The organism is Tsuneonella litorea, assembly GCF_025154015.1.
GTDB lineage: Bacteria > Pseudomonadota > Alphaproteobacteria > Sphingomonadales > Sphingomonadaceae > Tsuneonella > Tsuneonella litorea.
The window spans coordinates 55,562-167,183 of the sequence record NZ_JAOAMV010000004.1 but is presented as its reverse complement, the minus strand read 5'-3'; the positions used below and the strand labels follow the sequence as shown (position 1 = coordinate 167,183).

Below are 111,622 nucleotides of genomic sequence, written 5' to 3'. Positions count from 1 at the left end.
GGCGGCGAGGGGGACGCGATGACCAACGCGCTTTATTTCGGCGACAACCTGCACGTGTTGAGGGAGCACAGGGAATGTGGGGCAGCGCATATCGCCAGCTAGGCGGATTGAGGGCGCGTAGGACAGAGAAAGTTTTGAAGGGGGTTTTCATCGCCCCAAGATGCCTATAAATAGTCGCCCAAATCTAAAGGTTGGGCCATGGGCGATCTTACTACTCCGCTAGAATCCGCAACCCGCTAGCGCCTAGACGCGCTGCTGGAGAACCTCGGTTGGGACTTCGATGAGCAGTCGGCCGAATGCAACGTTTTCACGGAGCGGCCCAAAACCAAGGCGCAGAAAGCCGGTCTGAAGGGCGCACATCCCGACTACGTTCTTTATCAGAGCGGAACCGATGACCCCATTGCGATCATCGAAGCCAAGCGGCCCGGTCAAAGCCTCGTAGATGCTCTGAAGCAAGCGATTGATCTGTACGCCACGCCGCTCGGCGTGGACCTCGTGTTCGTCGCAGACGGGTCCTTCGTTGAGGCCCACGATTTGCGCGACGGGCGTAGACTCCAGATTGACGGCGAAGATATTACGACGCTGCTGTCTGAGCGCGACGTTCTACGCTTTTTAGACCAAGGCTCGACCATCAGAACACCTGAGGTCGTTCGCCACACGAAGCAGGAACTGATCAACGCCTTTGGCGCTGCGAATGATCTTCTGCGCAAAGAGGGCCTGCGAGAGGGGTTGGAGCGGTTCACTGAATTTTCCAACTTGCTCTTCCTCAAGCTAATCAGTGAAATTGAGGAAGACCGAGAAGCCAACGGTGAGGAGCGCATCCTCGAGAAGCGCTATTGCTGGGATGCGTTCAAGGACAAACCCGCTCAGGAGATGCTCGACTACATCAACGACACAGTACTTCCGCGCCTGGTCCGCAACTATAATCATACCAGCGACGTGTTCCAGACCAAGCTGGCCATCACAACGCCGAAGACGCTTAAGCAGATCGTTGATCGCCTATCGAAGCTTCACCTGCTGAACACCGAATCCGACATCAAGGGCGATGCCTTCGAGTATTTTCTGAAAAACTCCATTTCAGTCGGCAACGATCTTGGAGAGTATTTTACTCCGCGGCATATCGTAAAGCTAGCGGTGGATCTGGTGGACCCGCTCTTCGAGGAAACCATTTACGACCCGACCTGCGGGACGGGCGGCTTCCTTATTCAGGCTTTTCGGCATGTTAAGGGCAAGGTGAAGAACACGCCTGAAAACCTGCGCTTCCTCAAGGAAGACACGATCTTCGGGCGGGAGATCACAGCGACGGCCAAGGTAGCAAAGATGAATATGATCATCATCGGTGATGGTCATAACAACATCGTTCAGATGGACAGCCTGTCGAAGCCTCTGAAGGAGGAATACGACGTTGTCTTGGCTAACTTTCCATTCTCACAGAAAACTGATTACGCTGGTCTGTACGGGTACGAGACGGACAACGCCAACCCAGTCTTCCTGCAACTTATCATCGATGCGCTGAAGCCCGGCGGTCGCGCTGGTGTTGTTGTCCCGGAGGGCGTCCTTTTCGACGAGGCCGCGCCGAATGTGCGCGTGCGGAAGCGGCTGCTGGAAAGCTGCGAACTTGAGGCGGTGGTGAGCCTCCATGAGTATGTCTTCCGCCCGTACACCGGACAACCGACCAGCCTCCTGATCTTCAAAAAGGGCAAGCCCACTAAGTCGGTTTGGTTTTTCGATGTCATCAACGACGGTTTCGAGAAGAGTACGAGAAAGACTGGGCGCCGCGCCGCTAAGGAAAACGATCTCCCTCTGCTGAGGCAGCTTTGGTCCGAACGTGGCAACTCCGACCGCTCATTTTCGGTCGGGATCGACACGATCCGGGAGCATGGCTTCAAGCTGACGATCGACGAGTTTCGAGATCAGTTTAGCAACCCCGAATGGGTGCAACTCGGTGGCCAAGAGGGAGTGTGCGACATTGTTATCGGGGGAACGCCCGATACCTCGAGGCGGGACTATTACGGTGGTGAGCACCTCTTCGCGAAGATTGGGGACATGACGGCATGTGAAGGCGCCGTCCTTCATGAGACAGAAGAGCGCCTCACTAACGCCGGCGTCGAAAACTCAAGCGTGAAGTTGATTGGGGCCGGGACCGTCCTGCTCAGTTTCAAGCTTTCGCTTGGCAAGGTCGCGATCACCGGAGCGCCTATGTATACCAATGAAGCAATCGCGGCGATCATCCCTAAAGACGGACGGATATTGCCGAAATTCCTCTATTACGTCCTTCCTCGCATTCCGATGCCTGGGGCACGGAAGGCCGCTAAGGGGCAAACCTCAAGCAAGGGACGACTGGAAAAAGCGCGCATTCCCTTGCCGACGATAGCAGAGCAGGAAGCCTTCATCGCCAAGATGGAAGAGTACGACGAAACAGTGGATCGGCTTCGGCGCGAAATTGCTGAAACCAATCTCGAGGCCGACGAATGGTTCAGGGCCGAGGCGATGTCTTAGGAGGCTTTACCAGCCTCTGTTGCCGCTGGCATGGAAGGAGCCGGTCATCCAGCGACGCAAAAAGGCGCCTCCCAAAGGCACCTCGCGTAGGGACGGGCGAGGGCGATATTGACCGGGGAAGCGAATCCGCGTAGGGGCGCGCCCATCCAGGGACGGTTCCGACCATCCTCGGGCAGATAGAGCTGAACATTGCCGGTCATGTCCCGGGGGCCTGTCGCTGTTGCGATAAGGCTCTTTTCTATTGAGGCGATCCTTCGGGGATGCGCTTCGGGGCAGCCGTCAAAGTAACCCGGTGTCCTTGGGCATGGGTGGAGTGTTTCAGGCTCGTGCTGTGGTTGCGGCAACTCGCTTGCGAGTGGGCCCATCCTGCGCACGACCCCTTTTTCTCTCCCCTCGTGGCCGTGTGTCGCCAGCCCTCGCTGGGTAGAGCCGCGCCCCTTCAGGAAAAGTGGGCACCGGTTTTCCGCCCGGAAGGGGCGCCCCGGGCGCGCACCGCGCGCGCACGGTCAAACAGGTGAAGAGAGAAAGTCTTAATGCCGACGATCAACCAGCTGGTCCGCAAGGGCCGCGTTCCGCAGAAGGCCAAGTCCAAGGTCCCTGCGATGGAGCAGAACCCGCAGAAGCGCGGCGTCTGCACCCGCGTCTACACGACGACCCCGAAGAAGCCGAACTCGGCGCTGCGCAAGGTGGCCAAGGTCCGCCTGACCAACAGCCGCGAGGTCATCTCGTACATCCCGGGCGAAGGGCACAACCTGCAGGAGCACTCCGTGGTCCTCATCCGCGGCGGGCGCGTGCGCGACCTTCCCGGCGTGCGCTACCACGTGCTGCGCGGCGTGCTCGACACCCAGGGCGTCAAGGACCGCAAGCAGAGCCGCTCGAAGTACGGCGCCAAGCGCCCGAAGTAAGAAGCTTTTGTGGGGTGCGGTCAGGCCGTCCGGCCTGACCTCGGTACCAGCCCGTCTCCCCCGCCCAACCACCCGATACCGTATCGGGTGATCATCGGGTGGTTGGGCGGGGGAGATGGGCCGGAGCCGCCACAACTCCGAAGGAGTTCAAGAAAATGTCACGTCGTCGTCGTCCCGAGAAGCGGGAAATTCTGCCTGATCCGAAGTTCGGAGATCAGGTGCTGTCCAAGTTCATGAACAACCTGATGCTCGACGGTAAGAAGTCCGTCGCCGAGAGCATCGTCTACGGCGCGCTCGACACGGTCGAGAGCCGTGCGAAGGCCAACCCGATCGAGGTGTTCCACACCGCGCTCGAGAACATCAAGCCGCAGATCGAGGTGCGTTCGCGCCGCGTCGGCGGTGCGACCTACCAGGTCCCGGTCGAGGTCCGCCCCGAGCGCGCCCAGGCGCTCGCCATCCGCTGGCTCATCACCGCCGCCCGCGGCCGTGCGGAGACCACCATGGCCGCCCGCCTCTCCGGCGAGCTGATGGACGCCGCCAACAACCGCGGCAACGCGGTCAAGAAGCGCGAGGACACGCACCGCATGGCGGACGCGAACCGCGCCTTCTCGCACTACCGCTGGTAAGTACCTACATGGGGGGCGCGCTCCTTGGCGGAGCGGCCCCCTGACTACCCGAGGAATTTCAAATGGCCCGCGAATATCCGCTGGAGCGCTATCGCAACATCGGCATCATGGCGCACATCGATGCCGGCAAGACCACCACCACCGAACGCATCCTCTACTACACCGGCAAGTCCTACAAGATCGGCGAAGTCCATGACGGCGCCGCCACCATGGACTGGATGGAGCAGGAGCAGGAACGCGGCATCACCATCACCTCGGCGGCGACCACGACCTTCTGGTCGGCCGACGACGGCAAGGGTGAAAAGCACCGCATCAACATCATCGACACCCCCGGGCACGTCGACTTCACCATCGAGGTGGAACGCTCGCTGCGCGTCCTCGACGGCGCGGTCGCGGTGTTCGACGGCGTCGCGGGCGTGGAACCGCAGTCCGAAACCGTCTGGCGTCAGGCCGACAAGTACGGCGTCCCGCGGATGTGCTTCATCAACAAGCTCGATCGCACCGGCGCCGACTTCTACTACTGCGTCCAGTCGATCATCGACCGCCTCGGCGCGGTGCCGCTGGTGCTGTACCTGCCGATCGGCATGGAAAGCAGCCTCAAGGGCGTCGTCGACCTCGTCAACAACCGCGGCATCGTCTGGAAGGACGAGAGCCTCGGCGCCGAGTTCGAATACGTCGACATCCCCGAGGACATGGCCGACAAGGCCGCCGAGTACCGCGAGAAGCTGATCGAGACCGTCGTCGAGCAGGACGACGATGTCATGGAAGCCTATCTCGAAGGCGAAATGCCCGACGTGGCGACGATCAAGCGGCTCATCCGCAAGGGCACCATGGCGCGCGACTTCGTGCCGGTCACCTGCGGTTCGGCGTTCAAGAACAAGGGCGTCCAGCCCCTGCTCGACGCGGTCGTCGACTACATGCCGAGCCCGCTCGACGTGCCGGCGATCAAGGGCGTGCTGCCTGACACCGACACCGAGGAAACGCGCCCGTCGTCGGACGACGCGCCGTTCTCGGCGCTGGCGTTCAAGATCATGAACGACCCGTTCGTCGGCAGCCTCACCTTCACCCGCATCTATTCGGGCAAGCTCTCGAAGGGCCAGGTCCTGAACTCGGTGAAGGACAAGAAGGAAAAGATCGGCCGCATGCTGCTGATGCATTCGAATAACCGCGAGGACATCGAAGAGGCATTCGCCGGCGACATCGTTGCGCTGGCAGGCATGAAGGACACCACCACCGGTGATACCCTCTGCGATCCGGCCAAGCCGATCATCCTCGAGCGCATGGAATTCCCCGAGCCGGTCATCGAGCTGTCGGTGGAACCCAAGACCAAGGCCGACCAGGAAAAGATGGGCATCGCGCTCAATCGCCTTGCGCAGGAGGACCCGTCCTTCCGCGTGTCGACCGATCACGAGAGCGGCCAGACGATTATCAAGGGTATGGGCGAGCTTCACCTCGACATTCTCGTCGATCGCATGAAGCGCGAGTTCAAGGTCGAGGCCAACGTCGGCGCGCCGCAGGTGGCGTACCGCGAGTATCTCGCGAAGCCGGTGGACGTGGATTACACTCACAAGAAGCAGTCGGGTGGTTCGGGCCAGTTTGGCCGCGTGAAGATCAAGGTCACGCCGGGCGAGCGCGGCCAGGGCTTCGTCTTCGAGGACAACATCAAGGGCGGCAACATCCCGAAGGAGTACATCCCGGCGATCGAGAAGGGTCTGCGCGAGCAGGCCGAGAGCGGCTACCTGGTGGGCTTCCCGATCATCGACTTCACCGTCGAGCTCTATGACGGTGCGTATCACGACGTCGACTCGAGCGCGATCGCGTTCGAGATCGCCGGTCGCGGCGCGATGCGCGAAGTCGCGCAGAAGGCGGGGATCAAGCTGCTCGAGCCGATCATGAAGGTCGAGGTCGTGACCCCCGAGGATTACCTCGGCGACGTCATCGGCGACCTCAACAGCCGCCGCGGCCAGATCCAGGGCACCGACACCCGCGGCAACGCGCAGGCGGTCGAGGCTTTCGTGCCGCTCGCGAACATGTTCGGGTACGTCAACGAACTGCGCTCGTTCACCCAGGGCCGTGCCCAGTACACGATGCAGTTCAGCCACTACGACGAGGTCCCGGCGAACGTCGCGGCCGAGGTCAAGGAGAAGCTTGCCTAAGAAAGGGCGAGCGTCTAGGGGCGGCGCCTGATTCACCGGGTGCCGCCCGCAGGCTTGGTGAAATTCAATTTCAGACAGAGGTTAGAGAGTCACAATGGCTAAGGAAAAATTCCAGCGGAACAAGCCGCACTGCAACATCGGCACCATCGGTCACGTCGACCACGGCAAGACCACGCTGACGGCGGCAATCACCAAGGTGCTCGGCGCGCCGGTCGATTTCGCAAACATCGACAAGGCGCCCGAAGAGCGTGAGCGCGGCATCACCATCTCGACCGCACACGTCGAGTACGAGACCGACGCGCGTCACTACGCCCACGTCGACTGCCCGGGCCACGCCGACTACGTGAAGAACATGATCACCGGTGCCGCCCAGATGGACGGCGCGATCCTGGTCGTGAACGCCGCCGACGGCCCGATGCCCCAGACCCGCGAGCACATCCTGCTTGCCCGTCAGGTCGGCGTGCCGGCGCTGGTCGTGTACATGAACAAGGTCGACCAGGTCGACGACGAGGAAATCCTCGAGCTCGTCGAGCTGGAAGTGCGCGAGCTGCTCAGCTCGTACGACTTCGACGGCGACAACATTCCGATCGTCAAGGGTTCGGCGCTGGCCGCCCTCGAGGGCCGCGACGACGAGATCGGCGCCAACTCGATCATGGAACTCATGAAGGCGGTCGACGAGTACATTCCGCAGCCGGAGCGTCCGGTCGACAAGCCGTTCCTGATGCCGATCGAAGACGTGTTCTCGATCTCGGGCCGCGGCACCGTCGTGACCGGCCGTGTCGAATCGGGCGTCGTCAATGTCGGTGACGAAGTCGAGATCGTCGGCATCCGCGACACGCAGAAGACCACGGTTACCGGCGTCGAGATGTTCCGCAAGCTGCTCGATCGCGGCGAAGCGGGCGACAACATCGGCGCGCTGATCCGCGGCATCGGCCGTGAAGACGTCGAGCGCGGCCAGGTTCTGGCCAAGCCGGGTTCGGTTACGCCGCACACCGACTTCGAAGCCGAGGTCTACGTGCTGTCGAAGGACGAAGGCGGCCGTCACACGCCGTTCTTCGCCAACTACCGCCCGCAGTTCTACTTCCGCACCACCGACGTGACCGGCGAAGTCGTCCTCCCCGAGGGCACCGAGATGGTCATGCCGGGCGACAACGTGACGATCGGCGTGAAGCTGATCGCCCCGATTGCCATGGACGAAGGCCTGCGCTTCGCGATCCGCGAAGGTGGCCGCACCGTCGGCTCGGGCGTCGTCTCGAAGATCACCAAGTAAGCTTGGCGATCTGAGCAGGTTCGGGCCCGGTCCTCCCCGTGAGGGCCGGGCCCTTTCCTTGGGGGGAGGGCGAGCTGTCGCCCAGCCTCGACGGATTGTTGCTCGCCAGCGCTATTACCTCGATTCTGGGGGTTGCATGGACCCGGCGTCATCCGTATAGGCCCGCCCACAGACGGAGATTCGTCTCCGGACTTACGAATTCAGGGAAGGTCGCCCGTTCCGGGGAACCGGACTCAAGCGGGTCGGGCCTTTCTTTTTTTGCGGGTCGAAACCGGAAACGGCGACGGCTCGCTTGGCTCTTTCGCATCGGTAGTAGGACATGGAAGCCCAGAACATCCGCATTCGCCTCAAGGCGTTTGATCACCGCGTACTCGACCAGGCAACCGGCGAGATCGCGGACACCGCCCGCCGTACCGGCGCGCTGATCCGGGGCCCCATTCCTCTTCCGACGCGCATCGAGAAGTTCACCGTGAACCGCGGCCCGCACATCGACAAGAAGTCGCGCGAGCAGTTCGAGGTGCGCACCTACAAGCGGCTGCTCGATATCGTGCAGCCCAACGCCCAGACCGTGGACGCGCTGATGAAGCTCGACCTCGCCGCGGGCGTGAACGTCGAGATCAAGCTGGCTTGATCTCGATGCGGGGCCGCAAGGCCTCGCGGACAAGGGATACCTCCGGCACGTCGTCGGGCAGCGTCCCCCGTCTCGCTTCCTCCATCGCGGAGGGGGCACTTTGGCCCGGACGGGGCGATGCATGACAATCTGGGCCGAGCACGCACCGGGGATGGTCTCCGGTGCCTCTGTAAGGAGAACGGATCATGCGCTCCGGCGTGATCGCAAAGAAAGTCGGGATGACCCGCCTGTTCCAGGAGGACGGGCGTCACGTTCCCGTGACCGTCCTGTCGCTGGAAGATTGCCAGGTCGTTTCGCACCGCACTTCCGACCGTGACGGCTATTTTGCCGTCCAGCTCGGCGCGGGCGAGGCCAAGCACAAGAACGTCAACAAGCCGCAGCGCGAAGCTTTCGCCAAGGCCGACGTCGGTCTGAAGATGCGCGTCGCGGAATTCCGCGTCGATGGCGAGGACGGGCTGATCCCCGTCGGCTCGACCATCTCTGCCGAACATTTCGTCGCCGGGCAGAAGGTCGACATCACCGGCCACACGCAGGGCAAGGGCTTTGCGGGCGCGATGAAGCGCTGGGGCTTCGGCGGCCTTCGCGCGACGCACGGTGTTTCGCTCTCGCACCGTTCGCACGGTTCGACCGGCAACCGCCAGGATCCGGGCCGCGTGTTCAAGAACAAGAAGATGGCCGGCCACATGGGCGACCGTCAGCGCACCCAGCAGAACCTCGAGATCGTGCGCACCGACGCGACCCGCGGCCTGCTCTTCGTGAAGGGCTCGGTCCCGGGCTCGAAGAACGGCTGGTTGCTCGTTCGCGATGCCGTCAAGCTCGCCGCTCCCGAGGGGCTGCCGTTTCCCGGCGCGATCCTCGAGAAGAAGAGCACGGCTCCCGAGCACGAGGAAGCGACCGCGGGCATGGTCGAAAGCGCGGCCGAGCACGAAGTGAACCCGCAGGTCGATGCCGAGCACCAGGCGCAGCTTCTCAAGGAGCAGCAGGCCGGTGCCGGTGACGAGACGACCCCGGCCGTCGGCGAAACCCCCGAGAACGGCGACGCCGCCGGCTCGGACGAAAACAAGGAGGGCTGAGCCGTGAAGGTGAAGGTCCAGAAACTCGACGGCAAGGCCTCGGGCGACATCGAGCTGAACGATGCCGTGTTCGGTGTCGAGCCGCGGCAGGACATCCTGCACCGCGTCGTTACGTGGCAGCTGTGGAATCGCCGTGCGACCGCCCGTCCGACCCGCGAGCGCAGCGACGTTGCGCGTACTGGCAAGAAGTTCGGCCGCCAGAAGGGTGGCGGCACGGCTCGTCACGGCGATCGCGCTGCCCCGATCTTCATCGGCGGCGGCAAGGCGCACGGTGCCAAGAAGCGCGATTTCAACATCTCGCTGAACAAGAAGATCCGCGCGCTCGGCATGAAGATGGCGCTTTCGAGCAAGGCGAAGGATGGTCTGGTGATCGTCGACAGCCTCGAGCTCAAGGATGCCAAGACCAAGGCGCTCGCCAGCCAGTTCGGCAAGAACGGCTGGAACGGCAAGGTCCTCGTGATCGACGGCGACGCGGTCGAGGGTTCGTTCGCGAAGGCCGCGGGCAACCTGCCGGGCGTGAACGTCCTGCCGGCGGTGGGCGCGAACGTCTACGACATCCTGAAGCACGACACGCTGGTCCTGACCAAGGCCGCTGTCGAGAAGCTGGAGGCCCGTTTCAATGGCTAAGGCAGCGAAGCAGGTCGATGCGCGTCACTACGACGTGATCGTCGCACCGCACATCACCGAGAAGTCGACCCTGGCGAGCGAGCACAACGCGGTTGTGTTCAAGGTCGCCGGCGATGCGACCAAGAGCCAGATCAAGGAGGCCGTCGAGGCCATCTACGATCGCAAGGTGGCGAAGGTGAACACCATCGTCGTCAAGGGCAAGACGAAGCGCTGGAAGGGCAAGCCCTACACGCGCACCGACATGAAGAAGGCGATCGTGACGCTGGCCGAGGGCCAGGACTCGATCGACGTCACGAGCGGGATCTGAGGTCATGGCACTCAAGAACTACAAGCCGACCAGCCCGGCCCGTCGCGGCCTGATCCTGGTCGACAAGTCCGCCCTTCACAAGGGCAAGCCGGTCAAGGCGCTGACCGAAGGCAAGCGCAAGACCGGCGGACGCAACAACAAGGGCCACGTGACGTCGCGCGGGATCGCCGGCGGCCACAAGCAGAAGTACCGCTACATCGACTTCAAGCGTCGCAAGTGGGACATGCCGGCCACCGTCGAGCGGATGGAGTACGATCCCAACCGCACCGCGTTCATCGCGCTGGTGAAGTACGAGGACGGCGAACTCGCCTACATCCTCGCGCCGCAGCGCCTCGCGGTCGGTGACCAGGTCGTCGCGGGCGAAAAGGTGGACACCAAGCCGGGCAACGCGATGCTGCTCGGCCAGATGCCGGTCGGCACGATCTGCCACAACGTCGAGATGAAGCCGGGCAAGGGCGGCCAGATCGCCCGTTCGGCGGGTACCTACGTGCAGATCGTCGGTCGCGACCGCGGCATGGTGATCGTGCGCCTCAACAGCGGCGAGCAGCGTTACCTGCGGGCTGACTGCATGGGCACGGTGGGCGCGGTGTCGAACCCCGACAACCAGAACCAGAACTTCGCCAAGGCCGGCCGCACCCGCTGGAAGGGCAAGCGTCCGCTGACCCGCGGCGTTGCGAAGAACCCGGTCGATCACCCGCACGGCGGCGGCGAAGGCCGTACCTCGGGCGGCCGCCACCCGGTCACTCCGTGGGGCAAGCCGACCAAGGGCGCCCGCACGCGTCACAACAAGGCGACGGACAAGATGATTATCCGTTCGCGTCACGCCAAGAAGAAGAGGTAATCGAGATGGCTCGTTCCGTCTGGAAAGGTCCGTTCGTCGACCTCCACCTGCTGAAGAAGGCCGAGGACGCGCAGGAGAAGAGCGCGCGCGGTGCGATCAAGACCTGGTCGCGTCGTTCGACGATCCTGCCGCAGTTCGTCGGTCTCACGTTCAGCGTCTACAATGGCCAGAAGTTCATTCCGGTCTCCGTCAATGAAGACATGGTCGGTCACAAGCTCGGCGAGTTCGCGCCCACGCGCAGCTTCCCCGGACACGCCGCCGACAAGAAGGGCAAGCGCTGATGGGCAAGGCAAAAGCTCCCCGCCGCGTGGGCGACAACGAGGCGCTGGCCGTCGGCACCACGATCCGTGGTTCGGCGCAGAAGCTCAACCTCGTTGCCGGCCTGATCCGCGGCAAGAAGGCCGAAGAGGCGATGAACATCCTCGCCTTCTCGAAGAAGGCGATGGCGCGCGATGCATCGAAGGTGCTCGCGAGCGCGATCGCCAATGCCGAGAACAACCACAACCTCGACGTCGACGCGCTCGTCGTCGCCGAGGCGTCGGTCGGCAAGTCGGTCACCATGAAGCGCTTCCACACGCGTGGACGCGGCAAATCGACCCGCATCCTCAAGCCGTTCAGCCGGCTGCGGATCGTGGTTCGCGAAAGCGAGGAGGCCTAACTCATGGGTCACAAGAGCAACCCGATCGGCCTGCGCCTGCAGATCAACCGGACCTGGGACAGCCGCTGGTACGCCGAAGGGCGCGACTATGCCAAGCTGCTCAGCGAGGACATCGAGATCCGCAAGTACATCGTCGACAACCTGCCGCAGGCGGCGATCTCCAAGGTCGTCATCGAGCGTCCGGCAAAGCTTTGCCGCGTGTCGATCTATGCCGCTCGTCCGGGCGTCATCATCGGCAAGAAGGGCGCCGACATCGAGAAGCTTCGCGCCAAGCTCGCGACGATGACCGAAAGCGAAGTGAAGCTGAACATCGTCGAGATCCGCAAGCCGGAGATCGACGCCAAGCTCGTCGCCCAGGGCATCGCTGACCAGCTGGTCCGCCGCGTGGCGTTCCGCCGGGCGATGAAGCGCGCGATGCAGTCCGCGATGCGGCTGGGTGCCGAAGGCATCAAGGTGATGTGCGGCGGCCGCCTCGGCGGTGCCGAGATCGCCCGCGTCGAACAGTACCGCGAAGGCCGCGTGCCGCTGCACACGCTGCGCGCCAACGTCGACTACGCCGAGGCCGAGGCGCTGACCGCCTATGGCGTGATCGGCATCAAGGTGTGGATCTTCAAGGGCGAGATCCTTGGCCACGATCCGACCGCGCAGGACCGGCTGATGATGGAGGCCCAGACTTCGGGCGTCCGCCCCGCCGGCGACCGGCGCTAAGGTAGAGCAAGAGCAATGCTGCAACCGAAAAAGACCAAGTTCCGCAAGGCCTTCAAGGGCCGGATCAAGGGCGACGCCAAGGGCGGGACCGACTTGAACTTCGGCTCGTACGGCCTCAAGGCGCTCGAACCCGAGCGGGTCACTGCCCGTCAGATCGAGGCCGCGCGCCGTGCGATCACGCGCCACATCAAGCGTCAGGGACGCCTGTGGATCCGCGTGTTTCCCGACGTGCCGGTGTCGAAGAAGCCTGCCGAGGTCCGTCAGGGCAAGGGCAAGGGTTCGGTCGAATACTGGGCCGCTCGCGTGAAGCCGGGCCGGATCCTGTTCGAGCTCGACGGCGTTCCCGGCCCGCTCGCGGCCGAGGCGTTCAGCCGCGCGGCGATGAAGCTGCCGATCAAGACCAAGGTCGTCGCCCGCCTGGGTGACACCAGCCACCTGGGAGCCGAATGATGGCAAAGGCTGCAACCAAGAAGCCCGCCAAGGCCGACGTCGGCAATGCGAAGGCCGCCGACATGCGCACGAAGACCGACGACCAACTCTCCGAGCAGCTCGTCGACCTCAAGCGCGAGGCGTTCAACCTGCGGTTCCAGGCCGCGACCAACCAGCTGGAGCGCCCTGCGCGCATCCGCGAGGTGCGTCGTGACATCGCCCGCATCAAGACGCTGCAGAACGAGCGCACCCGCTCGGCCGAAGCGAAGTAAGGACAAGCGATATGCCCAAGCGTATCCTCACCGGGACCGTCGTTTCCGACAAGACCGACAAGACCGTGACCGTGCTGGTCGAGCGCAAGGTTAAGCACCCGCTCTACGGCAAGATCATCCGTCGTTCGAAAAAGTACCACGCCCATGACGAGGGCAACGAGTACCACCCGGGTGACGTCGTGCGGATCGAGGAGACCCGCCCGATTTCGAAGACCAAGACCTGGACCGTGAAGGACCGGGTCGTGGCGGGCGGCGTGCAGGCGGTGGAAGCCGACCTCGACGTCGAAGCCGTCAGCAACTGATTAGTTTGAGGAACTGCCGGACTGGTTCCGGCAAGCCGAACGAGAAGGAAACGGATCGATGATCCAGATGCAATCCAATCTCGACGTCGCGGACAACAGCGGCGCCAAGCGCGTCCAGTGCATCAAGGTACTGGGCGGCTCGAAGCGCCGGACTGCCGGCGTCGGCGACGTCATCGTCGTGTCCGTCAAGGAGGCGCAGCCGCGCACCCGCGTCAAGAAGGGCGACGTCCACCGCGCAGTAATCGTGCGCACCAAGAAGGACGTTCGCCGTCCCGACGGCAGCGTGATTCGCTTCGACAGCAACGCCGCGGTGCTCGTGAACAAGAACGAGGAGCCGATCGGCACCCGTATCTTCGGCCCCGTCGTGCGCGAACTGCGTGGGCGCGGCTTCATGAAGATCATCTCGCTCGCACCGGAGGTGCTGTGATGGCTGGCGCGAAGATCAAGAAGGGCGACAGCGTTGTCGTGCTCTCGGGCAAGGACAAGGGTCGCACCGGCACCGTCCAGGCCGTGATGCCGAAGGACGCCAAGGTCCTGGTCGACGGGATCAACGTGATCGTCCGTCACCGCAAGCCCACGCAGACGAACCCGCAAGGCGGCATCGACCGCACGCCGGCTCCGCTGCACATTTCGAAGGTGGCGCTCGCCGATCCCAAGGACGGCAAGCCGACCCGCGTCCGGTTCGAGACGAACAAGGACGGCCGCAAGGTCCGCGTCGCCGTCAAGTCCGGGGAGACGATCGATGGCTGACAAGAGCTACACGCCGCGTCTGAAGGCCAAGTACGAAGCCGAAATCGTGAAGGCGATGACGGAGAAGTTCGGCTACAAGAATCCGCTCGAAGTGCCCCGGATCGAGAAGATCACACTCAACATGGGCGTGGGCGAGGCGAGCCAGGACAAGAAGAAGGTCCAGACCGCTGCCGAGGAAATGGCCCTCATCGCCGGCCAGAAGCCGGTCATTACCAAGGCCAAGAAGTCGATCGCACAGTTCAAGCTGCGCGAAGGCATGCCGATCGGTGCGAAGGTTACCCTGCGCCGCGAGCGGATGTACGAATTCCTCGACCGCCTGGTGACCATCGCCATGCCGCGCATCCGCGACTTCCGCGGATTGAACCCGAAGAGCTTCGACGGGCGCGGCAACTACGCGATGGGCCTGAAGGAGCAGATCATCTTCCCGGAAATCTCGTACGACAAGATCGAGAAGGTCCGGGGTATGGACATCATCGTCACCACCACTGCGAAGACCGACGACGAGGCGCGCGAGCTGCTGCGCCTGTTCGGTTTCCCGTTCCCGCGCGAAGAAGCTGCTGAAGAGCAGCAGGCCGCGGCGTGACCCAGAATTGAGGAAGAGAGCTTAAGTCCATGGCGAAACTGAGTTCCATCAACAAGAACGAGCGGCGCAAGAAGCTCGTGAAGAAGTACGCCGGCAAGTACGCCCGGCTGAAGGCCATTGCCGACGACGAGTCGAAGGATGACGGCGAGCGCCTGATTGCCCGGCTCAAGATGGCCGAGATCCCGCGCAATGCGAATCCGACCCGGATCCGCAACCGCTGCTCCACGACCGGCCGCCCGCGCGGCTACTACCGCAAGTTCGGCCTCTGCCGCGTCGAGCTCCGGGACCTTGGCAACAAGGGCATGATCCCCGGTCTCACGAAGTCGAGCTGGTGAGGAACTGACCGATGGCTATGACCGATCCCCTGGGTGACATGCTCACCCGCATCCGCAACGGCCAGCAGGCGAAGAAGGACTCCGTCCTGACGCCGGCGAGCAAGCTGCGTGCGAACGTCCTCGAAGTGCTCCAGCGCGAAGGCTACATCCGTGGCTACAGCGACGACGCTTCGGGCAAGCACCCGCAGCTGCGGATCGAACTGAAGTATTTCGAAGGCGAGCCCGCGATCAAGCACGTGGCCCGCGTCTCCAAGCCTGGCCGCCGCGTCTACTCGGGTTCGAAGGAACTCCCGGTGGTTCGCAACGGCCTTGGCATCACCATCGTCTCGACGCCCAAGGGCGTGCTTTCCGACGCGGAAGCCCGCTCGCAGAACGTCGGCGGCGAAGTGCTGGCGGAGGTGTTCTGATGAGCCGCATCGGCAAGAAGCCGGTCGTGATCCCAAGCGGGGTTACCGCCGACATCAACGACGGCACGCTCACCGTGAAGGGGCCCAAGGGCACCCTGTCGATGGGCCTGTCGGACAACGTCACCTACACGCTCGAAGACGGCGCGATCTCGATCAAGCCGGCCAACGACACGCGCACTGCCCGTAACTTCTGGGGAATGCAGCGGACGCTGGTCTCGAACCTGGTTGAAGGCGTGACTGAAGGTTTCACCAAGACGCTTCTCATCAAGGGCGTCGGCTACCGCGCGCAGGCGCAGGGCAAGAAGCTCAAGCTTCAGCTCGGCTACAGTCACGACGTCGACCTCGACGTGCCGGAGGGCCTCGAGGTGAAGACCCCTGACCAGACCACGGTCGAAGTGTCGGGGATCGACAAGCAGGCCGTTGGCCAGTTCGCCGCCGAAATCCGCCGCTGGCGCAAGCCCGAGCCGTACAAGGGCAAGGGCATCGCCTATCGCGGCGAGTACATCTTCCGTAAGGAAGGGAAGAAGAAGTAAGATGGCCAAGCTTTCTCTTTTCGAGCGCCGCCGCCGCCGCGTGCGCACCGCGATCAAGAGCCGTGCAGGCGACCGTCCGCGCCTGTCGGTGCACCGCACCGGCAAGCACATCTATGCGCAGATCATCGATGATGCGCAGGGCAAGACCGTTGCCGCTGCCAGCACGCTGGGCGGCAAGTCCAGCGGTGCCAATGTCGATGCCGCTGCGCAGGTCGGCAAGGACATCGCCGCCGCCGCCAAGAAGGCGGGTGTATCGACCGTCGTGTTCGACCGCGGCGGGTTCCTGTTCCATGGTCGCGTGAAAGCGCTGGCCGACGCCGCCCGCGAAGGCGGGCTGGAGTTCTGATGATGGCTGACGAAAACAACACCAACGAAGCGACGGCCGAGACCGAAAACTCGGTCAAGCTCGAGCAGCCGGCGATCGCCGACACCCCGTCGGAAGCGGCCGAGACTCAGAGCCAGGAAAGCGGCGACCCGGTTCAGCCGCGTGGCCGCGGGGCCCGTGGAGGCGACCGTGGTGGCCGCGGTGGGCGCGATGGTGGTGGCCGTGGCCGTGGCCGTGGCGACCGTCGCGACAACCGCCGCGAGGAAGAAGACGACGGCATCATCGAGAAGCTGGTTCACATCAACCGCGTCTCGAAGACGGTGAAGGGCGGCAAGCGGTTCGGCTTCGCGGCGCTGGTCGTCGTGGGCGACGGTTCGGGCCGGGTCGGATTCGGTCATGGCAAGGCGCGCGAAGTGCCCGAGGCCATCACCAAGGCGACCGCTGCCGCCAAGAAGAAGATGATCCGCGTTCCGCTCAAGGAAGGCCGCACCCTGCACCACGACGGCAAGGGCCGCTTCGGTGCCGGCAAGGTCGCCGTGCGCAGCGCGCCTGCGGGTACCGGCATCATCGCCGGCGGTCCGATGCGCGCCGTGTTCGAGAGCCTGGGCGTGGCCGACGTGGTGACCAAGTCGGTTGGCACCAGCAACCCCTACAACATGATCCGCGCGACCTTTGCTGCGCTGCAGGACCAGACTTCGCCGAAGTCGGTCGCCCAGCGCCGCGGCAAGAAGGTTGCCGACCTCCTCGGTCGGGGCGGCGCGAGCGAGGCGGAGGCGGAAGCCGACGCCGCCGCGATCACGGAGTAAGCGAAATGGCGAAGATCAAGCTCAAGCAGATCGGCAGCCCGATCCGCCGTCCGGAAAGCCAGAAGAAGATCCTGGTCGGTCTCGGACTCGGCAAGATGCATCGCGAAGTCGAACTGGAGGACACTCCCGAAGTTCGCGGCGCGATCGCCAAGCTGCCGCACATGGTCGAGATCGTCGACTGACTTCCCGCCGCGTCCGTCCTTTCCGGGCGGGTATAACTAGCGCGACAAAAGCGAAAGCGAGTGCACTGACATGAAACTGAACGACATCCGCGACAACGAAGGCGCCCGCCACCGCAAGATGCGGGTCGGCCGGGGCATCGGTTCGGGCAAGGGCAAGACTGCGGGCCGCGGCCAGAAGGGCCAGAAGGCGCGTTCCGGCGTTGCCGTCAAGGGCTTCGAGGGCGGCCAGATGCCGCTTCACATGCGCCTGCCGAAGCGCGGCTTCAACAACCCCAACGGCAAGGATTTCGCCGAAGTGAACCTGGGCATGGTCCAGAAGTTCATCGACGCCAAGAAGCTCGACACCAAGGGCACGATCGATCACGACGCGCTGAAGGCTGCCGGGCTCGCTCGCGGCGCCAAGGACGGCGTGCGTCTGCTGGGCAAGGGTGAGCTGACCTCCAAGGTCACCTTCAAGGTCGCCGGCGCGTCGAAGGGCGCCATCGAGGCGGTCGAGAAGGCCGGTGGCAAGGTCGAGGTCATCGAGGCTGCGCGTCCCGAAGCCGAGAAGAAGGCCGAGCGCGCCGCGGCGAACAAGGCCAAGAAGGCTTCCTAAACCGAAAAATGGTGGCGCGGGGTTCGACATCGCACCCCGCGCTCCCTATCTAGCCTCCCATCGCCGGGAGGGACCGGTGCGACAGACAGGACCTTTCGAGTAATCCCATGGCATCACGCGCCGACAACATCGCGAGCAGCCTCAGCCTCGCGAACTTCTCCAAGGCCACCGAGCTCAAGAACCGAATTTGGTTCACGATCGCGGCGCTGGTCGTGTTCCGTTTCCTAAGCTTTGTGCCGCTTCCGGGCGTCAACCCGCTTATCCTCGAATCGCTCTACGAGCAGACGCGCGGCGGGATTCTCGACCTGTTCAACACTTTCTCGGGCGGAAGCCTCGAGCGCATGAGCCTCATCGCTCTGGGCGTGATGCCCTACATCACCGCCTCGATCGTCATCCAGCTCGCCGCGTCGCTCCACCCAGCGCTGGCCGCGCTGAAAAAGGAAGGCGCGACGGGCCGGCAGAAGCTCAACCAGTACACCCGCTACGGCACCGTGTTCCTCTGCGCGATTCAGGGCTGGTTCCTTGCCTCCGGGCTCGAGGCGTACGGTGCCTCGAGCGGTCTGCAGGCGGTCGTCATCCCGGGGCTTACCTTCCGAATCACCGCGGTCATCAGCCTTGTCGGCGGCACGATGTTCCTCCTCTGGCTGGGCGAACAGATCACCAGCCGCGGGATCGGCAACGGCGTGTCGCTGATCATCATGGCGGGGATCGTCGCGCAGTTCCCCAGCTTTGGCGCCAATCTATTCGAAGGGGCCCGGTCGGGTTCGATCAGCGGGTTCCTGATCGTCGGCCTCATCTTGATCCTCGTCGGCCTGGTGCTGTTCATCTGCTTCATGGAGCGCGCCCAGCGCCGGCTGCTGATCCAGTATCCCAAGCGGGCGAGTGCCAAGGGCATGATGCAGGCGGATCGCAGCCACCTGCCGCTGAAGCTCAACACCGCGGGCGTGATTCCGCCGATCTTTGCCAGCTCGCTCCTGTTGCTGCCGCTGACGATCAGCCAGTTCGCCGGCCAGTCGATCGATCCCGAGAGCGGGGCGGGCGGCATCATCAACACGATGAACTTCTACCTGCAGCACGGACAGCCGCTCTACCTCGCGCTCTACGCTGCAGGCATCATCTTTTTCTCGTTCTTCTACACCGCCGTGGTCTTTAACCCGGAGGAAACGGCCGAGAACCTCAAGAAGAACGGCGGGTTCATTCCCGGCATCCGACCGGGCAAGCGCACGCAGGACTATCTCGACTACGTGCTGACCCGCATCACGGTGATCGGTGCCATCTACCTGACGCTGGTCTGCGTGATTCCCGAATACATGTTCAGCCGCACTGGCATCCAGATGGTCATGGGCGGCACCAGCCTGCTCATCGTCGTCAACGTGACGGTCGATACGATCAGCCAGATCCAGTCGCACCTGCTCGCGCACCAGTACGGCGACCTCATCAAGAAGGCGAAGCTGAAGGGCCGCCTGCGCTAAACGACCAGATCTCGGGGGATTGAGCCGTGAACATCATCCTGTTGGGACCGCCGGGGGCGGGCAAGGGCACGCAGGCCCAGCGGCTCGTCGAACATCACGGCATGCGCCAGCTTTCGACCGGTGACATGCTGCGGGCGGCGGTCAAGGCGGGCACGCCCGTCGGGCTCGAGGCGAAGGCGGTGATGGAGCGCGGCGAACTCGTGTCGGACGAGATCGTCAGCAAGCTCATCGACGCCGAATTGACCGCGATGGGCGACAGCGTCGGTGCGATCTTCGACGGTTATCCACGGACGGAAGCGCAGGCGCACTCGCTCGACGAGATCCTTGCGGGCCACGGCCGTAGTCTCGACTACGTGATCGAGCTCGAGGTTGACGAGGACGCGCTGGTCGAGCGCATCACCGGTCGCTTCACCTGTGCCGCCTGCGGCGAAGGCTACCACGACGTATTCAAGCAGCCCCGGGTCCCCGGCGTCTGCGACAAGTGCGGGTCCACCGAATTCAAGCGTCGTCCCGACGACAACGAGGACACCGTGCGCACCCGCATGGCAGAATATCGCGCCAAAACCGCGCCGATACTGCCGGTCTACGAGGCGCGGGGCATCGTCCGCCGGGTCGACGGGATGGCCGACATTGCAGAGGTGACCGGCGCGATCGAGGCGATCCTCGCGGGGTAGCCTCTTTTCCCCGGCACCCCGGCGTGGAATAGAGGCTGGCGAGGGGAATCGCCGATGCATTACCTGTCCGTTCTGGCACTCGCCTGTGCTTGCCTGGCTTCGCCCGCCGCCGCCGAGGTCGTCGAGACGTCCGGCGATCATTTTGTCACCCGCGACGAGGCGATCGTGAAGGCCGCGCCCAGGGCGACCTGGCTCGCACTCATTTCGCCGGGCAACTGGTGGGACGATGATCACACGTGGTCGGGCGAGGCGGCGAATATGTCGATCACCCCCCAGGGAGGGGGTTGCTTTTGCGAGCGCATACCCGAGGTGGAAACGCCGACAAGCGTGGGGCTTGCCGGAAGCGCTCAACACATGACCGTCGTTCTCGCCCGGCCCGAAACGGTTCTCCGGATGCGTGGTGGGCTCGGACCGCTGCAAAGCGAACCGGTCGATGGCGTGCTCACGATCACTTTGCAGCCAGACAAGGCAAGCGGCGGGACGAAGATCGTGTGGGAGTACGTCGTGGGCGGGACCATGCGTTTCCCGGTCGAGAGGATATCGAAGGCGGTCGACGGAGTAATGAGCCAGCAGCTGGCGCACCTTGCCGACAAGCTCGGCCGCGCCGAAATCTCCGCGGCGAGTTCGCCATCCGCCACCTCAGACGATGCGACGCCCGCCCTTGCGCCGACCGAGGTGAAAGATGCCGACGAAGTCGCGGCCGAGCTCGACAAGATGGGCAGGAAGGACGACTGATTGCCTTGCCGCGCCGGCTTTGACGCGCCAATCGTTACGGTGTATTGCAGTTGGCGATGAACGCGATGCGGGGCCGTCCTGGCTCCCGTTTCTGCTTTTGCGCGCTCGGGCATTGACGCCGTGGGCGAATCGCCTTAAGCGCGCGCATATTCGACACAGCGGGACGAGTCCGGCAGGCGGCAGCCTCAGCGCGCGCCAACCGGGCTTTTTGCCGTAAGGGTGTTCTGCCCGTGCCGAAAACTAGCGATGAGATAGGGGCTGGCAATCGCCTTCGTCCCTGTGGAGCATGGAGAATTAAGTGGCTCGTATTGCCGGGGTAAACCTCCCCACCAACAAGCGCGTTATCATTGCGCTCACCTACATCCACGGTATCGGCCGCACCACGGCCGTCAAGATCGCCGACAAGCTGGGCATCGATCACACCCGCCGCGTGCAGGACCTGACCGATGCCGAGGTGCTGCAGATCCGCGAGACCATCGACGCCGAGCACCAGGTCGAAGGCGACCTGCGCCGCGAGACGGCGATGAACATCAAGCGTCTGATGGACCTCGCCAGCTACCGCGGTCTGCGCCACCGCAAGGGCCTGCCGGTCCGCGGCCAGCGCACCCACACCAACGCCCGCACCCGCAAGGGCAAGGCCAAGCCGATCGCCGGCAAGAAGAAGTAAGCCGCGCCTGCACAGGCAGCAGCTGCTCTCTTGGATCTAGGACAGGAATTCCCACATGGCACGTGAACCCCAGCGCATTCGCCGGCGTGAACGCAAGAACATCTCCAGCGGCGTGGCGCACGTCAACGCAAGCTTCAACAACACCATGATCACCATCACCGACGCACAGGGCAACGCGATCAGCTGGTCCTCGGCGGGCATGATGGGCTTCAAGGGCAGCCGCAAGTCGACTCCCTATGCCGCCCAGGTCGCCGCCGACGACGCAGGCAAGAAGGCCGCCGAACACGGTGTCCGAACGCTCGAAGTCGAGGTCAAGGGTCCCGGCTCGGGCCGCGAGAGCGCGCTGCGCGCCCTCCAGGCGGTCGGCTTCACGATCACCTCGATCCGCGACGTAACCCCGATCCCGCACAACGGGGTCCGGCCGTCGAAGCGCCGCCGCGTCTGATTACCTGCCCGGCGGCAGGGTCGCTCCCCGCCGCCGACCTTTCGGGGATCGGACGCCGCCAGGCTCCGGTCCCGTACCCAATTGAACCCCAGGGGATATCCATGGCCGTCAACACCAAGAACTGGCAGGAACTCAAGAAGCCCAACACCCTCGAGGTCAAGGACGCCGCGAAGGGCCGCAAGGCGACCTTCGTGGCCGAGCCCCTCGAGCGCGGCTTCGGCCTGACCCTCGGCAATGCACTGCGCCGCGTGCTCCTCTCGAGCCTCCAGGGCGCGGCGATCACTTCGATCAAGATCGAGAACGTGCTGCATGAGTTCTCGTCGCTAGCCGGCGTGCGCGAGGACGTGACCGACATCGTGCTCAACGTGAAGCAGATCGCGCTCAAGATGGAAGGCGAAGGACCCAAGCGGCTCCAGCTCGCCGCCACCGGGCCGGGCGAGGTGACCGCCGGCGACATCGCCGTTTCGGGCGACATCGAGGTGATGAACAAGGACCTCGTGATCTGCCACCTCGACGAGGGTGCGAACCTCAACATGGAACTGACCGCCGACACCGGCAAGGGCTATGTCCCGGCCGTCGGCAACCGTCCGGTCGATGCGCCGATCGGCCTGATCCCGGTCGACTCGCTCTACTCGCCGGTCCGCCAGGTGAGCTACAAGGTCGAGAACGCCCGCGTCGGACAGGAACTCGACTTCGACAAGCTGAGCCTGACGATCGAGACCGACGGCACCGTCACCCCAGAGGACGCGGTGGCCTATGCCGCGCGTATCCTGCAGGACCAGCTCGCGCTGTTCGTCCACTTCGAGGACGGTGTGCCCGTAGCCTCCAGCCCGATGATCGGCATGGCCGCGCAGCCGGAAGAGAGCGACGCCAACCAGCTCAACCGTTATCTTCTCAAGAAGGTCGACGAACTCGAGCTGTCGGTGCGCTCGGCCAACTGCCTCAAGAACGACAACATCATCTACATCGGCGACCTGGTCCAGAAGACCGAGGCCGAAATGCTCCGCACGCCGAACTTCGGCCGCAAGAGTCTCAACGAGATCAAGGAAGTCCTGAGCTCGATGGGCCTGCGCCTCGGCATGGACATCCCCGGCTGGCCGCCGGAGAACATCGAGGAAATGGCCAAGAAGCTGGAGCAGGAACTGCTCGGCTGATAGCCGCACGGGGCATGGGCCGGACCCCTTCTTCCGGCCTGCATCGGGCTACCTGACACGGGCCCCCTACGAACGGAGTACGACGACATGAAACACGGCATCAAGGGCCGCAAGTTGCAGCGCAAGTCCGGCCATCGCGCCGCGCTCCTGCGCAACCTCGCCGCTGCTTTGATCAAGCACGAGCAGATCCTGACTACCACGCCCAAAGCGAAGGAACTGCGTCCCTACGTCGAGAAGCTGGTGACCCTCGCCAAGCGCGGCGGCCTCAGCAATCGCCGGCTCGCGATGAGCCGCCTCGGCGACGAGACGCAGCTCAAGAAGCTGTTCGACGTTCTCGCCGATCGGTACGCCGACCGCGAGGGCGGATACACCCGCGTGATCAAGGCCGGGATCCGCGAGAGCGACGCCGCGCCGATCGCGATCATCGAGTTCGTCGACCGCGACGTCGATGCCAAGGGCCAGGATTCGGGCCCGGTGCTGAACGCCGAAGAGGACGAGTTCGAGGACGCCTGAGGCGCCGCTCGCACGGACCAAGCAAAGGGCCGGGGGGAAACCTCCGGCCCTTTTGCATTGGCGGATCGCGATCGATTGAAACCGCTCCAAAAGAGGTTACATCAGCAAGCAGTCGCAGATTCCAGGTACCTTCATGACCCTACGCTTCACCGCGCTACTCGGCGCCGTTTCGTCGCTTGCGCTTGCCATTCCCGCCGCTGCCGAACCATCCGGAGCCACGATGTCCGCCACAGCCGCCACGCCGATCGCGTATCCCCCGACCGAACGCGCCGACACGGTCGAGATGATCTTCGGCGAGGAAATCGCCGATCCCTATCGCTGGCTCGAGGCGGACGTACGATCGGACGCGAAGGTCGCGAAGTGGGTTGCCGAGCAGAACGCCGTGACCGAGGCCTACCTGGAGACCCTACCCGGTCGCGACTGGTTCAAGGCGCGCATTGCCGAGCGGATGGATTACGAGCGTTTCGGCCTGCCGCACCGGTACGGCAGCCGCTATTTCTACACCCGCAACACCGGCCTGCAGAACCAGAGCCCGCTCTTTGTCCAGGACGGGCTCGACGGCCCGCGACGCGCGCTGCTTGACCCCAACGGCTGGGCCAAGGACGCGGCAACTGCGCTGAGCGACTGGCAACCGTCGCCCGACGGCAGCAAGCTCCTCTACAGCGTCCAGGACGGCGGAACCGACTGGCGCATCCTGAAGGTGCTCGACGTCGAGAGCGGCGAGGACACCGGCGACGAGATCCGTTGGGCCAAGTTCACCGGGCTTTCCTGGGTGGGCGAGGAAGGGTTTCTCTATTCGCGCTTCCCCGAGCCGGAAGAGGGACAGGATTTTCAGGCGCTCAACTACAGCCAGGCGATCTATTACCACGCGCTCGGCACCCCGCAGAGCGAGGACCGGATGGTCTTCTCGACCCCCGATTTTCCGGAGCGCGGTCACTATGCGACCGTGTCCGACGACGGCCGCTGGGCCTTTGTCACCTCGTCAACAGGGACCGACTCGCGCAACGAGCTGCAGGTCATTGACCTGTCCCAGGCCGAACAGTCCGGATGGGCATTGCGGCCGCTCGTCACCGGTTTCGACAACGAGTGGACGCCGATCGACACCGTTGGCTCGGTTCTTTACCTCAAGACCAACACGGACGCGCCGACGTATCGGCTCGTCAAGGTCGACCTCGCAGCCGATGTGCCGGTCTTCGAGACCGTCGTCGAAGCGCGGGCCGAACCGATCGATTCCGCGTCGATCGTCGGGGACAAGCTTGTCGTCAGCTATCTCAAGGACGCCGCGAGCCGCGCCGAGGTGTTCGCGCTCGATGGAACCCCCGTACGCCAGATTGACCTCGGTGGGCTCGGCACCGTGAGCGGCTTCGGCGGCCGGCCGGGCGATCCGGAGACGTTCTATGCCTTCTCCAGCTTCAACCAGCCCACCGCGATTTACCGGCTGGACCTTGCGAGCGGCGAATCCACCCCGTTCGCAATTCCCAAGCTGGCGCTCGACCCGGCGAAGTACGACGTCGGGCAGGTGTTCTACCCGTCGAAGGACGGGACGAAGATTCCGATGTTCATCGTCAAGCGCAAGGACGTGACCGCTCCCGCGCCGACCCTGCTCTACGGTTACGGCGGGTTCGACGTCTCGCTTACGCCAGGGTTCTCGGCCACCCGCATGGCTTGGATCGATGCCGGCGGCGTGTTCGCGCTCGCCAATATCCGCGGCGGGGGCGAATACGGCAAGGCCTGGCACGACGCGGGCCGCCTCGCCAACAAACAGAACGTGTTCGACGATTTTGTGGCGGCCGGCGAGTGGCTCAAGGCGAACGGCGTCACCACCAAGGACGGGCTCGCGATTGAGGGCGGTTCGAACGGCGGCCTGCTCGTGGGGGCGGTCCTCAACCAGCGGCCCGATCTCGTCGATGCGGCGCGTGCCGCGGTGGGCGTGATGGACATGCTGCGCTTCGACCGCTGGACCGCTGGCCGGTACTGGGTGGACGACTACGGCTACCCGTCAAAGGAAGCCGACTTCAAGGTCCTGCGATCCTATTCGCCCTACCACAACATCCGGTCGGGCATTGACTACCCTGCGACCCTGGTGACCACCGCGGATACCGACGACCGCGTGGTGCCGGGGCACAGCTTCAAGTACACCGCGGCACTCCAAGCCGCCGACGCAGGCGACGAGCCGCACCTCATTCGCATCGAGACGCGCGCCGGCCACGGCAGCGGCAAGCCGACCGACAAGGCGATCGCGGAAGGGGCGGACGTGCTGTCCTTCCTGGCTTACTGGACCGGCCTGAAGGTGCCTCCGACAGGCGGGGATTGAGCTAGCAACAACCGTGCCATGTTCAGTTTGGAGTCGTTTTATCTGAACAAAGGCTGCATTCGCAATTCAGGCTCGCCTCAATGGCGTCCCGCTACAACGGGATTGCAAGGCGAGGGATCGTCCCTCGCACAACATTGAGGTGAGCCATGAAAACCATTTCGAAAGCCCTCGTCGGAACTGTCGCGGCTGGCGCGATGGGTCTGGCTTCCGCATCCCCTGCGATGGCGCGAGACCGTCATGATGACGGTATCGACGCTGGCGACATCATCGCCGGCGCCTTGATTATCGGCGGCATCGCCGCGGTCGCGGGTTCCATCGGCAAGGACCGCAGTTATGGCGGAACCTACGGCGGGCCGTACTACGGCAACGATCGGTACGGCTACGGCAATGATCGCTACGGTTACGACTACAATCGATACGGCAACTCGCGTTCGGCGGTTGCGCAGTGCGTGAACGCGGCGCAGCGCGACTTGAGGCGGCGCGGCTTCCGCGGCGCGCGGGTCACCGATATCCGCGATATCGACCGCAAGCGTGACGGTTATCGCGTGCGCGGCACTCTTGTCGTCAACGAGCGCGGTGGCGGCTGGAACCGCGATTACAACTATCGCTACGGCGGCCGTGACTATGACTATGGCCGGTTCAGCTGCGACGTCCGCTATGGCCGGGTCGTCGACCTCGATTACAGCGGCCTGAAGAACTCGAGCCGCTACGGCTACCGCTACGGCTACAACAGCCGCTACGGCTGGTAAGCCGCGCGTCCAGATACCGAACCGACAGGCGGTTCAGGCTGTTGCAAGCCTGGGCCGCCTAGTCGTTTGCGGCGATGTGGGGTAGTGTGCCGCCACGTCCGTCCAGAGGGATCTTGCGCGCCATGGCTCATTCGCTTCGCTTCGCTTCTGCCGCGGCGTTTGCCGCGTGCGTGTCGATGGCCGCCGCGCCGCTTGCCGGGGCCGAAATGCCGGTGCCTGCCGCGCCCCTCGCGGTCACCGCCACCGGCGCGTTTGAGCCCGACAACGTGAACGCGCAGAATCACCGTCGCTGGTATCGCCGCGACCGCGTCGACGCGGGCGACGTGATCGGAGCCGTCGTGGTGCTTGGCGCGATCGCCGCCGTCGCCAGCGCGGCCAGTAATGCAAGCCGGCGCGATCGTGACTACCGCTATCCGCAGCGCTATCCCTATCCGGACCGTGATTATCGCTACGATTACCGCAGTCGCGCCGACGAGGGGCGTTTCGGCGACAGCCGCGGTCTCGACCGCGCGGTCGACATGTGCGCGCGCGAGGTAGAGCGCAACGCGCGGATCGAGAGCATCGACGGGGCCAACCGCACCGGTGCCGGCTGGGACGTGACCGGCCGCCTGCGCACAGGCGACGCATTCCGGTGTTCGATTGGCAACGACGGGCGTATCGAGGGCCTCGAGTACGGTGGCCCAGCGGACCTCGGGCGCGATCCGATCGGATCCGCTGAACCCGCCGCCGGGCAGTGGGACGAGGGCCGGTATGCCGCGGCCCGGGCAAAGCGGGATGGTGCGCCTGACTATCCGGGCGGCCCCCTTCCCGCAGAAGACCAACCCGGCGCGAACGATGACCGATATCAGACTGCCGAAGCCCCCGATTTCCCGGGCTGAGGTCTAGCGCCTGCCTTCGCGGTAGGCGGGCAGTGCAAGCTTCCAGCGGATCGCTGCGCCTCGGGCCGCAAACCCGGCGACCCAGGCAAGGGCCCAGGTCGCGGCGTCGGGCAGGCCACCAAGCGCACCCAGCACGGTCAGCACCGCTGACAGGGCCGCGGCGGTAACGTATATCTCCGGTCGCATGATGATCGAAGGCACGCCTGCGATCACGTCACGCACGACGCCTCCGGCGCAACCGGTCACCACGCCGAGCACGGCCGCGGGGGCCGGCGCGACGCCGAACGCGAGCGCCTTTGCCGTACCCAGCACCGCGAACGCCGCGAGACCTGCAGCGTCGGCCCATTCGAGCAACTCGTTTTCCCACCATCGCGTCGGAGTAAACCAGGCGACCAGCGCGGTGGCGAAGATCACCGGCGCCGCCCACGGCGAATGAAGCCAGAACGCCGGCACGCCGAGCAACATGTCGCGCAGGCTGCCGCCGCCGACCCCGGTCACCAGCGCGAAGAAGGCCATCGTCACGAACGTTTGCTGAAGGCGGGCTGCGAGCAGCGCCCCAGTCAGCGCAAAAACGGCGGTGCCGATCAGATCGAGCGCAGGAGGCAGGACGGGAGGGTTCATCGTCGCTGACTTATCCCGGCCAGGGCAACGGCGCCAGATCGGGTTCGACCCATTCGCGCCGGGCCTGCGATCCCATCAGCAGGTCTTCGCTCCAATACGCAAGTGGCCACCGCTTGTCGCCGAGCGGACCCTCCATCAGGGCGTCGAGGATTTCGCCCAGCGGCTTGCCGGGGTAATCCGCCAGCACGGCCGCCGCGCCGCGCAGGGACGCGCGGGTAATCGTTTCGTGGTAACCGCTGGTCTCGCTGTTCTCGACGCCGGTTGCGGCATTGTACGCACGGATGAGCGGCGCCATGCCCCCTCTCCGCGCGAGGACGTGCGGATGGGCAAGCAGCCACAAAGCGGCGGCGAAGTGCGCCCGGTGGGTCCATTCGGACTTGGGCAAGGTGCAGGCGAGCAAGCCGTTGGCGATCCGCTCGATGTCCGCCTCTGCGGTCATGAATCGTTTCTCGGCTTCAGCGATGCGCAACCGGACCCGTGCACAGCCATTCGCGCTACGTATCAGCCGCGCGCGGGGGCGGTGACGCGCGCCTTTCGGCGGCGGAACAGGAGGACGGTCCCAAGAAGCGAGCCGAAGATCGCGAGGATGCCGAACGTCACCGTCAGCGGATTGTGCGGCTGTTCGCGCGTTTGCAGGTCCATGATGTGGAGACCCCACATGAAATCGTAGAACCGCCACCAGCGCGTGCGCACCGCCTCGATCTCGCCGCTGGCGCGATTGATGTAAACGAACGTTCCGTCCTCGAGCGTGGCCTGCCACACGGGCGACGGTCGGCGAAAATCGAACGGGGTCTCGTCCGGCTCGAACGAGCGCATCGCGGTGATCTTGTCGCCCCCGCGGATCGAAGTGGCGATCGCCTCGCGCGCTTCCTGCTCGCTTAGCGCGGGGATCGGCTCGCCCGTCGTGGCATCGTAGCGCGACACGAGGCCGTTGGATGCGGTGACCAGCGTGACGGCCCGTCCGCGCTGGACGAAGCTGCGCATCTCCACGACGGGAGGCGCGGTATCAACAGGGAAGGGAATCGGTCGCGGACTGCCCTCCAGCGCGGGCCGCTGGTCCGGTTCAATGCGAAGATGCGTGCCGCGAACCTCCTCGATGGGCCGGACGACCATCAGCACGCCGCTTACCGTCCACAGCAGGAAGGGGACCGCGATCAGCCACCCGAGCCAAATATGCCAACGGGCGTAGCGTTGCATCCACCGTCCGCGCGCCATCGTCAGGCCCCCATCAACCTGCCGATTGCCCCGGCCGCGGCAATGCAGTCCATGTCAGCCCATTCCCTTCCGATGACTTGCATTCCGCAGGGCAACCCCCCGCTTTCCCCGACGGGGACGACCGTGCTCGGCAGGTTGGGGAACGTGGCGAGGCCTGCCCACGCCAGCGCGTCGCCGAACGCGCTGTCCTTGCCGTTGATCGTGATCCGCCGGTCGCGGATGGGCGTCGCGTCGTGCGGGTAGGCGACAAACGGCAGGGGCGGCGCAAGCACGAAGTCGTACGCAGCGAGCAGGTCCGCCCAGGAAAAACGGCACCGGGCCTGCTCATCGAGCAGGAGGTAGTATTCGGGCAGGCTCATCGCGGTCCCGTCGGGCGCGGGCTGCCCTCGGGCCATCGCGACGTTGAGCAGGCGCAGGTAGTTGGAGTGCTGGAGGGCGAGGTCGGGCAGCAGTTCGGAGGACCGCTCCACGCGCGCGCCCGCGCGTTCGATTTCGGCCAACGCAGTCTCGATCGGACCGCGCACCGAGGCGTCGATCTCGCTGACCGGATGATCGAGCACGGCGAGAAAACGCAATTCGGCAAGCGGCTTGGCATTGCGCGCAAGCGGTCTCTCGGCCGTCAGGTCAAGAAGCAGCGCGAGGTCGTCGGCCGAACGGGCGAGCGGTCCGGGTACCGAAAGCGGGCCCTCGTGCACGTCGCGGCCGGCGGCGGCCGGACTCGTGTGCCCGCGGCGACTGACGAGGCCGAACGTCGTCTTGTGTCCAAAGATGCCGTTGAAATGGGCGGGATTGCGCACCGAACTGCCGATGTCGGTGCCATATTCGACCGGCACCATGCCGCTGGCGACCGCGACGGCCGAACCCCCTGAGGACCCGCCCGAGACACGCGAATGGTCGAACGGATTGTTGGTCCGGCCGTATACCGGGTTGTTCGATTGCAGATCAGCCAGATCGGGCGGGACGTTGGTCTTGCCGACGATCACGGCGCCGGCGGCCTTGAGCCGCTCGACCACGCGCGAATCGCGCTGAGGCACGAAGTCCTTGAATTCCAGATGTCCGAACGTCGTCGGCAGACCCGCGACGTTGAAGCTTTCCTTGACCGTCATGGGGACGCCGAACAGGGCGCGGTCGCCTGGCGTCTCGCCGTCGAGAGCCCGGGCGACATCGCGCGCCCGGTCGAAATCGCGGACCACCACGGCGTTGAGCGGACCATCGAGCGCCTCGATCCGCGCGATGCACGCATCGACCGCTTCAAGCGGAGACAATTCGCGGGCCGCGATTTGCGCCGCCAAGGCGATGGCGGTGGGTTCGTCGGTCAGTTTCGGAATCATGCGGCCTCTCTCCCTCGGACCAAGAGATGCGCGCCTGCCGGCCTGCGGTCAAACGTGGATGGGCTTGCCTTGCACGGCCATCGCCGCTTCCTTGATCGCCTCGGAATGCGTGGGGTGGGCGTGACAGGTGTAGGCGATGTCCTCGCTCGTCGCGCCGAACTCCATCGCCAGCGCGGCTTCGGCGATCATCGTGCCGGCGACCGTCGCGATGCACCAGACGCCCAGCACCTTGTCGCTCTCGGCCTCGGCGATGATCTTCACGAAACCGTCAGGCTCGTGGTTGGTCTTGGCGCGGCTGTTCGCGAGCATGGGAAACTTGCCGACCTTGATCGTGTGACCGGCTTCCTTCGCCTCGTCCTCGGTCAGCCCGACACCGGCGATCTCGGGCCAGGTGTAGACGACGCCGGGGATCACCGCGTGGTTCACGATGCCGGTCTGTCCGGCGATGTTCTCGGCGCAGGCGATGCCTTCGTCCTCGGCCTTGTGCGCCAGCATGGGGCCGGGGATCACGTCGCCGATTGCCCACACGCCGTCGACCTTGGTGCGGAAGTCGTGGTCGGTCTCGATCTGGCCGCGCTTGTTCACCACGAGCCCGATTTTTTCCAGGCCAAGGCTCTCGGTGTTCGGTCGCCGCCCGATGGAGACGAGCACGCAGTCCGCCTCGATCGTCTGTTCGTCGCCGCCGGCCGACTTCTCGATCGTCAAAGTGGCTTTCTTCCCCTTGATCGTGCAGCCGGTGACCTTGTGGCCGAGCATCATCGTCATGCCCTGCTTCTTGAAGATCTTCGCGGCTTCCTTGCGCACGTCCATGTCCATGCCGGGGAGCAGCTGGTCGAGGAACTCGACGACGATGACTTCGGCCCCTAGCCGCCGCCACACCGAGCCAAGCTCGAGCCCGATCACGCCGCCGCCGATGACGACCATCTTCTTCGGCACCGCCTTGAGCTCGAGCGCGCCCGTCGAGTCCACCACGACCTGCTTGTCGTTGTCGACTTCGACGCCATTGAGCGGGGTGACAGATGAACCCGTGGCGATGATCACGTTCTTCGCGGTAACCTTTTCGCCCCCTACGTCGACCGTGTGCGGATCGATGAATGTCGCGTGGCCCTTCTTCCAGTCGACCTTGTTCTTCTTGAACAGGAACGCGATCCCGCCGGTGAGCTGCTTGATCGCGTCCAGCCGCTGCGCGTGCATCGCGTCGAGGTTCAGCTTCGGGGTGACCTCGACGCCCATCTTGGCCATCGTGCCGTTGGCCGCCGCGTCGAAGTACTCGCTCGCGTGCAGCATCGCCTTCGACGGGATGCACCCGACGTTGAGGCACGTGCCGCCGAGCGTCTCGCGGCTCTCCACGCAGGCGGTCTTGAGCCCGAGCTGCGCTGCACGGATCGCGGCGACATAGCCGCCCGGGCCGGCGCCGATGACGAGGACGTCGTAGTCGTATTCAGCCATTGTCTCTTCCTCAAAGGTCGATCAGCATCCGCATGGGATCCTCGATCGCCTCCTTGATCGTCTTGAGGGCGGTGACCGCCTCGCGCCCGTCGATCAGGCGATGGTCGTAGGACAGCGCGATGTACATCATCGGGCGGATGACGATCTCGCCGTCGCGGACGACCGGGCGGTCCTCGATGCGGTGAAGGCCGAGGACGGCGCTCTGCGGCGGGTTGATGATCGGGGTGGACATGAGCCCCCCGAAAACGCCGCCGTTGGAGATCGTGAAGGTCCCGCCCTTCATGTCCTCCATCGTCAGCGTGCCGTCCTTGGCGCGCTTGCCGAAGTCGGCGATGTCCTTTTCGATCTGAGCGAAGCTCTTGCGGTCCGCATCGCGCACGACCGGCACGACGAGGCCGTTCGGCGCGCTGACCGCGACCGAGATGTCGACGTAATCGAAGTAGACGATCTCGTCGCCCTCGATCTGTGCGTTCACGCTGGGAATGTCCTTCAGCGCGAGGCAAGCGGCCTTGGCGAAGAACGACATGAAACCGAGCTTGATGTCGTGCTTCTTCGCGAAGGTGTCCTTGAACTTCTCGCGCGCCTCGATGACCGCGGTCATGTCGACGTCGTTGAAGGTCGTGAGCAGCGCGGCGGTGTCCTGCGCGCTCTTCAGCCGCTTCGCGATCGTCTGGCGCATCCGGGTCATCTTGACCCGCTCCTCGCGCCGTTCGCCAGTCGCGGCGGGGGCGGGCGCGGGGCTCGGCGAAGGCGCGGGAGCGGAGGACGACGGCGCGGGGGCAGCCTTCGCCTCGGCCGCGGCGGCCAGCACGTCTTCCTTGGTGAGCCGGCCGTCCTTGCCGGTTCCCTTGATCGTCGAGGGATCGACGCCGTGTTCGAGCACCGCGCGGCGCACAGCCGGGCTCAGGGTCTGGGTCGCCTCGGGGTCGTGGACCTTCGCCTGCGCGGGAGCAGTGTCCTCGAGCGTGCCGTCGTCCTTGCGCTCATCCGACGCGGTCGAGGCGGGGGCAGGAGCTTGCTCCGCAGGCGCGGCGGCTTCGCGCGGCTCGACACTCGTGCTCTCGCCCGCAGCGACGTCGTCCTCGATCGTCGCCAGCAGCGCGCCGACTTCGACCGTTTCGCCGACCGCGACCTTCTGCTCGCCCATCACGCCGTTGACCGGCGAGGGCACCTCGACGGCGACCTTGTCGGTCTCGAGGCTGGCGATCGGCTCATCGACCGAGACCGGGTCGCCCGGCTTCTTGAGCCATTCGCCGACGGTCGCTTCGGTCACCGATTCGCCCAGCGTTGGGACTTTGACTTCCTTGGACATCTATCGCTTCCTCAGGCGGGTTTCTTCTTGGCGAGGCGCGCCGTGTTGCCGCGCAGGGCCTCGCCGCCATCGTTGAGGCCGAGCGCGAGCCCGACCAGTGCGCGCTGCTGTTCCTCGTGCCGCTTGGCGAAACCCGTCGCGGGCGACGCGGCGACCTCGCGGCCGGCGTAGACCGGGCGCATCCCTTCCTTGCCGGCTGCGGCGGCTGCCTGTTCGATCAGGCGGTCGACGAAGAACCACGCGCCGTTGTTGCGCGGCTCTTCCTGGCACCAGACGATCGTCTCGAGGTTCTTCATGCGCTTGATGCGCACGCTCAGCGGTTCGCCGGGGAAGGGATAGAGCTGTTCGATACGCACGACCGATACGTCATCGAGTCCTTCCTCGTCGCGCTTCTGGATCAGGTCGTAGGCGACCTTTCCGCTGCACAGCACGAGCCGGCGGACCTTGTCGTCGGCGATCTCGGTCGTGTCGCTGACGATCCGGCGGAAGTGGCTCTCGCCGGTGAACTCGTCCACCGGGCTTTTCGCCATCGGGTGGCGCAGCAGCGACTTCGGCGTCATGATGATCAGCGGCTTGCGGAACGGCCGCAGCATCTGCCGGCGCAGCACGTGGAAGTAGTTGGCAGGAACGGTGATGTTGCAGACCTGGATGTTGTCGTTCGCGCAGAGCTGGAGGAATCGCTCGAGCCGGGCGGACGAGTGTTCCGGGCCCTGTCCTTCGTAGCCGTGCGGCAGCAGCATCACGAGGCCGTTGGCGCGCAGCCACTTCGCCTCTCCCGCGGCGATGAACTGGTCGATGATGATCTGCGCGCCGTTGGAGAAGTCGCCGAACTGCGCCTCCCACAGCACGAGGGTCTTGGGATCGGCCATCGCGAAGCCGTATTCGAACCCGAGCACGCCGTATTCGGACAGCGGGCTGTCATAGACCTCGAACTTGCCGTGCGGCAGCTGGGTCAGCGGGATGTACTTGCGCTCGGTCTGCTGGTCGACCCACACCGCATGGCGCTGGCTGAAGGTGCCGCGGCCCGAATCCTGGCCCGACAGGCGCACGCCGTAACCCTCGGTGACGAGGCTGCCGAAGGCGAGCGCTTCGGCCGTCGCCCAGTCGAATTCGCCGCCGTTCGCGAACATCTGGCGCTTGGCGTCGAGCACCCGGCCCAGCGTCTTGTGGATCGTCAGATCGTCGGGGACCGTCGTCAGCGTGCGGCCGAGGCTGTCGAGCAGCTTGCGGCTGATCGCGGTCTCGACGTTGCGGCGCGCCTCCTCGGGATCGACGGGCTTGTTGAGGCCGGCCCAGCGGCCGCCGAACCAGTCGGCGATATTGGGCTTGTAACTGTCCGCCCCGTCGAATTCCTCGTCTAGGTGGGCGTTGAACTCGTTGCACATCGCGTCGGCATCGCCCGGCTGGACGACGCCTTCCTCGATCAGGCGCTTTTCGTAGATCTCGCTGACCTTCGCGTGGCTCCTGATCTTGGCGTACATCAGGGGTTGGGTGAAGCTCGGCTCGTCGCCCTCGTTGTGGCCGAAGCGGCGATAGCACCACATGTCGATCACGATGTCGCGGCCGAACCTCTGGCGGTACTCGATCGCCAGCTTGCAGGCGAAGGTGACCGCTTCGGGATCGTCGCCGTTCACGTGAAGGATCGGTGCCTGGACGCCCTTCGCGACGTCCGAGGGGTAGGGTGACGAACGGGCGAACTGCGGGCTCGTTGTGAACCCGATCTGGTTGTTGATCACGAAGTGCAGGCAGCCGCCGGTGTTGTATCCGCGCACACCCGAAAAGCCGAGGCACTCCCAGACGATGCCCTGGCCGGCAAACGCCGCGTCGCCGTGGATCAGTACGGGCAGGACCTGTTCGTGCTTTTTCAGGTCGTCGCGGATCGCCTGCTGCGCGCGCGCCTTGCCGAGGACGACCGGGTCGACCGCCTCGAGGTGCGAGGGGTTCGGGACCAGGCTCATGTGCACCTTGATCCCGTCGAACTCGCGGTCGGTCGAGGTGCCGAGGTGGTACTTCACGTCGCCCGATCCGCCGACGTCGTCGGGGTTCGCGCTGCCGCCGGAAAACTCGTGGAAGATGACCTTGTAGGGCTTTGCCATCACGTTCGCGAGGACGTTGAGGCGGCCGCGGTGCGCCATCCCGTAGATGATCTCGCGCACGCCGAGTGCGCCGCCGTACTTGATCACACTCTCCAGCGCCGGGATCATCGCCTCGCCGCCGTCGAGGCCGAAGCGCTTGGTGCCGACGTACTTCTTGCCGAGGTACTTTTCGTACTGCTCGCCGCGGATCACCGCGGCCAGGATCGCGCGCTTGCCCTCGGGCGTGAAGGTGATGACCTTGTCCGGGCCTTCGATCCGTTCCTGGATGAAGCGGCGCTCCTCGACGTCGGCGATGTGCATGTAGTCGAAGCCGACGTGGCCGCAGTAGTTCTTGCGCAGGATCCGCACGAGTTCGGTGATCGTCGTCCACTCGAGGCCGAGCGTGCCGCCGACAAAGACCGGCCGCTCGAGCGCGGCGCCGCTGAAGCTGTGGTACTCGGGCGTCATGTCGGCCGGCAGTTCGCGCTGGGACAGCCCGAGCGGGTCGAGATTGGCGGCCAAGTGTCCGCGCACGCGATAGGTCCGGACGAGCATCATCGCGCGGATCGAATCGCCCGCGGCCTGCTCCACCGCCTTGTCGTCCAGCGGCTTGCCGGCCTTCGCGGCGGCTGCCTTGATGGCGACCTGCATCGCAGTGGGGTCGAGCGCCTGGGTAAGGTCGTCCTCGCTTTCCCCGCCGACCACCGGCCAGCGCGCGTTGGCCCAGCTCGGCCCCGGTTGGGGGTCGTCGGGGAGAAAATCGTGTGTTTCGTTACCCATCGGGTGGCCTACCTTCACACAGGCAATGCCTGAACCGCCGCGACGCTCCCGCAAGGAGGGCGTCGCGGCAAAAGTTCAGGCCAGTTCCTTGAGCAGCGCGTCGAGCGTGGTGCCGAGTTCGCTCGGACTCGGGCTGACCCGGATGCCGGCGGCTTCCATCGCCGCGATCTTGTCCTCGGCGCCGCCCTGGCCGCCCGAGACGATCGCCCCGGCGTGGCCCATCCGGCGGCCCGGAGGCGCGGTGCGGCCGGCGATGAAGCCGACCACCGGCTTCTTCCAGCCCCGCTTCGCCTCGTCGGCGAGGAACTGTGCCGCCTCTTCCTCGGCGCTGCCGCCGATCTCGCCGATCATCACGATCGACTTGGTCGCGTCGTCCTTGAGGAACAGTTCGAGCACGTCGATGAAGTTGGTCCCGTTGACCGGGTCGCCGCCGATGCCTACCGCGGTGGTCTGGCCCAGGCCCACCTGCGAGGTCTGGTGCACCGCCTCGTAGGTCAGCGTGCCAGAGCGGCTGACGATGCCGACCGTGCCCTTCTGGAAGATCTGCCCGGGCATGATGCCGATCTTGCATTCGCCGGGGGTCAGGACGCCGGGGCAGTTCGGGCCGATCAGCCGCGACTTCGAACCCGTCAGGGCCCGCTTCACGCGGACCATGTCGAGCACCGGAATGCCCTCGGTGATGCAGACGATCAGCTCGACCTCGGCGTCGATCGCCTCGAGGATCGAATCCGCGGCGAACGGCGGCGGCACGTAGATGCAGCTCGCGGTTGCCCCGGTCGCCGCCCTGGCCTCGGCGACGGTGTCATAGACCGGAAGCCCGATATGCGTGGTGCCGCCCTTGCCGGGGGTCACGCCGGCAACCATCTGCGTCCCGTAGTCGAGCGCCTGTTGCGTGTGAAACGTGCCCGTGTCGCCGGTCATGCCCTGAGTGATGACGCGGGTGTTCCTGTCGACGAGGATGCTCATGCCAGCGCCCCGTCCATGCTCTTGCACGCTTCGAGCAGTTCCTCGACCGCATCGGTCGAAACCTTGAGATTGGCCTTTTCCTCGTCGGACAGCTCGATCTCGATCACCTCCTCGATGCCGCTCGCTCCGATCACCGCGGGAACGCCGACGTAGAGGCCGTCGACGTCGTACTTGCCCTGAACATATGCCGCGCAGGGGAGGATCCGCTTCTGGTCGCCGAGGTAGGCCTCGGCCATGGCAATCGCGCTGGTGGCGGGTGCATAATAAGCGGAACCGGTCTTGAGGAGACCGACGATTTCGCCGCCGCCGCCGCGTGTGCGCTTGACGATCTCGTCAATCTTGCTGGCATCGATGCCGCGGGTCTTGGCGAGATCGTTGACGGGAATGCCGCTGATCGTGGTGTAGCTGGTGACGGGGACCATCGTGTCGCCGTGTCCTCCAAGGACGAAGGCATTCACGTCCTTGACCGAAACTCCGAATTCCCAGGCAAGGAAGGTCGCGAAGCGCGCTGAATCGAGTACGCCGGCCATGCCGACCACCTTCTCGTGCGGGAGGCCCGAATATTCGCGCAGTGCCCAGACCATGGCGTCGAGCGGGTTGGTGATGCAGATCACGAACGCGTCGGGACAATTGTCGCGAATGCCTTCGCCGACCGCCTTCATGACCTTGAGGTTGATGCCGAGCAGGTCGTCGCGGCTCATGCCCGGCTTGCGCGGCACGCCCGCGGTCACGATCACCACATCGGCGCCAGCGATGTCGGCATAGTCGTTGGTGCCCATGATCTTGGCGTCGAAGCCTTCGATGGGACCACATTGCGACAGGTCGAGCGCCTTGCCCTGGGGAATGCCCTCGGCAATGTCGAACAGGACGATGTCGCCCATTTCCTTCTTCGCGGCGAGGTGGGCGAGCGTGCCGCCGATCATGCCAGCGCCGACGAGCGCGATCTTCTTGCGGGCCATGGGGGAAGCGTTTCCTTCGGTCGCGCGGGACGGGCCTCGTCTGGGCGCGACTCCCTCCCGCGGGCGGGGGCGGCCCCTTGGTGCGAAAGGCGGCCTAGGCGCGGGAAACGCCGAATGCAACCGCCAAACCATGCGGCCGTATGACTATCTTTGCAAATGGTTCGCAGTAGCAGAAATGGCCCTGCGGCCTTCTAGTCCCAGGCGTCGTCCTCGCCCGGATCGATCGCAGACGCGTTCGCTTCAGCGAGGTGCCGAGCCGCACGGGTGACGTCGTCGGGGCCGTAGCCCAGTGCCCAGAGCCCGCTGAGGAACACCAGCCCAAGGAAGAGGAGCTTCATGCCCATGCGGAACAGTATCCCGCATTTCGCTTGGCACGGGATGAATCCGCTTGACTGAATCTGCGTAGAATGAGGCTCAGACCGCCGTGCGCTTGACTGCCTCGGTAGCGCGCTCCTGCGCCAGCAGGACGGCTGCCAGGTAATCGGGCACTGCCCGGCTGAAGTAGTAGCCCTGGCCGAGCGTACACCCGGCCGCGCGCACGGCCGAGACCTGGTCGACCGTTTCGAGCCCTTCGGCGACGATTTCCATGTCGAGCTGCGCGCCCATCTCGGCCACCGCTCGAATAATCGCTTCGCTCTTGCGACCCACATTCGGGCCGGAAACGAAGCTGCGGTCGACCTTGATCTTGCGGAAGGGGAAACGGTCGATGTAGCCCAAGGAAGAATAGCCGGTGCCGAAGTCGTCGAGCGCGAAGTGGACCCCTGCAGACGATAGCGCTTCGATGAAACCGGCCGTCGCGTGGTTATCGTCCAGAAACAGGCTCTCAGTCACCTCGAGTTCGAGACGCGATGGATCCAGACCCGCTTCGCGCAGGGCCGAGAGGATGCCGAGGGCAGCGCCCGGCGCCTTGATCTGGAGCGGCGAGAGGTTGACCGCCAAGCTGACGTCATCCGGCCAATGGACTGCTGCGCGCGCCGCCTGCGCGGTGATCCAGTTTCCGAGGGTGACGATGACGCCAGTCTCCTCGGCGACCGGTATGAACTCGTCAGGCGTCAGTTCGCCCTTTTCGGGATGGAACCACCGAACCAAAGCCTCGAACGTGCGGATACGGCCGCTCTCGAGGTCGACGATTGGCTGGAAGAAGATCGAAAGCTCGTCGCGCTGGATCGCGGCGCGCAGCTCGTGCTCGATTTCGCGGCGGCGGATCAGCGTCCGGCTCATCGCCGGATCGTAGAACCGGCTGCGGTTCTTGCCGCCGACCTTTGCGTGATAGAGCGCGAGATCCGCGCATTGCATCAGGGCGTCGGCGTCCGCTCCGTCTTCCGGCAGGATGGCGATTCCCATCGATGCGGGCACCTCGAGACGCTCGGTGTCGAGGCGCAGCGGCCGGGTGACGTTTTCCAGGACTCTGGAAGCGAGCATCTCGCACTTTTGGCGGTCTTCGACGGGGCAGACCATTATGAATTCATCGCCCCCGAAGCGCGCCACCGTCGCCCCTTCGGGCGAGACTTCCTGAAGCCGGTTCGCAACCGCGGCCAGAACCCGGTCGCCAACGGTGTGGCCAAGCAGGTCGTTGACTTCCTTGAAGCGGTCAAGGTCGAGCCAAAACAGCGCAAGCATCCGATCGCCTTTTGCTGCGCTGACGGCTTCACCGAGCGCATGATTGAACCCGGCGCGGTTGGCCAGACCGGTAACCACGTCGGTCCGGGCAAGAACCTTCATCTTCTCGGCAATCTCGGCGCTGGTCTCCGCCGAGGATGTGGCATCGTGGAGGGACCGGTAGATGGTGTGGACAATGGCGCCGATCGCAGGGAAGGCGAGGGAGGCTGCCAACGCCAGCGTCACGTACGCCAGCGACCCGTCGCTGATGAGCGCGACCACCACCGGCAGGCCGACGAGGATCGGCTGGCTCATCGCTATGGCCGGGCGCCCCGCATCGCGGGCCCCGGTGGCGATAGCGTAGCCGACGACGAATGGAAGGATCATGACCTGCACGGCGGGATCGACGCGAAGCCAGATCGTCGCGGCCGCGAACAGACCCAGGGCGAGCGCGTATGCTGCGGCCCCGACCGTGTAGACGACCTCGAGCCAGCTGGCGGGGAACGCACCGGCGCGCCTCGCGATGAATCGCATGGCAGCCACTCGCAGCGCGCCAAGGCCAATCACTGCGATCGCCCCGATCAGCAGCGGCAGCGATGCGGTCGCCAACGCCGCGATTGCGGTCAGGATCGACCCGATGACCGTGGCCATGAGCAGGCCTGCCGGCTGGTTGTACAAGGTTCGTAGCAGACGAAGATGCACTTCGCTGCTCGGTGGTTCGGCTTCGCCGCACCATTTTGAAAGCCGGGCAAACCGGCGTTTTGCGACCACCCCAGTCATGTGCGCTCGTCTTAGGGGCGGTCCGTCACCATATGGTTAAGACGAGGCTTACCGCGCCGGCCGCATTATCCCGGCAAGCGCGCCGCTTCGGCCCGGCGGTCGGCGAGCCGGCGGTCGAAAGTGCGGCAGATCCCGAGCCACCAGTCGTGCGCCTGGCGATCACCTGCCGCCAGCGCGCGCTCGGCTTCGGTCGCCGCGGCCAACGCGGCACCCAGCCCGTGCGTCGCGAAATGACGCAGCGCTCCATAGAGCATGGCGTCATCGGCGGGGCCGAGGTCCCCGTTGTCGTTCGCCGCCCGCTCAACCGCGCGCCGTGCGAGAGCACGGGCAATCGGAGAACGGGTGATTGTCCTGGCAGGTGCAAAGCGAAGCGGCATGGGCGAGTTGCGATCCTTGTCCTATCTCAGTCCCCAATCGCACATGGGGCCTAAGCGCCGGTTCGCCGACACGGTTACGCGCGCGGTAACCTGCAGGGTTATCGGCTGTTTACGTCTCGCGCGGTGATAGTGCCGGGTTCGGCGATCCAGCGACCCGAATTTGCGTATTCGGCCCTTACGCCGCTGGCCCGGGGCAGGTTTCCGGCCGCCAGGATCGGTTCGCCGCCGCGTACCGCCAGGGGGGGAACCTGCACCTGTGGCGCGGGGGGAAGATAGCCCGCGCCCTGAACTGCCGCGGCCTTTGCGCGCGCGGCTTCGTAAGCCTGGGCGAGGACGACCGGGTCGGGAGCCGATCCGGCCGGATCGCTGTAGCTGCGCGGATGGGGCACGGGAAGCGGCTCGCGACCGGCATAGCGCGCGCCGAAGGCATCGGCTGCACCCGCCGCGCCGCGCCATTTGTAGAACGTGTGCAATCCGATGGTGCCCACGTTCGCAAGGCTCTCCGCCCAATACGGCAGGACGTATGTCGCATGGTAATGCGTGGCGAGGCCGACGGGGCGATAGACCGCGCCGCCGAGCGCGGACATGGCCACCCGTCGCGCCCGGTTCCAACTCTCCCGTGCGGGCCGGCGTTCAAGGCTGCCGTCGCAGGTGAAGCTGAACTGGCAGCCGGTTCGCCGTTCGCTGCCCTGAAAGACCACCGCGCACACGCTGTTCGGATAGCTCGGATGGGCGACCCGATTGAGGATCACCTGTGCCACCGCGCGCTGACCTTCGGTCGGCTCGTTCGCGGCTTCGTAATAGAGCGCCATCGTCATGCACTGCAGCGCACGAGCCTTGTCGAGTCCGGTGCCGGTTTCCGTGAATGCCCGCGCTGCGGGACCTTCAGGTCCAGTCGCGGCGGGCTCGTCACCAGGATGCACGACGGATTCGAGCGGCGCCGGCGCATCGCCGGTAGGAAGGGGCGGCAGATCCTCGAGATAGAAGAACGCCGAGCCGGGGAAGCTTTCACCCGGTCTTTCGAACGGCATCGCGGTCACCGGCGCTTCGGCGGGATCGGCCGCAAGATCGAAGGTGCGCCATTCGCCAGGAGCGGCCATGGCGGGAACGCCCACCGCAGCGGCGAGCGCGAACAGCCGGCGGCCGCGATGCGGGCCTGCAATCGCATTGCCGAGAGCCGCCCGCCATCCATCCCCCGCTGGCTTGCGGGGCGATAGCCGGGCGGTTGCCGGGTGGCGGGCGGGCGTCGGGTTCACTCTGTTCCTTTTGCGCTTCGGCCTTCGGCCGTAGCGGTGCGAAACGTCGACCGCGATTGGCTTGGACCCCGGTGTCTCCTAGCGGAACAGGCTGACAGGCGGGGTTAAACGGCAGCCTTGCGATCGCGTTAACTTGGCAAACCAGCCGCAGGGGCCTATCGCGCGCGCCACGTCACGGGTTGTCCGGGGTTGCGCCCGGACCGAAGAGGGAAGCGGGTGAGAACCCCGCGCTGCCCCCGCAACTGTGACCGGGGAGCGAGCGGCCAGCAGCCACTGCGAAAGCGGGAAGGCGGCCGTGAGCGACGATCCGGGAGCCAGGAGACCTGCCTGTCGACGGTCGTTCCGCAGCCGGGCGGGGTGCACCGGAATGCAGCGAGGGCCTGCCCGCACCGGGCGTGCCTCCCGCCATGGACGGCAATGTCGTTCATGATGGAGGTACTGTGCGCAAATTACTGTTTCTAATGGGTTCGACTCTCCTCGCATCGCCGCTGGCCGCGCAGGAGCAAGTCCTCGCGGCCCCGCAAACCGACGAGACGGCGATCACCGTGACCGCCACCGGCGCGCGCGGCAACGTCGCCGACACCGGCCAGTCCGTCACCGTGATCGGCGAAGTCGAGATCGACGCGGTGCAGGGCGCCGACATCGCCCGCGTGCTCCGACGTGCGCCCGGCGTGACGATCACCCGCAACGGGCCGCCCGGTTCGTTCACCGGCGTGCGCGTGCGCGGCGCGGGGGCCGAGCAACTGCTCGTCCTCGTCGACGGGGTGCGGGTGGCCGACCCGGCAGCGCCCGGCGGCGGGTTCGACTTCGGCACGCTCGCCGCGGGCGAGGTCGAGAAGCTCGACCTGTTGCGCGGCTCGAACTCGACGATCTGGGGTTCGGACGCGATCGGCGGAGTGCTCGCAGTGACGACGCGTGCGACGCGCGGCCTGGATGCGAGCGCCGAATACGGCGGCGACGATTCGCGATACCTGACGGCCAGCGGAGGCGCGGGTTCGGACGCGTTCTTCGTCGGCGGTTCGGCGGGCTGGCAGAAGACCGACGGGTTTTCCGCCGCCGCGACCGGCACCGAGCCCGACGGATTCGAGCAGTGGTCCGCGAACGGGCAGGTGCGCGCCTATCTCTCCGAAACTTTCGAACTGTTCGCGCAGGGCCGCTACGCCAGGGGCAGCCTCGACATCGACGGTTTTCCGCCGCCCCACTTTACGTTCGCCGACACCGCCGAGACGCAGGACACGCGGCAGTACACTGGCGCTGCGGGCGCGATATACGACAGCGCGCTGTTCTTCCTGCGCGCGGCATATTCGGTGTCCGACACCGAGCGCGAGAGCTTCGATCCCGCGTTCGGCAGCGCGCCAACCTATACCACCGACGGCCATTCGCGGCGCGCCGACCTGCGCGGCGAGTGGCGGCCGCTCGGTCCGTTCGTAGTCCACTTCGGCGGTGAGCGCGAGTGGACGCGCTTCGCCACGCTGTTCGACGCGCCGCAGAAGACCAGCATCTGGGGCGCGTACATGCAGGGAGGGATCGAGTGGGGCGGCATCTCCGCCCACGCCGGCCTGCGGCGCGACGAGCACGCGCGCTTCGGCGGCGCGACGAGCCTTGGTGCCGACGCGAGCTATCGCCTCGGACGCGACTTCCGCCTGCGTGCATCGTACGGCGAGGGGTTCAAGGCGCCGACGCTGTTCCAGCTCCTGTCCGACTTTGGCAACACGGGTCTGGTGCCTGAGCGCAGCCGCAGCTTCGACCTCGGCCTCGACTGGCACAGCCGCTCCGACCCGACCTGGGGCGCGGTGACCATGTTCCGGCGCGACAGCCGCGACCTGATCGACTTCGTCTCGTGCCTCGGGGTGACGGGGGGCATCTGCACGAACCGCCCCTTCGGGACGTACGCCAACGTCGGGCGCGCCCGGGCGCAGGGGTTCGAAGTCGAGTTCGGCCTCGCGCCGACCGCCGCCCTCAGCACCCGGCTTGCCTACAGCTTCGTCGATGCAAACGATCGGGGAACCGGGGCAGACCTGGCGCGGCGTCCCCGCCACGCGCTCACTGGCTCGCTCGACTGGGCCACGCCAGTCCTTGCAAGCCTGGGAGGCGACGTGCGGCTGGTCGGCGACAGCTTCGACGACGCGGGCAATGTCACGCGGATCGACGGACACGTGCTGGTCGACCTGCGGGCGAGCGTCCCGCTGGGCCGGCGGCTCGAACTATACGGGCGGGTCGAGAACCTGTTCGACGCGAACTACGTCGAGGTCGCGGGCTACGGCACCCGGGGACGCACCGCGTTCGTCGGGGCACGGCTGAAGCTGTGAGGGTATTGCTCGCCGCTTGCGCGCTGCTCTCGGGGTGCGCCGCACCGCCGCCGCAGCGCGCGGGCGGCGTGCAGCCCACGATCGTCAGCCTCAACCCGTGCACCGACGCGATTCTCGCCGAAGTCGCAGACCCGGCGCAGATCCTCGCGATCAGCCACTACAGCCACGACCCGCGGGCGACCTCGATGCCGCTGGCCGAGGCGCGGCGGTTCCGCGCCACCGGCGGCACGGTCGAGGAAGTGCTGGCGCTCGATCCCGACCTGGTTGTCGGCTCGAGCTTCATGCCGCCGGCCACGCGCGCATCGCTCGCGCGGCTCGGCCTGCGGGTCGAAACCGTCGGCATCGCCTCGACCGTCGCCGCGAGCGAGGCGCAGGTCAGGCGGCTGGCGAAGCTGGCGGGCCACCCCGAGCGCGGCGAGGCACTCGTTCGCCGGATCGAGGCCGCGCTGGCCGCGGCGCATAGCGACCGGGCCGTGCCGGCAATCCTCTGGCAGCCCGACGGCATCGTGCCCGGCAACGGCGCGCTGGTGAGCGAACTGATGGCCCGCACGGGCTTTGTAAACGCGAGCGCCGCACGCGGGATGGCGCAGGCCGACTACCTCTCGCTCGAACGCCTCCTTGCCGATCCTCCGGCCGCCCTGCTGGTCGCCGGCAGCGAGCGCGGCCAGCACCACCCGGCGCTTGGCGCCCTGCCGCGGATGCAGCGTGCCGCGTTCGACCCTTCGCTGCTTTATTGCGGCGGGCCGACGATCATCGGCGCGGCCGGGCGCCTGGCGGAAATACGGCGGGGCGTTTCGTGACCCGCCCGGTCCCGCTGCTGCTTGTCCTCGTCGCCCTGGCGGTGCCGCTGTCGCTGCTCGCCGGACGGGTGTGGATCGACCCGGCATCCACGCCCAACGCCGCGGTGATCCTCGCCGAACTGCGCCTGCCGCGCACGGTCCTCGCGCTGGTGATCGGGGCGGGGCTGGGCGCGAGCGGTGCGGCGATGCAGGGCTACCTGCGCAACCCCCTCGCCGACCCGGGCCTGTTCGGCATCGCGCCGGGTGCCGCGCTCGGCGCGGTGGCGAGCCTGTGGCTCGGCTACGCGGCCTCGCCGATCCTGCTGCCGCTGTTCGCCCTGCTCGGCGCGGCGGGCGCGATGGCGCTGCTCGCCGCGATCGCGGGACGCACCGGCGGCATCGCGCTGTTCACCCTTGCGGGGATGATGATCGCCAGCCTCGCGGGCGCGCTGACCAGCCTTGCGATCAGCCTCGCGCCCAACGCCTTCGCGATGAGCGAAATCGTCACCTGGCTGATGGGAGCGCTGACCGACAGGTCGTGGGCCGACGTATGGCTTGCCGCCCCGCTGACGATGGCCGGGATCGCCTGCCTGTTCGTCGCGGGACGCGATCTCGACGCCCTGGTGCTGGGAGATGCCGCCGCGCGCAGCCTGGGCATGGAGCCGCGCCGGTTGCAGACCTGGCTGATCGCGGGGGTCGGGCTGACGGTGGGAAGCGGGGTCGCGGTCGCCGGTATCGTCGGTTTCGTCGGCCTGATCGTCCCGCACCTCGTTCGCCCGTTCACCGACCGCAGCCCCTCGCAGCTGCTCCTGCCGAGCGCGCTCGCGGGTGCGCTGCTGGTGCTGGTGGCCGACAGCGCGTGCCGCGTCCTGCCGCTGGTGACCGAACTGCGGCTCGGGATCGCGCTGAGCCTGATCGGCGCACCGTTCTTCCTCTGGCTGCTGCTGCGGATGCGGCGAGGGCTGGCATGACGCTCGCGGCGCGCGATCTCACCCTTCGGGGGCGCCTCGCGAACGTTTCCGCAACGCTCGAACCTGGCCGGATCACGGCGATCTGCGGGCCGAACGGGGCGGGCAAGTCGAGCCTGCTCCAGTGTCTCGCCGGACTGCTCGCGCCCGATTGCGGGTCGGTCACGCTCGACGGGTGCGATCTTGTCGGGCTCCATCCGCAAAGGCGCGCGCAGGCGATCGGCTACCTGCCGCAGGACGGCGCAGTGGCATGGGACCTCGCCGTGCGGCGCCTCGTCGCGCTTGGGCGGCTGCCGCACCGCGACCGGGGCGAGGCCCACGTCGCCGCAGCCCTCGCGGCGCTCGATCTTGACGCCCTTGCGGACCGGCCCGTTTCCCGGCTCTCGGGCGGCGAGCGCGCGCGTGCGCTGCTGGCGCGGGTCCTAGCCGGAAGCCCGCGCTGGATCCTGGCTGACGAGCCGCTCGCCGCGCTCGACCTCGCGCACCAGCTTCGCCTGCTTGCCTACCTGCGCGGCGCAGCCGAATCCGGACGTGGGGTGGTGCTGGTCCTCCACGACCTCGCGCTGGCGATGAATCACGCCGACCGGGTGATCGTGCTCGAGAGCGGGCGCAAGATGACCGATGGCATCCCCGACGACGCGCTGTCGGACGCGATCGTTACGCGCGTGTGGGGGATAGGCGCGCGTTGGCTGGGCGAGCCGGGCGCGCGCGCGCTCGTCGCCGATCAGGCCCTGCCGGTCGCCGCCGGACCGGACGCCTCGCGGGGATCGTCGTAGGCCGCATTCAGGAACATCTGCGTGCGCCGCTCGCTGCGGTAGGCGAGCCCGCGCGCCAGGTCCCCGCCGGCGTAACGGTAATCGAGTTCGCTCGCGATCCCTTCATAGTCGCGCAAGGCGATGGCCCGGGCCAGGCCGGGACTCTCGCGGGCAGAAAGGTTGCCCTCGCCGACATTGTAGACGAGGTCGACAAGCGCATCGAATTCGTGCTGGAACAGGGGCAGGTCACCGACCACGCGGACGACCGCGGCTTCCGCCTCGGCCACGTCCTGTTCGAGGAAATCGAGGATGCGGTCGTAGCTGACCCGATCCCCCACGCTGAGCCCGTCGGAAGCCCTTACGAGATGGCCCACCCCGACGGTCGGGTATCCGGCGACGTCCCGATAGACGACGTCGCGGACGCCTTCCTCCTGGATCAACGCTTCCTTGAATTGCTGGCTGGTGCGCAACTCGCTCGCGGGCATTCGGGCAAGCGGCGTGTCGGCCTGCATGGACGCGACCGCCGGTTCGGTCGCGATCGATCCGATTGCAGCGGTCGATACGCCCATGACTCCGGCCGACAGCGCGAGCGCCGCCTTGCGCTTGCGCATCCGTCCCTGAAGCGACGACCGCCGTGGGGGGCGGGGCCGGTACCGGCGCCGACGGCGCCGTTCGAGTTCGTTCCGCCGTCGCTCCCGCATCCGGGCCAGCACGCGCCGCACCGGGTCGCGGCGTCGTGGGGGCGCGGGGGATTCGGCCAGCTGGGAATGGGCGGTCAAGGCGTGCCTCCTTACTCCCCCCTCACTTCAACCAACGGTTGGAGAGCGGAGCCGGTCCACGACTCGTCCGGGTGACGAAACGCCCTGTGACGGCGGTGTGCGGGGACGGACGGCGATGCCATCCGCCCCCTGCGGCCGTGGGTTACTTCGTGTCGGCCACAAGCCCGCGCGCCTCGAGCATCGGCTTCACGTCCGGCTCGCGGCCGGTGAAGGCCTTGTACATTTCGAAGTAGTCCTGGGTTCCCCCGCGGCTGAGAACGGTGGCGCGGAAATGGTCGCCGTTGGCGCGGGTCAGGCCCCCGTTGTCGAGGAACCACTGGCGGCTCGCACGATCGAGCATCTCGGTCCATAGGTAGCTGTAGTAGCCCGCCGAGTATCCCGCCGGGTCCGAGAAGATGTGCCGGAAATAGCTCGTCCGGTAGCGCGGCGGGACGAGATCGACGGCAAGCCCCAGTTCCTTGAGCGCCTTGTCTTCGAATGCGGTGACCTTTTCGGGCGTATCGATCGCCGCGGCCTCGGCGGGCGAGAGCGCGTGCCACTTCATGTCGAGCAGCGCAGCCTCGACCACCTCGCCGAACTGGTATCCCTGGTCGAACTTCGCCGCCGCCTGGATCTTGGCGATCAGCTCCTGCGGGATCGGCTCACCGGTCTGGTAGTGCTTGGCGTAGTTGGCGAGCACCTCGGGATAGCTTGCCCAGATCTCGTGCACCTGGCTGGGGAACTCGACGAAGTCGCGGGCGACGCTGGTGCCGGACAGCGAACCGTACTGCTGGTCGGCGAACAGGCCATGCACCGCGTGGCCGAATTCGTGGAACATCGTCTCGACGTTGTCGAAACTGACGAGTTGCGGTTCGCCCGCCGGCGCCTTGGGAATGTTGAGGACGTTGTAGACGACCGGCATCTTCCCATCGCGCTGCGACGGCTTGACGAAGTAGCTCATCCACGCACCCCCGCGCTTGTTGTCGCGCTGGAAGGGATCGAAGTAGAACAGGCCGAGCTGGCTGCCGTCGCGGTCGATCACGTCGTACACGGTCACATCCGGGTGGTAGACCGGCAGGTCGTCGCGCTTCTTGAACGACAGGCCGTACAGCTTGTTCGCCATGAAGAAGACGCCGTCCTCGAGCACGCGGTTCACCTCGAAATAGGGCTTTACCGCGTCTTCATCGAGATCGAACTTCTTGGCCTTCAGCTGGTTGGCGTACATCTGCCAGTCCCACGGCTGGACCGTGAAGTCCTTGCCGCTCGCCTTGATCTCGGCGTTGAGCGCGGCCGCATCGGCGCGCTGCGTCGCCTCGAGCGCGGGCACCATCTGTTCCATGAAGCCGAGCGCTGTCTTCGGGTTCTTCGCCATCCGGTCCCACATCTGGTAGGTCGCCCAGTCGGGCGCCCCGAACAGCGCGGCCTTCTTCGCGCGCAGGTTGACGATCTCGGCGATCAGCGCACGGGTGTCATTGGCATTGCCCCGCTGGGCGCGGTTCCAGCTCTTCTCGAACAGGGCCTCGCGGGTCGCGCGATCCTTGAGCGAGGCGAGCGGGGGCTGCTGCGTCGTGTTCTGGAGCGCGATCGCGTAGCTGCCGTCCTGGCCCCGCTCGGCGGCGAGCTTGGCGGCGGCGGCGATTTCGGCCTCCGGCAGCCCGGCCAGCCTGGCCTTGTCTGCAACGACCAGCGCGTTCGCCTTGGTCGCGTCAGTCAGCTTCTGCCCGAATTCGGTGGTCACCGCCGACAGGCGCGCGTTGATCGCCTTGACGGCTTCCTTCTGCGCGGGAGTGAGTTCGGCGCCCGCGTGGACCATCCTGTCATAGGTGTCCTCGAGCAGCTTCGCGTCTTCGGGCGTCATGCTCATCGCGGCACGGTTGTCGTAGACCGCTTTCACGCGGGCGAAGAGGCCGGGATCGAGGCTGATCGCATCGTAATGTGCGGTCAGCTTCGGGCTGATCGCAGCGTCGATCGCGTCGAGCGTGGGGTTGGTGTTCGCGCCGGTCAGCGAACCGAACACGCTCTCGACGCGGCCGAGCATCTTGCCCGTGTCCTCGAGCGCGACGATCGTGTTCGCGAAGGTCGGCGCGTCGGGGTTGGCTACGATCGCGGCCACTTCGGCGCGCTGGATCGCCATCGCCTGCTCGAACGCGGGTGCGAAATCGGCGTCGGAGATTTTCGTGAAGTCCGGCGCGTGAAGGGGCAGGGTGCTCGGCTGCGCGAAATAGCCGGTGGCCTGCGGGATCGCGACGGCGGCGGGGCGTTCGGCGGTCTCGGCGGTCATGGTGGTGCATCCGGCAAGCGAGGTCCCCGCCAGGGCGGCGGCGACGATGAAACGGGTGGTCATTGCGGTCCCCAAAGGCTCGAATTGGTCGCCCGCCGTCCGGCGGGTCGCGGAAGACTTACGCTTGAGACGATGAATGGTTGCTGGTGCAACCGCATTGTGCGCCGTTCGTCGATCCGTGTCAGCCGTTTGCAGGATCGAGCGTCCACTCGGCCAAGGGCAGGTAAGCCGATCCTCCGCGGCCCATGCGGCTTTCGTAGAGCCGGAAGGCTGCGACGGGCCACGCCGGCGCGACAAGGCTGCCATTCGCGGAAAGCCAGTCGCCGGCGCCAACAGCTCCGCCGCCAAGACGGGCCAGGGTGACATGGGGAATGAACCGGCGGGTTTCCGGCGCGATGCCGGCGGCGCGGCAGGCGCGCTCGACGCGGCGCTCGAGGACTTCGAGCGCGGGGTTCGGGGCGACCGCCGCCCACAGCGCACTCGCGCGGCCCTTTTTCTCGAAATGGCCGACACCGCGCACCTCCAGGGTGAACGACGGCGCAGAAACGCCGTCCAGTGCCGTAACGAGGTCCTCGGCCGTGCGGCGATCGACTTCTCCGACGAAGCGCAGTGTCAGGTGCAGCTGCTCGTCCGACTGCCAACGCGCGCGCTCGACACCGCCTTGGGCCGCGAGAAGGGCCGCGCGCACCGGTGGCGGGGGGCGGAGGGCGACGAACAGGCGGGTCACGGGATCACTCTATACGGTAGTCGATCGGCTTGAAGCTGCCCCCGTTCGAGGCGTAGGCCGAACAGGCCGTGAGCCCGATCACGAGGTCGGCAAGGGCGCGCAGGCGGATGAAGTCGCCCGGCCTGCTTGTAGGCGGATCGACGCGCAGCGAACCGTCGGGTGCGACCGGCACGTTCATGAAGACGTTGAACGCGCACGGGATGGCGTCGGGCTCGATCCCCCAGGGGCCAAGCGCCTGGGCGAGATTGCCGAAGCAGCCCGGGTGAACCGCCTTGTCGGGATAAAACCGGCGGAAAGTCGCCTCGCTGCACGGGGTGAGCAGGAAGTCGTGGCGTCCGACGGTGTCCTCCTCGATGGCCAGCAGCGGGTTCGACCGGTTCGACCACAGCCGGTTGCCCGTGGTGAGCGCGATCGTCTCCTCGTAGTCGAAGGTGCGGCCGTTCGAGATGACCTCGCGTACGTCGCCGCGCGAATAGGCCAGCAGATCGGCCACCTGGGTTCCCTGCGGGTCGATCACTGTGAGCGCCTGTCCCTTCGAAAGCTCGAAGGCGACGCCCGAACGAGGGGCGATGCGCTGGGTTTTCATGCACGCGGGTCTTGGAACGGACAGCTCCAGTCTTCGTCGACCGCACGGCCACTGAACTGACGCGCCGCACTCGCTTCGCCGTGCCGTTCCAGCATCGGGTTCGGCGTGCCCGCGAGAGCTATGTCGCGTTCGATGATCTTCTCGCGCATCCGCTCGTAGCGCCCATTCGCGCGGAGCCGTTCGAACTGGTCGTGCAGGTTGAACACCATCGCGGGCCTCTCGAACCGCCGCGCCGGACGCGAGGCAGCGGGATGGAGGCCGACGACGAAATAGGCTTCGCCCCCGAAGCTCAGCGAGAAGTGCGGGTCCTCGGGATCGCCGCTCACCCGCGGATCGGGCTTCTGGCCGAGCCAGTGATCCTTGTCGGCGATCGACTGCAGGCGTTGCCACATGGCCGCCTCGAACGCCTTTTCGTCGAGGTCGACCGGCCGGTCGAAGATCACCACGAAGCTGCGCAGCCCCTCGCGCTCGTCCTTGTAGCGCCACGACCATTCAAGCAGGTCGTGGGTGATCTGGAGGTCGTTCCATCCGCTGGTGATGTCGCGCGCGTGGACGAAGCGCATCGTGTCCCGCGCCAGCGCCGATTTGGCGCCGACGCAGGGGAACGCGGCGTCTTCTATCTTCCGGCGGAAATCCGCTTCGGTATCGGCGGGACGGGTCGGCGTTGGGATGGAATCGGGCATGGGGTCGAAAAACGCCCGGCCCGAGCGATGGGTCCCGACTTGATACTTGTTACCAGATGCGCGCGCGGTCCTCGGGCGGAATGTAGTTGGCATCGCCCGGCTTCACGTCGAACGCGGCGTACCAGGCATCGACGTTGCGCAGCGGGCCGATGGTGCGGAAGCGTGTCGGGCTGTGCGGGTCGGTGGTGACCTGATTGCGCAGCGCATCCTCGCGCATCTTGGCGCGCCAGACCTGCGCGTAAGCGAGGAAGAACCGCTGGTCGCCGGTCAGCCCGCCGATGACGGGCGCTTCCTTGCCGCCCAGCGACTTGTGATAGGCGTCATAGGCCACGAGCACTCCGGCCAGGTCGGCGATGTTCTCGCCCATCGTCAGCGTGGGATTGACGAATGCGCCCGGTGCCGCCTCGTACTTGGCGTACTGGTCGCCGAAGACCTTGGCTTCGCTTTCGAACCGCGCGGCGTCCGCCGCGGTCCACCAATCGCGTACCGCACCGTCGGCGTCGATCTTGCGGCCCTGGTCGTCGAAACCATGGCTGATCTCGTGTCCTATCACCACGCCGATCGCGCCATAATTGACCGCCGCGTCAGCGAAGGGATCGAAGAACGGGGGCTGCAGGATGCCGGCGGGGAACACCATCTTGTTTTCCAGCCCGCCGTTGTAGGCGTTCACGGTCTGCGGGTTCATCGCCCACTTCCTGCGATCGACCGGCTTGCCGAGATCGTCCAGCGCGTAGTCGGCGTTGAACTTGGTCGCGGCGACCGCGTTGTCGTAGAGCGAGCCGCCCACGGCCAGCCCCGAAAAGTCGCGCCACTTGTCGGGATAGCCGACCATGACGTCCATCTTCTGGAGTTTCTCGAGCGCGGCCTGCTTGGTGGCGGCACCCATCCACTCGTTGGCCCGGATGCGGTCCGCCATCGCAAGCTTGAGATTGCTGACGAGGTCTTCCATCCGCTCCTTGGCGATCGGAGGGAAATACTCCGCGACGTAAGCCTTGCCGACGAGTTCGCCCATCGCGCCGTTGACGTGGTCGATCGCGCGCTTCCACCGTGGCCGCTGCTCCGTGACCCCGGTCAGCTGGCTGGTGAAGGCGAACTTGGAATCGACGAAGGACTTGGGAAGGAAGGCCGCCGCCTGGTTGGCGACGTGGAACTGCTCCCACAACTTGAGCGTGTCGAGATCGGTGCTGTCATAGAGCGCGGCGAGCGCCTTTACCGCGGTGTTCTCGTTGACGATCATGCGGTTCTGCGGGGGCACGTTCGCACCCTCCCAGTATGCGGCCCAGTCGATCCCGGGCGCATATGCGGCAAGCTGTTCGGTCGACATCGGGTTGTTGATCTTGCCGATGTCCCGGCGGTCGTCAGTCGGCCACGAAAGCTGCGCGACGTAGGTCTCGAACGCCATCACGTCCTGCGCCGCGATCGCCGGGTCCTTCACCCCGATCGACCGGAAGGTGCGCTCGATATAGGCCTGGTAGGCGGCCCGCTGCTTGGCGAAGTCCGCCTTGAGGTAATAATCGCGGTCGGGCAGGCCGAGGCCGGACTGGCCGAACCACAGGACGTTCGTGGTCGGATCTCCGGTATCGGCGTAAGGTTCGCCGGCGAACAGCGTTGCGCCGAACTTGTCGTAGGTCGAGCCCATGAAGCGGGCGAACTGCGACTTGTCCGAAATCGCGCGAACGCGGGTGATGTCCCGCATCAGCGGAGCGAGCCCGGCGCGCTCGATCGCCTTTTCGTCCATATAGGCGGCATAGGCGCGGCCGTACTTGGTGCCGCTGCTGGCGTTGCCGGTAACCAGCTCGCGGACCTGTTCCCGCACGTCCTCGTCAAGGTTGACGAATGAACCCGTCGAGGCCCGGTCGGAAGGAATTTCGGTCCGTGCGATCCAGGCGCCGCTGGCGTACATCTCGAAGTCGTCGCCAGGCTTCACGGAAAGATCGCGGGTTGTCATGTCGAGGCCGAACTCGCCGATCGCGGGATGACCGGTGACGACGATCTGGTCCTCGGCCGAATCCGCGCCGGGATCCTGCGCATGGACCGGCGCTGCCGTCAGCGACAATGCGAACGCCGAGGCGGCGGCCAGCAGGCGCACGGATGCAGAGGTCGATCGCAGGTCGTTCATCGCGTAATCCCCATAGTGGCTTTTCGGCGAGTAGAGTTGCCGCCGGTCTCGGTCGGCTTCCTTGAGGCCGACGTGCCGAGCCTTGCAAAAGGGTGGTCGATGAAATGGGCCAGCCGCTCGACCAACGGCAGGCATTCGGCCGCGGGTCAGCGTGCGCAGTATTCGTGGCGGCCGCTTTCGCACATGTTCACGGCGTGGCGCCAGCGGGCCATCTCGCGTTCGTATGCGGCCTGGCGGCGCGCGTTTTCGCGCGGGGCGCTGCGGTAGGCGGCCCAGCCTTTGGCGTAACCCGCATCGCGTTGCTGGACGTAGCGCAGCTGCTCCTCGTTCAGGCGCTTGATGATCGCGCGGTCCCGCGCCTTGGCCGCGGCCGAGCGCATCGTCGGGTCGTTGGGGTCGTCGGCCATCGCGGGGGTGGCGGCGACGACGACGGCGGCCAGCGCGAATGCGCCGGCGAACTTGTTGAATGGCATTGCGAACCCTTCCCTCATCGGCCCCTCCCGTGAGGGCCCGGACAGGAAACTAGCGCGATAGGGATTGCCCGGCGACTGTCGCATTGGGCGATTGGCCGCGAACTCGGGGCGGCTGGGCGCTTCGCGGCGTCAGCGGGCCGAGGCGCGGGCCCGGATCACCCGGTTCCGCCCTTCGCTCTTGGCGCGATAGAGCGCCCGGTCCGCCCGCGCGAGCACCTCGTCGAGCGGTTGTCCCGGTTGCCAGGCGCATATCCCGATCGATGCCGTGGTGACCAGGTCGCGCACGCCGAGTTCGCCGGCCACGAGCGCGATCGCATGGCGCACCATTTCGGCCACGATGACGGTCGGGCGGGGCTCCGCGATCGATACGACCATCGCGAATTCCTCGCCGCCCAGGCGCACCGCGCAATGACCGTCGCCGTCGAGTTCCTCGATCACGCCGCGAAGCGCGGCGGCCACCCCCACCAGCACGCGATCGCCCGTCTCGTGCCCGAAGCGGTCGTTGATGGCCTTGAAATGGTCGAGGTCGATCGTGATCACGTGGCGCACGCGGTCGTTGCCGTGTTCGGCGGCGCACTGGAAGAAGGAGCGGCGGTTCAACAACCCGGTCAGCGGGTCGCGATAGGCCAGGAACTCGGCCTGGGCGAGGGCCTCGGCGAGTTCCTCGCTCATGGCGCGGTTCTCGACCAGCATCTCCGCGGCGGCGCGATGGCGGCTGGTGGTGGCGAAGCCGTATGACAGGAAGATCGCGAAGAGGCCGACCATGCCGAGGCTTGCGCGCACCGCGAAGTCCGCAAGCGCGCTGGCGATCCCCGCCGCGAAGACGAGTGCGAATCCCGCACAGAACGCTCCTGCAAACCGCGGCACGGGCGCCAGCAGGCTCACGATGATGCTGACGCCGACGAGGACACCGCCGCCGATCAGCATCCTGCCAGGGTTGAGAAAGGGCTCGGCGACCACCGGTACGAGGACTGCTGCCCAGGAGGCGCCTCCGATAGCGAGCGCGGCGACAACGTGGCGGGTTTCGCGCTTGTAATCCCCGCCTGCCGCGAGCGCGCGCCGCAGCCTCGCGAAAGTCGTTCGCGTGGCACCCATCGCCCCTACGCGCATCGCGATCGGCAGCGCATACGACCACGCGTTCGGCATCGACACGGCGGCGAACGTAACAAGCAGGAGGCACGCAAGATTGGCGATGACCGCGCGCTGCTCGACATCGACGATGCCCTGGATCATCTCGCGCCGGATTTCCGCGGCCCATCGCGGGTCCGGCGCGGGGCGCACCAGCCCGCTGTCTTCGATGATGACCTTGCCGCGCACACTTCCTCCCGGCGAGCGCGTCTTGCGCGATCGTTTCGTCCGTTAGCCCAGCATGGTTAACATCGATTTAGTACGGCCCCCCGGTGGGCCACCAGCGGGTTGCAATACGGTCGCACGGTCCCACATGCGTCGGACACGGGGGACCGCGCCCGCGCGCCCCTTGACTTGCGCGAACGAAAGCGGAACACGCCAACCCTATGTCCCTCACCCAGATCTCCGTCCGCGGTGCGCGCGAGCATAACCTCAAGGGCATCGACATCGATCTGCCGCGCGACAGCCTGATCGTGATTACGGGGCTGTCGGGCTCGGGCAAGTCGAGCCTCGCCTTCGACACGATCTATGCCGAGGGCCAGCGGCGCTACGTCGAGAGCCTGAGCGCCTACGCGCGCCAGTTCCTGGAGATGATGCAGAAGCCCGATGTCGAGCACATCGACGGGCTCTCGCCCGCCATCTCGATCGAGCAGAAGACCACGTCGCGCAACCCGCGCTCGACCGTGGCGACGGTGACCGAGATCTACGACTACATGCGCCTGCTGTGGGCGCGGGTCGGCGTGCCCTATTCGCCCGCCACCGGCCTGCCGATCGAGGCGCAGACGGTCTCGAACATGGTCGACCGGGTGATGGAACTTCCCGAGGGGACCCGGCTCTACCTGCTCGCCCCCGTCGTCCGCGGTCGCAAGGGCGAGTACCGCAAGGAACTCGCCGAATGGCAGAAGGCGGGGTTCACCCGCGTCCGCATCGACGGCGAGATGTACCCGATCGAGGAAGCCCCGGCGCTCGACAAGAAGTACAAGCACGACATCGAGGTGGTGGTCGACCGGATCGCGGTGAAGGACGGCATCCAGACCCGCCTTGCCGACAGCTTCGAGCAGGCGCTCAAGCTGGCCGAAGGGTTGGCCTACGTCGACCTTGCCGACGGCGTGGTGCCGGGGCGCGAGGGCGAGGGCGAAGCCGGGGGCGCCCAGGAACAAAAGCTCAAGGGCGCCGGGCTGCCCGCCAACCGCATCGTCTTTTCCGAAAAGTTCGCCTGCCCGGTATCCGGTTTCACGATCGAGGAGATCGAGCCGCGGCTGTTCTCGTTCAACGCCCCGCAGGGCGCGTGCCCGGCGTGCGACGGCCTGGGCGAGAAGCTCCTGTTCGACCCGCAGCTTGTGGTCCCCAACGAGCACCTCACGCTGAAACAGGGCGCGGTGGTGCCGTGGGCCAAGTCCAACCCGCCGTCGCCCTACTACATGCAGGTGCTCTCCAGCCTCGCGAAGGAATACGGCTTCGACCTCACCACCCCGTGGGACGAGCTGGGCGAGGCGAACCGGGACGTTATCCTGTTCGGCACCCGGGGCCGGGCGGTGCCGCTCACGTTCAAGGACGGGCGCAAGGAATATACCGTGCGCAAGGCGTTCGAGGGGGTGATCGGCAACCTCAACCGCCGGATGCTCCAGACCGAGAGCGCGTGGATGCGCGAGGAGCTGGGCAAGTACCAGACGGCCCAGGCGTGCGAGACGTGCCACGGCAAGCGCCTCAACGACAAGGCGCTCGCGGTGAAGGTCGCCGGGACCGACATCGCCACCCCCACGCAGATGAGCGTGACGGCGGCGAAGGACTGGTTCCTCGGCCTGCCCGACCAGCTCACCGACACGCAGAACCAGATCGCCCGCGCGATCCTGAAGGAGATCAACGAGCGGCTGGGCTTCCTCGACAATGTCGGGCTCGACTACCTCAACCTCGACCGCACCAGCGGCACGCTCAGCGGCGGGGAGAGCCAGCGCATCCGGCTCGCCAGCCAGATCGGCTCTGGCCTCAGCGGCGTGCTCTACGTGCTCGACGAGCCGTCGATCGGCCTCCACCAGCGTGACAACGACCGGCTGCTCGAAACGCTGAAGCGCCTGCGCGACCTCGGCAACACGGTCATCGTGGTCGAGCACGACGAGGACGCGATCCGCGCCGCCGACCACGTGGTCGATCTCGGCCCCGGCGCGGGCGTGCACGGGGGCGAGATCGTCGCGCAGGGCACGTTGAAGGACGTGCTCAAGGCGAAGAACAGCCTTACCGCCGACTACCTCACCGGCCGGCGCGAAATCGCGGTGCCCAGGGTCCGCCGCAAGGGCAACGGGCACCAGATCACCGTTCACGGCGCGCGCGCGAACAACCTCCAGAACGTCACCGCCAGCATCCCATTGGGCACGTTCTGCTGCATCACGGGCGTGTCGGGCTCGGGCAAGTCGAGCTTCACCATCGACACGCTCTACGCCGCCGCCGCGCGCACGCTGAACGGCGCGCGGGTGATCGCCGGCCCGCACGACAAGGTCACCGGCCTCGAACTGTGCGACAAGGTGATCGAGATCGACCAGTCGCCGATCGGCCGCACCCCGCGCTCCAATCCGGCGACCTACACCGGCGCCTTCACCCAGATCCGTGACTGGTTCGCAGGCCTGCCCGAAAGCCAGGCGCGCGGGTACAAGGCGGGGCGCTTCAGCTTCAACGTCAAGGGCGGCCGGTGCGAGGCGTGCCAGGGTGACGGGCTGATCAAGATCGAGATGCACTTCCTGCCCGACGTCTACGTCACCTGCGAGGAATGCCACGGCAAGCGCTACAACCGCGAGACGCTCGAGGTGAAGTTCAAGGGCCTCAGCATCGCCGACGTGCTCGACATGACGATCGAGGACGCGGAGGAGTTCTTTAAGGCCGTCCCCCCGATCCGCGACAAGATGCACATGCTGAACGAGGTCGGCCTCGGCTACGTCAAGGTCGGCCAGCAGGCGACCACCCTGTCGGGCGGCGAGGCGCAGCGGGTGAAGCTCGCCAAGGAACTCAGCCGCCGCAGCACCGGACAGACGCTCTACATCCTCGACGAGCCGACCACGGGCCTCCACTTCGAGGACGTCCGCAAGCTGCTCGAGGTGCTCCAGCGGCTGGTCGACCAAGGCAACAGCGTGGTGGTGATCGAACACAACCTCGACGTGATCAAGACCGCCGACTGGATCGTCGACCTCGGCCCGGAGGGCGGCGTGCGCGGCGGGGAGATCGTCGCGGAAGGCACGCCCGAAGCGGTGGCGAAGAACCCGCGCAGCTTCACCGGGCACTACCTTGCGCCGATGCTGGCGAAGGCGGAGGAACGGGAAACCGAGGCGGCAGAGTAGGGCGGCGATGTCAGAGGGAGACGAGGAAGCGGTCATCGACCGGATCGACCGCAAGGCCGGCATGATCTGGAGCCGCATCGGCGGCGCGGTCCTGGTGGTGTGCGCGCTCGCATTGCTGGCCGAATCGTTCGGCGGCGCCGGCCCGCTTGACCGCTGGCCCCTCGTCCTTGGGGCGGGGCTGCTCGCCGGCCTCGCCTGCTTCGCTTTCCGCTCGCGAGCACCGCTGAGCGACCTGCTTACCGATGGACCGGATCGCCGCGGGAAGAAATGATCCGCGCGACTTACCCCGGCGCGCCTTCACTTGGCGGCGCTGGCTGTCGGGGAACCATTGGAGGACCCCGCGATTAACCTTTCGAGGCGGTCGCACGGTTCGAACCCCTCGGGCTGCCCGCCTCGCCGAGGAGGCCCCTGAAATGAAGCTATCCCAGATCGCCGCTGCGTCGGCGCTTGCCGCGCTTGTGATCGCGGTGCCCACCACTGCCGCCCACCTGCAGAACGGCCGCCCGCTGACCGCCACGCTCGATGGCGCGAGCGAAGCGCCGGGTCCCGGCGACGAGGACGGCGACGGCACGTTGGTCGCCCGCATCAACGTCGGCCAGGGCCAGTTCTGCTACACGCTGATGGTCAGCGGCATTGACCCCGCGACCGCCGCGCACATCCACGAGGCGCCCGCCGGTTCGCCGGGACCGGTGGTAATCGCGCTCAGCGCGCCGGGCTCGGGCTCGAGTTCCGGCTGCGTTTCGGTACCGAAGGAGCAGTTACGCGAGATCCTGATCAGCCCGTCGGACTACTACGTCAACGTCCACAATGCCGCCTTCCCGGGCGGCGCGCTGCGCGGCCAGCTCGAGAAGTAGGCCCTCGTCTAACGGTCGCCGCGCGGCGGGAGTCCCTCGCTCCCGCCGCGCCCGGCTGCGGGCGAGAGCACCGCGTAGGCGTCGGGAAGACGCACGCAAGCTGCCGGAAGTGCTCCACCGGCTGGTCGACCAGGGCAACAGCGTGGTGGTGATCGAACACAACCTCGACGTGATCAAGACCGCCGACTGGATCGTCGACCTCGGTCCGGAAGGCGGCGTGCGGGGAGGGGAGATCGTCGCGGAAGGCACACCGGAGGCGGCAGCGGCGAATGCGCGGAGCTTTACGGGGCAGTACCTTGCGCCGATGCTGGCAAAGCAAGGTGCGGTGGGCGAGCGTATGCGTGAGCCGGCCGAATAGTGCAACTGAGTTCGGCTGGCAGAGATCACTGCTTATGTATTAAATGTCGAACCATCGCCTTTTAGATTTAGGCGTCTATGCAACATCGGATGGATCGCAAATTTGGTGTCAGAGTCGACCAGCGCAGTGTTAAGAACTGGATCATTCTTGTAACTCCACTCGAACTTAGAGCCAGATGATCTTTTTATACCGACAGCGCCTACGAGGTACATGACTTCAACAAACGTACGCCTCAGGTGATGATAATTCGGTTGTTCATTATTGATTATTCCATTGCAGATTGAGACGAACTTGCCTGACACCACACCGTCGCCAGCGACCAATTCGATGCAGATGTTTTCGAAGAACTTGTCTGTCAGGTCTGTGTAAGCGAACCGCGCATCAAGGTGACGGAGGCTCTCGAGAACTGTCTCAAGGTCGCCAAATGCACCTTCCCATTCCTCCACAATCGCTCTGAATCTTTTGTTCGAGTACTCCGCCTCAGCTTGCCTTACAAGGCGCGCCGATATTGACGATGCGCCGGGTTCGGCCTCTTCGAAGCACTGATTCACATAAGATATCACGTCTCTTGGGCGATAAAGTGAGCGATTCAACATGTAGGTCAGGGGCTCATGGTCTCCGATCTTTGACGTGAAGATGTCCTCGAACTTGACTCTCCGCCCGGTATACTGGTCTTTGAAAACGAAATTGAGCCGTTCTTCGATTAGGTCTTTCAGATCGTCAGCGGACCATCGCAGACGTAACATCATGTCTTCAAATTTTTCGCTCTGAAAGCCACGCCCCTCGGTTCGCGTCATAACGGTGTGCAAGAGGTCCGCCCGCAAGCTGATCACGATCTTTACGTTTGATACGCGCCTGAATTTTCTCAGTGTTTCAATTAAGGCCCGGATAAGTTTGAAGCGAAGGGAGTCGTGAACCCAACCAGTGTCAAGGTCATCGATAATTAGATAATAACGAGCTTTCTTGTCGTCAAAAATGTCCTCCGCCAGAAAGCTAAGAAGCTCAGATAGCTCTTGAATCTGGACAGCGTTGACGACTTGCTGAGCCTTATTGATAATCTCCGCAGTTTCCTCGCGTGATCTCTTATCGGACGCCACTGAGGCAGCCTCGATTTTAGCTCGAAGGGCGTCGGCCGTCATCCCAATTTTGTCCTCCATTGAGGACTCGATTTTGCTAACGACCTCTTTTACCCGCTTCTCAGTGTCTAGCCAAAATTGACTGCTGAATCGGGTCAGGTACTCTAGTGCCGCTTGCCGCTTTGGGTTGCGGTTAAGTGTGTTGTAGATTCCCGCGAACCATTTCTTGGCCGATTCCTGATCGTAGAACTCCTTCTTCAACTTAAGGAGTTCGACGACTAAAACGTGACGCCACAGCAACTGGTAGAAAACGTTGAGGTCCACACCCAAGTCTTCAAAATAGCGAATTATTGTTGAATTACTGATAAAATTAAGCGAGAGATCCTCTGGATCTATACGCGAGACATTATCCTGAGTTTCGTCAATGTGAAACAGTAGCGCACTTTTCCCGCTACCTGTCCTGCCAAGGACAATCGCGCTCGGATTATCAATGTCGCAAACCTGTTCCGGTTGGCCCGTTTCGATGAAGCATTCAGCGAGAAACTTTTGGTCTTGCTCGGCGGACATTTGACCGATCGACATTCCCCTCCGTAGAGTAACAGGCATTTTCTTTGCGTCCCCCAAATGCGAGGTTCTTCGACTAAGGGGGGCACGGCTTCTTTTCAAGGTGCGCTATAGCCTTGAGTTAAGGTCGCTGTGGAGAATAAGACGTCTACACCCTGTGCTCCTGAATGAATACACAGATGCGGCCCCCGCAGTGGCGCTGCGGGAAGACCAGCTACTGCGGAGCCCTGGCTAGGTTTTAAATGGGCACGACGCCACTGCGCTCACAGGAACTCTACGACTGCAAACAAGGTTGAACCCCATGCTCAAACACCACAACTCCTCCGCCATCGTCGTCGTGTCCGATCTCGCGCGGGCGCGGGGGTTCTACAGCGACGTCCTCGGGCTCGAGCTCGACGAGAGTGGCGGCGGGGAGGAGGGGGTGCTCACCTACCGCACCGGCGCGACGCGCCTGGTGGTCTACGCTTCCGCCGAGGCAGGCCATAACCGCGCCAACGCGGTGGTGTGGGGCTTGGGGGACGAGATCGACGCGATCGTCGCCGCGCTAGGGGCCAGGGGCGCCACGTTCGAGCACTATCCGTAAGATCGGCCGGTTCGAGGACGGCGTGCACGACGCCGGGGGCATTAAGCTGGTGTGGCTCAAGGACCCCGACGGGAATATGCTCCACCTCAACTCGATGTAGCGGCGCGCGGGCTGCTCCCGCCCGCACAAACCATTTTCCTACAGCCCCCCGTCCCGCATACATAACGCGGTCCATCTCCCCACGGACGGACCCGCCCCATGCACGCCAACACCCCCGCGCTCACCCACCCGATCGCCGCGCTGGCGGACGATCCCGCCGACCTTGCCCCGCAGGCCGTCTTCACCCGCGAGCGCCAGGTCGCGTTCCTCCACGCGCTAGCGGGGAGCGGGGCGGTGCGGCCTTCGGCGGCGCAGGCCGGGATCAGCTATCGCACCGCCTATCGCGAGCGAAGGGCCTCTCCCGCATTTCGCCGGGCGTGGGACGCGGCGCTGCTCTCGGCCCGCGCGCTGCACGAGGACGTGCTCGCCTCCCGTGCGATCGACGGGGTGGAGGAGGAGGTGTGGTACCACGGCGAGGTCGTCGCCACCCGCCGCCGCTATGACGCGCGCCTGCTGCTCGCGCACCTCGCGCGGCTCGACCGGCTGACCGAGGACGCGCGGCTGCGCGCCTTTGCCGAGGACTACGAGGGCGCGCTCGAGCGGTTCGCCGCCGGGATCGACGATCCCGCGCCGGTCTGCGACGAGTGCGGCGAGGCGCTTGCCCCGGCGCCCGGCGAGCGGGGGGAGGGGCCGGCGGACGTTTCTTCGCCAGGACTGTGTGACAGGTGTGACAGGCCCGCCGCGGCCTCCCGGCGGAAGAAGGCCGCCGCGCCCGCGCCCGCGCCGGCGATCGAGAACCCCTGTCCCGATTGCGGCGGGCGCTGCCTCGACGAGGACGCCGCGCTGACGAAGAAGGACTGCATGTGGCTCGGCAACCGGCTCGCCCGGATGGAGGCGGCGCGGCCCGAGGGGGTGCGCAACCAGTTCCAGTTCCCCGGCCATGCCGCGGGCGACGTCGAGAGCGAGCAGCTCGCCGCGTTCGAGGAAGGGGTGGAGGAATGGTGGCTCGTGGTGCCCGGTCCCGACGGGGAGGATGGCCAGTGGCACTTCGCGGACCCGGAACGGTGGTGATCGGGGCGAGGACGGGGGCTGCGTGGTACTACGCAGTCGGTCTGCCGATTAGGCGAATGGGGCTATCCCGTGTATAGCGGCTGCATCGCTGTGCCTGACCCATTGGCCCCGCAGCGACAGAGAGACGCTCGTAAGTGCTCCCGCCTGTTTTTCCCGGAGCACCCCCCATGTCCCCATTCTTCACCGTTACCCTGATAACTCTCGCCTTTCTCGCCGCCGCGTGGCTCGCGTCGAGCTGGCTCCTGCGTCGCCGCGAGCAGCGCTCGTTCGCGATGATCGATTCGGAAGGTGTCGACGCCGAGCTGAGCCAGGACGCTTCCTGATCCGGCGTCCGTCGCCGACAGCGTAGAACGTCTGGAGGCGCGCTGCTCAGTCGAGCAGTGCCAGTTCGACCTTGCCCGAGCCGCGAGCAATGAGGCCCAGCTCGGTTGCTGCCGAGCGCGACAGGTCGATTACCCGCTTGCCGTGAAACGGCCCGCGATCGTTGATGCGCACGACCACCGATTTGCCGTTCGCCGGATTGGTCACCCGGACCCGGCTGCCGAACGGCAGCGTGCGGTGCGCGGCGGTCATCTGGGTCATGTCGAACCGCTCGCCACTGGCGGTGCGGCGGCCGTTGAACTTCTTGCCGTAATAGCTCGCGACGCCGCCGCCGATCGCGGTCCCCTCGTCGGCATCGTCCGGTTCCTCGGCTGCGGTGATGGCGCTCACATCGACCGCACCGGGCGTCGGCATCGTCCCGGCGACCGGGGCGGAGATATCGGTAAACGTCCGCACGAAGGCATCGCTGTCGTCAGCCAGGGCGGACGTGCTCGCCGAGGCGGGCAGCGCGAGCGCAGCCGCAAATGCGATCAATCGCACGATCCGGCGGCCCGTAAAGGTCGATGTCCCATCCATGTGAGCGGTTTAGTCCCGGATTTTCCCGTCCGGCACCCCCTGGGAATCGCTCCATCCCGGACTCACCACCGTTCATCGTGGGTAGACGGAACCTTAACCATGTTGGGGACGAGGGCGCGACGGAACGGGATATGGTGGCTAGGGACGGATGCACCAGACCGAATCGCCGCATCCCGGCGCGTCGGTGATGACACGCAGCAATGGGCGAGGGCGTGGGACGGCCGCAGGTGCCCAATGCAAATGGGGCCGACCCGAAGGTCGACCCCACTCTCACCGGCGCGTGGTCCTTTCCGAAGAAAGGCGCTTGGCGCCCAGTGTCGTTGCCGTCGGGTCCCCGATCGAGGATCGGTTTCCATCAGGCTCTGTCACCGGCGCTCGCACCGGCATCCGGTTCCGTCTGGCGGTCGGTCCGGATCCGGAGATCCTTTCCTGTTCCGCCAGGCGGTTCCGAGACCGGACTTCCATTGGCCTCCCGCCTTTCACCCCCGAGGGGGCGGCGGCTGCATCCCTTTGGCCGAAGCCTCTGCGATGCCTCCTTGGCGAGCGACCGGACGACCGGTCGATGGTGGCTTGCCGGCGTTCTTCTCAAGCGATCCCCTTGCTTCTGGCCGAGGCCTTCTACAGGGCGATCTCGAAGACCGCGCGGACTGTGCCGCCATCTCGAAAGATCTTGGAAAAATTCAAACTTTCAAACCGTTAGGCTCGTCCGTTCGATTGTCTCCGCGCCCTTTCGATGAGTTGAAGGTGCATGGCAGAACCGAGTCGCGCAAGCACGCAAGTCCGCGCTTTTCCACTATCCCCGCTTTTCGCTGTGGACATGGGTGGATAACTCAACGGTTCGTCGCAAGGCGATCCCGCGACCGATTATTTCACCGATCGCGCTGAGCAAGCAATCTCAGACGAAGTGCGTTGAGCTTGATGAAGCCTTGCGCGTCCGTCTGGTCGTAGGCGCCCGCGTCGTCCTCGAAGGTGACGTGCCGCTCGGAATAGAGCGAACCGGCTGACTTGCGCCCGACAACCTGCGCGTTGCCCTTGTAGAGCTTGAGCCGCACCGTCCCCGCGACCTTTTCCTGGCTGAGGTCGATCGCCGCCTGCAGCATCTCGCGTTCGGGCGCGAACCAGAAGCCGTTGTAGATGAGCTCGGCATACTTGGGCATGAGCTCGTCCTTGAGGTGCGCCGCCCCCCGGTCGAGCGTGATCTGCTCGATCCCGCGATGCGCGCGGGCGTAGATTTCGCCGCCCGGCGTTTCGTACATCCCCCGGCTCTTCATGCCGACGAAACGGTTCTCGACGAGGTCGAGGCGGCCGATGCCGTGCTTCCTGCCGAGATCGTTGAGGGCGGCGAGCAGGGTTGCCGGACTCATCGCCTCGCCGTTCAGGGCGACGCCGTCGCCCCTCTCGAAGTCGATCGTGATATATTCGGGTGCGTCGGGCGCGTCTTCCGGATTGTCGGTCCGGCTGTAGACGTAATCGGGGACTTCCTCCCACGGATCCTCGAGCACCTTGCCCTCCGAAGAGGTGTGCAGAAGGTTCGCGTCGGTCGAAAACGGGCTTTCGCCGCGCTTGTCCCTGGGTACCGGGATCTGGTGCGCCTCGGCCCACGCGATCAGCGCGGTGCGGGAGGTCAAGTCCCACTCGCGCCACGGGGCGATGACCTTGATGTCGGGGGCCAGGGCATAGGCCGAAAGCTCGAAGCGGACCTGGTCGTTGCCCTTGCCGGTCGCGCCGTGGGCAATCGCGTCGGCACCGGTCTCGCGGGCGATCTCGATCAGCCGCTTGGAGATCAGCGGACGGGCGATGCTGGTGCCGAGGAGGTAGTCGCCCTCGTAGCGGGCATTGGCGCGCATCATCGGGAACACGAAGTCGCCCACGAATTCCTCGCGCAGGTCGTCGATGTAGATGTGCTTGTCGGGAATGCCCATCAGCTTCGCCTTGGCGCGGGCGGGTTCGAGTTCCTCTCCCTGGCCGAGGTCGGCGGTGAAGGTGACGACCTCGCAATTGTAGGTCACCTGCAGCCACTTGAGGATCACGCTGGTGTCGAGCCCACCGGAATAGGCGAGGACGACCTTCTTGATATCGGACATGGGCACTTTCCCGTTCGTTCGGCGCGGCCCCTATGGCAAGCTGTGCCGGGCGGCAAGGGAGAGAAGGTAGTGGCGCGATACAAGGCGAAGACGAAGGCGACCGATGTGCGTCTGGCAGACTTCCTCGCGACCGTGCCCGATCCACGCCGGAGGGAGGAGGCAGAGATCGTCGATGCGCTCCACCGCCGGGTGACGGGCCTCGTGCCGAAGATGTGGGGGCCCTCGATAGTCGGCTACGGCAGCTATCGATACCGCTACGCGAGCGGCCACGAGGGCGAGGCGATGCGCGCGGGCTTCTCTCCCCGCAAGGCCGCGCTGACGGTCAACCTGATGGGCAATTACTGCGACCGGCAACCGGAGGCGGACGCGCTCTTCGCGCGGCTCGGCAAGCACAAGACGGGCAAGTCGTGCCTCTACATCAGCAAGCTGTCTGCGGTTGATCTCGATGCGCTCGAAGGCCTCGTCAAGCTCAGCTGGGATTCGATGAACGCGCTTTATCCTGCGTGAGCGCGCGGGAATCGGCGCCGGAGGACCGGTCCAACCGCGCGTGCGCCTTGCCATTCGCGAAGGCCGCGGGGCGGTTCGCGTTCACGATCCGCCGGGCAGCGCCGCTTCCGCGTCGGCGATGTAGCCCCTGGTGATCGGCAGCGTCTCGCGCCGGCGGATGTACTGGATCTGGAAATTGCACATCCCGCCGCTTTCGAACGAAGCGGTCGCACCGGCGAGATAGAACGTCCACATCCGGAAAAAGCGGGGACCATAGGCCTCCTCGATGTAGTCCTTGTGAGCAACGCAGCGTGCATACCACTCCCTCAGTGTCCGCGCGTAGTGCAGCCGCAGGATTTCGATGTCCGAGGGCATCAAGCGCACTTTTTCGCTCGCCGCTAGTGTCTCGCTCATCGCGGGAATGTACCCGCCGGGGAAGATGTACTTGCGGGTGAAGGCGTCGGTCTTGCCGGGCTTGCCGAAGCGGCCGATCGTATGGAGCAGCATCACGCCATCGGGGTCCAGAAGCCGGGCACACGCGCGAAAGAAGGTCTCGAACTGCGGGACGCCGACGTGCTCGAACATCCCGACGGAGACGATCCGGTCGAACATGTCGCCGCGCGCGGCCATGTCGCGGTAATCGATCAGCTCGATGCGCACCCGATCGGCCACGCCGGCGGCAGCGACACGCTGGCGGGCGAGGGCGGCCTGTTCCTCGCTCAGCGTGATGCCGGTCACGGTGACCCGGGCGTGCCGGGCGAGGTAGATGGCCATGCCGCCCCAGCCGCAGCCGATGTCGAGCACCCGTTGCCCCGGAGCAAGCGCAAGCTTGGCGGCGATGTGCGCGAGCTTGGCCTCCTGCGCCTGCTCGAGCGACATGTCGTCGCGAGGCCAGTAGGCGCAGGAGTACTGCATGTACTCGCTGTCGAGCATTCGCTCGTAGAGGTCGTTGCCGATATCGTAGTGGTGGGCGACGTTCGCCTTTGCACTCGATTGCCGGTTGACCGCCTCGAACCCGGCGCTCAGCCAGTTGCCGACACGGCGCCGTAGGGTGGGCGCAGCGATGGCCTTGCCGTGGTCCCAGCGGTTGTTCTTCCGCAGCAGTGCAACGAGGTCCATCACGTCGCCGCGCTCGATCAGCAAGCGACCGTCCATGAACGCTTCCGCCGCGCCGAGCCGCGGGTCGAGCAGCAGGTCACGCGCGACGCGCCCATCGGCGAACCGGACGCCAACTTCGGGATAGCCGTCTGCCGGCTCGCCGAGCCGGACTCGTCGGCCATCGGCGTGCTCGATTTCGAGAACGCCCCTCTTGACCATCGCACCGAGGACGCGATCGATCATCGCCATGCTGGGCGCTATTCGGCCGCTTCGCGAAACGCGGGATCGAGGTGCCATGCAGGCGCGGTCTCGGCATTGCGCAGGCGTGCGCTCTCCAGCTCGATGAACTCGCGGGTCATGGGGATCGCGGTGCGGTCCTTCACGTAGATCAACTGCCAGTTGACCAGGCTGCCGTTGCGGAATGCCTGCTCTGCCCCCGCGAGGTAGAACAGCCACATCCGGTAGAACTGCTCGTCGTAGAGCGCGACGATCTCGTCCCGGTGCAGAACCGTGCGGTTGTACCATTCCTCGAGGGTGTGGCTGTAGTGGAAGCGCATCGCTTCCACGTCCATCACCTGCCAGCCGGCCTTTTCGCTCTGGGTCACGAGCTCGCTGAGCGCCGGGATATATCCGCCCGGGAAGATATACTTGCGGGTGAACGCATCGGTGCGCCCCGGTGGCCCCGCGCGGCCGCAGCAGTGGCTGAGCATGACTCCGTCGGGTTTGAGCAGCCGGGCGGTATGCTCGTAGAATTGCGGGTAATGCGGCGTGCCCACGTGTTCGAGCAGCCCGACCGAGCTGATCCGGTCGAACTCTCCCGTCACGTCGCGGTAATCCATCAGTTCGAACCTGACCTTGTCGGCGACTCCTTCAGCCGCGGCGCGCTCGCGGCAGAAGGCGATCTGGTCCTCGGCCAGCGCCACCCCGAGCACCTCGCAGCCGTAATGCCGGTGCAAGTAGAGCGCGAACCCGCCCCAGCCGCAGCCGATGTCGAGCACCTTCATGCCGGGCTTGAGGTACAACTTGGCGGCGAGGTGCGCCTTCTTGTCGAGTTGGGCCTGCTCGAGCGAGGTCGCCTCCGGATCGCCGCGGTAGTAGGCCATCGTGTACTGGCGGTCCTCGTCGAGAAACAGCTCGTAGAGGCGGCGGGTGAGGTTGTAGGTGTGCGCGGCGTTCCTCGCCGCCTTGCCGCGCAGGTTCACGCTGTCGGCCATCGCAAGAAGCTTGTCGGCGGTCCTGCGAAGCGCGCCCCGGGCCTGGATGGCCGCGTCGCCATCGGACTTGGTATTCGCCGTCACGAAAAGCAGGAGGTCGCGGATGTCGTGGGGGTCTTCGACTACCAGCCAGCCCCGCATGAATGCCTCGCCCGCGCCGAGCTGGGGATAGCGCGCGATGTGGTTCGCCGCACGGGCGTCCGTCAGCCGAATCCGGATCGGATCGCCGGGGCCGGACCCGTACTCGAACACCTTGCCGTCATGATCGGTGACGACCAGCCGGCCGTCGCGAATTCCCCGCTTCAGGAATGTATCCAGCAGCCACATACTCGTTTGCGTCCCTAGCCTAGATGCCTGCGTACCAATGGTAACCCGCGCGGTCCTCCCAGTATCCGCCCTTGCCGCCCTCGATGCCCTCAAGGCTGGCAACCGCTTCGATTCCGGTCAGGTATTTTGCGTGCTTGTATCCGAGCTGGCGCTCAACCCTGAGGCGGAGCGGGGCACCGTTGCGTACCGGCAGCGGCGCGCCGTTGAGCATGTGTGCAATGATCGTCTGGGGGTGAAAGGCGTCATCGAGGTCGATGCTCTCGTAGTAGCGAGCACCGCCTAGCGTGTCGGCGCAGCGGAAGACGATGTATCGCGCATCCGGGAAGAGTTGCGCGCCCTCGAGGATCGTCGAAAGCTGCGGCCCGGTCCATTCGCCGATCGCGCTCCATCCCTCTACGCAGTCGTGACGGGTGACCTGCGTGCGCTGGGGAAGCTTGCGGATATTGTCGAGGCTGAGCACGAGCGGGTGCGCGACGAGGCCGCCGATCTCGAGCCGCCAGTCGACGAAGCCCGCCGCCTGGGCGGCCGCGTATTCCGGGGTGTCGATCGCGGTCGATCCGTTGCCGCGAAAGAACGGTGAAATGTCGGAACGCGGGTATTCCTTGACGAGCCCGCCGCCCCCGAGCAGCCGCTGCGCGCCGCGGTGCCAACCTTCTGACGCGCGAAACAGCGATTGCGCGGTCGGCGTGTCCGAAATCTTCGAACAGGCGCCGGCCAGCAGCGCGGCCGTCCCGGCCATGAATCCCCTACGGCGCATCGCTGCCTCCCGTGATCATGTCCCGCATCTGCCGCAGCGGATGCGACAGGAGAACGAGCGCGACGTGCAGGACGAGGAAGGCAAAGATCGCCCATGCCAGGATGAAGTGCAGCGAGCGCATCGACTGGCGTCCCCCGACCAGGTCGATCACGGGCGACAGCAACGGCTCCATCCCGGGGCTGATGCCCATGCCGGTCAGGATCATGCCGGGCAGGAGCACGCCAAGGACAATGCCGTAGGCGAGCTTCTGCAGAAAATTGAACTTCGACCCGGCGTGCTCGAAGTCGAGCCGCAGGTGCTTTGCAACGTCGGCGCGGATCGCGCTCCAGCGCCACTCCGCGCGGGTTGTCGCGATGTCCTGCGCAAAGTGCCGGTTGGCGAGCATCGCGGCCCATATGAACAGCAGCCCCAGCGCAAAGGGCCAGGCCACCAGGACGTGCCATTCGCGCGCGCCGGCGAGGCTGTAATGGCCGGGGATCGTCATCCAGCCCGGAAAGCGCGGCACTGCCAGCCATTCGCTCCCGGCGGCAAAGCCCCAGTCCCCCCAGTAGAGCCGCGGGTGCGCGTTCGAGATGTTGAGGCCGGACATGAACAGGATGACGACGCACAGCACGTTGAGCCAGTGCCACAGCCTGGTCGAGAGCGCGTGGCGCTTCACCCGGCCATCTCGCGGGCGAGGTAGATCACGTCGCGCGGCTGGGCGAGCAGGTGCTGTCCGCTGTCGACATAAAGCGTCTCGCCGTTGGCAAGCCAGCCTTCCGCCAGGAACAGGCAGGCGTCGGCGATTTCGCCTGCCCCGGTGCGGCGCTCCAGCAGGTTAAGCCGATGGCTGACCTCGGTTTCTTCGGCAGTCTGGTCATGGCTTGGCAGGATGGCGCCGGGTGCGAGCGCATAGACCCTGTCCTCCGGGCCGGCGGCGGACATCGCCAGCATCGGCACGGTCGCGGCGAGCGCGTGCTTGCTCATCGTGTAGGTGAAGAAGTCCGGGTTCGGGTTGGCGATCTTCTGATCGGTGACGTGGACGACCCGCTTGCCTCCCTTCGAACGCGCGTGGGTCAGGAAGGCCTGCGCCATGCGTGCCGGGCTGCCCGCATTGACCCGCAAGGTCTTGCGGAAGTTCTCCATGTCGATGTCGCCGTCGTCGTCGGGCACGAAGATCGAGGCCGAATTGATCAGCACGCGCCAGTCGGGAAGATATGCAGCGAGCCGTTCGACCATGTCCTTCGCCGCGTCGGCATCCGACAGGTTGCAATGGATCGCGATCGCGCTTGGCAGTTCAGCTGCCAGCGCCTCGGCCTCGGCGGCGGACCGCCCATAGTGAATGACGACGTGCCACCCCGCCTTGCCAAAGGCCCGGGCGATGGCAGCGCCGATCCGCTTGGCGCCGCCGGTGACGAGAACCGCTGGTCGTTGGGGTGCCTCCATGCCGTGCATCAAAGCACAGGCGCACGGGGATGGGAAAGCAAAAGGCGCGCCGCCCGGCGGGAGCGGCGCGCCTCAGGCTTCAGGGAGCGAAGCTTACCGGCACTTCACCGTACGGCGCTGAACCTCGCGGCCTAGCAGCGCACCGGCAGCAGCGCCAAGGATGGTGCCCGTCGCGCGTTCGCCGCGGGTGTCGATCGCGCGGCCGACCAGCGCCCCGGCAGCAGCGCCGACCACCAGGCCGACGGTGCCGTTGGACTTCTTGCAGTAATAGCGACCGTCGCGGCCCTGCCAGTACTGGACGCCGTTGTCGCTCGTGTAGTGGCGATGGCTGTATCCGGTGTTGTGCGCCAGCGTCGGTGCGGCGGGGACAGCCATGCTGGTCGCGGCGACGGCGAGAAGAAACTTGTTCATTGGGTTTTCCTTTCCCTCTGCAAGCATATCGCCTGTTCGACGATTGACGCCGGGTTCGGGTCCACAACCTCAGATGAACGGCCTTGTGCCCACCGTAACGCGCGGCGGGTCGAGAGATTTTATCGACGAGCCGTTGGCCCGTCACGATCGCTTCCCCCACGAAAGAGGGGCACCGTCCGCTCTGGACAGTGCCCCGCTTCGCTGTTCAGCGCGGATCGCGGCCTAGCGGCAACGCACCTCGCCCTGTTCGATCCGGCGGCCAAGCAGCGCGCCCGCCGCGGCGCCCAGGATCGTGCCCGTCGCCCGCTCGCCACGGGTATCGATCGCCCGGCCCACGAGGGCCCCGGCGGCGGCGCCGACGATGAGGCCGGTCGTGCCGTTGGATCGCTTGCAGTAATAGCGCCCATCGTCGCCCTGCCAGTAGCGGATGCCGTTGCCGCTCGTGTAATAGCGCGGCTGGTAATCCGAGTGCTTGGCGCGATGTCCGTGGGCCGGTGCCCATGGCGGCGGATCGGCGAGGGCCGGGGCAGCGGGAAGCGCGAGCCCGGCGGCGGCAATGGCGAGGAATGTCTTTTTCATCGTTATTTCCTTCCCGAAGTAACCTGTCGCCGCGATGTGCGCGACGGCAGGCGAACGCCCGATGAACGGCCGGTCCACGCGCGCAATTCGCGACGAACCGCGCGCCGGATCCGGCAGGTTGCGGCTCGCTGGAGCGAAAACCGCTTGCCGCTCGGCCATGCCTGCCGGCTATTGAGCACCAAAGGGGGGATGCCCGTGCGATGTGATCTGGTAGACGTGTTCGGAGCCGGTCCGCTTAGCGGCAACCCGCTTGCGGTCGTCCACGGTGCCGACGGTCTCGACGATGCGCAGATGCTGCGGCTGACCCAATGGCTCGGATTTTCCGAGACGACCTTCCTTCTTCGTCCCACCGATCCGGCCGCCGACTACCGCGTCCGCATCTTCTACCCCGCAGGCGAACTGCCCTTCGCGGGGCATCCGACGCTGGGCACCTGTCACGCCTGGCTGCGCGCCGGCGGAGCACCGCGCCGGGAAGGAGTCTGCGTGCAGGAATGCGGGGTCGGACTGGTCGACGTCCGCGGAAATGGCGACACGCTTGCCTTCCGGGCGCCGCCCTTTACGCGGTCGGGTCCGCTCGATGCGGATGAACGGGCCGAGTGCGCGCGGCTGGCGGGTGTGGACTTGGGCACGGTCATCGAGGCCGTCCACGTCGCCAACGGACCGCAATGGCGCTTGTTGCGGCTCGAGAGCGCCGAGCAGGTCCTGGCTGCCAGGCCCGTGCCGGAGGCGCCGGCGGGGACCGACATCGGGCTGGCCGCTCCGGGCTCGCCCGGCTCGGGCATCGACTGGGAACTGCGCGCGTTCTTTGCCGACCAGCACGGCCGGCTGCGCGAAGACCCGGTTACCGGCAGCTTCAACGCAGGCGTCGCGATGCACCTGTACCAGAGCGGGTTGGCCGAAGGCCCGACCGTGGCCGCGCAAGGGCGGATGACCGGGGCCGACGGGCGGATCGAGTGGGAACGCCATTCCGATGGGGCGGTGTGGATCGGCGGGCGCTGCGAAACGGTGTCGGCGGGCGCCGCGTTGCCGGTTTTCGCTTCCTAGCGGGTAGCCGCTGCGGCCGACTCGCGGTCGCTCGCCTCGCGATCCAGCTGGGCGCGGCTCTTCTTCTCGGCCGCGGTCTTGAGCTGGCCGCACGCGGCGTCGATGTCGCGTCCGCGCGGGGTGCGCACCGGGGCACTGATTCCGTGCTCGAACACGATTTCGCTGAATCGCCTGACCCGTTCGGGGGTCGAGCACTCGTACGGCGCGCCAGGCCAGGGATTGAACGGAATCAGGTTGACCTTGGCCGGCAGCTTGTACTGCTTGATCAGGCGCACCAGTTCGCGCGCGTCCTCGTCGCTGTCGTTCTTGTCCTTCAGCATCACGTATTCGAACGTGATCCGCCGCGCGTTGCTCGCGCCGGGATAGGCGGCGCAGGCAGACAACAGCTCGTCGATGCCGTACTTCTTGTTGAGGGGCACGATCTCGTCGCGCACGTCCTTAGTCACCGCGTGGAGCGAAACCGCGAGGTTGACCCCGATCTCTTCGCCGCAGCGTTCCATCATCGGCACGACGCCGCTGGTCGACAAGGTGATCCGCCGCTTTGACAGGGCGAGACCGTCGCCGTCCATCACGAGCTTGAGCGCGTCGCGCACATTGTCGAAATTGTAGAGCGGCTCGCCCATGCCCATCATCACGATATTGGTCAGCAGACGCCCGTCGGACGAATAATGCCCGGCGTCCTCGGCCTCGTCGAGGCCCGCCATGCTGCCCTTGGGCCATTCGCCAAGAGCGTCGCGCGCGAGCATGACCTGGCCGACGATTTCGCCCGGGGTCAGGTTGCGGACGAGCTTCATGGTTCCCGTGTGACAGAAGCGGCAGTTCAGCGTGCAGCCGACCTGGCTCGAGACACACAGCGTGCCGCGGTCGGCGTCGGGGATGAAGACCATCTCGAAGTCATGGCCGTCGGCGGTGCGCAGCAGCCACTTGCGCGTGCCATCGGTCGAATGCTGCGCCTCGACCACGTCCGGACGGCCGATGACGAACCGCTCGGCGAGCCAGGGGCGCATGGTCTTGGCGATGTCGGTCATCGCGTCGAAGTCAGTCACGCCGCGATGGTAGAGCCAGTGGAATACCTGCTTGGCGCGCAGCTTGGCGGCCTTCGCGTCGAGCCCGGCTTGCGCGAACAGTTCGGTGATGCGCGAACGCGAGAGGCCCATCAGATCGACGCGCCCGTCCGCACGCGGAGTGACGTCGCGCGCGACGGGGACCGGATCGACGGGTCCGGGGATCGACATGAGGGCGGTATCGGCCATGGCGTGGCGCATATAGGGTGAGCCGCCCGACCTGGCAAAGCCCATCGACAAGAAGGTGTCTGCCGGCGGCAAACGGACCTTCCTGCGCTTGCCGGTGCCGGAGAACACCCATCGCCCTGCCGTGTTCCGGTGTTTCGACCGGCGGACGAGGCATTTCATCGCGCAATATTGTTGCCTCTATGCAACACTTTCCGGTTGTCTGAGGTTCATGAAACCGGACCCGGTCGCGCCCGTTGAGCGGGTCCATGGCAGCCGGTCCGCCGGTTGCCTGTGACGAAAACGGAGTACTACTGATGAATACCAAGATCGCATCGCTCGTTGCCGCCTCGATTGCGGCGCTGGCCACCCCGGCCATGGCCCAGTCGGCCGGCGACGCACCGTTCACCGGCGTCCGCGTCGGAGCCGAAGTGGGGTACGACCACATCCGCTCGGGCAGCACCGAGGACGTCGACAACACGCGCGACCTCAAGCAGTCGGTCGACGGCGTGACCTACGGTGGCCTCGTCGGTTACGACTTCGCCGCGGGCGACAACCTGCGCCTGGGTGCAGAGGCGAGCTATTCGGGCAGCAGCGCGGGGACCGACTACAACAACGACAACCCGACGGTCTTCAACCTCGGCAACGTCAAGGCCGACCGCGACATCTACGTCGGCGGCCGTATCGGCTACGTCACCAGCCCGAGCACGATGGTCTACCTGAAGGGCGGCTATACCAACCAGCGGTATTCGCTGACCGGAACCGATGGGACGACCACGCTTGACGGCAAGCTCGACACCGATGGCTGGCGTGCCGGGGCCGGCGCGGAGTTCGCGGTGGGGCGCAATGCCTACATCGGCGCCGAATACCGCTATTCGAAGTACTCGAAGGGCGAGGTCGATTTCGAAGGCACCACGCCCGACGGCAGCCGCTTCAACCTCGACACCGATCGCCACCAGGTGGTGGCGACCGCCGGCCTCCGGTTCTGATCGACCCCGGGACGCCGCAAAAACGAAGGGCGGGGCCTCGTGCTCCGCCCTTTTCTCGTGTCAGGGGCGAACGCGGGCGCAGCCAACCGAGGCGGCATCGAGCGCGGTGGCCGCGCCGCTCAAGGAGTAGCGATCGGTAAAGCGCCGCCCGCGCGTGTCCGTGGCCGACACGGCCATCGACCCGGCCGAGCGCATCGCGGCGACGATTGCGGCATCGGTCCCCTTGTCGGGCGCCCACGCGTCACCGCCGCCGCCGGTCAGGCGAAATCGCTGGCCGCCCAGCGTCAGAGAAATGGCGGGGCTGGCCGCCAGCTTGCGCGACAGGCGGATGTGAACTTGCCCGCGCACACCCCGCCGGGGCCAGGTTCCGACGCTTGCATAGGGGGCATAATCGCGCACCGCCCGGTCCTGTTGCGGGATGGCGATGGCATAGCAGCGGCCCGCGCCGGGATCGCGGAACGCGCCCCAGTCCTCGAAGACGCCGAGATCGTCCTTCGCACCTGCCGGCACCGCGAGCAGGACCAGCGCGAGGCCCGCCAACCTAGTCATAAGCGATCCCGACGACCTCCCACGCCTTCTCGCCGCCGGGCAGACGAACGGTTCGCAGGTCGCCGACGCTGGCGCCGCGCAGCGCGCGGGCCATTGGCGATGACCACCCGATCCGGCCAGCGCCAGCGTCCTGCTCGTCGTCGCCCACCAGCGTCACCGTCCTATGCACGTCATCCTCGTCGGCGAGGGTGACCGTCGCGCCGAAAAACGCGCGGTCCTTGTCGGGCTGGTCCGCCGGCACCACGACGCGGGCGGCCTTCATCCGCCGGGCTAGGTGAGCGAGCTCGCGGTCGATCTCGCGCATCCGCTTGCGGCCGTAGAGGTAATCACCGTTCTCGCTGCGGTCGCCATTGCCCGCGGCCCAGCTGACGATCTCGACGATCGCCGGCCGCTCGGTGCCGAGCAGGTGGTCATAGCGCGCCTTGAGGGCACTGAGGCCCGCGGGCGTGATCGGATTGTCAGCCCCCACGTCCGCCGGCCTAGCCCGGAGTGCGCTTGCCGATGAACTGGCTCACGCCCTTGGGCTGCGCGCCGAAACGGATGCGTTCGGGATGCATCGCCTCGTAGACGACCGCGTTCTCGAGTACGCGCTGGACGTAGTTCTTCGTCTCGAAGATCGGGATTTCCTCGATCCAGCGCAGCCAGTCGATCCCCCCAAGCCGCGGATCGCCGTTTGCGCGCAGCCACTTGTTCACGTTCCCCGGACCCGCGTTGTAGGCCGCGACCGCGAGCGGATAGCTGCCGCCGTAATAGTCCATCATTCGCGAAAAATACCCGTCGCCGAGGCGGATGTTGTACTGCGGGTCGCTCATCAGGCTGGCGCTCATGTAGGTCATGCCCATCTTGCCCGCCTGCTCGTTGGCGGTCCCCGGCATGAGCTGCATGAGGCCGCGCGCGCCCGCATGGCTGATGCGATCGATGTCGAATTCGCTTTCCTGGCGGGCGATCGCGTGGACCATGGTGTAGTCAGCGCCCGGGGGCGTCGCGATCACCGGGAAGCCGACCCCCGTGAATCCGTCGATGCCCTTTTCGGGGGCGGTCCGCCCGATCACCACCGCAAGCTCGTCGAGACCAAGTTCCCGCGCGAGATTGGCCGCGAGCTGGAAATCGCCCGCGTCCTTCGCGTTGTCGGCCAGCGCGGTGAAGAAATAGCGTTCGGTTCGCCAGTCCATCTCGCCCCGGGCAATCGCGCGAATGGCCTGGGCGAGCGGGGAGGCGTTGAAGCGGGCGACATCCTGCGAGGTGGGCGTACTGAGCGCGACCTGGCGGAATTCGGGCAGCGGCCGGCCGAGCCGCTCAAGCGCGAGCTGGCCGTAGAAATATTCCGGATACCTGGCCGCCATTTCGAAATAGCGGCTCGCCTCTGCCTGGTTTCCGGCGCGCGCCATCGCGTTGCCCGCCCAGTAGAAGCCTTTCGACCGCGTCTGCGGCGTCTGCGCGGCATTGCCGTAGCGGAAGAAGAGCGGCGCCGCGAGGTTGCCGTCGCCCATGGACCACAGCGCCTTCGTGCCGCCCAGCCACATGAGCGAGGTATAGTCGTCGCGCAGCTTGTAGCTCAGCCGCGAGATGTCGGTGCCCGGCTCGAACAGGTCGTCGACCTTGCTCGCGATCGCCGCGGCGGTGTTGGCGCTCGCACCGCGCGCCTGGACGAGCATCTCGGTGACCATGTCCTCCGCGTCGTGGGGGGGGCGCGAAAAAGAAGCCCGCGTGGCGAGGAGTTGCTGGGCCCGGTCAGCCTGGCCGTTCTTCCGGTAATATCGCGCCAGGCTGTAGACGTAGCCGGGGTCGCTCATCAGGTCGGCGGGAACCGACAGGCCGATGGCCTGCGGCAGGCTGCCCTGGGCCAGCGCCAGGTGAGACATGAATTTCTCGCGGCTCGACAGCGGCACGAGATCCATCTGGCGCGCCGCGGCCTCGGTTTCGCCCTGCCACAGAAGCGCACGCATCCGCTCCTCGTGGTCGGCGGCGGAAAACTGCGACCCGAACATGCTGACCAGATAGGCTTCGGCCGGACTGCTCATGCGGCCGCCCTGCCAGGCGAGCCGCGCCTGCTCGCGCGCCTCCGGCCGGCCGAGCGAGGAGAGGGCCAGCGCGTAGCGGGCGCGGGCGGGATTGGTCTGCGGCGGAAACCGGTCGAAGAAGGCGACCACCTGGTCCGGTCCCGGCGCGTCGCGTTCGAGCGCCTTTTCCGCATTTGCCTGGATGATCGCCATCCTTGGATAGGTCGGATAGGCGAGTGCGAACCCGGCATAGTCGGCAAATCCGAGGCGGTCGTTCGCGGTGAGCTGCTTCCAGCGAGTGACGGCAACTGCGGCCTGGCCCGGCTGCGACGCGACCATCATCGCGCGGCCGGTATCCGATTGCGATTGGGCGGCGAGCGGGGACCCCGCGAAAGCGAGCGTCGCGAGTGCAGTAAAGCGCAGCAAATTCAGCTTGTTGTCGACCATGCTGGACATTCTGCCTACCGGCTCCTTATCACGCGATGAATGCATGGTATCCCATGCGGCCAACGGGCACGCAAAGGCCACCCCCTTGCGGCGCTTATGAGACTAACGAAGGCGAAGCGACAATGTTCTCGGGCTCGATTCCCGCTCTGGTGACTCCTTTTCGCGATGGGTCGTTCGACGAAGCCGCGTTCCGGCGCCTGGTCGACTGGCAGATCGAGCAAGGGTCGAAGGCGCTGGTCCCCTGCGGCACCACCGGCGAAGCCTCGACGCTGTCGAACGCCGAGCATCATCGCGTGATCGAAGTCTGCATCGAGCAGGCCGCCGGGCGGGTGCCGGTGATCGCCGGATGCGGCAGCAACGACACGATGAACGCGCTCTTGCACATGAACTTTTCCAAGAAGGCCGGGGCGGCGGCCGCGCTGTGCGTGGCGCCCTATTACAACCGCCCCAAGCAGAAGGGTTTGATCGCGCACTTCAGCTACCTGGCCGAGCACTGCGACCTGCCGATCGTGCTGTACAACGTGCCCGGCCGGACGGTGACCGACATCGAGCCCGAAACCGTCTGCGAGCTCGCCAAGAAGTTCCCCGACAAGATCGTCGCGATCAAGGACGCCAGCGGCGACCTGTCGCGCGTGACCGACCACCGGATGGGGATCGGCAAGCATTTCTGCCAGCTGTCGGGCGACGACGAGCTGGCCCTGCCGGCCAACGCCGCGGGGGCGGTCGGCTGCATATCGGTCACCGCCAACGTCGCCCCGGCGCTGTGCGCGGAATTCCAGGCCGCCTGCGCCGCGAACGATCTCGCCCGTGCCCGCGAGCTCAACGACCGGCTCTACCCGCTGCACTACGCGATGTTCGAGGATGCGAGCCCGGCGCCCGTCAAGTACGCGCTCAGCCGGCTGTTTCCCGACATCAGCCCGGCCGTGCGCCTTCCGCTGGTCGAGTGCAGCGACGCGGCGAAGAAGGCGGTCGACGAGGCGCTGAAACACGCCGGGCTCGTCTGATCGGCGTCCATTTCACCCGGCCGGCCGCTTGAGGCCTGTCCGGTTCGATGTTGCCAAGGTCGCGGGCCGGCTTTTCGGCCACTCGTCGCAAGCCCTTGTCAAGGCGCGCAAGGCCCGCTTGCGTTTGCGTCCCGCGAGCGCCATCTGCCCCATCCCATGGCCCGTCCAAAACCCGAGACCTTCGACAAGAAGAAGACCGTCGCCGAGAACCGCCGCGCGCGGTTCGATTACTTCATCGAGGACAAGTTCGAAGCGGGGCTGATGCTCACCGGTACCGAGGTGAAGAGCCTGCGGGCGGGCGAGGCGACGATAGCCGAAAGCTATGCCGAGGTGCGCGGCGGCGAGGTGTGGCTGGTCAATTCGAACATTCCCGAGTTCAGCCACGGCAACCGCAACAATCACGAACCCAAACGGCCGCGCAAGCTTCTCCTGCACGAGCGCGAGATCGACAAGATGACCGGCGCGGTCGAGCGCAAGGGGATGACGCTCGTGCCGTTGTCGATCTATTTCAACAGCCGGGGCCGCGCGAAGGTCGAACTGGCGCTCGCCAAGGGCAAGCAGGCGCAGGACAAGCGCGCGACGATCAAGGACCGCGACTGGAAGCGCGACAAGGCGCGCCTTTTGCGCGAGCGCGGCTGAGGCGCCCCTTCAAACCCAAGTCGAAAGGTGTATCTGCACCCCCATGTCTAACCCGTTCAACCGCTGGGCCCGGCGCAATATGCCTACACGCGAGGGGATGGCGAAGAACAAGTACCTTGCGCCGATTGCCCATCGCTTCCTGAGCCCCGAGCTGTGGCGTTTCACGCGCCGTTCGGTGCCGCGGGGTGTCGCGCTCGGGCTGTTCGCGGGGTTCATCGTGCCGGTCGGGCAGATATTCCTCGCTGCGTTTCTCGCCTTGCCGGCACGGGCGAACGTTCCGCTGGCGGCGCTGGTCACTTTCGTGACCAATCCCTTCACGCTCCCGTTCTGGCTCTATGTCGCCAACAAGGTCGGGTCCTTCACCCTCAAGATCGATGCCGCCACCGTCCACGCCGCCAACGACGAACTGGCGAGCGGGCGGTGGGAGCAGTTCGGCTGGTTCCTGCAGACCGCAGGGGTGACCGCGTTCGGGTTCATCGTGCTGTCGGTCGTGAGCGCGGCGGTCGGTTACCTGCTGTCGGGCTTTGTCTGGCGCTTCGTGGTCGCCAACCGGCGCCAGGCCCGACTGAGGCGCATGGCCGAAGAGCGCACCCGCCGGCGCGAGATGAAGCCGTGATCGAGGGGGCGACCCAGCCGATCCGGCTTTACGGCATCCTCGCGGCCGCGATCGCGCTGAGCACTGCAGCGATCTGGCTCGCCAGCGGAGAAGGGCTGACCGCGACCGCATTCCTCGGCGGCATCGCCGTGTTCCTCGGCGCGGGCCTTGCGTTTGCCCGGATGCGTCCTCCGGCCGGGTCCGAAGACCTTGCGCCGCCCGACTGGTCGGTGACGGTCGCCGCGATCGAGCGACCCGGCGTTGCCGTGGCGATCGTCGACCGTGCCAACCGCCTGGTCTGCGCGAACGGCGCCTATTCCGACTGGTTCGGAGCCGGCAACGCGCCGCCCAACCTTCCACTCGACCGGCCGGCGCTCGAGGCGCTCGCCCGGACCGCGCGCGAGGCCTGGCGCGACGGGGCGGGCGCGGCCGAAGGTATCGAGAGCGCCGACGGGACCCGCCGCTGGGCGGTGCGTGCCGAGCGGGCGGGACGGGGCGAGGACTACCTCGTCTGGCGCTTCGAGGGGCAGGCGGAAGAGGACTTCGTCGCCGATCTCGCGCGTGCGCTCGGCGGGCCGCTCGGACGCCTGCTGTCGCGCAGCGGGGTCGAAGCCGCGCTTGTGGGTGCCGACGGCATTGTCCGTTCGGCCGCGGCCGGTTTTTCGACCCGCGCGGCGGGAGATGCCGCGGCCACTCTTGCCGGGCAGGACTTTGCGTCGCTGCTGCGCGCCGACGAGCGGGACCGGATTTTCTTCGCCCGCGAGGGGCGGCGCGGCAGCCCGCAGACCCTGATCCACGTCCCATTGGGCGAAGCGGCGGCGGACCGCGCGCCGGATGCGGACGCAGGGCCCAGCCTCATGCTGCTGGTCGATGCCGGCGTGGGCCTGGGCGGCAGCGGCGAGCAGACCGGATCGGCGGCGACCCCGCAACTCGAGGCACTTCTCGGCGCGCTGCCGCTGGGCCTCGCGATGACCGACCGCGACGGCCGCCTGCTGTTTGCCAACCGGCCGTTCCGCCGCGCCGCGGGGATCGAGGACAAGCCCCTGCCGCAATTTCCCTCGGACCTCGTCGTGCGCGAGGACAAGGGGCCCGTTGCCGACGCGGTCCGCCGCTTTGGCAAGGGTCCGGCGAGCGCGACCGACATGGCGGTCCGGCTGCGCGGCCAGCCCGACGATCCGGTGAGCCTGGGCATCGCCGGTGTCCGCGGGCTGGGCGAGGCGGCGGTGCTGCTCAGCCTCGTCGATTCGACCGAGGAAACGCGGCTCAAGCGGCAGGTCGCCCAGGCGACCAAGATGCAGGCGGTCGGCCAGCTTGCCGGCGGCGTCGCGCACGATTTCAACAACGTGCTGACCGCGATCATCGGTACCTGCGACCTCATGCTGCTTCGCCATACGCCGGGCGACAGCGATTACGACGACATCCAGCAGATCCGCGCCAATTCAAACCGGGCGGCGGCGTTGACCCGGCAGCTGCTCGCCTTCAGCCGCCAGCAGACGCTGCGGCCCGAGGTGCTTCAGCTACCCGACGTTGTCAGCGAGGTCAGCCAGCTCCTGCGTCGGCTGCTCGGCGAGAAGATCGAGCTCAAGGTCCATCACGACCGCGAGCTCGGCCCGGTGCGGGCCGACCCGCAGCAGCTCGAACAGGTGATCGTCAACCTGGCGGTCAACGCGCGCGACGCCATGCAGTCGCGCGGCGACGGATCGGGGAAGCTCTCGATCGCCACCCGCCGCGTCACCGCCCGCGACGTGCGCAAGATGGGCAGCGAGATCATCCCCGAGGGCGATTACACCGTTCTCGTGGTGCAGGATTCGGGCGGCGGCATCCCGCCCGAGCACCTGACCAAGATCTTCGAACCCTTTTTCACCACCAAGCAGCAGGGACGCGGCGTGCAGGGCATGGCGCTCGGCGGCACGGGTCTCGGCCTTTCGACCGTCTATGGCATCGTCAAGCAGTCGGGCGGGTTCATCTTTGCCGACAACATCCCCGATACCGCCGGGGCGAAGGCGGGGGCCCGGTTCAGCGTCTACCTGCCGGTCTATCGGGGCGAAATGCCGGGCACCCCCAAGGCTGTCGAGGCCGCCCCGGCGGCGGAGTGGTCGGGCGGAGGGCAAGTCCTGCTGGTCGAAGACGAGGACATGGTCCGCGCGGTAGCCGAACGGGCGCTCGTGCGGGCAGGCTACACGGTCACGGCCTGCGCGGACGGAGAGGAAGGGCTGGCCGCGGTCGCCAATGGGGGCGCGTTCGATATCGTGGTATCGGACGTGGTCATGCCGGGCATGGACGGGCCGGCGATGGCGCGTGCCATCCGCAAGGCGAGGCCGGCGCTGCCGGTGCTGTTCATGTCGGGCTACGCAGAGGAACAGCTGCGCAACGACATCGACATCGCCGACATGCACTTCATCCCCAAGCCGTTCAGCGTGAAGCAGATTTCCGATAAGGTCGGCGCGATTCTGGGATCGGCGCGCTAGCGGGGGGTGATCCGAACGGGATTGCCGCGCCCCGCGTGTCCGTCGGGAACGTCGCGGGCCACCACCGAACCGGGTTCGATCGTGCAGTCGGCGCCGATCGTCACGCCAGGCATGATCACCGATCGCGCCCCGATCACCGATCGCGCCCCGACACGGGTCGTCAGATAGATGCCCCGCGCCATGTCGTGCGTCAGCAGCAGGACATGGGGGCCGATCCAGACGTCGTCCTCGATCACCACGCCTTGCGGATAGGTGCGGTCGATGTGCGCGGTCGAATCGATCCACGCCGATTTCGCGATCGCCGAACCCCACCCGAACCGGCGAACAAGATACTGGAGGAACTGGAGAGCGGACCGGCGCGGCCGCTCGCCCCGAGACCGCGCAGGAGGCGGGCAGGTTGCCAACGCGGGCTGATTATCCGACAACACCTCGTTCAATGTCAGGTGTCCTCCGATGGCGAGAAGCAAGCGGTCGCTCAACAGTTTCGCGTGGCTGCGCAGGTTAATTGCCCGACCCCGAATCTGGTATTTGTCGAAAGTTAAGGGGGTACGCGTCGCCGATGACGTCGAGATTTCGTTGAGCGCGACCGTCGTCGCGGCCCGCCGCGGAGCGGTCACGATCGGCTCGCAGACATCGGTCGCGCCACTGGCACTGATCGATGCGCGCCGGATGGGTGGCGGGATCGACCCGATCGTGATTGGCGAGGGTGTTTCATCGGGGGAAACGCTGTGGTCCTTCCCGGCACGCGGATCGGCGACGGGACGATCGTTGCCGCCGGGGCGCGGGTCAGCGGCGCGGTTCCGGGGGACTGCATTGTCGCGGGAAACCCGGCACGGGTGGTCCGCAGGGGCGTGAATGTCGGTCGGTTCGGTCGCCTTCCGGTCACCGACGTGCAGCGCCGGTTGCTTGACACACTCCACAGCGCGTAACGCCGACGCCGACATTCATGCATGATACATTATATCCACATCAAGCTGAGGCATTCGCTCTTTCGAGCGTAGCGTGAGGGGAGAATTCATGACGCGAACGGGGATCCGCAGCCTTGCCCTTGTGGCGAGTGGTCTTGCGACAGCAGGGCTCGCACAGACCGCGCCGACCGAGCCGAGCGCCCAGGGCGACCTTGCCGTGACGATCTACAACAACGATCTGGCCCTCGTGCAGGACGTGCGTCGGCTCGACATCGCGAGGGGCAGGAGCCGGATCGAGTTTCCCGACGTGTCGGCCCGGATCCGCCCCGAAACGCTGAGCTTCAATGCGGCAGGGGCGGGGATCGTCGAACAGAACTTCGACTTCGATTTGCTGACTCCGGGAAAGCTGATGGAAAAGGCGATCGGCCAGACCGTGACGCTGATCCGGACAAACCCTGCGACGGGCGCCGAAACGCGCGAACGGGCAACGGTGCTTTCGACCGCCGGAGGGGTCGTAGTGAAGATCGGGGACCGCATCGAGGTCCTGCGCGACGACGGCCTGCCGGTGCGCGTGATCTTCGACCAGGTGCCTCCCAACCTGCGCGCCCGACCGACCCTGTCGGTAACCGTTGACAGCGATCGGGGCGGCGCGCGGCCGGCATCGATCCGCTACCTGACCGGCGGGCTCGGCTGGTCGGCGGACTACGTCGCGCTGTACGACGAGGCCCGGGGCACCACCGACATGCAGGGGTGGGTGACGCTGACCAACCAGACCGGCACCACGTTCCGCGAAGCGGAAACCGTGCTGGTCGCCGGAGGCCCGTCTGCTTCCGGCGGCAGTCGATCCTACCGGCGTTCGTCCCCGCCTCCGCCGCCGCGCGGCAGCTTCGTCCCCGGCACCGAGACAGCCGATCGCGAGCGTCTGGGCGATTACTACCTCTATCCGCTCCCCGCGCGCACCACGATCGCCAACGCGCAGACAAAGCAGGTCGGGTTCCTCGACGTGCAGGGGGTTCCGGCGAAGAAGGTCTATGCGCGTTCGGTGGGCTGGCTGGCGAGCGACGACCAGCCGGTGAACGTGGCGAGCGCGATCGCCTTTTCGACCTCGCGCGAGCAGGGCCTGGGCGACGCGCTGCCTGCGGGCACGGTGCGCTTCTACCAGCGCGATGCGCAGGGTACGCCGCAGTTCGTCGGCGAGAGCCGCATCGGCCACACCCCGATGGGCAGCGGGCTGACGCTCACCACCGGCGACGCGTTCGACGTGTTCGTCCAGGCCGAAGTCGTCAGCCGCGAGAAGATCACGCCTGGCGAATACGACGCCTCGGCCCGCTATCGCGTGATCAAGAACGGCGATGTCGTGCAAGAGATCACTCGGGAGCGCGCGGTCGAGTACTGGCGCACGACGATGCGGTACACCTTCACCAATGCCAAGCCCGCGCCGGTCGAGGTCGAACTGATCCAGGGCGGCCTCGACCGGGGATGGTGGACCCGCGACTACCGCGTCACCAGCGAGGACGTTAAGGGCGAGCAGGTCAACGCCGACACCCGCAAGTACCTGGTCACCGTCCCGGCCAACGGCCGGCGCGAAGTGCGGGTCACATACGAAACGCGGTACTGAGAGCCGAGGCGATGCGCCGCGCCCTCCTGTACCTGCTGTTGACGTGCGCGTCGCCGGGCCTGGCGCGCGAGCCGGTCGATGCGGCGGCCCCGTCGAACCTGTCGGTCACAGTCTACCGCGACCCGAACCGGGGCCCGGACGAGGCGATGCGCCGCGACTGGCCGCGCGGCTTCGCGATGATCAGCGAAACCCGGCAGGTCACCCTGCCGGCGGGCGAATCGACGATCCGTTTCGAAGGCGTGTCGGAAGGCATGGTCGCGGTCACCGCGATCGTCACCGGGCTTCCGGGCGGCACGATCGAGAAGAACCGCAACGCCGACCTGCTCAGCCCCGGCGCGCTCGTCGACGGGACACTTGGCAACCGGGTCACGATTACCCGGACTGATCCCGCAACCGGACGCGAGACGAGCGAATCGGCGATCGTGCGCAGCCGCGCCGATGGCGGCCTCGTGCTCCAGACGGGCAGCGGGTTCGAGTCGGTGCGCTGCTCGGGCCTGCCGGAGAAACTTTCGTTCGACCAAGTGCCCGCCGGTCTCTCCGCGAAGCCGGTCTATTCGATCGATACCGCAAGCCCGCAAGGGGGCACCTACACCGTGACGCTGACCTACCTGTCATGGGGTTTCGACTGGCAGGCGCATTACGTCGCGACCCTCGCCGGGGGCGGCTCGGCCGATGACGCCAGGTTGCGCCTGACGAGCTGGCTGACGCTCGTCAACGACAATGGCCAGAGCTTTCCCGAGGCGGAGCTCCTGGCGGTTGCGGGCAGGCTGCGGGTGACGAGCGACTACGCGGCACTCGCCGACCCGCCGAAAGGCCGGCCGCTGCAGCTCCTCTGCTATCCGCTCGGCAGCACGGCGGCAGGATCGCCGGTGCCCTATTACGGCGGCGGACCATACCCTCCGCCGCCTCCGCCGCCTCCGCCAATGGCTGCGCCGGTGATGCTGGAAGGCGCCGATACGCGAGGGCTTCCGATCATGGTCACCGGCTCGCGGATGGCAAAGGCCGCGATGATCGCGAAGGAAGAGGACCTCGGCGACCTCAAGCTCTACCGCGTGCCCGAGCGGGTGACGCTCGCTGCCCAGAGCCAGAAGCAGATCGCTTTCCTCGAAAGGGACCGGGTCGATGCGCAGCTATGGCACACGACCTATTGTGCGCCGTGGCAGGCCAGCGATGGCGATCCACGGCCGGCCGGGAGATTGCTTGCGACCGTGAACGACACGCACCACGGCTTGGGTCCGGCGCTGCCGACCGGGGGGGTCACCGTGTTCGAATCGGGTCCCGCGGGCGAACTGCTCGTGGGCGAGGATCGCCTGCGCGACTACGCGGCGGGACAGGACGTGGAGATCGCCGTGGGTGAAAGCGCGCAGGTATTCGCGGCGTGTTCGACGGCGGACGAAGCCGACCGGCGCAGGCCGGGCGACCGGGTGCCGATGAAGCTCGTCGTGACCAACGCGAACCCGTCACCGGTCAAGCTGCGCGTGACCCTCGGCGGCGCCGCGGCGAAGGTGGCGGGCCTCAAGGGCACGCGGATCAAGGACGGCGCGCGGATTTACGAGACGACCGTTGCGGCCAACGGCCGCCGCGAACTGGCGTGGACGATCGTCGACGAATGAGGGTTCGGCCCGGGTCGCAAAAAAATTCGTTCCCCACTTGTTCTTGCGGAACAAACCAGATACATCGTCCTTCGGGTGACAGGTGACCCCCGGATTGCCGGCGGGTCTAGGCAAAACGCGAAAGGGTGTGTCATGGCGGCTTCGAACCTCAAGCTGGTGGAAGACAAGAACTTGGATACGGACCGTCAAAAGGCGCTCGACGCCGCACTCGCCCAGATCGACCGTGCATTCGGCAAGGGTTCGGCGATGCGGCTGGGGCAGAAGGAAGCCATGCAGGTCGAGACGATCTCGACCGGTTCCCTCGGACTCGACATCGCGCTGGGCGTGGGCGGCCTGCCCAAGGGCCGCGTGATCGAGGTCTACGGCCCCGAAAGCTCGGGCAAGACCACGCTGGCGCTTCACGTTATCGCCGAGGCGCAGAAGAACGGCGGGACTGCGGCCTTCGTCGACGCGGAACACGCGCTCGACCCCGTCTATGCCCGCAAGCTGGGCGTCAACATCGACGAGCTGATCGTTTCGCAGCCCGATACCGGCGAGCAGGCGCTCGAGATCACCGATACCCTCGTGCGCTCGAACGCGATCGACGTGCTGGTGGTCGATTCGGTCGCTGCGCTGGTCCCCCGGGCCGAGATCGAGGGCGAGATGGGCGACAGCCACGTTGGCCTCCAGGCCCGGCTGATGAGCCAGTCGCTGCGCAAGCTCACCGGCTCGATCAACCGGTCGAAGTGCATGGTGATCTTCATCAACCAGCTGCGCATGAAGATCGGCGTAATGTACGGCAATCCCGAGACGACGACCGGCGGCAACGCGCTCAAGTTCTATGCCTCGGTCCGGCTCGACATCCGCCGCACGGGCCAGATCAAGGACCGCGACGAGATCATCGGCAACTCGACGCGGGTTAAGGTCGTCAAGAACAAGGTCGCTCCCCCGTTCAAGCAGGTCGAATTCGACATCATGTACGGCGAGGGAATCTCGAAGATCGGCGAGATACTCGATCTCGGCGTCAAGGCCGGCCTCGTCGAGAAGTCGGGATCGTGGTTCAGCTACGATTCGATCCGCATCGGCCAGGGGCGCGAGAACGCCAAGACCTACCTCAAGGAAAACCCCGAAGTTTGCGACAGGTTGGAAGCCGCGATCCGCGGCCGGACCGACGCCGTCGCCGAGGAGATGATGACGGGTCCGGACGCGGACGACGACGCCTGATCCTCAAGCAGGGGTGCCGCCGCGCGCTCCTGTTGAACCGGAATGCCGGTGCGGGTGCCCCCGGGCGACCGCACCGGCTTTTCCGTATCCCCTTCCGATAGCGCGTGTTACTGCCTCGTGCCACGCAACCACCGAAGGATCGGGGGCTCATGACGGACCGTCGCGACTGGGAAGGCCGTACGGGCCGCAAATGGGCTGAGGAATGGCGGCGCACCGACCGCAGCTTCGCCGAAATCACCCACCGCCTCCTCGACGGGGCCCGCCGAGGGCCGGTCACGCGCGTGCTCGATGTCGGTTGCGGCGCAGGCGAACTGTCCCTAGCCCTTGCGCGCGAACACGGGGATGCCCAGGTCGTCGGTATCGACGTGAGCGAACAACTCGTTGCCGTTGCGCGCGAGCGGGGGGCGCGGCTGCGTAACGCCAGCTTCGAATGTGCCGACGCCGCGGAATGGTCGGTTCCGCAACAGGCGCCCGACCTGATCGTATCGCGCCACGGGGTCATGTTCTTCCCCGATCCGATGGCGGCGTTCGCCCACCTGCGCGCGCAGATGGTTACCGGTGGCCGCCTCCTGTTCTCGTGCTTTCGCGATCGTCGCGAGAATCCCTGGGCGAGCCGCATCGCCGACCTTATCCCGCCGGGAAGGATCGCTGCGCCGGATCCTGGCGCTCCGGGTCCGTTCGCCTTTGCTGACCGAGCCTATGTCGAGGCGATCCTGGCCGGCGCCAACTGGCGCGACGTCGCGTTCGACAGGATAGACTATGCCTATGTCGCTGGCGCGGGCGGCGACCCGGTGAGCGATGCGTTGACCTATTTCCTCGCGATCGGTCCCGCGGCGGCCGCGGCCGCCGAGCTTGACCCCGATGAGCGGGCGGTGTTCGTCGGGCGGCTGGAGGCATTCCTTGCCGGGTACCGCGACGGCTCGATCGTGGCGCTTCCCGCCGCGGCATGGATCGTCAGCGCGCGCACCGATTGACCTTTTTCCGCGTTGCCATCATTCGACCGTAATTCGCTTGTCGCTCGCGCACGCAGCAATTACCTGCGGTGAGCCATGACCTCGACCAACGATATCCGCCGCAGCTTCCTCGATTTCTTCGCGTCTGCGGGCCACCGTGTCGTGCCCAGCGCGCCGTTGGTGCCGTACAACGACCCGACGCTGATGTTCGTGAACGCGGGCATGGTGCCCTTCAAGAACGTCTTCACCGGGCTCGAGACCCCGCCGAGCCCGACTGCGACGAGCAGCCAGAAGTGCGTGCGCGCGGGCGGCAAGCACAATGACCTCGACAACGTCGGCTACACCGCACGGCACCACACCTTCTTCGAGATGCTCGGCAACTTCAGCTTCGGGGACTATTTCAAGGAACAGGCGATCACCCATGCGTGGACGCTGCTGACGAAGGAATGGGGCCTCGATCCCGAACGGCTGACCGCGACCGTCTATCACACCGATGACGAGGCGTTCGATCTCTGGCGCAGGATCAGCGGGCTGCCCGAGGCGCGGATCATCCGCATCCCGACCAAGGATAATTTCTGGGCGATGGGCTCCGACGGACCCTGCGGCCCTTGTTCCGAGATCTTCTACGACCATGGCGACCACATCTTCGGCGGTCCTCCCGGAAGCCCGGACGAGGACGGCGACCGTTTCGTCGAGATCTGGAACCTCGTGTTCATGCAGTACGAGCAGGCGGCCGACGAGATCGTCGCCGACCTGCCGAAGCCGAGCATCGATACCGGCATGGGACTCGAGCGTATCGCCGCGGTCATGCAGGGCGTGCCCGACAACTACGATACCGACACCTTCAAGGAACTGATCGCGGCGAGCGAGAGCCTGACCGGCGTGCGCGCCGAGGGCGATGCCAAGGCCAGCCACCGGGTGATCGCCGATCACCTGCGCTCGACCAGCTTCCTGCTTGCCGACGGGGTCCTGCCTTCGAACGAGGGGCGCGGATACGTCCTGCGCCGGATCATGCGCCGCGCGATGCGGCACGCGCACCTGATCGGGGCGAAGGAGCCGCTGATGCACCGGCTGGTGCCCGCGCTCGTCGCCGAGATGGGACAGGCCTATCCGGAACTCGGCCGCGCGCAGCCGCTGATCGAGGAGACGCTCGAACGCGAGGAGACCCAGTTCCGCCGCACGCTGGCGAACGGCCTCAGGCTGCTCGACGAGGCCACCGGCGACATGGCTGAAGGCGGCGAGCTCGACGGCGACACCGCCTTCAAGCTCTACGATACCTACGGCTTTCCCTATGACCTGACCGAGGATGCGCTGCGCAGCCGCGGCATCGCGGTCGATCGTGCGGGTTTCGACGCGGCGATGGCGCGCCAGAAAGCCGCCGCGCGCGCCGCGTGGAAGGGCAGCGGGCAGGCCGTCGATGGCGACCTGTGGTTCGATATCGCCGAACGCGAGGGCGCGACCGAGTTCACCGGCTACAGCTCGACCGAGGGCGAGGGCCGCGTTGTCGCGCTGGTCAAGGACGGCGCCGAGATCGAAACGGCGGGGGCGGGCGACGCGGTCGTCGTGCTCACCAACCAGACCCCGTTCTACGGAGAGAGTGGCGGCCAGACCGGCGACGCGGGCACCATTACCACGCCCGACGGCCTCAAGATCGCTGTTTCGGACACCTCCAAGCCGCTCGGGCGCCTGCACGCGCATCACGGGACGATCGAGGCGGGCACGATCAAGGTCGGCGACGTGGTCCACCTGTGGGTCGATGCCGACCGTCGCGACCGGATCAGGGCGAACCATTCGGCCACCCACCTCGTCCACGCGGCGCTGCGCCACCGGCTCGGCGACCACGTCACCCAGAAGGGCTCGCTCGTCGCTGAGGATCGCTTCCGGTTCGACTTCTCGCACCCCAAGCCGCTCTCCGCAGAGGACATCGCCGCGATCGAGGCCGAGGTGAACGCCGAGATCCGCGCGAACGAGGCCGTGACGACGCGACTGATGAGCCCTGACGATGCCATCGCCGCCGGCGCGATGGCGCTGTTCGGCGAGAAGTACGGCGACGAGGTCCGCGTGCTCAGCATGGGCCGCAAGCGCGACGGGGAGCGAAATTACTCGGTCGAGCTGTGCGGCGGCACCCACGTTCGCGCCACCGGCGACATCGGGCTGCTGCGCATCGTTTCCGAAAGCGCGGTAAGTTCGGGCGTGCGGCGGATCGAGGCGCTGACCGGCGAGGCGGCGCGCCAGTGGCTCGTCCACCGCGAGGACGCGCTGAAGGACGCGGCCGCCGCGATCCGCGCGACGCCCGAGGAAGTGCCAGGGCGCATCGCCGCGCTGCTCGACGAGCGCAAGCGGCTCGAGCGGGAACTCGCCGAAGCGAAAAAGGCGCTGGCGCTCGGCGGGGGCGGCGCGGGCAAGACGGCCGATGCCGAGGAAGACATCGCCGGCGTGAAGTTCTCTGGCCAGGTGATCGAAGGGCTCGAGGCGAAGGCGCTGCGCGGCCTGCTCGACGAAGCGAAACAGCGGCTCGGCTCGGGCGTCGCGGCGATCGTCGCGGTGAACGACGGCAAGGCCGCGATCGCGGCGGCCGTCACCGACGACCTTACCGGCAAGGTCAGCGCGGTCGACCTGGTACGCGCCGGCGTCGAGGCGCTCGGCGGCAAGGGCGGGGGCGGTCGCCCCGACATGGCGCAGGGCGGCGGCCCCGACGGCAGCAAGGGCGCCGAAGCGATCGCGGCGGTGCGTGCCGCGCTGGCGAGCGAGGCCGCTACCGCCTGACGGTCACATCCTGCGGATCAACCGCGATTGCCGCTCGCGTTGCGGGTGGCGGGACCGCTGCCGCGCGCGGTGTCCTTCTCCTGGGTGACGTCGCCGGTGCGCTGCGGACCCTTGATCGGTCCCTTCTCCTCGCCCGATTGTTCCTTGGGGGCGGCGTCGGGGCGTTGCTTGATGTCGCTCATGATCGTCTCCTTCCCCTGACCAACGGACGAAGGGCGCGATCTATCCGAGGTCCTGCGCGCCAGTGCGCAGCTTGGGCCTGTGGTCGAGCGCGGCTTCGCTCTGCAGCAGGGCCCGGAACTCGTCCCGCTTCTCGTGGATCGAGGCGATGACCGGACCCATGGCGACGCCCAGGTCGACCAGCACCGCCTCGCTCAGTTGCAGCGAGCTTTCGAGCGTTTCGGGGACCGCGTGGCTGGCGCCCGCGCGGTAGAGCCGGGTTGCGTGGGCGAGGTCGCGCGCGCGGACGATGATCGGCAGGTCGGGATGCTCCTTGCGCAGCTTGCTGGTCAGCCGCTGCGCCAGCACGGGTTCGTCCATCGTGAGGATGACTGCCGGCGCCGTGTTGATCCCCAGCCGGTCGAGCGCATTGCCGCGCCCGGCGTCGCCGAAGGTCGCCTGGTATCCCTTGCGCCGGGCGCGCTCGATCATGTCGGCGTCGCTGTCGATAGCGATGTAGGGCTTGCCGTGGACTTCGAGCATATCGGCCACCAGGCGGCCCACCCGGCCGATCCCGATGACGATCACGCGCGGTGCTGTGCCGCTGCCTTCGTCGATTTCCGGCACCGGTTCGACCCGCCGCGCGACGGTCCGGCCGAGCCGCGCGAGCAGCGGCGTGACCGTCAGGCCGAGTGCGGTCACGATCTGCCAGAACTGGGCGGTATCCCGGTCGATCAACAGTGCCGCGGTCGCCGCGGAAAGGACGATCAGCGTGGTTTCGCTGGGCGACGCCATCAGCACGCCCGTTTCGGCAGCAGTGCTGCGCCGCGCGCCCATCAGCCGCAGGAGCACGCTGGTCACGATAGCCTTGAGCACCAGGACCCCCAGCACCGCCAGGGCGATCGAACCGGCCTGGGCCCAGACTTTCGCGAGGTCGATGCTCATCCCCACGGTGATCAGGAAGATCCCGAGAGCGAGCCCCTTGAACGGCTCGATGATCCCTTCCACCTCGCCGTGATATTCGGTTTCGGCGATAAGCAGGCCCGCGATCAGCGCGCCGACGATGGGAGACAGCCCGGTCGCGGCGGTGGCGAGGCTGGCGCCCATCACCACCAGGAGGCTTGCCGCGAGGAACAGTTCGGGGCTCTTCGTGCGCGCCGCCTGCGCGAACAGCCGGGGGAGGAGCATCCGTCCGACGACCAGCAACGCGACGACTACCAGCAACCCCTGCCACAGGGTGCCGACAAGGCCCTCCCACCCTTCCGACTGGGCATACGGGGCGAGCGCGCCGAGCACGAAGATGATCGGCACGATCGCGATGTCCTCGAACAGCAGCATCGACAGCGCCGCCCGGCCCACCGGGCTCGACGTGCCCGAGATGGGCAACACGATCGCGGTCGACGACAGCGCGAGCGCGAAACCCAGCGCAAACGCGGGTGTCGTTTCGAGCCCGGTCATCGAAAGCACGAGGGCGAGGAGCGCGCCGATGATCAGCAGTTCGAGCGCGCCGAGCCCGAAGACGAGGCGCCGCATCGCCCACAGGCGGTTGAACGACAGTTCGAGGCCGATGGTGAAGAGCAGCAGCACGATGCCGAACTCGGCGAACGGCTCGAGCGCCTCGGGCTCGGTGATCGTGACATGGTAGAGCCACGGCGCCTGCGGAACGAGGCGGCCCAGTCCGAACGGGCCGACGAGCAGCCCGATCATGATGAATCCGATCACCGGAGTAATGCGGAAGCGGTGGAAGACCGGGATGACGATGCCGGCGGCGCCCAGTATCACCAGCGCATCGGACAGCATGGTCGATTGGGACAGCGTCTCGGTCATCGGCGCTGGGAGCTACCGGTCCTAAAGAACGTTCGGGCCTGGTCGCCCGTGATTGCGCACGTTTTGGCTGCCGCGCGTGATCCCTGTCGATTGGCTGCAAGCTGCATGACGGTCACGCTAGCCCGATCCGCCCCGACTAGGAAAATCAAATGTTCTCGGGGTGGTGGATAGGTTAGCCTCGCGGCCATGAAACCCGATGTGATCATCGTCGGCGGCGGCCCTGCGGGAATGATGGCCGGTTTCCTGCTCGCCCGCGCCGGCGTACCGGTGCTGGTGCTGGAAAAGCACGCCGACTTCTTCCGTGATTTCCGGGGCGATACGGTCCACCCGTCGACAATGGCGATCCTGGCCGAGCTGGGCCTGCTCGACCGCTTCCTCGCGCGCCCCCACAACCGCATCGACCGGGCGGAAATCTGGTACAACGGGCGTCACCTGACGATCGGCGACCTCACCCACCTTACCATGCCCGCGCCGTTCATCGCGATGATGCCCCAATGGGATTTCCTCGACTTCCTGCGGGACGAGGCGCGGGCCTTCCCCGCCTTTGCACTGCGCATGGAAGCGGAGGCGACCGGCCTCGTCGAGGAAGGCGAACGGACGGTCGGTGTACGGCTTGCTAGCGGCGAGCACCTGCGCGCGCGGCGGCTGGTGCTGTGCTGCGACGGGCGCGGCGCGTTCGTGCGGCAAGTGCTGCCGCTAGAATCGCTCGGCGCTCCGATCGACGTGTTCTGGTTCGCCGTCCCGAAGGTTGCCGAAGGTTCCGCCTTGCGCGGGGTGATCCGGGGCCACCGCCTGTTCGTGCTGATCGATCGCGGCACCTACTGGCAGTGCGCGGCGGTGATCGCGAAGGGCGGGGCGGAGGAGGTCAGGGCGCGGGGAATCGATGCGTTCCGCGCCGACGTTCTTACCGCCTTGCCCGAAGTCACGGACATCGCGGCCGCGCTGCCCGATTGGGACGCGGTGCGACTGCTCTCGGTCTCGCTCGACCGGCTGACCGAGTGGAGCCGCCCGGGTCTGCTGGCGATCGGCGATGCCGCCCATGCGATGAGCCCCGTGGGCGGGATCGGCATCAACCTCGCGATCCAGGACGCGGTGGCGACCGCGAACATTCTCGCCGCGCCGCTCGCCGCGGGGCGCGACGTCGATGCGCTGCTCGAGAAGGTGCAGCGACGCCGTTTCTGGCCGACCAGGGTGATCCAGGGCCTCCAGCGCGCGGCGCACGAACGCGTGCTGCAGCCGCTAATCGAGGGGCGCGCGAGCGTTCCGGCCGAACCCCCGCTGCCGCTCAGGGCGCTTGACCGCTTTCCCTTGCTGCGGCGCATTCCCGGTCATTTCATCGGTCACGGCATCCGGCAGGAACACGTCCGCTCGCCGAACGCGGCGCGCCGGGGCTAGCCTCCGCCCGGTCCGTGCGGCCCGCCCAGCGGCTGGCTGCGCGGACGCGGCTTGCCGGGGTGCTTGCCGTCCTCGTCCCACTCGATGCGGTAGAGATCGAAGCGGCGGTCGGCGAGATTGCGCACGGTCCCCTCGGCGCGGGCCCAGCTGAGGTCGGCCAGGTTGATGTCGCTGATCGTCAGTGTCTCGACGTTCTCGGTCGCCTCGGCCGCAATGCCGTCGCGCGCGAAAGGGAAGTCGCACGGGGTCAGGATGCAGCTCTGCGCGTACTGGATGTCCATGTTGCCGACATTGGGCAGGTTCCCGACGTTGCCCGACATGACGACGAAGCACTGGTTCTCGATCGCCCGCGCCTGGCAGCAATAGCGTACCCGGAGGTAGCCCTGACGGCTATCGGTGCAGAACGGCACGAAGATGATCCGCGCGCCTTCGTCGGCGAGGCGTCGGGAGAGCTCGGGAAACTCGCTGTCGTAGCAGATCTGCACCCCGATCGGGCCGCAGTCGGTCTGGATCACGTCGATCTTGTCGCCGCCCTTGATGTTCCACCAGTACCGCTCGTTCGGCGTGGGGTGGATCTTCTCCTGTTCATGTACCGATCCGTCGCGCAGGCAGACATAGGCGACGTTGTGGATGTCGCCGTCGTCCATCCGGGTCGGATGGCTGCCGGCGATGATGTTGATGTTGAACCGCATCGCCATGTCGGAAATGTCGGTCTTCAGGCGCGGGGTGTACTCGGACAGGCGCTCGATCGCCTCGACCGGCGACAGCTCCTTTTCCTCGAAGCTCAGCAGCATCAGCGTGAAAAGCTCGGGGAACAGGATGAAGTCGCTTTCGTAATCGCTGGCGACATCGACGAAATACTGCACCGTGCGCAGGAACTCGTCGTAGTCGGCGACTGCGCGCGCCTGCAGCTGGCAGGTCGCCACCCGCACCGATTCGACCCCGCGTGGCAGGCGCTTCTTGGCCGGCTGGTCGCTTTCGACGTAGGGGTTGCGCCAGACCATCATCACCGCGTTGGCTTCCGACGCCTTGTCCTCGGGCAGGTAGCTCTCGATCACGCGCTCGGGCTCGAACCCGTTGGCAAGCTGGAACCGCAGCACGGGGTCGTGCAGCTTTCCGGCGACGACCTGGTCGAGGTAGTCCTTCGGTCCTTTGACCTTGCGCTTGTTGCGGCGGTAGCCCGGCATCCGCCCGGCAAAGACGATACCCTTTAGGTCGCGCTCCTCGGCCAGCGCGCGGCGTTCCTCGTAGAGGCGGCGGCCGATCCGCACGCCGCGCACCTTCGGGTCGACGCACATCTCGTAGCCGTAGAGCCAGTCGCCGGTCGGGTCGTGGCGGCTGCCGAAGCCGTTGCCGGTGATCTCGTCCCAGTCGTGGTCCTGGAACGCCAACGCCTCGGCCACCTGCATGGTCGCGCAGTAGCCGATCACCTGTTCGTCGAGCAGCGCTACGAAGCATCCTTCGCGGAAGTTGTTGATCTGCCCGCGAATTTCGCCGTGGGTATAGGCCGGCATATCGTCATAGACCCGGCGGACGAGCGCCGCGATGCCGGGGATATCCTTGACCCGGGCGTTGCGCACTTCGAGGCGGCGCCGGCCGAACTTCTCGGCTCTTGGCCGGCTGGCGGGACGTTTCCGGGGAGGGGCGGGCTTGGCCATGATGCTCCTTGCGCGGCGGCTCATGCGAAAGGACCGGGTGCAGCCTGAAGCCGACCCGGTCCTGGTTCACTCAGTCATGGTAATGACCAAAGGCGCGGAAGGTTTCAGCTCCAGCTGGCCATTTCCTTCTCGAGGTTCTCGACGATCGCCTCGAAGAACTGCTCGGTGGTCATCCAGGCTTGGTCCGGCCCGATGAGCAGTGCGAGGTCCTTGGTCATCTTGCCGCTCTCGACCGTCTCGATGCAGACCCGCTCGAGCGTCTCGGCGAACTTCACCACGTCGGGCGTGTTGTCGAACTTGCCGCGGTAGCTGAGTCCCTGGGTCCAAGCGAAGATGCTGGCGATCGGATTGGTGCTGGTCGCCTTGCCCTGCTGGTGCTGGCGATAGTGGCGGGTGACGGTGCCGTGGGCGGCCTCGGCCTCGACCGTCTTGCCATCGGGCGCCATCAGGACCGAGGTCATCAGGCCCAGCGAGCCGAAGCCTTGCGCGACGGTGTCCGACTGCACGTCGCCGTCGTAGTTCTTGCACGCCCACACGAACTTGCCCGACCACTTGAGCGCCGATGCGACCATGTCGTCGATCAGGCGGTGTTCGTAGACGATGCCCTTTTCCTTGAACTTCGCGGCGAAGCCCTCGGTGTCGAACACCTCCTGGAACAGGTCCTTGAAGCGCCCGTCATAGGCCTTCATGATCGTATTCTTGGTGCTGAGATACACCGGCCAGCCGAGGTTGAGCCCGTAGTTGAACGAGGCCCGCGCGAAATCGCGGATGCTGTCGTCGAGGTTGTACATCGCCATCGCGACGCCGCTCGAGGGGAACTTGAACACCTCGAGGTCGATGGACTCGCCGTCGTCGCCGTCGAACACCAGTCGCAGCGTGCCCGGGCCGGGGATCAGCGTGTCTGTCGCGCGGTACTGGTCGCCGAATGCGTGACGACCGACCACGATGGGATCGGTCCAGCCAGGCACCAGCCGCGGCACGTTGGAGATCACGATCGGTTCGCGGAAGACCACGCCGCCCAGGATGTTGCGGATCGTGCCGTTGGGGCTCTTCCACATCTTTTTGAGGCCGAATTCCTCGACCCGCGCCTCGTCAGGGGTGATCGTCGCGCACTTCACGCCGACGCCGCAGGCCTTGATCGCGTTCGCCGCGTCGACGGTGATCTGGTCGTCGGTCTCGTCGCGCTTCTCGACCGACAGGTCGAAATACTGCAGGTCGACGTCGAGGTAGGGCAGGATCAGCCGCTCGCGGATCCACTGCCAGATGATGCGGGTCATCTCGTCGCCGTCGATCTCGACGACCGGGTTCGCTACCTTGATCTTCGCCATGGGCTTCCTGCTGCTGTCTGAAATGGAGTTGCGCGCGCTTTAGCAGGGCGGGGGCGGGGTGCAAGGGCGGCGCCCAGCCCCGGGAGACGATCCCCCGAACGCAAAAGGCGCCGCTCGCGCGACGCCTTTTCGTATCCCTTCGATGGTGGGCGCACCAAGGATTGAACTTGGGACCCCTACGATGTCAACATAGTGCTCTACCACTGAGCTATGCGCCCACACCATCGAGCGGAGGCGCATCTAGCGACCGTCCCGCAGAAGGGCAAGGGGTCAGATTCGCGCGGCGGCCTCGGCGTGGAACATCCGGTCGACTTCGAGCACCAGGTCCTTGAGATGAAACGGTTTCGACAGGACCTTGGCGCGCGGCTGCTCGCGGCTCGCCTTGAGCGTGACGGCGGCGAATCCGGTGATGAACATGACCTTCGTGGCCGGCGAAACCTCGTTGCAGCGCTGGGCCAGTTCGATCCCGTCCATTTCCGGCATCACGATGTCCGACAGCAGGAGGTCGAAGTGCGCCGATTCGAGATGCGGCACCGCCTCGGTTCCGCGATCGACCGCGACGACAGAATAGCCCGCGTTTTCGAGCGCGCGGGCAAGGTAGGTGCGCATCGCTTCCTCGTCTTCGGCGAGGAGGATGCGGATCGGGGGCTGGTCGTTCATGGCCGCCGCCATAGCCCAATGCGCTTAAGAAATCTTTCGCGATCCCGCCGCTGACCTGCTTTGACACAGCCGTCTGCAGGTTTACTTCTGCCGTCATGACGGACGAGGCATTGCGGATCGAGGGCGAGAGCGGAGGGTGCATCCCCGGCCTCGACACGCCGGCCTACACGCTGCGCCGCCCGCCCGGGGCGCCGATTCCCGTCCTGATCGCCGCGCCGCACGGCGGCAGGGATTATGCGCCCGTGCTGACCGAACGGATGCGCGATGCCGCCTATTCCGCCCTCCGGCTCGAGGACCGCCACGTCGACCGCATGGCCGATTCGATCGCCGCTGCCACCGGCGCGGCGCTGCTCGTCGCCCATGCGCCGCGCGCGATGCTCGACCTCAACCGCGCGACCGACGACATGGACTGGTCGATGGTCGCCGGCGGAGCGCCGTCGCCCACGCGGCATTCCGCCGCCAACCGCCGCGCGCGCAGCGGCCTCGGCCTCGTCCCGCGCCGGCTGCCGGGGCTGGGCGAGATCTGGAAATCGCGCATCGACCGCGCCGATCTCGATGCGCGGGTGGAAGGCATCCACCGGCCCTATCACGCGGCGCTGGCCGCAGCTCTCGAAGACCTGCGCGACCGGTGGGGGGCGGTGCTGCTGATCGACCTTCACTCGATGCCCCCGCTCCGCGCGCGCCATGCGGGCGAGCAGCCGGGCGAGTTCGTGATCGGCGACCGGTTCGGGGCCAGCTGCAGCCATCGGCTGGTGGCGAGAGCCTTCGACTGGTTCGAGCAGCATGGCCGCGTGGCGGTCCACAATCGTCCCTACGCGGGCGGCTACGTGCTCGACCGCCATGCCGCACCCGCACGCGGGATCCACGCGATGCAGATCGAGGTCTGCCGGGCGAGCTATCTCGACGCACGGCTGGAAGAGCCGAGCGGGCGGTTCGGCGGCGTATCGCGAACGCTGGCCGGGCTCGTGCGGGCGCTCGCGGCAGACGTTTCCGATCTGGGCGGCGCAAGGCTGCCGCTGGCCGCTGAGTAGCGGTTCGGTCCGGACCCGCTATCCTGCCAGATTGCCCGCTCACGTCCGTCGCACATCGAGCTATGGTGCAGCAGACCTCTGCTGCTGAACAAAGGGGTGCAAAATGCTGACGATACGCCGATTTTGTCCAGCGTTTCTTCTTCTTGCCGCCGCGGGTTGTGCCGCGGCGAGCCACTCCCCGATTGAACCCGCACGGACGGGCCACGACGCGAAGATGGGAACTCGGCTCGCAGCGAACACGGTCGAAAGCCGCAGCTTTCGCAGCAAGCTCCTGAACGCGGATGTCACCTATCACGTTGTTCTGCCCGCAGCGATGCAGCGGGACCCGGAGGCGCGATATCCGGTGATTTACTGGCTTCACGGCTCGGGCGGCTACCCCCCGGGTGTGCTCGATATGCTCGCCGGGGGTTTTTACAACGCGATGAGCGAGGGGAAAATGGATCCCGCAATCATCGTGTTTCCCGACGGGTTTGAAAACACGTTGTGGGCGAACGCTGCCGACGGAAGCCGGCCGGTCGAAAATATGCTGGTGAAAGAGCTAGTCCCTCACGTCGATCTCACACTCCCTACCCGGGACAACCCGGGCGCAAGAGCGATAGAGGGCGCGAGCATGGGGGGATATGGAGCGGCTCGTCTGGGAATGCTCTATCCGGACGTGTTCGGTACCATCTCGATGATCAATCCCGGCCCCATGCAGCCGGTCCTCGACCCACAGAATACCCCGCTCGCGGGTAGCGCACGGGCAACGGCGACATTGAACGACGTTTTCGGCGGGGACGTGGAGGACTTCAAACGACGCAGTCCGTGGGCGATCGCCCAAGCATTCGCGAACCGTAACTGCAAGCAATCCAGGATAAGAATGATCCTGGGCAAAAATGATCCGATAACGCCGACCAATCTCATGTTTTCCCGACGTCTGCGTGAACTCGGCATACCGCACGAAGTTCGCTTGATTGCCGAGGCTGGTCACAACCCGAGGGAAATGTTGAAGAGTTTGGGCGAGGATCACTGGGCATTCTTCAATATGGCTCCGACCGAACAGGCGGACCGGGATCCATCGTGTGGCTAGTCGCGTCCGGCTCGCGATTCTTTTCGGCCAGCGACCGCGCTCACCGTATTTCACGCCAATCGCGACCGACGGCTATTCCCGCACGTGGTTTCCCTGGGGTTGGGGAAACGGTGATGGGGTCGCAAACCGACGTCCGCATTAGATGGCTCGGCTCCCAAACAGGCCGCGCAGCCGCATCTCTTGATCGGGCATGCCTGCCCAGGAGCGCAAGAAAAAACCACCTGGTGCATCGCACCAGGTGGCCAAGGTTCAGGGAGGAGGTGCACCGCAGTGCACCAGCCCGGTCCGGCCATGAGGGAAGCGCGGAGCGGGCAGAACCTAGGTAGGCTCGCTTGAAACCGGATTCAAGCCCCGTCCGGTCGCCCGGACAGGGCTATTCGTCGCGATCAGCCGGCGGTCTGGAGGACCTGCGCCGGCAACTTGTCCTGCTCGATCTGGCGGCTGAAGATCACCCGCATCCGGTCGAGCGAGAACATGTGGGCATAGATCAGCGGCAGCAGCCCGTTCTCGTTCCACTCCTTGACGGTCGCCGGATCGAGCGCGCGCAGCTTTTCCTGGTCGATCATGCCGAAACCCCGATAGACGTAGGGCTTGTCGGGATCGTCGTTGCGGGTGATCGCGATTTCGCCGTCCATGAGGAGATCGTGCTTCTTGATCTCTTCCATGAACGCCTGCGTCTTGGCGCCGGCCTGCTCGAACTGTTCGCAGAACTCGAGCGCCGCCTTCACCGGCGCGCCGGGCTGGCCGCCCTCGTCGAACAGCGGATCGCCCTCTGCAAGATCGCCGATCGCATCGCAGGTCGGGTCGAAGCAGAGCGACAGTTCCTCGGCCTGGGGGGTGAGCTTCGCGAGGAGAAAGGGATAGCGGCGCACGTAGGCCGGCAGGTAGAATTCGCCGATCGGCTTGCCTTCGTCGTCGATGAAGGTGTTCACGCCTTCATTGAGGCCCATCAGCGCGAGCGGCACGGGCTGGTCGCCCGCGCTGAAGATGATCGGGAAATCACGCTGCGCCTGGGCGAACTCCTCGACCGTGAGCGGCACGGCGTGCTGGTTCTTGAGCCATTCGATCTTGTCGATCGGCCGCGACTTCCACGTGGCGTGATCGCGGCTGTTGAGCGGCATGAGATCGTTGTAGAACAGGGGCAATGTGGGCTGCGGCGCGCTGGCCATCGGTCTCTCCGGTGAGCTGAATGTCGAAATCGCAGCAACCTGGGCGCCGCGCATGGAAGCGCGCGCTTTAGGGGTTGGCGTCGCGGGGTGCAAGCGGCACCAGCTTGCCCGGGTTGAGAATGCCCGCCGGGTCGAGTGCCTGCTTCACTCCGCGCATCATCGCCAGTGCCACCGGATCGCCCAGCCGGGCAAGCGCGTCCCGCTTGAGCTGGCCGATCCCGTGCTCGGCGCTGATCGAGCCGTCCCATTCGGTCACCAGCGCATAGACCTGGTCGCTGATCGCCTTGCCGTCGCCTTCCTGCCACGCGAGCGGGTCGACGCCCGGGGGCGCGATGACGTGGAAGTGGATGTTCCCGTCGCCCAGGTGGCCGAAGGCGACCGCGCGGGTTCCCGGCCAGTCCGCCTCGATCCGCGGCACGGCGTGGGCGACGAACGCCGGCATTCGCTCGACAGCGACCGAGATGTCGTGCTGGACCGCGGGACCCTGCGCGCGCTCGGCAGGGGCGATCGCGTCGCGCAACGCCCAGAACGCCTCGGCCTGCGCTTCGCTCGCCGCGATGGCGGCGTCCTCGACCAGCCCGGCCTCGAATCCGCTGGCGAGCAGGTCCTCCGCCAGAGCGAAGAGGCCGTCCGCGCCGGCCTTGCCAGCGACGAGCTCGATCAGCGCGTGCCACGCGTGCTTGCCCGTCAGCGGCGCGCGCGCACCCGGCAGGTGATCGACGACGTTTTCCAGCGTTTCCTGCGGGATGACCTCGAATCCCTCGAGCGCGTCTCCCGCCAGGCGTTCGGCGTGTAGCAACAGCTCGCGCGCCGTTTCGAGCGATGCGACTCCGGCCCACAGGACCCGCCGGTCGGCGATCGCCGGAAGCAGGCGCAGCGTGGCGGCGGTCACAATGCCGAGCGTGCCTTCCGAGCCGATCAGCAACTGCTTGAGGTCGAACCCGCGGTTGTCCTTCTTGAGCGGGGTGAGCGCGGAGAACACGCTGCCGTCGGCCAGTACGGCTTCGAGGCCGAGCACCTGCGCGCGCATCGACCCATGGCGCAGAACCTGGGTGCCGCCGGCGTTGGTCGACACCAGGCCTCCGACCGTTGCCGACCCCTTTCCGCCAAGCGTGAGGGGAAAGCGCAGGCCCTCGGCCACGACGGCCTCGTGCAGCGTCTGGAGGACGACGCCCGCCTCGCACACGACCTGGCGCGCTTCGGCGTCGAGCGAGCGAATCGCGGCCATCCGGCGGAGCGAGAGGAGAAGGGCGGTTCCCTCCGCGTCCGGCGTCGCGCCGCCGCACATTCCGCTGTTGCCGCCCTGCGGGACGATCGGGACGCCATGGCGCGCACAAAGCCTGACGAGCGCCGCGACCTCCTCGGTCGAGGCCGGGGAAGCCAAGGCCAGCGCCCGGCCGGTGAACCGCCCGCGCCAGTCGGTGAGCCAGGGGGCGATCAGTTCTTCGTCGCGGGTCAGGCCCCGCGGACCAAGCAGGTCGCCGGCCTCGGCAAGGAACTGGGTGGGATCGGTCGTCACCGCCTCCCTATGCCATGCCCGCGGCGAGCGATGCCAGAGGCGATTGTGGTCTTCCGCCCGCGGATTAAGCCGCTATTCAAGCCGGTGCGCTATTGGCGTTGCGACTGTTCGGCCATGAACCTGCCCATTGCTCTTCTTGCCCCCTTGGCGCTGCTCGTTCCTTCGGTGGGCGGATGGCTCGACGACGGGCCGCGTGACCAGCTTCTGCCGCCACCGGACAAGCCGCAGGTCGCACCGCGCGAGCCCATCGCGACGCTCGACTTCGTCGACGGCGCAACGGTCCGCCAGGTGCGGATCGAGCAGCGCGTGACGATCCGCATCGCCCCGCGCGATCCGGCCGTGCGGCCCTCGATGCTTGCGCGCATCGCGCCCGATGCCAGCGAGCCGGCCCGGTTCGCAGAGCGCAAGATGGGCAAGTGCGTGCCGGTGTCGGGGATCGCCGCGGTGGAACCTGACACGGGTGGCCGTCTGCTCCTGTTCATGCGTGACCAGCGCCTCGTCAGCGCGAGCCTGGAAAAGGCGTGCAGCGCGCGCGACTTCTATTCCGGGTTCTACCTCGAGCGGACCGGCGACGGACTGCTCTGCGTCGATCGTGACAAGCTGCACTCGCGCGCGGGGGCCAGCTGCGGGATCAGCCGGATGCGCCAGCTGGTCGCGGCCGACGACTGACCCCGGCCTGCGAATCTTGACTTTGCGCCCTTTTCCGCGCAGGGGCGCGCGCGGAACGCAGCGGATATTCTATCCGTGTACGCTTCGGGCGCCCGTCGCCCCCTAATCCGGAAATCGTAAACCGCATGACATTTGCCGATCTCGGCCTCTCTCCCGAATTGCTGAAGGCGGTCGAATCGGCCGGCTATACCGAGCCCACGCCGATCCAGGCCCAGGCCATCCCGCCGGTCCTGATGATGAAGGACATCATCGGCATCGCCCAGACGGGTACCGGCAAGACCGCAAGCTTCGTGCTGCCGATGATCGACATCATGAGCCACGGCCGCCGCCGGGCTCTGATGCCGCGCTCGCTGATCCTCGAGCCGACCCGCGAACTCGCGGCGCAGGTGGCCGAGAACTTCGAAAAGTACGGGACCAATCACGACCTCAAGATGGCGCTGCTGATCGGCGGCGTACAGATGGGCGACCAGCTCAAGGCGCTGAACGAGGGGGTCGATGTCCTGATTGCGACCCCCGGTCGGCTGATGGACCTGTTCGAGCGGGGCAAGATCCTGCTCACGGGCTGCGAACTGCTGGTCATCGACGAGGCCGACCGGATGCTCGACATGGGGTTCATCCCCGACATCGAGTTCATCTGCTCCAAGCTGCCCGAGACCCGCCAGACGATGCTGTTCTCGGCCACGATGCCGCCGCCGATCGAAAAGCTCGCCAAGAAGTTCCTCAATAATCCCAAGCGGATCGAGGTCAGCCGGCGCGCTTCGACCAATGAGAACATCACCGCCTTCAAGGTGCCGGTGAAGGCGCGCGACAAACGCAGCACGCTGCGCTGGCTGCTGAATAATGACCTGGTCGAGACGGCGATCATCTTCGCCAATCGCAAGACGACCGTGCGCGAACTGAACAAGAGCCTGCAGCGCCACGGCTTCGCGTCGAGCGAGATTCACGGCGACATGGACCAGGCGAGCCGCCTCAAGGAACTCGACCGGTTCAAGAAGGGCGAGGTCAACATCCTCGTCGCATCCGACGTCGCCGCGCGCGGGCTGGACATCAAGGGCGTGAGCCACGTGTTCAACTTCGATACGCCGTGGCACCCTGACGACTACGTGCACCGCATCGGCCGCACCGGCCGCGCGGGCAACAAGGGCCGCGCCTTCACGCTGGTCGCGGAAGACGACGCCGAAGCGATCGAGAACGTCGAGAAGCTGACCGGATCGCCGGTGCCCGTGTTCGGCAAGAAGGACGTGCGGATTGAACTGAAGGCGCCCGAGCCGGCGTCGCGCAAGCCTGCTGAAGAGGCGGACGAGGTCGCGGATCCGAAGCCCGCACGGAGGAAACGCCCCGAGCGCGGCCAATCCCGCGAACGCGGGGAAGGGGGCGACGCGCCCGGCCGCGAGCGCGCACCGGGTCCCGCTCGCGCCGTCAGGGAACAGCGTCCCCGGCGCGACGACCGGGGCGAGGAACCGGCGGGAAAGCCGGGCGAATGGAACGGTCCGGTGCCGGGGTTCCTCGACGTGGGTTTCGGTTGAGACGCTAACCTTCCGCAAGGCGCAGGTATTCCCCTTCGCTGACTTGTGCCGGTCCGATCCGTCGCGCACACCCGCCGCGGGTCGCACACATTACAGATTCGGACCGGAAGTCATGCCCTCGTCGCACCACGTCCATCTCCTCGATGGCAGCTCGTCGCGCAGGGCGCGCCTTGCCCGCGCGCTCGGCGCTCACGGTATTCACGCGGAGATCTACGAGACGGTCGCCGAGCTGCGGGGGACCGCCGATCGTCCGGCTTATCCGAAACAGGGCGCGGTGCTGGTCAGTGACGACGACCAAATCGACCTTTCCGCGGTGCTAGCGGACATGCGGGAAGCCGGCTGCTTCCTCCCGGTTGTCGCGTTCACCGCCAGCGGGCCGCTGGCGCGCAGGATCGTCGCTGCGCTCAGGGCCGGGGCGGTGGATTACCTCTGCTTTCCCGAGGACATGACGATCGCCGGGCGCAGCATCGCCGGGGTCATCGAGCAGGCGGCAAGGCTGGCCAAGCGCTACGAGATAACGGCGCTGGCCCGGACGCGCGTCGCGCGGCTTTCTAAGCAGGAACGGCGCGTGCTCGAATCGGTCATCAGGGGTGCCAGGAGCAAGGAAACCGCGATCGAGATGGGGCTGAGCAGCCGTACGATCGAAGTCCATCGGGCCGCCGTCCTGCAGAAGCTCGAAGTCGCGACTTCGGCTGGGGCGATCGCGATGGGCATCGCGGCCGGCATGATGACGACATTAGGAGAAACGGCCGCCACCGATCCGGCGGATGACTGCGGCGACATCGCCGAGCGGCGTGCGATCGGCTGGGGCGACGTCACCGCGCCCCGGTTGCATCAGCTCTTTCCCGCGGCGGTCGCCGCGGAGCTCTACCGCAAGGCGGGCTAGCCTGCTTCGTTCGCGTCCTGCCGGACCGAACGTCGGCGCCCGGCCCGACCGAACTGCGAAGCGATCCGCGCGATCGATACGGTGACGGCCGCCGTTTCCCCTTCCCCGGCCGCTCTTCCCCCCAGCGGCATCCGACTCGACGACTGATCGGCGGTCAGGCGGCGCGCACGAAGCTGTCGATCACGCGCTTTCGCCCCGCCTGCTCGAACTCGATCTCGAGCTTGTTGCCCTCCTGGTCGACGACCTCGCCGTATCCGAACTTGTCATGGAACACGCGCTGGCCGACCGCGATGTCGGTGCGCGGCCTGGCGGCGAAGCTGGCGGCGCTGCGGGTGTTTTCCTTCACTCGCGCGGGGCTCGAATCGTAGCCCGTGGCGACTGCGCGTTGCCAGCCGGGACCGCGGGTCAGCGTGCGCGACGGCTGCACCCGCGCGACGTGCGCGAAGGGATCGTCGTGTTCGCTCATCTGCGCGCGCCAGAGTGACGCGCCGCCGGTGAGCGTGGTTTCCTCGGCCACGTGATCGGCGGGCAGCTCGCCGACGAAACGGCTCGGGATGCTGCTCGTCCACTGGCCATAGATGCGCCGGTTGGCGGCATGGACGATCGTGCACCGGCGCCGGGCGCGGGTGATGGCGACGTAGGCCAGGCGGCGTTCTTCCTCGAGACTCGCCAGCCCCCCCTCGTCGAGCGCGCGCTGGCTGGGAAAGACGCCTTCCTCCCAGCCGGGCAGGAACAGGTGGTCGAATTCCAGCCCCTTCGCCGCGTGGATCGTCATGATGGTGACCTTCTCGCCATCGTCCGCGCGGTCGTTGTCCATCACCAGCGCGACGTGTTCGAGGAAGTCCTGCAGGGTGTCGTAGTCTTCCATCGCGCGCGCAAGTTCGCCGAGGTTCTCGAGGCGTCCTGCCGCCTCGGCGCTCTTTTCGGCCCGGAGCATTGCCTCGTATCCGCTCTCATCGAGCACCGCGCGCAGCAGTTCGGCGGGCCCGGTCGTTTCCGCCATTTCACGCCAGCGCAGGAACTGGCCCATGAGGCCCGCGATCGTCCCGCGCGCGCGCGCGGGCAGCTCGTCGGTATCGGCCAGTTGCAGCGACGCGGCGGCGAGCGGCAGCCCCGTCGCGCGCGCGTGGCGGTGCATCTGCTCGAGCGTCTTGGCGCCGAGCCCGCGCTTGGGCTGGTTGTAGATCCGCTCGAACGCAAGGTCGTCGGCCGGCTGGGCGATGACCCTGAGGTAGGCCAGCGCGTCGCGGATCTCGGCCCGCTCGTAGAAGCGGAAGCCGCCGATGATGCGGTAGTTGAGGCCGATCTGGATGAAGCGATCCTCGAACTCGCGGGTCTGGTACTGCGCACGCACGAGGATCGCGACCTGGTCGAGGCCCGCGCCTTCGCGTTCCAGCCGCTCGATCTCCTCGCCGATCCGGCGCGCTTCCTCCGGGCCGTCCCACACCCCGATCACGCGCACCTTCTCGCCCGCCGGTATCTCGGTCCACAGCGTCTTGCCCAGCCGCTCGCTGTTGGCGTTGATGAGGCCCGATGCTGCCGCCAGGATATGCGGGGTCGAGCGGTAGTTCTGCTCCAGCTTGATCACCGCCGCGCCGGGGAAATCCTTCTCGAACTTGAGGATGTTGGCGACTTCGGCCCCGCGCCAGGAATAGATCGACTGGTCGTCGTCGCCCACCACGCAGATGTTCTTGCGCTCCTGCGCCAGCAGGCGGAGCCACAGGTACTGGACCTGGTTGGTGTCCTGGTACTCGTCGACGAGGATGTACTTGAAGCGTTGCTGGTAGCTTTCGAGCACCTCGCGGTGCTGCCGGAAGACGTTCAGCATATGCAGCAACAGGTCGCCGAAATCGCAGGCATTCAGCGCCTTCAGCCGCTCCTGGTAGCGCGCGTAAAACGCCTGCCCCTTGCCGTTGGCATAAGCCTCGTTCTCGACCGCATCGAGGTCCTGCGGATTGAGGCCGCGGTTCTTCCAGCGGTCGATCAGCCCGGCGAGCTGGCGGGCCGGCCAGCGCTTTTCGTCAAGCCCCGCCTCGACGATCATCGCCTTGAGCAGCCGCAACTGGTCGTCGGTGTCGATGATCGTGTAGTTCGATTGCAGCCCGACCAGTTCTGCATGCCGGCGCAGCATCTTCGCGCCGATCGAGTGGAATGTGCCGAGCCACGGCATCCCTTCGACCGCCTGCCCGATGTGCCGTCCCACGCGCTCGCGCATTTCGCGGGCTGCCTTGTTGGTGAAGGTGACGCAGAGGATCTCGCTCGGCCAGGCACGACGCGTTGCGACGAGGTGTGCGAGGCGTGCGGTGAGCGCGGCCGTCTTCCCCGTGCCCGCACCCGCGAGCATGAGGACAGGTCCCTCGGTGGTCAGGACGGCCTCGCGCTGGGGCGCGTTAAGCCCTTGCGCATACGGGGGAATGTCTTGGCTCGCGGAGCCGGAAGGAACGACGGCGTCGGTCATGGAAACCGTGAACAGCTAGGGAACAAGGGTCGCGAGCGCAAGGGCGCAGACGGAACCGCCGGCGGTTCTTGCGCGTAGTTGGCCCGACGAAGCAACTTCGGAGACCGATGATGAACAAGCTCATCCTCGCCGGCGCCGCTGCGCTGGCTTTCGCAATCCCTGCCGGCGCGCAGGACATGGCCGTGACCTCGGATGGCGAGGTCTACGTGATGACCGATGCGCAGCAGACCGCCTATGACGCCTGGCCCCCCGAACGCCAGACGCTCTATACCGGCTGGCCGAACACCTATCAGACCTATTTCTGGACCCTTAGCCCGGCCCAGCAGGACGGCTGGTGGGTGCTGACCGACGACCAGCGGGCCAAGGTCTACGCCATGGCGCCGCAGCAGCGCGTCGCCGCGTGGAACTCGATCGTCGCGCAGATGAACGGCGGCCCGGCGCCGGCGGCGTCTGCCACGGCCCAGGCCGCCACGACCGCCGCGGCGAGCGCGAGCACTGCTGGCCCGCGCTTCGTGAGCAATGCAGTCGTACAGACGACCCCGGGCGATGCGGGGCCACCGACCGGCGACGTGCCGATCTGCAAGCCAAACCAGCAGGACAACTGCATCAACGCATGGGAAGCCGGCAAGCGGGGTCCGGGAGTCACCCGGCCGCTGGCCCATTGGCCGGGCAAGCCTGCCAGCGAGATGTAACCGCCAACCGCCGCCCGGACGGCGACACCAGGGGCGCTTCCCCACATCGGGGGAGCGCCCTTCCTATTGTGCGAGGCGCAAGAGCCAGAGCCGGGCCTTACCGACCTTGCGTTCGGCTTCGACGGCCAGGGTGCGCACCGCGACTCGTTCGCTGGCACCGGTTTCGACCGCAATCCAGGTGGCGGGCCCGATCCAGCCGAGCCGGAGCAACCGGTCGAGCGCGACGCCCGCCGCGCCGGTGCCGTAGGGCGGATCGAGCAGGATCAGGTCGTGCGGCGCCTTGGCCGGGCCGAGCGCCATGACCGAACCGGCGCTGACCGTCGTCCGCGTGTGCGCATCAAGTGCCGCGACGTTGGCCCGGATCGCGTCGAGAGCAGGCCGGTCCTGTTCGACGAACAGGCACGATGCGGCACCGCGCGAGAGTGCCTCGATCCCCAGTGCGCCCGATCCTGCGAACAGGTCGGCGACCGACAGCCCGGTAAAGTCGCCGATGCGGCTTGCGAGCATGTTGAACAGCGTTTCGCGCGTGCGGTCGGCGGTGGGGCGGGTGAGATCGCCCTTGGGCGCGACCAGCTTGCGGCCGCGCCATTCCCCGGCGATCACCCTCATCGCGTCAGGCCCTTGCGGAGCCTCTCGACCTGGGCCTGGGGGATCTCGACCACCGCTCCGCGCGGAAGGTCGCCGAGGTTGAAGGG

Annotated in this window: 112 protein-coding genes, 1 tRNA gene, 1 pseudogene and 1 riboswitch (1 of these 115 only partly in view); of the genes and pseudogenes, 67 read left to right on the top strand and 47 right to left on the bottom strand. The window is 66.4% G+C overall.

All coding sequences use genetic code 11. From position 1 onward, the window contains the following. The first annotated feature begins 486 nt into the window (after window positions 1–486). From N0B51_RS09165 to N0B51_RS08990, 36 genes are all read left to right on the top strand, one after another. Window positions 487–2,499 carry an N-6 DNA methylase gene (locus N0B51_RS09165; protein WP_259962021.1) on the top strand — a complete coding sequence of 671 codons (2,013 nt, stop codon included), beginning with the start codon at window positions 487–489 and terminating at the stop codon, window positions 2,497–2,499. Between the two features lie 533 nt (window positions 2,500–3,032). After that, a complete protein-coding gene (gene rpsL, locus N0B51_RS09160; protein ID WP_259962020.1) occupies window positions 3,033–3,404 on the top strand; it encodes a 30S ribosomal protein S12 in 372 nt (123 codons plus the stop codon). 155 nt (window positions 3,405–3,559) lie between these two features. Beyond that, entirely contained in the window at window positions 3,560–4,030 is a 471-nt protein-coding gene (gene rpsG / locus N0B51_RS09155) for a 30S ribosomal protein S7 (protein ID WP_067677472.1), read from the top strand. Between the two features lie 62 nt (window positions 4,031–4,092). Further along, entirely contained in the window at window positions 4,093–6,186 is a 2,094-nt protein-coding gene (gene fusA, locus N0B51_RS09150) for an elongation factor G (protein ID WP_259962019.1), read from the top strand. A 94-nt stretch (window positions 6,187–6,280) separates the two neighbouring features. Then, window positions 6,281–7,456, top strand: a complete 1,176-nt coding sequence (gene tuf, locus N0B51_RS09145; protein ID WP_259962018.1) for an elongation factor Tu — start codon at window positions 6,281–6,283, stop codon at window positions 7,454–7,456. Window positions 7,457–7,775: 319 nt separating this feature from the next. Further along, window positions 7,776–8,087 carry a 30S ribosomal protein S10 gene (rpsJ, locus tag N0B51_RS09140; RefSeq protein ID WP_034905023.1) on the top strand — a complete coding sequence of 104 codons (312 nt, stop codon included), beginning with the start codon at window positions 7,776–7,778 and terminating at the stop codon, window positions 8,085–8,087. A 185-nt stretch (window positions 8,088–8,272) separates the two neighbouring features. Continuing rightward, on the top strand, window positions 8,273–9,160 hold the full coding sequence (gene rplC / locus N0B51_RS09135; RefSeq protein WP_259962015.1) for a 50S ribosomal protein L3: 888 nt from the start codon (window positions 8,273–8,275) through the stop codon (window positions 9,158–9,160). A gap of 3 nt (window positions 9,161–9,163) precedes the next feature. Further along, window positions 9,164–9,787 (top strand): 50S ribosomal protein L4, encoded by a 624-nt coding sequence (rplD, locus tag N0B51_RS09130; protein ID WP_259962014.1) that lies wholly within the window; start codon window positions 9,164–9,166, stop codon window positions 9,785–9,787. After that, window positions 9,780–10,094 (top strand): 50S ribosomal protein L23, encoded by a 315-nt coding sequence (locus tag N0B51_RS09125; RefSeq protein WP_259962012.1) that lies wholly within the window; start codon window positions 9,780–9,782, stop codon window positions 10,092–10,094. The genes rplD and N0B51_RS09125 overlap by 8 nt, the downstream gene beginning before the upstream one ends. A gap of 4 nt (window positions 10,095–10,098) precedes the next feature. Continuing rightward, window positions 10,099–10,935 carry a 50S ribosomal protein L2 gene (gene rplB, locus N0B51_RS09120; RefSeq protein WP_259962011.1) on the top strand — a complete coding sequence of 279 codons (837 nt, stop codon included), beginning with the start codon at window positions 10,099–10,101 and terminating at the stop codon, window positions 10,933–10,935. 5 nt (window positions 10,936–10,940) lie between these two features. Further along, on the top strand, window positions 10,941–11,216 hold the full coding sequence (gene rpsS / locus N0B51_RS09115; RefSeq protein ID WP_057884058.1) for a 30S ribosomal protein S19: 276 nt from the start codon (window positions 10,941–10,943) through the stop codon (window positions 11,214–11,216). Next, the gene (rplV, locus tag N0B51_RS09110; RefSeq protein WP_259962010.1) at window positions 11,216–11,593 is read left to right on the top strand and encodes a 50S ribosomal protein L22; all 378 of its coding nucleotides are present in this window, start codon (window positions 11,216–11,218) and stop codon (window positions 11,591–11,593) included. Before rpsS ends, rplV begins: the two co-directional genes overlap by 1 nt. Window positions 11,594–11,596: 3 nt before the next feature. Then, entirely contained in the window at window positions 11,597–12,301 is a 705-nt protein-coding gene (rpsC, locus tag N0B51_RS09105) for a 30S ribosomal protein S3 (protein WP_259962009.1), read from the top strand. 15 nt (window positions 12,302–12,316) lie between these two features. Next, entirely contained in the window at window positions 12,317–12,751 is a 435-nt protein-coding gene (gene rplP / locus N0B51_RS09100; RefSeq protein ID WP_259962008.1) for a 50S ribosomal protein L16, read from the top strand. Further along, window positions 12,751–13,002: a 50S ribosomal protein L29 gene (gene rpmC / locus N0B51_RS09095; protein WP_311201833.1), complete on the top strand. Its 252-nt coding sequence runs from the start codon at window positions 12,751–12,753 to the stop codon at window positions 13,000–13,002. Before rplP ends, rpmC begins: the two co-directional genes overlap by 1 nt. A gap of 11 nt (window positions 13,003–13,013) precedes the next feature. After that, window positions 13,014–13,304, top strand: coding sequence for a 30S ribosomal protein S17 (gene rpsQ, locus N0B51_RS09090; RefSeq protein ID WP_259962007.1), 291 nt, complete (start codon window positions 13,014–13,016; stop codon window positions 13,302–13,304). Between the two features lie 58 nt (window positions 13,305–13,362). Continuing rightward, complete coding sequence (gene rplN, locus N0B51_RS09085) at window positions 13,363–13,731, top strand: 50S ribosomal protein L14 (RefSeq protein ID WP_057884052.1); 369 nt, start codon at window positions 13,363–13,365, stop codon at window positions 13,729–13,731. Continuing rightward, on the top strand, window positions 13,731–14,054 hold the full coding sequence (gene rplX, locus N0B51_RS09080) for a 50S ribosomal protein L24 (protein ID WP_259962006.1): 324 nt from the start codon (window positions 13,731–13,733) through the stop codon (window positions 14,052–14,054). The genes rplN and rplX overlap by 1 nt, the downstream gene beginning before the upstream one ends. Continuing rightward, window positions 14,047–14,637, top strand: a complete 591-nt coding sequence (gene rplE, locus N0B51_RS09075) for a 50S ribosomal protein L5 (protein WP_259962005.1) — start codon at window positions 14,047–14,049, stop codon at window positions 14,635–14,637. Before rplX ends, rplE begins: the two co-directional genes overlap by 8 nt. Window positions 14,638–14,666: 29 nt before the next feature. Then, on the top strand, window positions 14,667–14,972 hold the full coding sequence (rpsN, locus tag N0B51_RS09070) for a 30S ribosomal protein S14 (RefSeq protein WP_259962004.1): 306 nt from the start codon (window positions 14,667–14,669) through the stop codon (window positions 14,970–14,972). Between the two features lie 11 nt (window positions 14,973–14,983). Further along, complete coding sequence (rpsH, locus tag N0B51_RS09065) at window positions 14,984–15,379, top strand: 30S ribosomal protein S8 (RefSeq protein ID WP_259962003.1); 396 nt, start codon at window positions 14,984–14,986, stop codon at window positions 15,377–15,379. Continuing rightward, complete coding sequence (rplF, locus tag N0B51_RS09060) at window positions 15,379–15,912, top strand: 50S ribosomal protein L6 (protein WP_259962002.1); 534 nt, start codon at window positions 15,379–15,381, stop codon at window positions 15,910–15,912. Before rpsH ends, rplF begins: the two co-directional genes overlap by 1 nt. A 1-nt stretch (window position 15,913) precedes the next feature. Next, window positions 15,914–16,258, top strand: a complete 345-nt coding sequence (gene rplR, locus N0B51_RS09055; RefSeq protein WP_259962001.1) for a 50S ribosomal protein L18 — start codon at window positions 15,914–15,916, stop codon at window positions 16,256–16,258. 2 nt (window positions 16,259–16,260) lie between these two features. Further along, window positions 16,261–17,043 (top strand): 30S ribosomal protein S5, encoded by a 783-nt coding sequence (gene rpsE, locus N0B51_RS09050; RefSeq protein ID WP_375545954.1) that lies wholly within the window; start codon window positions 16,261–16,263, stop codon window positions 17,041–17,043. Window positions 17,044–17,048: 5 nt separating this feature from the next. Continuing rightward, the gene (gene rpmD / locus N0B51_RS09045; RefSeq protein ID WP_120715959.1) at window positions 17,049–17,225 is read left to right on the top strand and encodes a 50S ribosomal protein L30; all 177 of its coding nucleotides are present in this window, start codon (window positions 17,049–17,051) and stop codon (window positions 17,223–17,225) included. 70 nt (window positions 17,226–17,295) lie between these two features. Then, window positions 17,296–17,820, top strand: coding sequence for a 50S ribosomal protein L15 (rplO, locus tag N0B51_RS09040; RefSeq protein WP_259961998.1), 525 nt, complete (start codon window positions 17,296–17,298; stop codon window positions 17,818–17,820). Between the two features lie 107 nt (window positions 17,821–17,927). Then, window positions 17,928–19,292, top strand: a complete 1,365-nt coding sequence (gene secY, locus N0B51_RS09035; RefSeq protein WP_259961997.1) for a preprotein translocase subunit SecY — start codon at window positions 17,928–17,930, stop codon at window positions 19,290–19,292. Window positions 19,293–19,318: 26 nt separating this feature from the next. After that, entirely contained in the window at window positions 19,319–19,966 is a 648-nt protein-coding gene (locus N0B51_RS09030; protein ID WP_259961996.1) for an adenylate kinase, read from the top strand. A 54-nt stretch (window positions 19,967–20,020) separates the two neighbouring features. Continuing rightward, window positions 20,021–20,701, top strand: coding sequence for an SRPBCC family protein (locus tag N0B51_RS09025; protein WP_259961995.1), 681 nt, complete (start codon window positions 20,021–20,023; stop codon window positions 20,699–20,701). Window positions 20,702–20,999: 298 nt separating this feature from the next. Beyond that, on the top strand, window positions 21,000–21,368 hold the full coding sequence (gene rpsM, locus N0B51_RS09020; RefSeq protein ID WP_259961994.1) for a 30S ribosomal protein S13: 369 nt from the start codon (window positions 21,000–21,002) through the stop codon (window positions 21,366–21,368). 55 nt (window positions 21,369–21,423) lie between these two features. After that, entirely contained in the window at window positions 21,424–21,813 is a 390-nt protein-coding gene (gene rpsK / locus N0B51_RS09015) for a 30S ribosomal protein S11 (RefSeq protein ID WP_047820301.1), read from the top strand. Window positions 21,814–21,914: 101 nt separating this feature from the next. After that, a complete protein-coding gene (locus N0B51_RS09010; protein WP_259961993.1) occupies window positions 21,915–22,967 on the top strand; it encodes a DNA-directed RNA polymerase subunit alpha in 1,053 nt (350 codons plus the stop codon). Between the two features lie 87 nt (window positions 22,968–23,054). After that, window positions 23,055–23,480 (top strand): 50S ribosomal protein L17, encoded by a 426-nt coding sequence (gene rplQ, locus N0B51_RS09005; protein ID WP_259961992.1) that lies wholly within the window; start codon window positions 23,055–23,057, stop codon window positions 23,478–23,480. A 220-nt stretch (window positions 23,481–23,700) separates the two neighbouring features. After that, window positions 23,701–25,794, top strand: a complete 2,094-nt coding sequence (locus N0B51_RS09000; protein WP_259961991.1) for a prolyl oligopeptidase family serine peptidase — start codon at window positions 23,701–23,703, stop codon at window positions 25,792–25,794. A gap of 221 nt (window positions 25,795–26,015) precedes the next feature. After that, window positions 26,016–26,543, top strand: coding sequence for a hypothetical protein (locus tag N0B51_RS08995; RefSeq protein ID WP_259961990.1), 528 nt, complete (start codon window positions 26,016–26,018; stop codon window positions 26,541–26,543). 122 nt (window positions 26,544–26,665) lie between these two features. Further along, window positions 26,666–27,421: a hypothetical protein gene (locus tag N0B51_RS08990; RefSeq protein WP_259961989.1), complete on the top strand. Its 756-nt coding sequence runs from the start codon at window positions 26,666–26,668 to the stop codon at window positions 27,419–27,421. 3 nt (window positions 27,422–27,424) lie between these two features. Here N0B51_RS08990 and N0B51_RS08985 read toward each other — a convergent pair whose 3' ends face one another. The 13 genes from N0B51_RS08985 to N0B51_RS08925 all read right to left on the bottom strand — a co-directional run bounded on the left by N0B51_RS08985 (window position 27,425) and on the right by N0B51_RS08925 (window position 42,141). Continuing rightward, window positions 27,425–28,042: a trimeric intracellular cation channel family protein gene (locus tag N0B51_RS08985; RefSeq protein ID WP_259961988.1), complete on the bottom strand. Its 618-nt coding sequence runs from the start codon at window positions 28,040–28,042 to the stop codon at window positions 27,425–27,427. Window positions 28,043–28,052: 10 nt separating this feature from the next. Continuing rightward, complete coding sequence (locus tag N0B51_RS08980; RefSeq protein ID WP_259961987.1) at window positions 28,053–28,481, bottom strand: hypothetical protein; 429 nt, start codon at window positions 28,479–28,481, stop codon at window positions 28,053–28,055. Window positions 28,482–28,543: 62 nt separating this feature from the next. Continuing rightward, complete coding sequence (locus N0B51_RS08975) at window positions 28,544–29,239, bottom strand: PepSY domain-containing protein (protein WP_259961986.1); 696 nt, start codon at window positions 29,237–29,239, stop codon at window positions 28,544–28,546. 20 nt (window positions 29,240–29,259) lie between these two features. After that, complete coding sequence (locus tag N0B51_RS08970) at window positions 29,260–30,588, bottom strand: amidase family protein (protein WP_259961985.1); 1,329 nt, start codon at window positions 30,586–30,588, stop codon at window positions 29,260–29,262. A gap of 48 nt (window positions 30,589–30,636) precedes the next feature. Continuing rightward, on the bottom strand, window positions 30,637–32,037 hold the full coding sequence (lpdA, locus tag N0B51_RS08965; RefSeq protein WP_259961983.1) for a dihydrolipoyl dehydrogenase: 1,401 nt from the start codon (window positions 32,035–32,037) through the stop codon (window positions 30,637–30,639). A gap of 10 nt (window positions 32,038–32,047) precedes the next feature. After that, entirely contained in the window at window positions 32,048–33,349 is a 1,302-nt protein-coding gene (gene odhB, locus N0B51_RS08960) for a 2-oxoglutarate dehydrogenase complex dihydrolipoyllysine-residue succinyltransferase (protein WP_259961982.1), read from the bottom strand. An 11-nt stretch (window positions 33,350–33,360) separates the two neighbouring features. After that, window positions 33,361–36,204 carry a 2-oxoglutarate dehydrogenase E1 component gene (locus tag N0B51_RS08955; RefSeq protein WP_259961981.1) on the bottom strand — a complete coding sequence of 948 codons (2,844 nt, stop codon included), beginning with the start codon at window positions 36,202–36,204 and terminating at the stop codon, window positions 33,361–33,363. Between the two features lie 75 nt (window positions 36,205–36,279). After that, the gene (gene sucD / locus N0B51_RS08950) at window positions 36,280–37,170 is read right to left on the bottom strand and encodes a succinate--CoA ligase subunit alpha (protein WP_259961980.1); all 891 of its coding nucleotides are present in this window, start codon (window positions 37,168–37,170) and stop codon (window positions 36,280–36,282) included. Continuing rightward, complete coding sequence (mdh, locus tag N0B51_RS08945; RefSeq protein WP_259961979.1) at window positions 37,167–38,129, bottom strand: malate dehydrogenase; 963 nt, start codon at window positions 38,127–38,129, stop codon at window positions 37,167–37,169. Before mdh ends, sucD begins: the two co-directional genes overlap by 4 nt. Window positions 38,130–38,320: 191 nt before the next feature. Further along, window positions 38,321–38,467 carry a hypothetical protein gene (locus N0B51_RS08940; RefSeq protein ID WP_259961978.1) on the bottom strand — a complete coding sequence of 49 codons (147 nt, stop codon included), beginning with the start codon at window positions 38,465–38,467 and terminating at the stop codon, window positions 38,321–38,323. A gap of 76 nt (window positions 38,468–38,543) precedes the next feature. Then, on the bottom strand, window positions 38,544–40,379 hold the full coding sequence (locus N0B51_RS08935; RefSeq protein WP_259961977.1) for a putative bifunctional diguanylate cyclase/phosphodiesterase: 1,836 nt from the start codon (window positions 40,377–40,379) through the stop codon (window positions 38,544–38,546). 194 nt (window positions 40,380–40,573) lie between these two features. Beyond that, window positions 40,574–40,885 carry a hypothetical protein gene (locus tag N0B51_RS08930; RefSeq protein ID WP_259961976.1) on the bottom strand — a complete coding sequence of 104 codons (312 nt, stop codon included), beginning with the start codon at window positions 40,883–40,885 and terminating at the stop codon, window positions 40,574–40,576. 98 nt (window positions 40,886–40,983) lie between these two features. After that, on the bottom strand, window positions 40,984–42,141 hold the full coding sequence (locus N0B51_RS08925) for a cell wall hydrolase (protein ID WP_259961975.1): 1,158 nt from the start codon (window positions 42,139–42,141) through the stop codon (window positions 40,984–40,986). Window positions 42,142–42,315: 174 nt separating this feature from the next. Beyond that, window positions 42,316–42,472, top strand: a riboswitch (cobalamin riboswitch). Window positions 42,473–42,602: 130 nt separating this feature from the next. Here N0B51_RS08925 and N0B51_RS08920 point away from each other — a divergent pair. Genes N0B51_RS08920 through N0B51_RS08905 form a run of 4 tightly spaced genes read left to right on the top strand, consistent with a single transcriptional unit; the run spans window position 42,603 to window position 46,973 of the window. After that, entirely contained in the window at window positions 42,603–44,450 is a 1,848-nt protein-coding gene (locus N0B51_RS08920) for a TonB-dependent receptor plug domain-containing protein (protein ID WP_259961974.1), read from the top strand. Further along, window positions 44,447–45,250, top strand: a complete 804-nt coding sequence (locus N0B51_RS08915; RefSeq protein ID WP_259961973.1) for an ABC transporter substrate-binding protein — start codon at window positions 44,447–44,449, stop codon at window positions 45,248–45,250. The genes N0B51_RS08920 and N0B51_RS08915 overlap by 4 nt, the downstream gene beginning before the upstream one ends. Further along, the gene (locus N0B51_RS08910; protein WP_259961972.1) at window positions 45,247–46,200 is read left to right on the top strand and encodes a FecCD family ABC transporter permease; all 954 of its coding nucleotides are present in this window, start codon (window positions 45,247–45,249) and stop codon (window positions 46,198–46,200) included. Before N0B51_RS08915 ends, N0B51_RS08910 begins: the two co-directional genes overlap by 4 nt. Further along, complete coding sequence (locus tag N0B51_RS08905; RefSeq protein ID WP_259961971.1) at window positions 46,197–46,973, top strand: ABC transporter ATP-binding protein; 777 nt, start codon at window positions 46,197–46,199, stop codon at window positions 46,971–46,973. The genes N0B51_RS08910 and N0B51_RS08905 overlap by 4 nt, the downstream gene beginning before the upstream one ends. Here the strand turns inward: N0B51_RS08905 and N0B51_RS08900 are convergent. The 8 genes from N0B51_RS08900 to N0B51_RS08865 form a co-directional block, all read right to left on the bottom strand. After that, entirely contained in the window at window positions 46,922–47,563 is a 642-nt protein-coding gene (locus N0B51_RS08900) for a lysozyme (protein WP_259961970.1), read from the bottom strand. The genes N0B51_RS08905 and N0B51_RS08900 overlap by 52 nt on opposite strands. A gap of 310 nt (window positions 47,564–47,873) precedes the next feature. After that, window positions 47,874–50,054, bottom strand: a complete 2,181-nt coding sequence (locus N0B51_RS08895; RefSeq protein WP_259961969.1) for a M3 family metallopeptidase — start codon at window positions 50,052–50,054, stop codon at window positions 47,874–47,876. A 118-nt stretch (window positions 50,055–50,172) separates the two neighbouring features. Then, window positions 50,173–50,718, bottom strand: a complete 546-nt coding sequence (gene thpR, locus N0B51_RS08890; RefSeq protein ID WP_259961968.1) for an RNA 2',3'-cyclic phosphodiesterase — start codon at window positions 50,716–50,718, stop codon at window positions 50,173–50,175. A gap of 4 nt (window positions 50,719–50,722) precedes the next feature. After that, the gene (locus tag N0B51_RS08885; RefSeq protein WP_259961967.1) at window positions 50,723–51,304 is read right to left on the bottom strand and encodes a DUF1989 domain-containing protein; all 582 of its coding nucleotides are present in this window, start codon (window positions 51,302–51,304) and stop codon (window positions 50,723–50,725) included. After that, window positions 51,301–51,987 (bottom strand): guanitoxin biosynthesis heme-dependent pre-guanitoxin N-hydroxylase GntA, encoded by a 687-nt coding sequence (gene gntA / locus N0B51_RS08880; protein WP_259961966.1) that lies wholly within the window; start codon window positions 51,985–51,987, stop codon window positions 51,301–51,303. The genes N0B51_RS08885 and gntA overlap by 4 nt, the downstream gene beginning before the upstream one ends. Before the next feature lie 49 nt (window positions 51,988–52,036). Then, a complete protein-coding gene (locus N0B51_RS08875; protein WP_259961965.1) occupies window positions 52,037–54,106 on the bottom strand; it encodes a M13 family metallopeptidase in 2,070 nt (689 codons plus the stop codon). A 146-nt stretch (window positions 54,107–54,252) separates the two neighbouring features. Then, window positions 54,253–54,597 (bottom strand): hypothetical protein, encoded by a 345-nt coding sequence (locus N0B51_RS08870; protein WP_259961964.1) that lies wholly within the window; start codon window positions 54,595–54,597, stop codon window positions 54,253–54,255. A gap of 111 nt (window positions 54,598–54,708) precedes the next feature. Then, complete coding sequence (locus tag N0B51_RS08865; RefSeq protein ID WP_259961963.1) at window positions 54,709–55,896, bottom strand: GGDEF domain-containing protein; 1,188 nt, start codon at window positions 55,894–55,896, stop codon at window positions 54,709–54,711. A gap of 197 nt (window positions 55,897–56,093) precedes the next feature. On the opposite strand from N0B51_RS08865, the gene uvrA reads away from it, so the two are divergent. The 4 genes and pseudogenes from uvrA to N0B51_RS08845 form a co-directional block, all read left to right on the top strand. Continuing rightward, entirely contained in the window at window positions 56,094–59,033 is a 2,940-nt protein-coding gene (gene uvrA, locus N0B51_RS08860) for an excinuclease ABC subunit UvrA (RefSeq protein WP_259961962.1), read from the top strand. 7 nt (window positions 59,034–59,040) lie between these two features. Continuing rightward, window positions 59,041–59,304: a hypothetical protein gene (locus tag N0B51_RS08855; RefSeq protein ID WP_259961961.1), complete on the top strand. Its 264-nt coding sequence runs from the start codon at window positions 59,041–59,043 to the stop codon at window positions 59,302–59,304. Between the two features lie 142 nt (window positions 59,305–59,446). Further along, window positions 59,447–59,887, top strand: coding sequence for a CHRD domain-containing protein (locus N0B51_RS08850; protein WP_259961960.1), 441 nt, complete (start codon window positions 59,447–59,449; stop codon window positions 59,885–59,887). Window positions 59,888–59,972: 85 nt separating this feature from the next. Then, a pseudogene (locus N0B51_RS08845) lies at window positions 59,973–60,245 on the top strand (hypothetical protein); the annotation flags it as partial. A gap of 32 nt (window positions 60,246–60,277) precedes the next feature. Here the strand turns inward: N0B51_RS08845 and N0B51_RS08840 are convergent. Continuing rightward, on the bottom strand, window positions 60,278–61,903 hold the full coding sequence (locus tag N0B51_RS08840; protein ID WP_259961958.1) for a P-loop ATPase, Sll1717 family: 1,626 nt from the start codon (window positions 61,901–61,903) through the stop codon (window positions 60,278–60,280). Between the two features lie 283 nt (window positions 61,904–62,186). Between N0B51_RS08840 and N0B51_RS08835 the strand changes: the two genes are divergently transcribed. From N0B51_RS08835 to N0B51_RS08825, 3 genes are all read left to right on the top strand, one after another. Further along, window positions 62,187–62,468 carry a VOC family protein gene (locus tag N0B51_RS08835; RefSeq protein WP_259961957.1) on the top strand — a complete coding sequence of 94 codons (282 nt, stop codon included), beginning with the start codon at window positions 62,187–62,189 and terminating at the stop codon, window positions 62,466–62,468. Window positions 62,469–62,666: 198 nt separating this feature from the next. After that, a complete protein-coding gene (locus N0B51_RS08830; protein WP_259961956.1) occupies window positions 62,667–63,578 on the top strand; it encodes a hypothetical protein in 912 nt (303 codons plus the stop codon). A gap of 167 nt (window positions 63,579–63,745) precedes the next feature. Then, a complete protein-coding gene (locus tag N0B51_RS08825; RefSeq protein ID WP_259961955.1) occupies window positions 63,746–63,901 on the top strand; it encodes a hypothetical protein in 156 nt (51 codons plus the stop codon). A gap of 46 nt (window positions 63,902–63,947) precedes the next feature. Here the strand turns inward: N0B51_RS08825 and N0B51_RS08820 are convergent, their stop codons facing one another. Then, entirely contained in the window at window positions 63,948–64,475 is a 528-nt protein-coding gene (locus tag N0B51_RS08820) for a septal ring lytic transglycosylase RlpA family protein (RefSeq protein WP_259961954.1), read from the bottom strand. A gap of 869 nt (window positions 64,476–65,344) precedes the next feature. Then, entirely contained in the window at window positions 65,345–66,559 is a 1,215-nt protein-coding gene (locus N0B51_RS08815) for an argininosuccinate synthase (protein ID WP_259961953.1), read from the bottom strand. A gap of 69 nt (window positions 66,560–66,628) precedes the next feature. Between N0B51_RS08815 and N0B51_RS08810 the strand changes: the two genes are divergently transcribed. Beyond that, entirely contained in the window at window positions 66,629–67,066 is a 438-nt protein-coding gene (locus tag N0B51_RS08810) for a DUF1801 domain-containing protein (RefSeq protein ID WP_259961952.1), read from the top strand. Between the two features lie 81 nt (window positions 67,067–67,147). On the opposite strand, the gene N0B51_RS08805 is transcribed toward N0B51_RS08810, so the two are convergent. The 7 genes from N0B51_RS08805 to N0B51_RS08775 form a co-directional block, all read right to left on the bottom strand. Beyond that, window positions 67,148–68,392 carry an SAM-dependent methyltransferase gene (locus N0B51_RS08805; RefSeq protein ID WP_259961951.1) on the bottom strand — a complete coding sequence of 415 codons (1,245 nt, stop codon included), beginning with the start codon at window positions 68,390–68,392 and terminating at the stop codon, window positions 67,148–67,150. Window positions 68,393–68,400: 8 nt separating this feature from the next. Continuing rightward, a complete protein-coding gene (locus tag N0B51_RS08800) occupies window positions 68,401–69,684 on the bottom strand; it encodes an SAM-dependent methyltransferase (protein ID WP_259961950.1) in 1,284 nt (427 codons plus the stop codon). Between the two features lie 19 nt (window positions 69,685–69,703). Then, window positions 69,704–70,423 carry a molybdopterin-dependent oxidoreductase gene (locus tag N0B51_RS08795; RefSeq protein WP_259961949.1) on the bottom strand — a complete coding sequence of 240 codons (720 nt, stop codon included), beginning with the start codon at window positions 70,421–70,423 and terminating at the stop codon, window positions 69,704–69,706. A 7-nt stretch (window positions 70,424–70,430) separates the two neighbouring features. Beyond that, window positions 70,431–71,099, bottom strand: a complete 669-nt coding sequence (locus N0B51_RS08790) for a cytochrome b/b6 domain-containing protein (RefSeq protein WP_259961948.1) — start codon at window positions 71,097–71,099, stop codon at window positions 70,431–70,433. Further along, complete coding sequence (locus N0B51_RS08785) at window positions 71,096–71,866, bottom strand: SDR family oxidoreductase (RefSeq protein WP_259961947.1); 771 nt, start codon at window positions 71,864–71,866, stop codon at window positions 71,096–71,098. Before N0B51_RS08785 ends, N0B51_RS08790 begins: the two co-directional genes overlap by 4 nt. A gap of 93 nt (window positions 71,867–71,959) precedes the next feature. After that, complete coding sequence (locus N0B51_RS08780) at window positions 71,960–72,277, bottom strand: glycine zipper 2TM domain-containing protein (protein WP_259961946.1); 318 nt, start codon at window positions 72,275–72,277, stop codon at window positions 71,960–71,962. Window positions 72,278–72,499: 222 nt separating this feature from the next. Next, window positions 72,500–72,856: a glycine zipper 2TM domain-containing protein gene (locus N0B51_RS08775; RefSeq protein WP_259961945.1), complete on the bottom strand. Its 357-nt coding sequence runs from the start codon at window positions 72,854–72,856 to the stop codon at window positions 72,500–72,502. A gap of 189 nt (window positions 72,857–73,045) precedes the next feature. On the opposite strand from N0B51_RS08775, the gene N0B51_RS08770 reads away from it, so the two are divergent. Then, window positions 73,046–73,900 (top strand): PhzF family protein, encoded by an 855-nt coding sequence (locus N0B51_RS08770; RefSeq protein WP_375545945.1) that lies wholly within the window; start codon window positions 73,046–73,048, stop codon window positions 73,898–73,900. Here the strand turns inward: N0B51_RS08770 and rlmN are convergent. Next, complete coding sequence (gene rlmN, locus N0B51_RS08765; protein ID WP_259961943.1) at window positions 73,897–75,153, bottom strand: dual-specificity RNA methyltransferase RlmN; 1,257 nt, start codon at window positions 75,151–75,153, stop codon at window positions 73,897–73,899. The genes N0B51_RS08770 and rlmN overlap by 4 nt on opposite strands. 293 nt (window positions 75,154–75,446) lie before the next feature. Between rlmN and N0B51_RS08760 the strand changes: the two genes are divergently transcribed. Next, window positions 75,447–76,118, top strand: coding sequence for an outer membrane protein (locus N0B51_RS08760; protein WP_259961942.1), 672 nt, complete (start codon window positions 75,447–75,449; stop codon window positions 76,116–76,118). A 60-nt stretch (window positions 76,119–76,178) separates the two neighbouring features. Here N0B51_RS08760 and N0B51_RS08755 read toward each other — a convergent pair whose 3' ends face one another. The 3 genes from N0B51_RS08755 to N0B51_RS08745 are packed head-to-tail and all read right to left on the bottom strand — an operon-like array spanning window position 76,179 to window position 79,123. After that, entirely contained in the window at window positions 76,179–76,667 is a 489-nt protein-coding gene (locus N0B51_RS08755; protein ID WP_259961941.1) for an invasion associated locus B family protein, read from the bottom strand. Next, window positions 76,660–77,136 (bottom strand): GreA/GreB family elongation factor, encoded by a 477-nt coding sequence (locus N0B51_RS08750; RefSeq protein WP_259961940.1) that lies wholly within the window; start codon window positions 77,134–77,136, stop codon window positions 76,660–76,662. Before N0B51_RS08750 ends, N0B51_RS08755 begins: the two co-directional genes overlap by 8 nt. A gap of 10 nt (window positions 77,137–77,146) precedes the next feature. After that, on the bottom strand, window positions 77,147–79,123 hold the full coding sequence (locus N0B51_RS08745; RefSeq protein WP_259961939.1) for a lytic transglycosylase domain-containing protein: 1,977 nt from the start codon (window positions 79,121–79,123) through the stop codon (window positions 77,147–77,149). Between the two features lie 113 nt (window positions 79,124–79,236). Here N0B51_RS08745 and dapA point away from each other — a divergent pair, with 113 nt between their 5' ends. The 4 genes from dapA to N0B51_RS08725 all read left to right on the top strand — a co-directional run bounded on the left by dapA (window position 79,237) and on the right by N0B51_RS08725 (window position 83,820). Next, window positions 79,237–80,118, top strand: a complete 882-nt coding sequence (gene dapA, locus N0B51_RS08740; protein WP_259961938.1) for a 4-hydroxy-tetrahydrodipicolinate synthase — start codon at window positions 79,237–79,239, stop codon at window positions 80,116–80,118. 156 nt (window positions 80,119–80,274) lie between these two features. Next, a complete protein-coding gene (gene smpB, locus N0B51_RS08735) occupies window positions 80,275–80,757 on the top strand; it encodes an SsrA-binding protein SmpB (protein ID WP_259961937.1) in 483 nt (160 codons plus the stop codon). A gap of 43 nt (window positions 80,758–80,800) precedes the next feature. Continuing rightward, on the top strand, window positions 80,801–81,373 hold the full coding sequence (locus N0B51_RS08730) for a DUF2062 domain-containing protein (protein WP_259961936.1): 573 nt from the start codon (window positions 80,801–80,803) through the stop codon (window positions 81,371–81,373). Next, window positions 81,370–83,820 carry a hybrid sensor histidine kinase/response regulator gene (locus tag N0B51_RS08725; RefSeq protein WP_259961935.1) on the top strand — a complete coding sequence of 817 codons (2,451 nt, stop codon included), beginning with the start codon at window positions 81,370–81,372 and terminating at the stop codon, window positions 83,818–83,820. The genes N0B51_RS08730 and N0B51_RS08725 overlap by 4 nt, the downstream gene beginning before the upstream one ends. On the opposite strand, the gene N0B51_RS08720 is transcribed toward N0B51_RS08725, so the two are convergent. After that, the gene (locus tag N0B51_RS08720) at window positions 83,817–84,299 is read right to left on the bottom strand and encodes an acyltransferase (RefSeq protein WP_259961934.1); all 483 of its coding nucleotides are present in this window, start codon (window positions 84,297–84,299) and stop codon (window positions 83,817–83,819) included. The genes N0B51_RS08725 and N0B51_RS08720 overlap by 4 nt on opposite strands. A 153-nt stretch (window positions 84,300–84,452) precedes the next feature. Between N0B51_RS08720 and N0B51_RS14870 the strand changes: the two genes are divergently transcribed. The 6 genes from N0B51_RS14870 (at window position 84,453) to alaS (ending at window position 92,881) form a co-directional block, all read left to right on the top strand. After that, entirely contained in the window at window positions 84,453–84,749 is a 297-nt protein-coding gene (locus tag N0B51_RS14870) for an acyltransferase (RefSeq protein WP_375545953.1), read from the top strand. A gap of 88 nt (window positions 84,750–84,837) precedes the next feature. Continuing rightward, on the top strand, window positions 84,838–86,346 hold the full coding sequence (locus N0B51_RS08715) for a DUF4139 domain-containing protein (protein ID WP_259961933.1): 1,509 nt from the start codon (window positions 84,838–84,840) through the stop codon (window positions 86,344–86,346). A gap of 11 nt (window positions 86,347–86,357) precedes the next feature. Continuing rightward, a complete protein-coding gene (locus N0B51_RS08710; RefSeq protein ID WP_259961932.1) occupies window positions 86,358–87,959 on the top strand; it encodes a DUF4139 domain-containing protein in 1,602 nt (533 codons plus the stop codon). Window positions 87,960–88,091: 132 nt separating this feature from the next. Further along, window positions 88,092–89,162, top strand: coding sequence for a recombinase RecA (recA, locus tag N0B51_RS08705; protein WP_259961931.1), 1,071 nt, complete (start codon window positions 88,092–88,094; stop codon window positions 89,160–89,162). A 149-nt stretch (window positions 89,163–89,311) separates the two neighbouring features. Beyond that, a complete protein-coding gene (locus tag N0B51_RS08700) occupies window positions 89,312–90,136 on the top strand; it encodes a class I SAM-dependent methyltransferase (protein WP_259961929.1) in 825 nt (274 codons plus the stop codon). A 75-nt stretch (window positions 90,137–90,211) separates the two neighbouring features. Continuing rightward, window positions 90,212–92,881, top strand: a complete 2,670-nt coding sequence (alaS, locus tag N0B51_RS08695) for an alanine--tRNA ligase (protein WP_259961928.1) — start codon at window positions 90,212–90,214, stop codon at window positions 92,879–92,881. A 17-nt stretch (window positions 92,882–92,898) separates the two neighbouring features. Here alaS and N0B51_RS08690 read toward each other — a convergent pair whose 3' ends face one another. Beyond that, window positions 92,899–93,063 (bottom strand): hypothetical protein, encoded by a 165-nt coding sequence (locus N0B51_RS08690; protein WP_259961927.1) that lies wholly within the window; start codon window positions 93,061–93,063, stop codon window positions 92,899–92,901. Between the two features lie 40 nt (window positions 93,064–93,103). Then, window positions 93,104–94,867: a cation:proton antiporter domain-containing protein gene (locus N0B51_RS08685; RefSeq protein ID WP_259961926.1), complete on the bottom strand. Its 1,764-nt coding sequence runs from the start codon at window positions 94,865–94,867 to the stop codon at window positions 93,104–93,106. Between the two features lie 186 nt (window positions 94,868–95,053). Between N0B51_RS08685 and N0B51_RS08680 the strand changes: the two genes are divergently transcribed. Further along, window positions 95,054–96,262, top strand: coding sequence for an FAD-dependent oxidoreductase (locus N0B51_RS08680; RefSeq protein WP_259961925.1), 1,209 nt, complete (start codon window positions 95,054–95,056; stop codon window positions 96,260–96,262). On the opposite strand, the gene N0B51_RS08675 is transcribed toward N0B51_RS08680, so the two are convergent. From N0B51_RS08675 to cpdR, 4 genes are all read right to left on the bottom strand, one after another. Further along, window positions 96,259–97,920 carry a carbon-nitrogen hydrolase family protein gene (locus N0B51_RS08675; protein WP_259961924.1) on the bottom strand — a complete coding sequence of 554 codons (1,662 nt, stop codon included), beginning with the start codon at window positions 97,918–97,920 and terminating at the stop codon, window positions 96,259–96,261. The two genes, N0B51_RS08680 and N0B51_RS08675, sit on opposite strands and share 4 nt — an antisense overlap. Before the next feature lie 104 nt (window positions 97,921–98,024). Next, window positions 98,025–99,248 carry an NADP-dependent isocitrate dehydrogenase gene (locus N0B51_RS08670; protein WP_259961923.1) on the bottom strand — a complete coding sequence of 408 codons (1,224 nt, stop codon included), beginning with the start codon at window positions 99,246–99,248 and terminating at the stop codon, window positions 98,025–98,027. Window positions 99,249–99,391: 143 nt separating this feature from the next. Then, a tRNA-Val gene (locus N0B51_RS08665) sits at window positions 99,392–99,466 on the bottom strand. Window positions 99,467–99,518: 52 nt separating this feature from the next. Then, window positions 99,519–99,908: a cell cycle two-component system response regulator CpdR gene (cpdR, locus tag N0B51_RS08660; RefSeq protein WP_259961922.1), complete on the bottom strand. Its 390-nt coding sequence runs from the start codon at window positions 99,906–99,908 to the stop codon at window positions 99,519–99,521. A 95-nt stretch (window positions 99,909–100,003) separates the two neighbouring features. Between cpdR and N0B51_RS08655 the strand changes: the two genes are divergently transcribed. Both N0B51_RS08655 and N0B51_RS08650 read left to right on the top strand, forming a co-directional pair. Further along, window positions 100,004–100,939 (top strand): N-formylglutamate amidohydrolase, encoded by a 936-nt coding sequence (locus N0B51_RS08655; protein ID WP_259961921.1) that lies wholly within the window; start codon window positions 100,004–100,006, stop codon window positions 100,937–100,939. Window positions 100,940–101,042: 103 nt separating this feature from the next. After that, complete coding sequence (locus tag N0B51_RS08650) at window positions 101,043–102,008, top strand: alpha/beta hydrolase (RefSeq protein ID WP_259961920.1); 966 nt, start codon at window positions 101,043–101,045, stop codon at window positions 102,006–102,008. A gap of 386 nt (window positions 102,009–102,394) precedes the next feature. Here N0B51_RS08650 and N0B51_RS08645 read toward each other — a convergent pair whose 3' ends face one another. Both N0B51_RS08645 and N0B51_RS08640 read right to left on the bottom strand, forming a co-directional pair. Then, window positions 102,395–103,177 (bottom strand): SapC family protein, encoded by a 783-nt coding sequence (locus N0B51_RS08645; protein ID WP_259961919.1) that lies wholly within the window; start codon window positions 103,175–103,177, stop codon window positions 102,395–102,397. Window positions 103,178–103,244: 67 nt separating this feature from the next. Further along, the gene (locus N0B51_RS08640; RefSeq protein ID WP_259961918.1) at window positions 103,245–104,696 is read right to left on the bottom strand and encodes an FAD-binding oxidoreductase; all 1,452 of its coding nucleotides are present in this window, start codon (window positions 104,694–104,696) and stop codon (window positions 103,245–103,247) included. A 114-nt stretch (window positions 104,697–104,810) separates the two neighbouring features. Here N0B51_RS08640 and N0B51_RS08635 point away from each other — a divergent pair, with 114 nt between their 5' ends. The 3 genes from N0B51_RS08635 to N0B51_RS08625 all read left to right on the top strand — a co-directional run bounded on the left by N0B51_RS08635 (window position 104,811) and on the right by N0B51_RS08625 (window position 107,777). Further along, window positions 104,811–105,365, top strand: a complete 555-nt coding sequence (locus tag N0B51_RS08635) for a hypothetical protein (protein WP_259961917.1) — start codon at window positions 104,811–104,813, stop codon at window positions 105,363–105,365. Between the two features lie 125 nt (window positions 105,366–105,490). Then, window positions 105,491–106,891, top strand: coding sequence for a DEAD/DEAH box helicase (locus N0B51_RS08630; RefSeq protein ID WP_259961916.1), 1,401 nt, complete (start codon window positions 105,491–105,493; stop codon window positions 106,889–106,891). A gap of 112 nt (window positions 106,892–107,003) precedes the next feature. After that, on the top strand, window positions 107,004–107,777 hold the full coding sequence (locus N0B51_RS08625; protein ID WP_259961915.1) for a response regulator transcription factor: 774 nt from the start codon (window positions 107,004–107,006) through the stop codon (window positions 107,775–107,777). Window positions 107,778–107,931: 154 nt separating this feature from the next. Here the strand turns inward: N0B51_RS08625 and N0B51_RS08620 are convergent, their stop codons facing one another. After that, on the bottom strand, window positions 107,932–110,235 hold the full coding sequence (locus N0B51_RS08620) for an ATP-dependent helicase (protein ID WP_259961914.1): 2,304 nt from the start codon (window positions 110,233–110,235) through the stop codon (window positions 107,932–107,934). 110 nt (window positions 110,236–110,345) lie between these two features. Here N0B51_RS08620 and N0B51_RS08615 point away from each other — a divergent pair, with 110 nt between their 5' ends. Continuing rightward, window positions 110,346–110,927 carry a hypothetical protein gene (locus tag N0B51_RS08615; protein ID WP_259961913.1) on the top strand — a complete coding sequence of 194 codons (582 nt, stop codon included), beginning with the start codon at window positions 110,346–110,348 and terminating at the stop codon, window positions 110,925–110,927. A gap of 63 nt (window positions 110,928–110,990) precedes the next feature. Here N0B51_RS08615 and rsmD read toward each other — a convergent pair whose 3' ends face one another. Then, a complete protein-coding gene (rsmD, locus tag N0B51_RS08610) occupies window positions 110,991–111,536 on the bottom strand; it encodes a 16S rRNA (guanine(966)-N(2))-methyltransferase RsmD (protein WP_259961912.1) in 546 nt (181 codons plus the stop codon). After that, on the bottom strand, window positions 111,533–111,622 hold the 3' portion of the coding sequence (locus tag N0B51_RS08605) for a pseudouridine synthase (protein WP_259961911.1). Its footprint extends 663 nt past the window's final position; 90 of the gene's 753 nt are visible here — the last part of the coding sequence; its start codon lies beyond the right edge, outside the window; the stop codon is at window positions 111,533–111,535. Before N0B51_RS08605 ends, rsmD begins: the two co-directional genes overlap by 4 nt.

Bases quoted from the DNA above. Each gene is read 5' to 3' on its own strand.
- odhB (WP_259961982.1), bottom strand. From the start codon at position 33,349: ATGTCCAAGGAAGTCAAAGTCCCAACGCTGGGCGAATCGGTGACCGAA.
- N0B51_RS08940 (WP_259961978.1), bottom strand. From the start codon at position 38,467: ATGAAGCTCCTCTTCCTTGGGCTGGTGTTCCTCAGCGGGCTCTGGGCA.
- N0B51_RS08730 (WP_259961936.1), top strand. From the start codon at position 80,801: ATGTCTAACCCGTTCAACCGCTGGGCCCGGCGCAATATGCCTACACGC.
- N0B51_RS08780 (WP_259961946.1), bottom strand. From the start codon at position 72,277: ATGAACAAGTTTCTTCTCGCCGTCGCCGCGACCAGCATGGCTGTCCCC.
- N0B51_RS08690 (WP_259961927.1), bottom strand. From the start codon at position 93,063: ATGAGCGACATCAAGCAACGCCCCGACGCCGCCCCCAAGGAACAATCG.
- N0B51_RS08900 (WP_259961970.1), bottom strand. From the start codon at position 47,563: ATGCGCAAGCGCAAGGCGGCGCTCGCGCTGTCGGCCGGAGTCATGGGC.
- N0B51_RS09010 (WP_259961993.1), top strand. From the start codon at position 21,915: ATGGCCGTCAACACCAAGAACTGGCAGGAACTCAAGAAGCCCAACACC.
- N0B51_RS08655 (WP_259961921.1), top strand. From the start codon at position 100,004: ATGACGGACGAGGCATTGCGGATCGAGGGCGAGAGCGGAGGGTGCATC.
- N0B51_RS08745 (WP_259961939.1), bottom strand. From the start codon at position 79,123: ATGTCCAGCATGGTCGACAACAAGCTGAATTTGCTGCGCTTTACTGCA.
- sucD (WP_259961980.1), bottom strand. From the start codon at position 37,170: ATGAGCATCCTCGTCGACAGGAACACCCGCGTCATCACTCAGGGCATG.
- N0B51_RS08985 (WP_259961988.1), bottom strand. From the start codon at position 28,042: ATGAACCCTCCCGTCCTGCCTCCTGCGCTCGATCTGATCGGCACCGCC.
- rplP (WP_259962008.1), top strand. From the start codon at position 12,317: ATGCTGCAACCGAAAAAGACCAAGTTCCGCAAGGCCTTCAAGGGCCGG.
- secY (WP_259961997.1), top strand. From the start codon at position 17,928: ATGGCATCACGCGCCGACAACATCGCGAGCAGCCTCAGCCTCGCGAAC.
- N0B51_RS08620 (WP_259961914.1), bottom strand. From the start codon at position 110,235: ATGACCGACGCCGTCGTTCCTTCCGGCTCCGCGAGCCAAGACATTCCC.
- recA (WP_259961931.1), top strand. From the start codon at position 88,092: ATGGCGGCTTCGAACCTCAAGCTGGTGGAAGACAAGAACTTGGATACG.
- mdh (WP_259961979.1), bottom strand. From the start codon at position 38,129: ATGGCCCGCAAGAAGATCGCGCTCGTCGGCGCTGGCATGATCGGCGGC.
- N0B51_RS08855 (WP_259961961.1), top strand. From the start codon at position 59,041: ATGTCAGAGGGAGACGAGGAAGCGGTCATCGACCGGATCGACCGCAAG.
- N0B51_RS08670 (WP_259961923.1), bottom strand. From the start codon at position 99,248: ATGGCGAAGATCAAGGTAGCGAACCCGGTCGTCGAGATCGACGGCGAC.
- rpsH (WP_259962003.1), top strand. From the start codon at position 14,984: ATGGCTATGACCGATCCCCTGGGTGACATGCTCACCCGCATCCGCAAC.
- N0B51_RS08825 (WP_259961955.1), top strand. From the start codon at position 63,746: ATGTCCCCATTCTTCACCGTTACCCTGATAACTCTCGCCTTTCTCGCC.
- N0B51_RS08840 (WP_259961958.1), bottom strand. From the start codon at position 61,903: ATGTCGATCGGTCAAATGTCCGCCGAGCAAGACCAAAAGTTTCTCGCT.
- N0B51_RS08975 (WP_259961986.1), bottom strand. From the start codon at position 29,239: ATGCAACGCTACGCCCGTTGGCATATTTGGCTCGGGTGGCTGATCGCG.
- N0B51_RS08995 (WP_259961990.1), top strand. From the start codon at position 26,016: ATGGCGCGAGACCGTCATGATGACGGTATCGACGCTGGCGACATCATC.
- rpsS (WP_057884058.1), top strand. From the start codon at position 10,941: ATGGCTCGTTCCGTCTGGAAAGGTCCGTTCGTCGACCTCCACCTGCTG.
- N0B51_RS08680 (WP_259961925.1), top strand. From the start codon at position 95,054: ATGAAACCCGATGTGATCATCGTCGGCGGCGGCCCTGCGGGAATGATG.
- lpdA (WP_259961983.1), bottom strand. From the start codon at position 32,037: ATGGCTGAATACGACTACGACGTCCTCGTCATCGGCGCCGGCCCGGGC.
- N0B51_RS08650 (WP_259961920.1), top strand. From the start codon at position 101,043: ATGCTGACGATACGCCGATTTTGTCCAGCGTTTCTTCTTCTTGCCGCC.
- N0B51_RS08625 (WP_259961915.1), top strand. From the start codon at position 107,004: ATGCCCTCGTCGCACCACGTCCATCTCCTCGATGGCAGCTCGTCGCGC.
- rplE (WP_259962005.1), top strand. From the start codon at position 14,047: ATGGCTGACAAGAGCTACACGCCGCGTCTGAAGGCCAAGTACGAAGCC.
- rplX (WP_259962006.1), top strand. From the start codon at position 13,731: ATGGCTGGCGCGAAGATCAAGAAGGGCGACAGCGTTGTCGTGCTCTCG.
- N0B51_RS09125 (WP_259962012.1), top strand. From the start codon at position 9,780: ATGGCTAAGGCAGCGAAGCAGGTCGATGCGCGTCACTACGACGTGATC.
- N0B51_RS08920 (WP_259961974.1), top strand. From the start codon at position 42,603: ATGGGTTCGACTCTCCTCGCATCGCCGCTGGCCGCGCAGGAGCAAGTC.
- N0B51_RS08645 (WP_259961919.1), bottom strand. From the start codon at position 103,177: ATGGCCAGCGCGCCGCAGCCCACATTGCCCCTGTTCTACAACGATCTC.
- uvrA (WP_259961962.1), top strand. From the start codon at position 56,094: ATGTCCCTCACCCAGATCTCCGTCCGCGGTGCGCGCGAGCATAACCTC.
- rplC (WP_259962015.1), top strand. From the start codon at position 8,273: ATGCGCTCCGGCGTGATCGCAAAGAAAGTCGGGATGACCCGCCTGTTC.
- rpmC (WP_311201833.1), top strand. From the start codon at position 12,751: ATGGCAAAGGCTGCAACCAAGAAGCCCGCCAAGGCCGACGTCGGCAAT.
- tuf (WP_259962018.1), top strand. From the start codon at position 6,281: ATGGCTAAGGAAAAATTCCAGCGGAACAAGCCGCACTGCAACATCGGC.
- rpmD (WP_120715959.1), top strand. From the start codon at position 17,049: ATGGCGAAGATCAAGCTCAAGCAGATCGGCAGCCCGATCCGCCGTCCG.
- N0B51_RS08805 (WP_259961951.1), bottom strand. From the start codon at position 68,392: ATGGCGATGATCGATCGCGTCCTCGGTGCGATGGTCAAGAGGGGCGTT.
- N0B51_RS09000 (WP_259961991.1), top strand. From the start codon at position 23,701: ATGTCCGCCACAGCCGCCACGCCGATCGCGTATCCCCCGACCGAACGC.
- N0B51_RS08785 (WP_259961947.1), bottom strand. From the start codon at position 71,866: ATGGAGGCACCCCAACGACCAGCGGTTCTCGTCACCGGCGGCGCCAAG.
- rplF (WP_259962002.1), top strand. From the start codon at position 15,379: ATGAGCCGCATCGGCAAGAAGCCGGTCGTGATCCCAAGCGGGGTTACC.
- rpsC (WP_259962009.1), top strand. From the start codon at position 11,597: ATGGGTCACAAGAGCAACCCGATCGGCCTGCGCCTGCAGATCAACCGG.
- N0B51_RS08715 (WP_259961933.1), top strand. From the start codon at position 84,838: ATGACGCGAACGGGGATCCGCAGCCTTGCCCTTGTGGCGAGTGGTCTT.
- rplB (WP_259962011.1), top strand. From the start codon at position 10,099: ATGGCACTCAAGAACTACAAGCCGACCAGCCCGGCCCGTCGCGGCCTG.
- N0B51_RS08675 (WP_259961924.1), bottom strand. From the start codon at position 97,920: ATGGCCAAGCCCGCCCCTCCCCGGAAACGTCCCGCCAGCCGGCCAAGA.
- N0B51_RS09025 (WP_259961995.1), top strand. From the start codon at position 20,021: ATGCATTACCTGTCCGTTCTGGCACTCGCCTGTGCTTGCCTGGCTTCG.
- N0B51_RS08895 (WP_259961969.1), bottom strand. From the start codon at position 50,054: ATGACCACCCGTTTCATCGTCGCCGCCGCCCTGGCGGGGACCTCGCTT.
- N0B51_RS08685 (WP_259961926.1), bottom strand. From the start codon at position 94,867: ATGACCGAGACGCTGTCCCAATCGACCATGCTGTCCGATGCGCTGGTG.
- N0B51_RS08770 (WP_375545945.1), top strand. From the start codon at position 73,046: ATGCCCGTGCGATGTGATCTGGTAGACGTGTTCGGAGCCGGTCCGCTT.
- rpsN (WP_259962004.1), top strand. From the start codon at position 14,667: ATGGCGAAACTGAGTTCCATCAACAAGAACGAGCGGCGCAAGAAGCTC.
- N0B51_RS08800 (WP_259961950.1), bottom strand. From the start codon at position 69,684: ATGTGGCTGCTGGATACATTCCTGAAGCGGGGAATTCGCGACGGCCGG.
- dapA (WP_259961938.1), top strand. From the start codon at position 79,237: ATGTTCTCGGGCTCGATTCCCGCTCTGGTGACTCCTTTTCGCGATGGG.
- rplV (WP_259962010.1), top strand. From the start codon at position 11,216: ATGGGCAAGGCAAAAGCTCCCCGCCGCGTGGGCGACAACGAGGCGCTG.
- smpB (WP_259961937.1), top strand. From the start codon at position 80,275: ATGGCCCGTCCAAAACCCGAGACCTTCGACAAGAAGAAGACCGTCGCC.
- N0B51_RS08905 (WP_259961971.1), top strand. From the start codon at position 46,197: ATGACGCTCGCGGCGCGCGATCTCACCCTTCGGGGGCGCCTCGCGAAC.
- N0B51_RS08870 (WP_259961964.1), bottom strand. From the start codon at position 54,597: ATGAGGGAAGGGTTCGCAATGCCATTCAACAAGTTCGCCGGCGCATTC.
- N0B51_RS08935 (WP_259961977.1), bottom strand. From the start codon at position 40,379: ATGGCCACGGTCATCGGGTCGATCCTGACCGCAATCGCGGCGTTGGCG.
- fusA (WP_259962019.1), top strand. From the start codon at position 4,093: ATGGCCCGCGAATATCCGCTGGAGCGCTATCGCAACATCGGCATCATG.
- N0B51_RS08815 (WP_259961953.1), bottom strand. From the start codon at position 66,559: ATGTCCGATATCAAGAAGGTCGTCCTCGCCTATTCCGGTGGGCTCGAC.
- rpsL (WP_259962020.1), top strand. From the start codon at position 3,033: ATGCCGACGATCAACCAGCTGGTCCGCAAGGGCCGCGTTCCGCAGAAG.
- rplN (WP_057884052.1), top strand. From the start codon at position 13,363: ATGATCCAGATGCAATCCAATCTCGACGTCGCGGACAACAGCGGCGCC.
- N0B51_RS08875 (WP_259961965.1), bottom strand. From the start codon at position 54,106: ATGAACGACCTGCGATCGACCTCTGCATCCGTGCGCCTGCTGGCCGCC.
- alaS (WP_259961928.1), top strand. From the start codon at position 90,212: ATGACCTCGACCAACGATATCCGCCGCAGCTTCCTCGATTTCTTCGCG.
- N0B51_RS08980 (WP_259961987.1), bottom strand. From the start codon at position 28,481: ATGACCGCAGAGGCGGACATCGAGCGGATCGCCAACGGCTTGCTCGCC.
- N0B51_RS08850 (WP_259961960.1), top strand. From the start codon at position 59,447: ATGAAGCTATCCCAGATCGCCGCTGCGTCGGCGCTTGCCGCGCTTGTG.
- gntA (WP_259961966.1), bottom strand. From the start codon at position 51,987: ATGCCCGATTCCATCCCAACGCCGACCCGTCCCGCCGATACCGAAGCG.
- rpsQ (WP_259962007.1), top strand. From the start codon at position 13,014: ATGCCCAAGCGTATCCTCACCGGGACCGTCGTTTCCGACAAGACCGAC.
- N0B51_RS08760 (WP_259961942.1), top strand. From the start codon at position 75,447: ATGAATACCAAGATCGCATCGCTCGTTGCCGCCTCGATTGCGGCGCTG.
- N0B51_RS08930 (WP_259961976.1), bottom strand. From the start codon at position 40,885: ATGCCGCTTCGCTTTGCACCTGCCAGGACAATCACCCGTTCTCCGATT.
- N0B51_RS08630 (WP_259961916.1), top strand. From the start codon at position 105,491: ATGACATTTGCCGATCTCGGCCTCTCTCCCGAATTGCTGAAGGCGGTC.
- N0B51_RS08700 (WP_259961929.1), top strand. From the start codon at position 89,312: ATGACGGACCGTCGCGACTGGGAAGGCCGTACGGGCCGCAAATGGGCT.
- N0B51_RS08635 (WP_259961917.1), top strand. From the start codon at position 104,811: ATGAACCTGCCCATTGCTCTTCTTGCCCCCTTGGCGCTGCTCGTTCCT.
- rplO (WP_259961998.1), top strand. From the start codon at position 17,296: ATGAAACTGAACGACATCCGCGACAACGAAGGCGCCCGCCACCGCAAG.
- N0B51_RS08795 (WP_259961949.1), bottom strand. From the start codon at position 70,423: ATGGCCGGGACGGCCGCGCTGCTGGCCGGCGCCTGTTCGAAGATTTCG.
- cpdR (WP_259961922.1), bottom strand. From the start codon at position 99,908: ATGAACGACCAGCCCCCGATCCGCATCCTCCTCGCCGAAGACGAGGAA.
- rpsJ (WP_034905023.1), top strand. From the start codon at position 7,776: ATGGAAGCCCAGAACATCCGCATTCGCCTCAAGGCGTTTGATCACCGC.
- rpsE (WP_375545954.1), top strand. From the start codon at position 16,261: ATGGCTGACGAAAACAACACCAACGAAGCGACGGCCGAGACCGAAAAC.
- rplQ (WP_259961992.1), top strand. From the start codon at position 23,055: ATGAAACACGGCATCAAGGGCCGCAAGTTGCAGCGCAAGTCCGGCCAT.
- N0B51_RS08775 (WP_259961945.1), bottom strand. From the start codon at position 72,856: ATGAAAAAGACATTCCTCGCCATTGCCGCCGCCGGGCTCGCGCTTCCC.
- N0B51_RS08970 (WP_259961985.1), bottom strand. From the start codon at position 30,588: ATGATTCCGAAACTGACCGACGAACCCACCGCCATCGCCTTGGCGGCG.
- rpsG (WP_067677472.1), top strand. From the start codon at position 3,560: ATGTCACGTCGTCGTCGTCCCGAGAAGCGGGAAATTCTGCCTGATCCG.
- N0B51_RS08615 (WP_259961913.1), top strand. From the start codon at position 110,346: ATGAACAAGCTCATCCTCGCCGGCGCCGCTGCGCTGGCTTTCGCAATC.
- rsmD (WP_259961912.1), bottom strand. From the start codon at position 111,536: ATGAGGGTGATCGCCGGGGAATGGCGCGGCCGCAAGCTGGTCGCGCCC.
- N0B51_RS08710 (WP_259961932.1), top strand. From the start codon at position 86,358: ATGCGCCGCGCCCTCCTGTACCTGCTGTTGACGTGCGCGTCGCCGGGC.
- N0B51_RS08755 (WP_259961941.1), bottom strand. From the start codon at position 76,667: ATGACTAGGTTGGCGGGCCTCGCGCTGGTCCTGCTCGCGGTGCCGGCA.
- N0B51_RS08835 (WP_259961957.1), top strand. From the start codon at position 62,187: ATGCTCAAACACCACAACTCCTCCGCCATCGTCGTCGTGTCCGATCTC.
- N0B51_RS08990 (WP_259961989.1), top strand. From the start codon at position 26,666: ATGGCTCATTCGCTTCGCTTCGCTTCTGCCGCGGCGTTTGCCGCGTGC.
- rplR (WP_259962001.1), top strand. From the start codon at position 15,914: ATGGCCAAGCTTTCTCTTTTCGAGCGCCGCCGCCGCCGCGTGCGCACC.
- N0B51_RS08885 (WP_259961967.1), bottom strand. From the start codon at position 51,304: ATGAAAACCCAGCGCATCGCCCCTCGTTCGGGCGTCGCCTTCGAGCTT.
- N0B51_RS08830 (WP_259961956.1), top strand. From the start codon at position 62,667: ATGCACGCCAACACCCCCGCGCTCACCCACCCGATCGCCGCGCTGGCG.
- rlmN (WP_259961943.1), bottom strand. From the start codon at position 75,153: ATGGCCGATACCGCCCTCATGTCGATCCCCGGACCCGTCGATCCGGTC.
- N0B51_RS08955 (WP_259961981.1), bottom strand. From the start codon at position 36,204: ATGGGTAACGAAACACACGATTTTCTCCCCGACGACCCCCAACCGGGG.
- N0B51_RS08820 (WP_259961954.1), bottom strand. From the start codon at position 64,475: ATGGATGGGACATCGACCTTTACGGGCCGCCGGATCGTGCGATTGATC.
- rpsK (WP_047820301.1), top strand. From the start codon at position 21,424: ATGGCACGTGAACCCCAGCGCATTCGCCGGCGTGAACGCAAGAACATC.